This is a genomic window from Flavobacterium sp. 140616W15 (assembly GCF_003668995.1).
Classification (GTDB): Bacteria; Bacteroidota; Bacteroidia; order Flavobacteriales; family Flavobacteriaceae; genus Flavobacterium.
Genome location: NZ_CP033068.1, coordinates 4,844,391 through 4,935,222, shown reverse-complemented (window position 1 = coordinate 4,935,222; position 90,832 = coordinate 4,844,391). Strand labels below are relative to the sequence as shown.

The 90,832-nt window shown below is 32.3% G+C and carries 78 protein-coding genes, 3 tRNA genes and 5 pseudogenes (1 of these 86 running past the window's edge); 39 read left to right on the top strand and 47 right to left on the bottom strand.

Annotated features, from left to right (window positions below; translation table 11 throughout):
- Positions 1–238: 238 nt before the first annotated feature.
- Positions 239–373, top strand: a complete 135-nt coding sequence (locus EAG11_RS21590; RefSeq protein WP_242499226.1) for a helix-turn-helix domain-containing protein — start codon at positions 239–241, stop codon at positions 371–373.
- 138 nt (positions 374–511) lie between these two features.
- On the opposite strand, the gene EAG11_RS22540 is transcribed toward EAG11_RS21590, so the two are convergent.
- Entirely contained in the window at positions 512–667 is a 156-nt protein-coding gene (locus EAG11_RS22540; RefSeq protein WP_242499225.1) for a helix-turn-helix domain-containing protein, read from the bottom strand.
- A gap of 340 nt (positions 668–1,007) precedes the next feature.
- Complete coding sequence (locus tag EAG11_RS22535; RefSeq protein WP_242499224.1) at positions 1,008–1,340, bottom strand: AraC family ligand binding domain-containing protein; 333 nt, start codon at positions 1,338–1,340, stop codon at positions 1,008–1,010.
- A gap of 87 nt (positions 1,341–1,427) precedes the next feature.
- Between EAG11_RS22535 and EAG11_RS21580 the strand changes: the two genes are divergently transcribed.
- Entirely contained in the window at positions 1,428–2,957 is a 1,530-nt protein-coding gene (locus EAG11_RS21580) for an MFS transporter (protein ID WP_129537328.1), read from the top strand.
- 210 nt (positions 2,958–3,167) lie between these two features.
- Here the strand turns inward: EAG11_RS21580 and EAG11_RS21575 are convergent, their stop codons facing one another.
- Positions 3,168–3,908: a DUF4421 family protein gene (locus EAG11_RS21575; RefSeq protein WP_129540997.1), complete on the bottom strand. Its 741-nt coding sequence runs from the start codon at positions 3,906–3,908 to the stop codon at positions 3,168–3,170.
- Positions 3,909–4,169: 261 nt separating this feature from the next.
- On the opposite strand from EAG11_RS21575, the gene EAG11_RS21570 reads away from it, so the two are divergent.
- From EAG11_RS21570 to EAG11_RS21550, 5 genes are all read left to right on the top strand, one after another.
- On the top strand, positions 4,170–4,571 hold the full coding sequence (locus EAG11_RS21570; RefSeq protein WP_129537326.1) for a hypothetical protein: 402 nt from the start codon (positions 4,170–4,172) through the stop codon (positions 4,569–4,571).
- 160 nt (positions 4,572–4,731) lie between these two features.
- Positions 4,732–5,403, top strand: a complete 672-nt coding sequence (locus EAG11_RS21565) for a response regulator transcription factor (protein ID WP_129537325.1) — start codon at positions 4,732–4,734, stop codon at positions 5,401–5,403.
- Positions 5,403–6,674, top strand: a complete 1,272-nt coding sequence (locus EAG11_RS21560; RefSeq protein ID WP_129540996.1) for a cell wall metabolism sensor histidine kinase WalK — start codon at positions 5,403–5,405, stop codon at positions 6,672–6,674. Before EAG11_RS21565 ends, EAG11_RS21560 begins: the two co-directional genes overlap by 1 nt.
- Before the next feature lie 75 nt (positions 6,675–6,749).
- Positions 6,750–7,193, top strand: a complete 444-nt coding sequence (locus tag EAG11_RS21555) for a PepSY-like domain-containing protein (RefSeq protein ID WP_129540995.1) — start codon at positions 6,750–6,752, stop codon at positions 7,191–7,193.
- Positions 7,194–7,218: 25 nt separating this feature from the next.
- Positions 7,219–7,689, top strand: coding sequence for a PepSY-like domain-containing protein (locus EAG11_RS21550; RefSeq protein WP_129540994.1), 471 nt, complete (start codon positions 7,219–7,221; stop codon positions 7,687–7,689).
- A 103-nt stretch (positions 7,690–7,792) separates the two neighbouring features.
- Here EAG11_RS21550 and EAG11_RS21545 read toward each other — a convergent pair whose 3' ends face one another.
- From EAG11_RS21545 to EAG11_RS21505, 9 genes are all read right to left on the bottom strand, one after another.
- Positions 7,793–8,935 carry an exo-beta-N-acetylmuramidase NamZ domain-containing protein gene (locus EAG11_RS21545; RefSeq protein WP_129540993.1) on the bottom strand — a complete coding sequence of 381 codons (1,143 nt, stop codon included), beginning with the start codon at positions 8,933–8,935 and terminating at the stop codon, positions 7,793–7,795.
- 177 nt (positions 8,936–9,112) lie between these two features.
- Positions 9,113–10,417 (bottom strand): serine hydrolase, encoded by a 1,305-nt coding sequence (locus EAG11_RS21540; protein ID WP_129540992.1) that lies wholly within the window; start codon positions 10,415–10,417, stop codon positions 9,113–9,115.
- A gap of 5 nt (positions 10,418–10,422) precedes the next feature.
- Entirely contained in the window at positions 10,423–12,927 is a 2,505-nt protein-coding gene (locus tag EAG11_RS21535) for a beta-N-acetylhexosaminidase (RefSeq protein WP_129540991.1), read from the bottom strand.
- A 21-nt stretch (positions 12,928–12,948) separates the two neighbouring features.
- Positions 12,949–14,421 carry a glycoside hydrolase family 10 protein gene (locus tag EAG11_RS21530; protein ID WP_129540990.1) on the bottom strand — a complete coding sequence of 491 codons (1,473 nt, stop codon included), beginning with the start codon at positions 14,419–14,421 and terminating at the stop codon, positions 12,949–12,951.
- 299 nt (positions 14,422–14,720) lie between these two features.
- Positions 14,721–16,559 carry a PQQ-binding-like beta-propeller repeat protein gene (locus tag EAG11_RS21525; RefSeq protein WP_129540989.1) on the bottom strand — a complete coding sequence of 613 codons (1,839 nt, stop codon included), beginning with the start codon at positions 16,557–16,559 and terminating at the stop codon, positions 14,721–14,723.
- Positions 16,560–16,809: 250 nt separating this feature from the next.
- Complete coding sequence (locus EAG11_RS21520; protein ID WP_129540988.1) at positions 16,810–17,631, bottom strand: alpha/beta hydrolase family protein; 822 nt, start codon at positions 17,629–17,631, stop codon at positions 16,810–16,812.
- A 112-nt stretch (positions 17,632–17,743) separates the two neighbouring features.
- Entirely contained in the window at positions 17,744–20,659 is a 2,916-nt protein-coding gene (locus tag EAG11_RS21515; protein ID WP_129540987.1) for an FAD-binding and (Fe-S)-binding domain-containing protein, read from the bottom strand.
- 197 nt (positions 20,660–20,856) lie between these two features.
- Positions 20,857–22,782 carry a glucosamine-6-phosphate deaminase gene (gene nagB / locus EAG11_RS21510; protein ID WP_129540986.1) on the bottom strand — a complete coding sequence of 642 codons (1,926 nt, stop codon included), beginning with the start codon at positions 22,780–22,782 and terminating at the stop codon, positions 20,857–20,859.
- A gap of 135 nt (positions 22,783–22,917) precedes the next feature.
- Positions 22,918–23,667, bottom strand: coding sequence for a DeoR/GlpR family DNA-binding transcription regulator (locus EAG11_RS21505; protein WP_129540985.1), 750 nt, complete (start codon positions 23,665–23,667; stop codon positions 22,918–22,920).
- 246 nt (positions 23,668–23,913) lie between these two features.
- Between EAG11_RS21505 and EAG11_RS21500 the strand changes: the two genes are divergently transcribed.
- The 9 genes and pseudogenes from EAG11_RS21500 to EAG11_RS22975 all read left to right on the top strand — a co-directional run.
- Positions 23,914–27,204, top strand: a complete 3,291-nt coding sequence (locus EAG11_RS21500) for a TonB-dependent receptor (protein WP_129540984.1) — start codon at positions 23,914–23,916, stop codon at positions 27,202–27,204.
- 24 nt (positions 27,205–27,228) lie between these two features.
- Complete coding sequence (locus EAG11_RS21495) at positions 27,229–28,962, top strand: RagB/SusD family nutrient uptake outer membrane protein (protein ID WP_129540983.1); 1,734 nt, start codon at positions 27,229–27,231, stop codon at positions 28,960–28,962.
- A 271-nt stretch (positions 28,963–29,233) separates the two neighbouring features.
- Positions 29,234–30,433, top strand: a complete 1,200-nt coding sequence (locus tag EAG11_RS21490) for an exo-beta-N-acetylmuramidase NamZ domain-containing protein (RefSeq protein WP_129540982.1) — start codon at positions 29,234–29,236, stop codon at positions 30,431–30,433.
- A gap of 113 nt (positions 30,434–30,546) precedes the next feature.
- Positions 30,547–31,374: an N-acetylmuramic acid 6-phosphate etherase gene (gene murQ, locus EAG11_RS21485; protein WP_129540981.1), complete on the top strand. Its 828-nt coding sequence runs from the start codon at positions 30,547–30,549 to the stop codon at positions 31,372–31,374.
- A 61-nt stretch (positions 31,375–31,435) separates the two neighbouring features.
- Positions 31,436–32,941 carry a sodium:solute symporter gene (locus EAG11_RS21480; protein WP_129540980.1) on the top strand — a complete coding sequence of 502 codons (1,506 nt, stop codon included), beginning with the start codon at positions 31,436–31,438 and terminating at the stop codon, positions 32,939–32,941.
- A gap of 80 nt (positions 32,942–33,021) precedes the next feature.
- On the top strand, positions 33,022–36,018 hold the full coding sequence (locus EAG11_RS21475; protein ID WP_129540979.1) for a glycoside hydrolase family 3 N-terminal domain-containing protein: 2,997 nt from the start codon (positions 33,022–33,024) through the stop codon (positions 36,016–36,018).
- A 105-nt stretch (positions 36,019–36,123) separates the two neighbouring features.
- Positions 36,124–37,332, top strand: a complete 1,209-nt coding sequence (locus tag EAG11_RS21470; protein WP_129540978.1) for an anhydro-N-acetylmuramic acid kinase — start codon at positions 36,124–36,126, stop codon at positions 37,330–37,332.
- 58 nt (positions 37,333–37,390) lie between these two features.
- Positions 37,391–38,662 (top strand): acyltransferase family protein, encoded by a 1,272-nt coding sequence (locus EAG11_RS21465; protein WP_129540977.1) that lies wholly within the window; start codon positions 37,391–37,393, stop codon positions 38,660–38,662.
- 306 nt (positions 38,663–38,968) lie between these two features.
- Positions 38,969–39,252, top strand: a pseudogene (locus EAG11_RS22975) (class D beta-lactamase); the annotation flags it as partial.
- 231 nt (positions 39,253–39,483) lie between these two features.
- On the opposite strand, the gene EAG11_RS21460 reads toward EAG11_RS22975, so the two are convergent.
- Entirely contained in the window at positions 39,484–40,011 is a 528-nt protein-coding gene (locus tag EAG11_RS21460) for a hypothetical protein (RefSeq protein WP_129540976.1), read from the bottom strand.
- Between the two features lie 414 nt (positions 40,012–40,425).
- Here EAG11_RS21460 and EAG11_RS21455 point away from each other — a divergent pair, with 414 nt between their 5' ends.
- The 4 genes from EAG11_RS21455 (at position 40,426) to EAG11_RS21440 (ending at position 43,463) form a co-directional block, all read left to right on the top strand.
- Positions 40,426–41,022 carry a hypothetical protein gene (locus tag EAG11_RS21455; RefSeq protein WP_129540975.1) on the top strand — a complete coding sequence of 199 codons (597 nt, stop codon included), beginning with the start codon at positions 40,426–40,428 and terminating at the stop codon, positions 41,020–41,022.
- A gap of 18 nt (positions 41,023–41,040) precedes the next feature.
- On the top strand, positions 41,041–41,427 hold the full coding sequence (locus tag EAG11_RS21450; RefSeq protein WP_129540974.1) for a hypothetical protein: 387 nt from the start codon (positions 41,041–41,043) through the stop codon (positions 41,425–41,427).
- 613 nt (positions 41,428–42,040) lie between these two features.
- Complete coding sequence (locus EAG11_RS21445) at positions 42,041–42,838, top strand: hypothetical protein (RefSeq protein WP_129540973.1); 798 nt, start codon at positions 42,041–42,043, stop codon at positions 42,836–42,838.
- 178 nt (positions 42,839–43,016) lie between these two features.
- Positions 43,017–43,463, top strand: a complete 447-nt coding sequence (locus EAG11_RS21440; RefSeq protein ID WP_129540972.1) for a hypothetical protein — start codon at positions 43,017–43,019, stop codon at positions 43,461–43,463.
- 366 nt (positions 43,464–43,829) lie between these two features.
- Here EAG11_RS21440 and EAG11_RS21435 read toward each other — a convergent pair.
- From EAG11_RS21435 to EAG11_RS21360, 16 genes and pseudogenes are all read right to left on the bottom strand, one after another.
- Positions 43,830–43,903, bottom strand: a tRNA-Arg gene (locus EAG11_RS21435).
- Positions 43,904–43,960: 57 nt separating this feature from the next.
- Positions 43,961–44,410: a GatB/YqeY domain-containing protein gene (locus tag EAG11_RS21430; RefSeq protein ID WP_129540971.1), complete on the bottom strand. Its 450-nt coding sequence runs from the start codon at positions 44,408–44,410 to the stop codon at positions 43,961–43,963.
- Positions 44,411–44,603: 193 nt separating this feature from the next.
- Positions 44,604–46,562, bottom strand: a complete 1,959-nt coding sequence (gene ftsZ / locus EAG11_RS21425) for a cell division protein FtsZ (protein ID WP_129540970.1) — start codon at positions 46,560–46,562, stop codon at positions 44,604–44,606.
- 52 nt (positions 46,563–46,614) lie between these two features.
- Entirely contained in the window at positions 46,615–47,997 is a 1,383-nt protein-coding gene (ftsA, locus tag EAG11_RS21420) for a cell division protein FtsA (protein ID WP_129540969.1), read from the bottom strand.
- A gap of 6 nt (positions 47,998–48,003) precedes the next feature.
- Positions 48,004–48,724: pseudogene (locus tag EAG11_RS21415) on the bottom strand (cell division protein FtsQ/DivIB).
- A pseudogene (gene murC / locus EAG11_RS21410) lies at positions 48,711–50,059 on the bottom strand (UDP-N-acetylmuramate--L-alanine ligase). The pseudogenes EAG11_RS21415 and murC overlap by 14 nt, the downstream one beginning before the upstream one ends.
- Positions 50,060–50,105: 46 nt before the next feature.
- Positions 50,106–51,194 (bottom strand): undecaprenyldiphospho-muramoylpentapeptide beta-N-acetylglucosaminyltransferase, encoded by a 1,089-nt coding sequence (gene murG / locus EAG11_RS21405; protein WP_129540968.1) that lies wholly within the window; start codon positions 51,192–51,194, stop codon positions 50,106–50,108.
- A gap of 56 nt (positions 51,195–51,250) precedes the next feature.
- On the bottom strand, positions 51,251–52,549 hold the full coding sequence (locus tag EAG11_RS21400; RefSeq protein ID WP_129540967.1) for an FtsW/RodA/SpoVE family cell cycle protein: 1,299 nt from the start codon (positions 52,547–52,549) through the stop codon (positions 51,251–51,253).
- A gap of 45 nt (positions 52,550–52,594) precedes the next feature.
- Positions 52,595–52,960 (bottom strand): four helix bundle protein, encoded by a 366-nt coding sequence (locus tag EAG11_RS21395; protein ID WP_129540966.1) that lies wholly within the window; start codon positions 52,958–52,960, stop codon positions 52,595–52,597.
- 47 nt (positions 52,961–53,007) lie between these two features.
- Entirely contained in the window at positions 53,008–54,339 is a 1,332-nt protein-coding gene (murD, locus tag EAG11_RS21390) for a UDP-N-acetylmuramoyl-L-alanine--D-glutamate ligase (protein WP_129540965.1), read from the bottom strand.
- 1 nt (position 54,340) lies between these two features.
- Positions 54,341–55,573, bottom strand: coding sequence for a phospho-N-acetylmuramoyl-pentapeptide-transferase (gene mraY / locus EAG11_RS21385; protein WP_129540964.1), 1,233 nt, complete (start codon positions 55,571–55,573; stop codon positions 54,341–54,343).
- A 10-nt stretch (positions 55,574–55,583) separates the two neighbouring features.
- Complete coding sequence (locus EAG11_RS21380) at positions 55,584–57,047, bottom strand: UDP-N-acetylmuramoyl-L-alanyl-D-glutamate--2,6-diaminopimelate ligase (protein WP_129540963.1); 1,464 nt, start codon at positions 57,045–57,047, stop codon at positions 55,584–55,586.
- Complete coding sequence (locus tag EAG11_RS21375) at positions 57,044–59,044, bottom strand: penicillin-binding protein (protein WP_129540962.1); 2,001 nt, start codon at positions 59,042–59,044, stop codon at positions 57,044–57,046. The genes EAG11_RS21380 and EAG11_RS21375 overlap by 4 nt, the downstream gene beginning before the upstream one ends.
- The gene (locus EAG11_RS21370) at positions 59,035–59,382 is read right to left on the bottom strand and encodes an FtsL-like putative cell division protein (RefSeq protein ID WP_129540961.1); all 348 of its coding nucleotides are present in this window, start codon (positions 59,380–59,382) and stop codon (positions 59,035–59,037) included. The genes EAG11_RS21375 and EAG11_RS21370 overlap by 10 nt, the downstream gene beginning before the upstream one ends.
- 17 nt (positions 59,383–59,399) lie before the next feature.
- The gene (gene rsmH / locus EAG11_RS21365) at positions 59,400–60,308 is read right to left on the bottom strand and encodes a 16S rRNA (cytosine(1402)-N(4))-methyltransferase RsmH (protein ID WP_207209612.1); all 909 of its coding nucleotides are present in this window, start codon (positions 60,306–60,308) and stop codon (positions 59,400–59,402) included.
- A complete protein-coding gene (locus EAG11_RS21360; protein WP_129540959.1) occupies positions 60,283–60,756 on the bottom strand; it encodes a division/cell wall cluster transcriptional repressor MraZ in 474 nt (157 codons plus the stop codon). The genes rsmH and EAG11_RS21360 overlap by 26 nt, the downstream gene beginning before the upstream one ends.
- 377 nt (positions 60,757–61,133) lie before the next feature.
- On the opposite strand from EAG11_RS21360, the gene EAG11_RS21355 reads away from it, so the two are divergent.
- Both EAG11_RS21355 and yihA read left to right on the top strand, forming a co-directional pair.
- Positions 61,134–61,898 carry an alpha/beta fold hydrolase gene (locus tag EAG11_RS21355; protein WP_129540958.1) on the top strand — a complete coding sequence of 255 codons (765 nt, stop codon included), beginning with the start codon at positions 61,134–61,136 and terminating at the stop codon, positions 61,896–61,898.
- Between the two features lie 43 nt (positions 61,899–61,941).
- Positions 61,942–62,562, top strand: coding sequence for a ribosome biogenesis GTP-binding protein YihA/YsxC (gene yihA, locus EAG11_RS21350; protein ID WP_129540957.1), 621 nt, complete (start codon positions 61,942–61,944; stop codon positions 62,560–62,562).
- A gap of 68 nt (positions 62,563–62,630) precedes the next feature.
- On the opposite strand, the gene gldC is transcribed toward yihA, so the two are convergent.
- Together gldC and gldB are read right to left on the bottom strand one after the other, a co-directional pair.
- Positions 62,631–62,972 (bottom strand): gliding motility protein GldC, encoded by a 342-nt coding sequence (gene gldC, locus EAG11_RS21345; protein WP_129540956.1) that lies wholly within the window; start codon positions 62,970–62,972, stop codon positions 62,631–62,633.
- Complete coding sequence (gene gldB / locus EAG11_RS21340) at positions 62,972–63,928, bottom strand: gliding motility lipoprotein GldB (RefSeq protein WP_129540955.1); 957 nt, start codon at positions 63,926–63,928, stop codon at positions 62,972–62,974. The genes gldC and gldB overlap by 1 nt, the downstream gene beginning before the upstream one ends.
- Before the next feature lie 100 nt (positions 63,929–64,028).
- Here gldB and nadE point away from each other — a divergent pair, with 100 nt between their 5' ends.
- Positions 64,029–64,835, top strand: a complete 807-nt coding sequence (nadE, locus tag EAG11_RS21335) for an NAD(+) synthase (RefSeq protein ID WP_129540954.1) — start codon at positions 64,029–64,031, stop codon at positions 64,833–64,835.
- A gap of 93 nt (positions 64,836–64,928) precedes the next feature.
- A complete protein-coding gene (locus EAG11_RS21330; RefSeq protein WP_035618090.1) occupies positions 64,929–65,558 on the top strand; it encodes a response regulator transcription factor in 630 nt (209 codons plus the stop codon).
- On the opposite strand, the pseudogene dnaG reads toward EAG11_RS21330, so the two are convergent.
- The 5 genes and pseudogenes from dnaG to EAG11_RS21305 form a co-directional block, all read right to left on the bottom strand.
- A pseudogene (gene dnaG, locus EAG11_RS21325) lies at positions 65,555–67,623 on the bottom strand (DNA primase). The gene EAG11_RS21330 and the pseudogene dnaG sit on opposite strands and share 4 nt — an antisense overlap.
- 127 nt (positions 67,624–67,750) lie before the next feature.
- Positions 67,751–68,788 (bottom strand): hypothetical protein, encoded by a 1,038-nt coding sequence (locus EAG11_RS21320; RefSeq protein WP_129540953.1) that lies wholly within the window; start codon positions 68,786–68,788, stop codon positions 67,751–67,753.
- A 66-nt stretch (positions 68,789–68,854) separates the two neighbouring features.
- Positions 68,855–69,577, bottom strand: coding sequence for a hypothetical protein (locus EAG11_RS21315; RefSeq protein WP_129540952.1), 723 nt, complete (start codon positions 69,575–69,577; stop codon positions 68,855–68,857).
- A complete protein-coding gene (locus tag EAG11_RS21310) occupies positions 69,564–70,124 on the bottom strand; it encodes an RNA polymerase sigma factor (protein WP_129540951.1) in 561 nt (186 codons plus the stop codon). Before EAG11_RS21310 ends, EAG11_RS21315 begins: the two co-directional genes overlap by 14 nt.
- A gap of 236 nt (positions 70,125–70,360) precedes the next feature.
- Positions 70,361–71,338 carry a polyprenyl synthetase family protein gene (locus EAG11_RS21305; protein WP_129540950.1) on the bottom strand — a complete coding sequence of 326 codons (978 nt, stop codon included), beginning with the start codon at positions 71,336–71,338 and terminating at the stop codon, positions 70,361–70,363.
- Between the two features lie 255 nt (positions 71,339–71,593).
- Between EAG11_RS21305 and EAG11_RS21300 the strand changes: the two genes are divergently transcribed.
- Complete coding sequence (locus tag EAG11_RS21300; protein WP_129540949.1) at positions 71,594–72,454, top strand: hypothetical protein; 861 nt, start codon at positions 71,594–71,596, stop codon at positions 72,452–72,454.
- An 82-nt stretch (positions 72,455–72,536) separates the two neighbouring features.
- On the opposite strand, the gene rlmN is transcribed toward EAG11_RS21300, so the two are convergent.
- Complete coding sequence (gene rlmN, locus EAG11_RS21295; protein ID WP_129540948.1) at positions 72,537–73,586, bottom strand: 23S rRNA (adenine(2503)-C(2))-methyltransferase RlmN; 1,050 nt, start codon at positions 73,584–73,586, stop codon at positions 72,537–72,539.
- Positions 73,587–74,062: 476 nt separating this feature from the next.
- Here rlmN and EAG11_RS21290 point away from each other — a divergent pair, with 476 nt between their 5' ends.
- The 7 genes from EAG11_RS21290 (at position 74,063) to EAG11_RS22970 (ending at position 78,585) form a co-directional block, all read left to right on the top strand.
- Positions 74,063–74,623, top strand: a complete 561-nt coding sequence (locus EAG11_RS21290) for a YceI family protein (protein WP_129540947.1) — start codon at positions 74,063–74,065, stop codon at positions 74,621–74,623.
- Between the two features lie 7 nt (positions 74,624–74,630).
- Positions 74,631–75,995 (top strand): hypothetical protein, encoded by a 1,365-nt coding sequence (locus EAG11_RS21285; RefSeq protein WP_129540946.1) that lies wholly within the window; start codon positions 74,631–74,633, stop codon positions 75,993–75,995.
- Positions 75,996–76,003: 8 nt separating this feature from the next.
- Positions 76,004–76,555 carry a hypothetical protein gene (locus EAG11_RS21280; RefSeq protein ID WP_129540945.1) on the top strand — a complete coding sequence of 184 codons (552 nt, stop codon included), beginning with the start codon at positions 76,004–76,006 and terminating at the stop codon, positions 76,553–76,555.
- 186 nt (positions 76,556–76,741) lie between these two features.
- On the top strand, positions 76,742–77,074 hold the full coding sequence (locus EAG11_RS21275) for a hypothetical protein (protein WP_129540944.1): 333 nt from the start codon (positions 76,742–76,744) through the stop codon (positions 77,072–77,074).
- A 112-nt stretch (positions 77,075–77,186) separates the two neighbouring features.
- Positions 77,187–77,828 carry an O-methyltransferase gene (locus EAG11_RS21270; RefSeq protein ID WP_129540943.1) on the top strand — a complete coding sequence of 214 codons (642 nt, stop codon included), beginning with the start codon at positions 77,187–77,189 and terminating at the stop codon, positions 77,826–77,828.
- Positions 77,829–77,867: 39 nt separating this feature from the next.
- On the top strand, positions 77,868–78,482 hold the full coding sequence (locus EAG11_RS21265) for a phytanoyl-CoA dioxygenase family protein (protein ID WP_371414615.1): 615 nt from the start codon (positions 77,868–77,870) through the stop codon (positions 78,480–78,482).
- Positions 78,454–78,585: a hypothetical protein gene (locus EAG11_RS22970; RefSeq protein WP_371414614.1), complete on the top strand. Its 132-nt coding sequence runs from the start codon at positions 78,454–78,456 to the stop codon at positions 78,583–78,585. The genes EAG11_RS21265 and EAG11_RS22970 overlap by 29 nt, the downstream gene beginning before the upstream one ends.
- A gap of 112 nt (positions 78,586–78,697) precedes the next feature.
- On the opposite strand, the gene EAG11_RS21260 is transcribed toward EAG11_RS22970, so the two are convergent.
- Positions 78,698–79,261: a phosphatase PAP2 family protein gene (locus tag EAG11_RS21260; RefSeq protein WP_129540942.1), complete on the bottom strand. Its 564-nt coding sequence runs from the start codon at positions 79,259–79,261 to the stop codon at positions 78,698–78,700.
- Positions 79,261–79,587 (bottom strand): twin-arginine translocase TatA/TatE family subunit, encoded by a 327-nt coding sequence (locus EAG11_RS21255; RefSeq protein ID WP_129540941.1) that lies wholly within the window; start codon positions 79,585–79,587, stop codon positions 79,261–79,263. The genes EAG11_RS21260 and EAG11_RS21255 overlap by 1 nt, the downstream gene beginning before the upstream one ends.
- A 125-nt stretch (positions 79,588–79,712) precedes the next feature.
- On the opposite strand from EAG11_RS21255, the gene EAG11_RS22965 reads away from it, so the two are divergent.
- A protein-coding gene (locus EAG11_RS22965; RefSeq protein WP_371414613.1) for an IS3 family transposase occupies positions 79,713–81,079 on the top strand; the annotation gives its coding sequence in 2 pieces (ribosomal slippage) (positions 79,713–80,181 and positions 80,181–81,079; 1,368 coding nt in all).
- Between the two features lie 59 nt (positions 81,080–81,138).
- Here the strand turns inward: EAG11_RS22965 and EAG11_RS21240 are convergent.
- The 5 genes from EAG11_RS21240 to EAG11_RS21220 all read right to left on the bottom strand — a co-directional run bounded on the left by EAG11_RS21240 (position 81,139) and on the right by EAG11_RS21220 (position 86,161).
- Positions 81,139–83,379, bottom strand: a complete 2,241-nt coding sequence (locus EAG11_RS21240; RefSeq protein WP_129540938.1) for a M1 family metallopeptidase — start codon at positions 83,377–83,379, stop codon at positions 81,139–81,141.
- A 62-nt stretch (positions 83,380–83,441) separates the two neighbouring features.
- The gene (locus EAG11_RS21235) at positions 83,442–83,951 is read right to left on the bottom strand and encodes a DUF6702 family protein (RefSeq protein WP_129540937.1); all 510 of its coding nucleotides are present in this window, start codon (positions 83,949–83,951) and stop codon (positions 83,442–83,444) included.
- The gene (locus tag EAG11_RS21230) at positions 83,952–84,704 is read right to left on the bottom strand and encodes a hypothetical protein (protein ID WP_129540936.1); all 753 of its coding nucleotides are present in this window, start codon (positions 84,702–84,704) and stop codon (positions 83,952–83,954) included.
- Positions 84,694–85,422 carry a carboxypeptidase-like regulatory domain-containing protein gene (locus EAG11_RS21225; protein WP_129540935.1) on the bottom strand — a complete coding sequence of 243 codons (729 nt, stop codon included), beginning with the start codon at positions 85,420–85,422 and terminating at the stop codon, positions 84,694–84,696. Before EAG11_RS21225 ends, EAG11_RS21230 begins: the two co-directional genes overlap by 11 nt.
- Positions 85,409–86,161, bottom strand: a complete 753-nt coding sequence (locus tag EAG11_RS21220) for a hypothetical protein (protein WP_129540934.1) — start codon at positions 86,159–86,161, stop codon at positions 85,409–85,411. The genes EAG11_RS21225 and EAG11_RS21220 overlap by 14 nt, the downstream gene beginning before the upstream one ends.
- 155 nt (positions 86,162–86,316) lie before the next feature.
- Between EAG11_RS21220 and pepE the strand changes: the two genes are divergently transcribed.
- Complete coding sequence (gene pepE, locus EAG11_RS21215) at positions 86,317–87,024, top strand: dipeptidase PepE (RefSeq protein WP_129540933.1); 708 nt, start codon at positions 86,317–86,319, stop codon at positions 87,022–87,024.
- 35 nt (positions 87,025–87,059) lie between these two features.
- On the opposite strand, the gene EAG11_RS21210 is transcribed toward pepE, so the two are convergent.
- Both EAG11_RS21210 and EAG11_RS21205 read right to left on the bottom strand, forming a co-directional pair.
- A tRNA-Gly gene (locus EAG11_RS21210) sits at positions 87,060–87,132 on the bottom strand.
- A gap of 104 nt (positions 87,133–87,236) precedes the next feature.
- Positions 87,237–87,309: transfer RNA gene (locus tag EAG11_RS21205), tRNA-Gly, on the bottom strand.
- A gap of 135 nt (positions 87,310–87,444) precedes the next feature.
- Between EAG11_RS21205 and EAG11_RS21200 the strand changes: the two genes are divergently transcribed.
- From EAG11_RS21200 to EAG11_RS22520, 4 genes and pseudogenes are all read left to right on the top strand, one after another.
- Positions 87,445–87,891: a GNAT family N-acetyltransferase gene (locus EAG11_RS21200; RefSeq protein ID WP_129540932.1), complete on the top strand. Its 447-nt coding sequence runs from the start codon at positions 87,445–87,447 to the stop codon at positions 87,889–87,891.
- Positions 87,884–88,186 carry a hypothetical protein gene (locus tag EAG11_RS22530; RefSeq protein WP_242499223.1) on the top strand — a complete coding sequence of 101 codons (303 nt, stop codon included), beginning with the start codon at positions 87,884–87,886 and terminating at the stop codon, positions 88,184–88,186. The genes EAG11_RS21200 and EAG11_RS22530 overlap by 8 nt, the downstream gene beginning before the upstream one ends.
- Positions 88,183–88,395 (top strand): annotated as a pseudogene (locus tag EAG11_RS22525) (peptidoglycan-binding protein); the annotation flags it as partial. The gene EAG11_RS22530 and the pseudogene EAG11_RS22525, both read left to right, overlap by 4 nt.
- 60 nt (positions 88,396–88,455) lie before the next feature.
- Positions 88,456–89,463, top strand: coding sequence for a murein L,D-transpeptidase (locus tag EAG11_RS22520; protein WP_242499222.1), 1,008 nt, complete (start codon positions 88,456–88,458; stop codon positions 89,461–89,463).
- On the opposite strand, the gene EAG11_RS21190 is transcribed toward EAG11_RS22520, so the two are convergent.
- Positions 89,452–90,174, bottom strand: a complete 723-nt coding sequence (locus EAG11_RS21190) for a murein L,D-transpeptidase catalytic domain family protein (RefSeq protein ID WP_129540931.1) — start codon at positions 90,172–90,174, stop codon at positions 89,452–89,454. The genes EAG11_RS22520 and EAG11_RS21190 overlap by 12 nt on opposite strands.
- Before the next feature lie 567 nt (positions 90,175–90,741).
- Here EAG11_RS21190 and gpmI point away from each other — a divergent pair.
- A protein-coding gene (gene gpmI, locus EAG11_RS21185; RefSeq protein WP_129540930.1) for a 2,3-bisphosphoglycerate-independent phosphoglycerate mutase crosses the window boundary here: on the top strand, positions 90,742–90,832 show its 5' portion. The gene runs 1,427 nt beyond the window's last position; only the first 91 of its 1,518 coding nucleotides appear in the window; it begins with the start codon at positions 90,742–90,744; its stop codon lies beyond the right edge, outside the window.

The window sequence follows — 90,832 nt, the reverse complement described above, 5'->3', positions numbered from 1 at the left end:
GCACAAACACCCTTTTTATCATTTGCAGGTTTTATTGTCGTGAAATATCTGTCGATTAATTGTCTAAAATCCTCCGATTTCATAATTTCATGTGCTTCCATAATTTTATTTTATAGTTATCATAAAAGATAACCTGTTTAGGCAAATATATGACAAAATTTGAATTATCATAAAAGATAATCTATTTTGGAACAGAGCTTACAACAAAAAGTCGGAAAACGAATTCAAACAATTAGAATTGAGAAAAAATATTTCTCAACAGGATTTAGCAGCAAAATGCAATTTTGAAAAAAGTAATATGTCAAGATTAGAAAAAGGAAATGCTAATGCAACGCTCTCAACTTTAGAGAAAGTATGCAATGCCTACAAGTAGATTATATAGAATTATTTAAGTTTTAAAAAAGACCTAGTGGCCACGGAAAGAATTCGCATACTATCATTCGTTAAAATTCGTGTAATTACTTCATCAACTAGCGTAGCCAAAATTGTGTAAAAAAACAATTTAATCATATTAGTTCATCAAAGTTTTTGCCTTTCGATAACCAGTTAAACTAATGTTTCTGTGTTTCTTAAAAAATTTATTGAGATGACTTTCGTCAGAAAAACCAAATTCATCTACAATTTCATTGATCCTCATATCACTAAAACTTAATCGATGTTCTATCAATCTAATTTTATAATTTGAGATAAAAGACTGAATCGTTTCCCCACAAGATTCTTAAAATAACTCCCTAAATACGTATTAGATATATCAAATTTCTCTGCTATAGCTGAAGCCTTAATTTTTGAGGACAAAAATATTAGCCTGAATATAATTAATGATTTCAAGGATCTTTTATCTGCATTTCTTTTATACCAACAGGTTTTATCTTTGCTAGATTTCTCGCAGCAATTACAATCATGCATTTACATAATGAGAAGCTAAATCTTCATCATAAATACTTTTTTCTATACTATGTATTAAAGATTCGGCTATAGACCTAACAAGGAACTCATCGGCTTATTTTTTAAAATACAACCTGACAAATGTGTCGCATAATGCAATAAACATTCGATATGGTCAATACTTTTCGACTTATATTCTTTACATACTCACTATTAACCTTAACTAATAAAAACTCAGTAGTCGTTACAGTATCAAACTTATGGAAATCATTTGGCGTAAGTAACATTAAATTTCCTGTTTGATAAGAGATACGATTGCCATTAATGTGAAGAAACCCATTTCCGGAAACTACATAAACCATCTGAAAGAAACTGAATTTAGAATCTACAATCGGACATTCGTTGATCTTCTTATAAATCACCTCAACAGATTGATGCATATTTTCTTTTCTCATCTTGTAAAGATACTTTATTATCATAAAATTATACTGAAAAAATAGCATTACTCAGTTTAATTTTGCTTATATAAATAATACAAAATAATGAAGCAAAAATTCAACTTAAACAAAAATACAATTGCCTTAATCGCGATTTGTCTAGCTAATCTAATGTTCTCTTTAGAAATTTCAAGTGTTCCTGTAATCTTACCAACTCTCGAAAAAGTGCTAAATGCCAATCTCAGAGACATGCAATGGATAATGAATATATACACCATTGGCTGTACTGCTATTTTAATGGTTGCTGGAACCTTAGCGGATCGATATGGTCGAAAACACATTTTAATTATCACATTACTTTTATTTGGTGTTTTCTCCCTAATCTGTGGTTTAGCACAAAATACAGCGGTATTAATTATTAGTCGATTCTTTCAAGGGATAAGCGGTGGGGCTATGCTTATTTGTCAAGTAGCCACTTTATCATATCAATTTCAGGAAGGTAAAGAGCGTAGTAAAGCATTTGGTGCTTGGGGAATTATCCTTGGTATCGGATTAGGTTTTGGCCCTATTATTGGTGGTTTAATACTAGCTTTGTTATCATGGCAGTGGGTGTTTTTAATTCATGTTCCAATAGCTATTATCGCTGCTTTTCTTGTTTATAGCACTGTAAATGAATCAAAAGATTCTGAAACCAAAAAATTAGATATATGGGGAATGATTACATTATCTATCTCTATTTTCGGACTCACTTATTTCATTACCCAAGGCCCAAATTTAGGGTTCTTAAGTCCAATTGCCCTAGCTAGTATACTTATTGCCTTAATAAGTTTGATCCTTTTTATATGGGTCGAAAAAACAACTCCCTATCCCATGTTTGATTTTTCAGTATTTAAAATCAATACTTTTTCAGGAGCTATATTTGGTTCTATAGGCATGAATTTTAGTTTTTGGCCCTTTATAATTTATTTGCCAATTTATTTTCAAAGCTATTTGGGTTATGATGTTGTTACAGTAGGACTTTCTTTGCTTGCTTATACTTTACCAACTTTATTTATTCCTCCATTTGCTGAATATCTTTCGGTTAAATATCGCTCTGGCATTGTAATTCCTTTAGGACTATTTATTCTTGGATTAGGTTTTATCATGATGCGATATGGTAGCATTGCAGAAAATGCTAGCTGGATCACAATGCTACCCGGTTCCCTATTGGCTGGTATCGGACTAGGTTTAACCAATACTCCTGTAACTAATACAACCACAGGTTCAGTTTCAAGTAATCGAGCTGGTATGGCCTCTGGTATAGACATGAGCGCCCGAATGATTACGTTATCTCTTAATATTGCTTTAATGGGAGTTATATTAGTTGAAGGAATCTTATCTCATTTAACAACTTCTTTTTCAAAAGCATTAGAACCAGAAATTTTACGCTCGATAGCAGAAAAAATAGCTGTAGGAAATTTTTCTTCTCTCAATCAAGATTTTCCTGAGCTTGCAACCTTAGATTCTTCAGGGAAAATTGTACATGACGCTCTTGCTCATGGCTTTGACCTAGTCTTATTATATGGAGGTTTTGGTGTATGGATTTTAGCATTAATGAGTTATAAACTTTTCAATCCTAGGAATAGTGACAGATAACTTAATCTGCCTTTTTGTTACCCCAAAAAGGATTAGAATCAAGCCTCCATATGTAGGCAATCTGAAAATTTCCAGAGGACAATCCTATGTTACTAGTATTATTATCAGAAAATGAAGAAAAGATAAGATTATTAACATAGGATAAGCCTAGCGACCATTTTTCTTTATTATATCCTATTGCAACTCTTGGAAAGAATGTAGGATAGACTTCTATCTTTTTTTACCAAAATCATTTATTTTTTCAGTCCCAAAATTAACTCCCATTGTTGCTGAACCACTAGCAAACCACTTTTCATTAATCGCCCAAGTATAAGCATAACCTCCACTTACACCAAACTGAAAATTCCGTAATGAGTTCTTATCCTTGTGTACAAAAGAACTATCTGAATCTATTTTTGTAAAATAAATTCCACCTCCAAGGAGAAAACTTCCTGCGGTTTTTAATTGCCTTTCATTTTGATTAAAAGCTGCTTTATAAGAGAATTTCTTGTTATTAAAAACATACTGCCCAAATGCTCCATATTGCTGAATTTTTAAATCTGGGTATAGCTGTATGTTTTTATCATTATCATCAGCAGTATAAAATCCACGATACTTTTGAACAAAAAGGTCAATTATAAACTTTCGCCCATAATTATGAATTTGAAAATCTAATGCTTTCGTTTTCCCTTTATCTTTATCCTTCATAAAATTTAAGCCGTATCCATAACTTAAATTAATTATAGTGTTATTTACAGACACTCCAAAACCTAAATTCATTGGTGTATTTGGCATAAATTTCTTTGTCTCGCCTCCTATGTTTTGTTCCATAGAAATAAACTTCATCGACTGATATATTCGAATAGAAAGATGATTTTCAAATGGTTTAATATAAGAAGTATCAACCTTAACCTGAGCTTGACTAAAATAAGGAAGAATAAATAAAAGTAAAAAATAAAAATATGTTTTCATTATGCTATAAAACGGAATTTATTGCCCCTTATTATTACGCAAAAGTATTCTTTAGAAAATATAAAAACTACACCTCTTAATTAAATCATATATCTTTTATACATACTTTAAATATGTGATTTCTGCGAATTAAACACTGCAATAATTTAATAAATGAATTCAACTTTACTCAAAAAACAGCTTATCATTATACTTTTATAATTTATTGAACTCGTTTTATTTTCATATTACAATTAAATTAGCATCTTAAATACTTACATTATGATTAAATCAATAATTCTATTATTTTTTTGTCTTCTATTAACCAGTTGTGATCCAATAAGAAATCTTAATTTCATAAACAAAACCGATTCAGATGTTAAAATTAAAATCAATCTAAATCCAGAAGCTAAAAGTTACACTTCGAGTGTTATAAAAGACAAATCAAATGGAGATTCTATTGTCTTCAATCTAAAACAAAAAAATACTGTAAAAATATCTTTTGGAGCTGGAGTTTGGTCTGATCCTATAATTGATGATTTTTCAAATTCAGTAAATACTATTGAGTTTGATACTAAAAACATCAAAACTATTTATAAAACTCCAGAGTCTGTAAAAAAACTCTTAAAAGACAACAAACATGGTTTTTTACACAAACATCGAGTCGACATAGATATTAATTAATAAATTACACACTTCTATAAAAGTATAAATCAGTATTATTATGTCTTGCATTATTTTAAAAAAGGAAGTTAACAAAACTATTTATTCCTAAATGTTTCCAGAAATCCAGTTTTATTTTGATTGGTATTCATACTTTTGAATTACATAAAACAGAGAGAACATGAAAATTTTAATAATAGAAGATGAGGCTGGTTTACGTGAAGTGGTACAACAATCACTTGAAAAAGAAAAATATATTGTCGAAACGGCATATGATTATATTTCTGGATTAGACAAACTAGGCGCATATGATTACGATTGTATTCTAATTGATATCATGCTACCAAACGGGAATGGCCTTGACTTACTTCTGGAAGTAAAAAGACAAAAAAAACAAAGTGCAGTTATTATTATTTCAGCAAAAGATGCTGTTGATGATAAAGTAAAAGGTTTAAACTTAGGAGCTGATGATTATTTAAGTAAGCCTTTTCATTTGTCAGAATTACATGCACGAATAAAATCAGCTATTCGCAGAAATAATTATAATGGAGATAATTTTATTACTTGGAAGAACGTAACTCTTTGCCCTGAACAACGAACCGTTACCATAGATAATAATGAACTAATCTTAAACAGAAAAGAATTTGACTTACTCTACTATTTTATAATAAATCCAAACCGATTAATTAATAAAACTGCGATAGCCGAATATGTTTGGGGCGACCACACCGATCAGGCAGACAATTTAGATTTTGTATATTCACAAATTAAAAATTTGCGAAAAAAACTAAAAGACAGTAATGCCGAAATTGATATTCAAGCAGTTTACGGAATTGGATACAAAATGAATTAATGAAATTACAAAATTATACCCTTCGTTATCTGGCACTTACGCTTCTTATTGTAATCCCAATCTGGGCAGGGATTTTTTATATGCTGATTTTAGATGAAGTACATGATAATATCGATGATGATTTAAAAAACTCTAAGATTATTATTATCCGTCACACTTTTGCCGACAAAAAATTATTAAATTCTCCAGAATTTGGTATCAACAAGTTTACTATAAAACCATTACCAAAAGGTAATTATTCTCGAAAAGATGAGTTTTCTACTTCTAAGGAATTCATGGAATATGATAATGATAACGAACCTATCAGGACATTAAAAACTATATTTAATGATGATAAAGGCAATCCTCATGAACTAATTATAAAAGCATCAATCGTTGAAGAAGATGAATTACTAGAAGATTTACTGCTTGCTTTAATTGGTTTATATGTTATGCTCGTAATTAGTATATTGGCAGTAAACCACTTGTTGTTAAAAAAAATATGGAAATCGTTTCATATCATTTTAGATAATCTTAAAGAAATTAAATTAGGAACTGGCAGCCGATTAAAACCTATAAATTCTCCTATCGATGAATTCAATATCTTAGCAAAAGAAGTAGAAAAAATGCTAAATCGCAATGAAACAATTTATTCTAGTCAAAAACAATTTATAGAGAATGCTTCTCATGAACTACAAACACCACTAGCAATTAGCATTAACAAACTCGAGTTATTTGCCGAAAATACCGTTCTTCCTGATGAACAAATGATGGAAATAGGAAAAATAACCGATACCTTAACTCGCTTAACAAGGTTGAATAAATCGTTATTAATGTTATCCAAAATAGAGAATCAACAGTATTCGGAAGAAGAAAATGTTAACTTTAATGAACTCATTTTATTACTAATTGACGACTACACAGATTTGGCTGATTTCAAAAAAGTAAAAATAACAGTCGTAGAAAATGATTCGTTATATTTTATGATGAACAAAGGATTGGCAATTGCATTGATTAGTAATTTATTAAAAAATGCCATAATACATAATCATCCAGATGGTTTTGTGAATTTCATAATAAATAAGAATGACATCATAATTTCGAACACTGGAAATAATCCTCCTTTAAATTCTGAATTAATTTTCGGAAGATTCTATCGCCATACCACAACAAATGAATCTACTGGTTTAGGTTTATCTATTGTAAAATCAATCATAAATAACTATTCGATTACTATAGAATATTCATTTACGGGAAATCATCAATTCAAAATCAACTTTCCTAAAAAGTAGTCTTTTTTCTATGTTTTTCCTAATTGTTTCCAAATTCTAGTTGTACACTTGCATTAGAATTAAAAATAAATAATTATGAAAACTAAATTAAACTTGGCTATGTGCCTAATAGCAGGATTAGCATTTGGACTTTCTGCAAATGCACAAAAAACAGTAATCACTAAAACTGCACTACCTGCAAATGCTCAATCTTTTTTAAAAACCCATTTTGCAGGACAAGAGCCTACTTATATAATTGAGGACAAAGAAATGTTCTCTAAAGACTACAAAGTTCAGTTTGCTAATAATTTAGAAGTTGAATTTGATGGAAAAGGAAATTGGGAAGAAGTAGATGGAAATCATCAGGCTATTCCTATATCTGTAATTCCAAAAAAAATTGTATCTTACATAAATACCAATTTTGCCAATACAACAATAACCAAAATTGACAAAGGTACTTGGGGTTACGAAGTAAACTTAAGTAACGGTTTAGAGCTAGAATTTAACTCTAAAGGTAATTTTATAAGAATCGATAATTAAGAATCAATAATTTAATACTTTAATCATGAAAAAAATAATCTTATCAGGCTTTATTGCTTTAACGCTTTTATTCTCAGCAACATCTTGTAGTAGTGATGATGATAATGATAATGACTACGAATCTGTAATTAGCGCTAAAGACTTACCTCAACCAGCAACAACATTTGTTACCTCATATTTCCCTACTGCTACTTATAAACTAATAAAAAAGCAAAACATTCCTGATTCTGATGGTTCTGTATATGATGTTTTATTGAGTAATAATTTTGAAATTGATTTTGATATAAACGGAAAATGGGTTGATATCGATGGAAATAACCAAGCAATTCCTGTTGAATTAATTCCTGAAAAAATCAATACTTATGTAAAGGAAAATTATCCTAATCAATCTGTAACAGCTATAGACAACGAAAAAACTCATATCGAAATAGAACTTTCTAATAATCTGGAACTTGTATTTGATCTTGAAGGAAATTTTATCCGAATAGATAAATAAAGATTTGATTAAAAGCAAAATACCGCCTCATGGTTAGAGGCGGTATTTATTTACCAACAAAAAATTAAAAACTAAAAAACATTTTTTATAGGCTTTATTATTTTTATTTATAAATTAAGTACTGCTTTCTCATTTTTTTAAAGGCTTGTAAACCTTCTTTCCAACTATTTCTTATCTCTTCTTCGGAGGTTCCTGCTTCTATCTGCTGTTGTAATTTTTCATTTCCTGCTCGTATTGAGAACTTTCTTTTATCAAAAAATTTAGATTTATCCGATGTTATTTGGTATGCTTTAATCAACCATTTGATTTCTAGTTTATCTATTTTAGGTATTGCCGATAAATCCTCTCCATTACACTCTACTCCATTATATAGAGGGTCTTTATCCCCAAAATTAGGCTTGGGAGTAAATGCAAAGTCACTTTTGGGCAAGTATGGAGATCCATAAATCTGAAATTGCTTTTCGGTTCCGCGTCCCATACTCACATTAGTTCCTTCAAAAAGACACAAACTAACATATAAATTAATCGATTGGTCGTTAGGCAAGTTTGGAGAAGGTCGTACAGGCAAACTATAACTCATACTTCTGTCATAATTTAAGCACGGAATAACCGTAAGTTCACATTGAATCCCATCTTTTAACCATTTTTCTCCATTAATCATTTTGGCTTCTTCACCCAGAGTCATTCCGTGAAGCAAAGGTGTTGGATGCATCCCAATCCCACTTTTAAAAACAATATCCAAAACTGGTCCATCTACAATACCAATATTTGGATTTGGCCGATCCATTACTATCAACGGGACATTATTCTCTGCACATGCTTCCATTATTCTGTGCATTGTAGAAACGTATGTGTATAACCTTGTCCCCACATCCTGTAAATCAAAAATCATGACATCAATTCCTTTTAATTGTTCTCCACTTGGTTTGTTGTTTTTTCCGTAAAGGGAAACAATCGACAAACCTGTTTTTGAATCGATTTCATCAGATACGTGTTCGCCTGCATCGGCTGTCCCTCGAAAGCCGTGCTCTGGTGCAAAAATGGTTTTTATCTTTACTTTTTTCTCAACCAAAAAATCAACAAGATGGGTTTTCTTGTCAATAATTCCTGTTTGATTGGTTACTATACCGATAGTCTTCCCTTTTAGTAAAGGCAAATATTCAGTATAATTTTCTGCTCCTGTCTTTATTTTTTGCGCAAAAGAAACAGTTGTAATTAGTACGCATATTATGGTTAGTTTTTTCATAGAGTTTATTTATTTTTTGCTACTCCCGATAGCTATCGAGAGTAAAGGATTATTTTTTATCACTAATTTTTGCCTCTCGCAGATTTTGGAGATTTACATTATAATAAATTGTATCATGCAAATTTTACAGATTCTGGCAGATTTAATTTAAATTTTATAATCTGTGGCTAATCTTTCTTAATTATTTATTTGTTTCCAGATCTTCGGGCTAAAATCATCTTTATACATTAATTTATTGGTTCTGGTAGGATTTACGCGATTGGTAAGGATAATCAAAAACCTATCATTATTGGGATTTAAAAAGAAAAACGTTCCTGTAAATCCTGTATGCCCAAAATTGTTTTTCTCATAAAACTCATCTGGTTTTCGTTTATCAAAACCAAGTCCTCGATAAATTCCCTTTTTAGCAAGAGGTGATTTTGTAAACGTGGCAACTACCTTTGCTTTTAAAATTTGCTTTCCCTGATACTTTCCTTTATTAAGCAACATTTGGCATATTACCGAGATTGATGTTGCATTTGCAAACAACCCTGCATTTCCCGAAACTCCTCCTAAAATGGCTGCTGCCTCATCATGCACATATCCTTTAATCGTATCCTTTCTGAAAAAATTATCAACTTCTGTTGGAATAATATCTTGTTCTGAAGTCCATTTTAGAGGATTATATCCAATTTTTAAAATACCTAATTCGCTGTAAATCTCTTTTGCCAATTCGTCAAGCTTCAAACCTGTTTTTGCTTCCATCATCTGTTGTGCAAGAATCAAATTTAAATCGCTGTATAAATAATTACCTCTAGGATTCGTACTCGCCAAAGCTATTTTATCATAAACTGTTTTATAGAATTCGGGATTCAACCACATATTTTTATAAATCTGAATATAATTATCCTTGGGTTCAAATGTCAAATACTTAGCATCGTAAATAATATTATTATTTACATGCATATTATCAAATGAGTCTGTATAATCCTCTGATTGCTGACTACTCAACAACGGCAATCCGTTTGAGGTAGAAAGCAAGCTTTGATAAAAAACAATCCCTGATTTTAACCCCGTAGTATGCGTCAACAATTCAAAAAGAGTTAAATCTTCAATAGCAGTATTTTTATACACGCCAACTACATCTCCCAGTTTGTCTTCTAAGCTTATTTTATCTTCTCCAACTAAATGCATTGCTACTAAAGTTGCACCCAAAACTTTAGACATAGAAGCTAGATCGTACACATCATTTGTTTTTACTAATTCAGTTTTTGAATAATCATGATATCCATAATTTTTCAATACAAAGACTGAGTCTTTGCTTCCTACAATAATTTGTGCTCCTGGGAAAAATCCTTTTTGAAGTGCATTATTCACCATTGAATCAATGTAAGCTTCATTTCGGTTTGTATCAAAAGGCTCTTTTGTGTTTTTTAGGGAATGGCAACTAATCCCTAAAAGGATCAAAAAAACAGGTACGATTCTAACTCCTATTTTCTTCATTCCTCTTAAGGATAAATTCTTAAATCCTGACCTGCCATAATAGGCTCATTATTTGTTCCTGTAATCACAATCTTCACAGCTTTTACAGGTTGCTTTGGATATATGGAAGCATTTCCATAATCAAAACTATCCCCTTTTTCAAAATCAATACCGTTATACGAATATTCTACATGCCCATCGTTGATAATAAATCTAGGATGATGCGGAATCCCTGTCAATACATCAATTTTAGAAGAAGTAACTGGATTAGTAAAAGTGTATAAAATCCAGTCTCCATTTGCACACGGAGCATCTGTACGCAAATAGCTTTCTATATTATAATCTTCTAATCTTGTGAATGGAAATTTCGGGTTTTCAACCATAGATGAGGTTACTTTTACCTCAGGTTCTATATAAGGTGAGCAATTGAAATTTACTTTTGCAGCAGATTCTTTTGCTTCTTTATTTTCAACGGTAAACTCTAAACGATATGTGTTTTTATCATTATAATTATCAATCACAAATCGCAAACGAGGTTTTGATTTTAATCCTCTATCTTCAGAATACGTTTGTATTAATTTATCGTTTTCAAAAAGCGAAACTGCTCTTATTACCCCATTATTTGTTCCATCAGCTATTGGGTTAAAAGTTAAATACCAAATTCCTTTTTTGTCAATATTCTCCGAAATATCCTCTGAAATAGTTAAGGTTTCCACTTTTGAAGTAGTCCAAGTTGCTACTGGTAGTTTCTCTACTTTTACTGCTGGACTTGCTGTATCGTCATTAAAAAAAGTACGAAATTGGTATTGCTCATATTCTTTTGTTTGAATTGGATTTGTATACAATGGTGATTGTCTTGTAGGCTCGTTTCCTTGCGCATCATAACGTACAACCGCTCCTTCATAAGGTGGTGTTACTGTAATATTTCCACTTTTATAAATTGCTGTAGGTGGAAAATCTCTAAAAGCAATTCCCATATTGGCCAAACGTTGTAAATGACTATTGGTTAACCTGCTATAAAAATCATCCCAGTTTTTGTATTCCTTTTTAGACCATCCTATTTCTGACAAAGCACTAATTCTTGGGTAACTTTGATATTCCATAAATCGTGTCGGACGATCAAGATATTCGCTCCACAAAGCTCCTTGTACTCCTTTTATCAATTTTTGCTGCTCAGGAGTTAAGTCACTATCTGGAATTGGCTCGAATGAATAAGCTCTTTTTGTGTCTGTGATTGCAGCCCAGCGATGACCTCGCTCGTTTTCCGATTGTGCCATATCAAAATATAAATATTGTCCGGGCATCATAATGGTTTCATAACCTCTTTTAGCCGATTCGATTCCGTAGTTTATTCCTTGCCAAGCACTAATTAAAGTATTTGGATTTATCTCTCCACCTTTTAAAATTTCATTCCAGCCATTTGTTTTTTTATGATATTTATCGACAATGGTTTGAACTCTTCTAAAGAAATAATTCTGAAGCTGAAAACTATCTGTAAATCCTTCTTTCGTCATCAAAGCCTGGCATTTTGGGCAATGTTCCCAATTGGCTCTGTTTACCTCATCTCCTGCAACATGAATATAATCAAAAGGAAATATTTCTGAGACCTCCCTAATAATAGAATCTAAAATTTGATAGTTTTCTTCGCGTCCTACACACCATACATTTTTTACTTCTCCCTGAACACTTTTTGTTTCCTGAGTTGTAACACATCCTATTTCTGGATACGCTGCTGTTACTGCACGAGAATGTCCAGGGATTTCAATTTCTGGCATAATTGAGATTCCACGAGCTGCTGCATACGCCACAACTTCTTTCATATCGGCTTGGGTATAATAACCGCCATAACGTTTGTTTCCTGAACCGTACGATGGCAACAATACTTCGCCTGGTCCTCTCCAAGCTCCTTTTAAAGTTAAATCTGGCATTGATTTAATTTCGGCTCTCCAACCATTATCATCAGTAAGATGCCAATGAAAAACATTCATCTTATGTGCTGCCAACCAGTCAATGTAGTTCTTAACTGTTTCCTTATCAAAAAACTGTCTTGATACATCAAGCATCATTCCTCGCCATTCAAAACGAGGATAATCTTCTATTTTCACAAATGGTATTGTTCCTTTTTTCACCTCTTTGGCTGAACAAATCTGCAATAAAGTTTGAAGTCCATTTATGACTCCATTTGTGGATTTTCCTTTTATGAGAACTCCTTTTTTAGTTACGCTCAATTCATAACCGTCATTAGGAAGATTTATTTTTTCATCTACTAAAAATGATATTCCGTCTCTTTTATTACCTTTCCCAATAGAAACAATCGGTTTAATTCCTGTATTTTTAAGAAAATTACTTCCTATATAATCTGCACTCTTTTGTATTTTTTTATCTACAACAATTTGTACCGATGATGGAATTACAAATGTTCCTTCTTTCTGTTCTATTTTTACTGGCTGCGGAATTATATCCAGTTTCTGAGCTTGTAATACATTCAAGGAACTCAAGAAAACGGCAATTAGTAGCATGTTTTTTTTCATCTTTTCTGGTTTTTTGTTTTGTTAAAATTGTATTGGAATGCTTTCCGTTTGTGTGGTACTCAAAGCGGTAATAGCATAGATATAGTTTTCAAAATTAGCATTTGGTATTTCTAATTTTGTAGCTGTGGTTACGTAGTAAATATTCTCTGGATTAGAGAAATCGGTTATTTTTCCTTTAGGAAATCTATAAATCACAAATTTTTTATTGTTTAATCCTGCCTTCCAAGTAAGCTGTCCTTTTTCTCCTCTTTGAGTAATCGAAGCACTTATTGGCGGTTCTGGTTTTATTCTTGTGATTCTATTTGCTTCGGGTGTTAATGCGATATATTTATATTGTTTTTCGATAATAGGTTTTCTAAGTGTATCTCCCATCCTTTTAAATACATTTGCCGTAAAATGCATAGAACCATCTATCAATGGTAAGGCTCTAATCATTTCTATTTGTTTTACAATTTGATCAGGACTTCTCCATTCTACTTCTTTTGATGTTTTGGAAATCTTATACTCTCCATGACCGATATACACATTTGCTCCATATTTGTGTTCTGCCCACCATTTTGCTAAAACTTCAAAATTTGCTCTATCAAAACCAATGTGCCAATACAGTTGAGGTGTTACATAGTCTATCCAATTTTCTTTCTGCCATTTTAAGATATTAGCATACAAATCATCATAATTTGTTGCTCCTGCCATAGTATTTGATCCTTGTGAATCTCTTGCTATATTTCGCCATACCCCAAAAGGTGAAATTCCAAATTCGACCTCTGGTTTATTTGCAATTATTGTATCTCTTATTTGCTTGATTATTAAATCGACATTGTCTCTTCTCCAATCGTCTTTGTCTTTAAATTGTCGAGGTTCTTTGGCAAATGCAACTTGGTCTGGGAATTCTTTTCCTTCAATTTTATATGGATAAAAATAATCATCCATATGTATCGCCTGAATATCATAATTTCGAACTATTTCGCCCACTACTGAAGCTACAAAATCTCTGGTTTCTTTGTAACCGGGATTAAAATATCTAGTTTTTCCGTAAGTAAGGAATAACTCTGGTTTCTTAAAATACAAATGTGTTTTGGAAAGTACATCCTTGGTTGTGTCTTTCTGTACACGATATGGATTTAGCCAAACGTGAACACTCATCCCTCTTTTTCCTGCTTCATCTATCATTAACTGTAACGGATCAAACCCGGGTGCCACTCCTTGCGTTCCAGTTATCCAATGTGACGCTGGCTCTTTTGTAGATTTATAATAAGCATCGGCCGTAGGACGAATTTGAAAAACTACTGTATTTAGATTATATGATCGTAAATTATCTAAAATTGTTATCATTTCAGCTTTCATTTCTTTATCTGAAAGCCCTGGTTTTGATGGCCAATCTATATTATCGACGGTAGATATCCAAGCGGCCCGCATTTCTCTTTTTGCTGGTTGTTGTCCAAAAAGATTGGCTTGAATCAGCAATACTAGAATTAAAATTTTTAAGGTTTTCATAAATTCTATTTTTGGTTTGTTAATATATATATTTCTTTAGCGGAGGATTTAACCGCAAAGCTCGCAAAGACTTTTAATCTATTTAATCCTTTAATCTGTGGCAAAAAATTAACCGCAGAGCTCGCAAAGGTTTCATTTAATCTATATAATCTTTTATTTTCTCTCTCGCAGATTTGGCAGATTAAGCAGATTTAATTCATGTAATTGCTTATCCTGTTTGCTTTCACTCGGGTCATGATAAAAAAACAACCGCAACTTTCGAAAGTTTTTCCCCAATATTGTCATTTCGACGAAACAACTTACTCTAATAAATATATTCCTCCTTCTATAAGCGATGTCCATACTCTTCCTTGATCATCAATTGAAAATCCATTTATGCTGGAGCTTCCTAAATTAATTTGTTTTAGAATCTCAAATTTCCCTGCATCTACAATAACAACTTCTCCCTTTCGGCTTCCTATGTATATCTTATTGTTGTTTTCAAATATTGGTGCAGGATTGTGTTCATATCCAAGCTTTAAGTCCAAAACTTTACTTTGATTAATCAAATTTTCTTCCGTTAATTCTAAATTATCATTAAGGGGCAATCTCAAAAGTTCCCCATTCATTGTTTTTGCATAAAACCACTTTCCATCTTGACTTTTCCCCATCGATTCTCTAACTTTCCATTTGGAGGTTCTTAAAAGTGTTTTGCCTGTTTGTAGTTCTAGAATTGTTAAGAATCGTTCGGGTGTCACAAAATAAAGTCTATTTTTTGATGAGACTACATTTATATTTCCTGCTGAATACAAAACTTGCTTTTCATTTCCATTATTCCATTTCCAAATAAGTTCTCCTGTAATTTTATTTAGACAATAAAGATTAGTATCCCATGCTCCAAAAATAATTTTATCATCTTGTATTAAAGGAGTTCCTTGCGAATACGATTGTGGCAAGTTATTCTTCCAAATTACCTTACCACTAACAGCATCTATGCAAATAAAAGCTGTTGAACTTGCTGTATAAATTTTATTGTTTTCTGCAATTGGTGAACCTACCAATACTCCGCCAACTGGTATGTTCCATTTTTGTTTACCAGACGCTGCATCAAATCCTAACAAGTTTCCTTCTATCGTACCAATAACAAGAATATTTTTTACAATAATTGGTGAGAAATAGATCGCGTTTCCTGTTTCTGTTTTCCAATTCAGCACTTTATTTTTCAAATTAATCGATTGTATCTCACCAATAGAATTAGTAAAATAAAGACTTTTTTTATCAAAACATGGAACACTATAAACTGATGCAATATCTTTTATGAATGGAGAGAAATTAGTTTCTAAATTATCTTTTGGAATTTCAATTTTTGAAGGTTTAGTAGGAACTGAAAATTTAAAAACACCTTGTTTTGCTATCTCTTTCTGATAAATACTAATACTATCGTTATTGATGATTACCTCGTTATAACTTCTTGTTTTACCATCGCGAGAAGTAATAGATGCTCCCATGATACCACTCAATCCTGAAAAATCATATTTTTTTAAGGTATGTCCATGACCACAGAAACTTGCAACTGTTGGGTATTTTTCTAAAACTGAAAGAACTTCTTTATAATTACTAACACTATTATCTAGTGGATAATGAGCGAAATTCAGAACTTTTTTATTGCTATTTTTAAGACTGTCTTTTAGTGTTTTATCTAACCAAAGAACATCTTCGTGTTTTACAAAACCATCTCCCATTTTCATATATGGTCCACACGGAAATCCGATAAAAAGGTAATCTCCTTTTGAGAAAACAAATCGATCGTCGCCCCATATTTTTTTATAAGTCAAACCAGCACTTTCGCTCCAATTTGTTTCATGATTTCCAGAAATTACATAATACGGAATTTTTAAATTGCCCAAAATAGAATGTACTTGTTTTAGTTCATCATCTGCACCACGATTTGTTAAATCCCCCGTTACTACAACAAATTCATTATCCGAATTATTAATTTCTTTTATAATATTTTGCAGTAAAAAATCATTTTCGTTCCCCACTGAAACATGCAAATCTGTAAGTTGTACAAACTTAATATTTTCTGATTTTTCTGTCTTTTGAGAAAACCCTGATGCAATTATAAAAAGCAATAATATTATGGAAAGTGAATGTTTCATAAGCAATTATTAAATCTATTGGTTGTTATTATTGTGTTAGACGCACTGCGGTGGGTATCTACACTGTACACCTAATATGCGTATCTATAGGAAACCCTTGAACCTTTTTCTCACGCAGATTTAGCAGATTTAGCAGATTGAATTCGTGGTAAAAAAAATCTTTTAATCCTTTATGTTAGACGCACTGCGATGCGTTTATATGCATATCAATAGGGAACCTTTGAACCTTTGTTTCTCTGTCCCTTTGAACTTATTTCACAGAACTATTAAAAAAATTATTAAAAAACAGTAATTGAAATTTTAAGGAGTTTTCCCAATATTCAATATTATGTTTCCCTGGACGTTCTATATAGTCATGATTTATTTTTAGACTGAGCATCTTTGTATGAAGTTCTCTGTTTACGTCAATAAAAAAATCATCAACACCACAATCAATAATAAGATTTAGCTTATTACTTTCTACTAATTCCAGCATATTTACCACTGTGTTCTTTTCCCAATTTTCAGGAAATTCTGTTATAGAACCCAATCGTTTTTTTATATCCCATTTTTCAGGAAATGGACGAAAATCTACTCCTCCGCTCATACTCCCTGCAGCTCCAAACACTTCTTGATGCTTAAACGAAAGATACAATGCGCCATGTCCGCCCATGCTAAGACCTGATATAGCACGGCCTTCACGACTTGTAATCGTTTTGTAATTTTTGTCTATGAAAGGAACTAGCTCATCAATGACATAAGTTTCATATTTAAAAGTTGTGTCAATCGGACTATCAAAATACCAGCTTGAAAAATTTCCATCAACGCCTATTACTATAAATCCATATTTATCAACCAGTTGCCCAACCTCTTTAAAACTTTTTACCCAAGTTGCATAATTTCCGCTATACCCATGAAGCAGATAAACTACTGGTAATTTCTTCTTGCTTTTTTTATAATTATCAGGAACTATTACACACGTCTTTATATTTTTATTCATCGAAGTACTAAACACTTGTATAGTATCAATCTTGGCTGCTTTGGCAGAAAAAAATGCGAAAACTAAGAGAGCTATATAGATTGTTTTTTTCATAGAATTATAGTTTCTTTTGGTTAAAAAAAGGCAATAGCTTTTCTTCAAAATGTATGAGATTTTTTATTTCTGATACCTTTTGACAAAAATATAAAATTTATATTCGAGAAATTTATTTCAAACAATCCCTCAAAATCGTCACTGGATGCATTGCTTTTCTATTGGTTCCGTCAAAAATCTGATGGCGGCAACTCGTTCCTGCAGCTGCAATTGCAGTTGTTGCTTCGGTTGAACGTATCTTTGGGAACAAAGTATCTTCACCCATTTGCATACTGATTTCGTAATGCTCTTTTTCATATCCAAAGGAACCTGCCATACCACAACAACCTGAATTATAAATGGTAACTGAACTATTTTTAGGTACGTTTAGCATTGCAAATGAAGCTTCAACAGTACTCAATGATTTTTGATGACAATGTCCGTGAATTTTAATTGTTTTCTCTACATCCGAAAATTGTCCAGAATGGATTTTTCCTGTTGCAATTTCTTTCTTAAAGAACTCTTCGATAGTAAATGTATTTTTCGATAATTTTTCAGCGCTTTCTTTGTCTTTTGCCAATCGAATGTATTCGTCTCTAAAAGTTAATATTGCTGAGGGTTCAATTCCTATCAACGGTGTGTTTTCTGAAATTAAATCCTTGAAGATACCCACGTTTTTATTGGCTATATCTTGTGCTTCTTCCAAGAATCCTTTTGATATAAAAGCTCTTCCGCTTTCCTCGTGATCTATTACAATCACTTCATAACCTAATCCTGTCAGTAATTCATAGGCATCTATCCCAACTGAAACATCATAATAATTGGTAAACTCATCGCAAAAAAGATAGACTTTTCCGTTTGTAAAAGAATTGCTTCCTGCTATTTTTTTATTTTTTTCGTACCATTTTCTAAAAGTCGTTGGCGCTAATAATGGAACCTGTCTTTGGGATGCAATTCCCATACTTTTTTTAACCAAAGCTAGATTGGCTACAAAATTAGTCATAGACGGTGCTATACTCCCGAGTTTATTAAGTTTTGAATTGAAAGCAAATATTTTATTTCGGACAGAAAATCCATTTGCTTTTTGATATTGGTATAAAAACTCCGATTTTAAAGTCGCTACATCTACGTTACTTGGACACTCGCTTGCACAGGCTTTACAGCTCACACACAACTCAAATACCTTATATAATTCTTCGTGATCAAATTTATTATCTTTCTCTGAATGAGTTAGATATTCTCTCAACGCATTGGCTCTGGCACGAGTAGTATCTTTTTCATTTCTAGTAGCTCGATAACTCGGACATAAAGTTCCTCCCGCTGAAGGTAATTTTCTACAATCACCTGAACCATTGCATTTTTCGGCAGCACGCAAAATCCCCATGCTATCCGAGAAATCCTGAATTGTTTTTATATCTGGCTCTACTCTACCCGCTTCTACACGAAGGTTTTCATCCATCTTGAAAGCGTTCACAATTTTTCCAACATTCAAAATTGTATCTGGATCAAAAGCGCTTTTGATTCGTTTTAATAATTCATAATTTTTTTCTCCTATCATAAAAGGTAAAAACTCTCCACGAACTATTCCGTCTCCATGCTCTCCACTCAATGAACCTCTATATTTTTTCACCAAAATAGCCACTTCGGTAGCAATGTTTCTAAATTGGTGTAATCCTTCTTTTGTTTTTAAATTTAAAACTGGACGCAAGTGAATTTCTCCTGCACCTGCATGTGCATAATAAATAGCACTTTGTCCATGACTTTCCATCATGGCAGAGAAATCAGCGATATAATTAGGCAAATCACTTAGTTCTACAGCTGTATCTTCAATAGAGTCAGCTGCTTTATCATCACCTACAATACTTCCTAAAAGTCCAAGTCCTGCTTTTCGTAATTCGTTTATTTTATCAATATCGGCTCCATAAATTTTAGGCAAAGCGTACCCAAAATTATTTTCCTCAAGGTCTTTTATCAAGGCATCTGCCTGTAATTCGGCATCTTCCATACTATGATGCGATCCTACTTCGAGCATGATAACTGCCTTAGGTTCTCCTACAATAAAAAACCTGTTTTTTGCTTGTTCTCTATTTGTTTTGGTACAATCTAATATCGTATCATCCATCATTTCACAGGTGTACAAATGATGCTTCATAGCAGTAACTACAGCTTCTAAACTTTCTTGAATAGTATGAAAATGTGCCACAACCATAACATTATTTGTTGGTGGCAAATCATCTACTTTCAATGTAATCTCTGTGGTAAATGCTAAAGTTCCTTCGCTTCCACAAAGTAATTTTCCTAAATTTATTTTGTTTTCTGTCCCTGAGAAGAGCTCCGATTTTAATAATAAATCAATCGCATAGCCTGTATTTCTTCGGTGAATTTCTGGCTTTGGAAATTCTTTTACAATCTCTTCCTGATTTTCTTTATTTGAAAGTTCCTCGTAAATTGCTTTGTAAATTTTACTTTCAAGCGAATCCCCTTTTGTCTTCTCTATAAATTCTGCTGAAGACATTTCTTTGAATACAACAGTACTGCCATCACTTAAAATAGCCTTTATCTCGATTATTTTATCTCGGGTAACTCCATATCGTATAGATGTCGTTCCAGATGAATTATTTCCTACCATTCCTCCAATCATGCATCGATTTGTTGTCGATGTGTTGGGCCCAAAAAATAAACCATGCGGCTTTAAATACAAATTCAGTTCATCTCGAATTACTCCAGGTTGAACTGTTACCGTTTTTTTTATAGGATCAAATGCTACAATTTTGGTAAAATGCTTAGAAACATCTACAATTATTCCGTTACCCACCGTTTGTCCAGCCAAAGAAGTTCCTGCTGTCCTAGGGGTTATCGAAATTTTATTTTTTGCTGCAAAGCGAATAATTTTAACAATATCTTCTTCTGTCTTTGGAACTGCTACTGCTACTGGCATTATTCTATAAGCAGAAGCATCAGTAGCATATATTTTTTTATGAAGCTCATCATAAAAAAGAGTTCCTTCTAATGAATCGGATAAGTGTTGTAATTGAAGAGAATCGGACATTTAATTGGTGCTATTGTTTTTTTAAAAATACAAAATAATTAATCTCTATTATCGTCTTTCAAGGTCTTTTTTTGATCTTAAAAATTTGCAAGATTAAACCTAACTCGTCTTTAAAACTTGTTAGGTTCGCGGTAATAAATCTTGCGGGATTAGGACTTTATTTTGGAAATTAGTTTTTGTTAATCGAAATCGGGTAATTAGTAATAAAAACGTTTAAAGGCTTCGATAGCTTCATATTCTGCAAGACCTAAATCATCGTATAACCTTGCTGTATTTTTATTACGCTCTTCTGCTCGTACCCAAAATTCTCTTGAGTCATTTCCTTGAAACATTACTCTGTCTTTTTGAGATTGATGATACAAAATAGCATGTCTTTTAATAGTTACTTCGTCTGGACTCAACGGCACAGCCATGTCTATCTCATGAATATCCCACTCATGCCAAGCACCTCTGTACAACCATAACCAACAATCGTACATATACGCTTCGGTTTTTAATTCCTTCATTGCTGCAAATATAGCATTCAGGCATACTTCATGAGTTCCATGCGGATCTGCCAAGTCTCCTGCTGCAAATACCTGATGTGGTTTTATTTTTGCTATAATATCTTTAACAATTGCAATATCTTCTAATCCTAAAGGGTTTTTCTTTATTTGACCCGTTTCATAAAAAGGCAGATCTAAAAAATGCGTATTCTCATCTTTTAAACCAATATATCTTGTAGCTGCATACGATTCACGTCTTCTTATCAACCCTTTCAACTTTCGAACTTCTAATGAATCTACCTGATTCTCTGTCTTATTATTTAGAAAATCAATAACTGATGAGAAGTTTACTCCATCGATATCTTTTCCAATAAAATCGTTACATACTTCTGCAAATTTTAATGCTTCATCATCTGTAACTGCTATATTTCCTGAAGTTTGATACACCACATGTACATCATGTCCTTGTTTTATTAATTTTGAGAATGTTCCTCCCATAGAAATCACATCATCATCTGGATGTGGACTAAAAAGGATTACTCTTTTCTTTGCTGGATTAGCTCTTTCAGGTCTATGCGAATCTGAAGTATTGGGTTTCCCTCCTGGCCAACCTGTAATGGTGTGTTGCAAAACATTGAACATATTAATATTCAAATCATATGCTGAACCTTCTTGAGCTAAAAGGTCTGACATTCCATTATTATTATAGTCTCTATCGGTGAGTTTTAATATCGATTGTTTGGTTTCTTTACAAAGCCAAACGATTGCTTTGCTTTTTAATTCTTGTGTCCAAGTACATCCACCAACTAGCCATGGCGTTTCAAAACGAGTTAATTCAGATGCCGAAGACTGATCTAACACAAAAGTCGCATTGGAATGATTTTGTAGAAATGTAGCAGGAACTTCTGAACTTATATCTCCTTGAATGGTTCTCTTGATAATTGCGGCTTTATTTTGTCCCCAAGCCATCAAAACAATTCTTTTTGATCTAAGAATTGTTGAAACTCCCATTGTAATCGCTCTTTTTGGAACGTTATCAATACCATTAAAATCTGATGAAGCGTCGACTCTAGTGATATGATCTAATGTTATAATTCTAGTTCCTGAATTAATATGCGAACCAGGTTCATTAAAACCTACATGTCCTGTACGTCCAATTCCTAACAACTGAAAATCAAGTCCTCCAGCTTCTTTTATTTTCATTTCATAATCAACACAATATTGATTAAGTTCTTCTAAAACAACTGTTCCGTCTGGAATATTTACATTTTCAGGTTTAATATCTATATGATTAAACAGATACTGATGCATGAAATAATGGTAACTCTGACGATTTTCTTTGGTCATTGGATAATATTCATCCAAATTAAAAGATATTACATTGTAAAAACTAAGTCCTTCTTCTTTGTGCATTCGAACTAACTCTTCGTATACTTTTATAGGTGATGAGCCTGTTGCCAGACCAAGTACACACGTTTTGTTTTTAGCTTGTTTTGAACGTATTAATTCGGCCATTTCCTGGGCAACTGCTTTAGAACCTACAATTGAGTTATCAAAAATCACATTATGGTTTTTCTCAAATCGGGTTTCTTCAAATTTACCTGGTATGTCGTAAGCCAAAGAAGTATTGGTTTTCATAATATATCTCTTAGTTAAAAAATTAGTTTAACAAATATATACAAAAAACAAAACGGATGCGTTATTTTACATTATTTAACAAAAATAAATTCAAATACCGTAAAATAACGCATAATTTATTGATTGAATTTCAAATTACAACACAAAAACTCCAGATTTTCTATATTCTTCCAGCCTTAAATCTTCTGGATCTAAATTAGTAACAATAGTATCTAACTGGCTTAATTCGCAAACAACATGCGGCATTTTTGTATTTAATTTATTTGAAGAAAACATAGAAACAACTCTATCTGAAGATTCTATCATTGCTTTTTTAACAATAGAGATTTCATAACCTACCTCTGTTAAGCCTTGTTTAACATTGATACTACTGGCGCCAATAAAACAAATATCTGCTTTAATCTTAGACAAAACCTGTATCACATCCATACCTATGGTAACCATTGCATTTTTCTGCATTTTTCCACCTATGAATATCAAATCAATGTTTGGGTGTTGTGATAGCTGCATAGCTATTGGTAAACTATACGTATAAATAGTAGCCTTCAAATCCGAGGGAATTAGCTTTGCAAAAACTAAATTAGTGCTTCCTCCACTCATTATAATAACTTGTCCATCGTGCAATAATGACAATGCCTTTGTTACGATTTCTTTCTTCTCTTCTTCTGCTGTTATAGCAATATCAAAAACATTAGCAGGCTTTTCTGTAGGCAGTATTGCCCCGCCATAAACTTTCTCAAGAAGATTCTTACTGTCCAGTTCGTTCAAATCTCTTCTTATCGTGTCCTCAGACAAATCTAAAGCCAAAGCCAAGTCTGTTGTAACGACTTTTTGATCTTCAAAGAGTCTAGTCATTATATATTTATGTCTTTCGGCTTTTAGCATTTTTTATAAATTAATAAGATTTAGCACAAATATATCAAATAATTCAATTCAAAATTGGAGAACACCTCAACAAATGCAATAGTTTGCGTATTTTATTTCAAAAAACCAAAACTAGGGCTAGTACAATAAAAATATGCGTTATTTTGCATTATTTTAATTTATTTTTGAAAATAATTACAATATACCGCATTTATATGCAATAAATAAATATATTTGCTCAACAACCATTAAAAAAACCAAATAATCATGAAAAAATTATTCCTTATTTCATTGTTGGTTTTGTTCATTCAAGTAACATTTGGGCAAACAAAAACAATTACCGGAACTGTAAAAAACAAAGCGGATGGGATTCCTATACCTGGAGTTAGCGTCCTTATTCAAGGAACTGCAAATGGTAGCTCAACAGATTTTGATGGAAACTACAGTATTGCTGTATCACCGGGACAAAGCCTTAGCTTTAGCTATATGGGATTTGAAACTAAAGTGATCAAATTTGAGGGACAACAAAAGCTCAACGTTGACCTTTCAGAAAGTATTTCCAAATTAGATGAAGTAGTAGTCGTAGGGTTTTCTTCTCAGAAAAAAGCCAACTTAACTGGTGCTGTTGCCTCTATCGATGTTAGTAAAACACTAGGAACCCGACCTTTAACAGATGTTACCAAAGCACTACAAGGTACTACTCCAGGTGTAAACATCAATTTTAACTCAGGAAACCTTAATCGTCCAGCAAACATAAACATCCGTGGTGCTGGAACTGTCAATACTAATGCTTCTGATGCCCCTCTTGTTTTAGTAGATGGTGTTCCAACTGACATGTCTCTTATTAATCCAAATGATGTAGAATCAATATCTGTACTAAAAGATGCTGCTTCGGCTTCTATCTATGGAGCTCGTGCAGCCTTTGGTGTAATCCTTATTACCACAAAAGGAGGTAAAACAGGTGAAGGAAAAGTTAGATTTTCTTATAGCGGAAACACTGCTATAAGTAATCCTATTTCTACTTTAAAATTCTTAGATCCAACAGAAGAAATTCCAGGCTTAATTGCTGCAGCAGACCGTACTGCGCTTTCTCCTGAGTTCTTTGGTGCAAATTACAATATCTTACTTCCAAAAATTGTAGAATGGAAAGAAAAATACGCAAATAACCGTACTAGCAATGAAATGATTTATGGTGAAGACTGGGAAATTATAGGAGGAAATCCTTATTTCTACAGAGTATGGGATACTAATAAAGAATTGTACGCAAAAAATGCGATACAAACTACCCACAATTTTTCTGCACAAGGTAACTTAGGCGACAACAGTTCTTTCTTCGCTTCATTTGCGCTTTCTGATCAAAAAGGAATGCTAAGAGTAAATCAAGAGACTAGAAAAAGAACAAATATAAATTTAGGTTTTACAACAAAATTAGCCGATTGGCTTACTGCTGATTTCAGAGTAATGAATATTAGTAGTACTTACGAATATCCATTTAATTATTATGGTGGTGCTGGCACAGATGATACAACCTATACAAATTATCTTGGCTATGCACTTCGTTGGGGACAATACACACCTAATTTTGGTACGTACAGAGGATATAATTTCCGTACTGCGGGAGGATATTTATCTAATGCTTCTGTGAATGAAGATGAAAAAAACAACAACAGATTAAGTGCTAAATTTACTGCGCAAATTGCAAAAGACCTTAATTTAATAACAGAAATAAGCAGTGTAACTGATTATTATACAAGAAAACAAAACGGAGGGAAATTTCAAGCATGGGATAACTGGTCAGCTATGCCTTATGATGCTACAACTATACAAACAGCTATTCCTGCTACTCTTGAAGCAGGAAATGATTTTGTAGCGCAATCAAAATCACAATCAAAAACAAATGTGGTAAACATCTATGCTAACTACAAGAAACAATTTAACAATCATAATTTAAAATTCTTAGGAGGTTTTAACTCAGAGTGGCAAAATTTCTCTCGTACTTATGCCAGAAGAAATACCCTTTTAGACAAATCTAAACCAGAATTTAATCTTGCAGTAGGCGAACAATTTGTTTCTGGAGCTGCTAATAAAGATTTAAATCCAGCAGAAACAGACTATTCAATTGCAGGTTTCTTTGCTCGTGTAAATTATGATTATAAGGGAATTTATTTATTAGAATTAAATGGTCGTTATGATGGTTCTTCTAAATTCCCAACAGATCAACAATGGGGATTCTTCCCGTCAGCTTCTGTAGGATACAGAATTAGCAATGAAAAATTCATGGAAAATACACGTGATTGGTTAAATGACCTTAAATTACGTGCTTCTATGGGAGCTATTGGAAACCAGAATATTGGAAACAACGCTTTCTTAGCAGTATTAAACTCTAAAAATCCTTCTTGGATTAATGGTGGAGCTGTTTTACCTCCTTCTACTGATTTACCAACTAATGTTGACCCATCATTAACTTGGGAAAAAGTATATACAAAAGATATTGGTATCGATATTAGAATATTTAATATGTTTGGTGCTTCATTTGACTGGTACCAACGTGACACCAAAGGAATGCTAGCTCCTGGTATAACACTTCCGGGGTCGTTTGGCCAGAATGCAGCTCAAACCAACTCAGGAAACATGAGAACAAGAGGATGGGAATTGGCTTTAAATTTTAACAAACAAATAAACGAAAACGCTTCTGTATTTGTTGATGTGGCTTTATCAGATTACAAATCTGTAATTACAAAATGGAATAATACTTCTAAACTACTAGGTTTAGTTTCAGCTGGCACACATCCTTATTATGATGGATACGAAGTTGGTCAGATTTGGGGCTTAACAAGTGACAGATTGCTACAATCTACTGACGTATTTACTAATAATGGTAAAACGGTAAATGGAGTAGACTATTCTAAAACAATGCTTGGTAATTTTAAATACGGCCCTGGAGATGTGCATTATGTAGACACTAATGGTGACGGTGTTATTTCACGTGGAGCAGGAACTGCAGATGATCATGGGGATTTAAGTAAAATTGGAAACTCAACACCTCGTTACAAATACGGAATAACTTTAGGTGGAAAGTTTCATGGGTTTGATGTGTCGGCATTCTTTCAAGGAGTCGCTAAACGTGACTATTGGGCTGCTTCTGATGCTGTATTACCTTTCTATCGTCATCCACAACAAATGTATGCCAACCAAGCTGACTATTGGACACCAACTAACACAGATGCATATTGGCCAAATCCACATGCTGGTAGCGAATCAGTTGCTTTTGGAGGTGGTACTAACGGTATGAATAACTTTATTACGCAATCAAGATATTTACTTGATATGTCTTACCTACGTCTTAAAAACTTTAGTTTAGGATACAGCTTGCCAAAAGATTTTATCAAAAAAGCTGGTTTAGAAAAACTAAGAATATACACTTCGGGTGAAAACTTAGTGACCTGGGCAGATAGTCGCCTTCCTGTTGATCCAGAAATCGACGAATCAGAAATTTTCTGGGGAAGATCTTATCCTTTTACTAAAACATGGTCTTTTGGTATTGAGCTATCTTTCTAATATTAACTATTCAAAAAAAATAAAATGAAAAATTCAAATATAAAATCTAAATTACTACTGATGTTCGCTACCGCTTTTGTAGCAACAACTTCAGTTAGTTGCGACGATTACTTAACAGACGAACCAGCAGATAAATTTACAAACGAGAACTTTTGGCAATCAGAAGACAACGTAAAGACATTCTCATGGGTTAATTACGATACCTTTTATGGATATGGAAACGGTACAGGAATCGGACTTTCTTCGTTCTATTTTCACGGTAGTGATAGCAAAGTAGATGATAACTTAACTGCTTATAATTTCTTTCAAATGCCAGTTACCACATCTCCAACTAATACTACCTCTTGGAATGAATATTACACGCTTATTCGTCGTTGTAACTTATTACTGGAAAAAATACCTAGTATTTCTATGCCTGAGGTAAAAAAGAATCATTATATCGGAGTTGCAAAATTTTTCAGAGGATACACTTATTTTCGTTTAGTACAAAAAATGGGAAATGTTCCATATATCGATAAATATTTAGCTCAAAATGATCCAGCTGTATATTCGCCTGCTATGCCAAGAGCAGAAGTTATCGATAAAGCCATTAAAGATTTAGAAGAAGCGGCAGAATTGTTACTTCCTGTAGATGATAAAAACACTACAGTTAACAAATACACTGCTTACGCAGCTTTAAGTAACCTTTATATTTATGAAGGAACTTACAGAAAATACCATTTAGGTCAAGACGGAAGCGCTTACCTTAACAAAGCCAAAACGGCATCATTAGTTATAATGAATAATGGAGGGTATAAATTAAACACAGATTGGAAATCGCTTTATAATTCTGTTGAACTAGCTGGTAATACTGAGGTGATACTTACAAAACGTTATTTAACAAATGTATTAATGCACTCTCTTCAAAATTATACGAATACATCAACTACTCAATATGGTTTAACAAAATGGGCCGCAGAAAGTTATGTAACCACAAATGGATTACCTATACAACAAGCTGGAAACACCCAGTACACTGGTGATGATGATGTTACTAAAACTTTTGCAAATAGAGATCCTCGCTTTGGAAAAACGGTTAACCCTGCCAATTATGGATATAGAGGAAAACCTTATAGTACAGCTGCATTGGCCTCTATGTCTGGATATGTGTTTGAGTTATACAACAACCCTGCGACAACTGGTCCAGACGTTACAACAGGTGGAAGAAATTATACTGATGCACCTATATTTACATTAAGTGAAGTGTATTTAAATTATGCTGAAGCTTGTGCTGAACTTGGTACTGCTACAAATACAGATCTCGATATGTCTATCAATAAAGTACGTGCTCGTGCTGGAATTGCTCTTTTAACTACCGATGGAACTAATGCTTCTGCTGGAGGAATACAAATTAACGATCCAAGAAGAACCGCTACCTTAGAGCAAATTTCCGGAGCTGTTAATCCACTAATCTGGGAAGTTCGTCGTGAACGCCAAATTGAATTCATGAGCTGGACGACGCTAAGACAAATGGATATTTACCGTTGGAAAAAAGGAGATTATCTAGATACTAATAAAAATTTAGATGTAAATCTTGGAGCGAGAATTGGTACTCCTACAGGAACACAAACAACTGTAGATGCAAACGGATATGTAAAAATATACCCAACAAGTACAAGAAACTTTGAAGCAAAACACTACTTAATGAATATCCCTACTAATGATATTGATTTATACAAAGCTCAAGGTGTAGAATTAAAACAAAACCCAGGTTGGTAATTCGTAATTACAAAATCTGATAAAATAACAAACTACCTCTGGACATAGATATCCAGAGGTAGTGTTTTAAAAATTATATATTCGTACATCGAAAATATAAATGAATTAAGCTGACTAAAATAAAATCGTAATCTGAAATCTCAGATAAACACTATCTTTAATTAACTACAACCAACAACAACAATCAAAAAATACTGAATACTAATCAAACAATAATTAAAAATTTTATTTAGTCAATTTCAGCCTTCTAACTTTTAAACAGCAAATTAAAATGATAAAATTCATAGCAAAAAGTGCTCTTTTTATAGCAACTGTATTTTATATTCCATCCTATTCAAATTCATTTCAGCCCGTTGTAAAAAACAATACGATAGAAATCAATAATCCTATTATTAAAACTGGAGCTGATAATTATGAAAAATACCTGCCTCTATTAAAAGATAAAAAAGTAGGAATCGTTACGAATCAAACAGGAATTTTATCTAACAAAATGCACTTGGTAGATTTTTTATTAGAGAAAAAAATTGCTGTTCAAACCATTTTTGCCCCTGAGCACGGATTTAGAGGAACGGCCGATGCTGGCGAACATGTAGTAGATGCAAAAGATCCTAAAACAGGACTACCAATTATCTCTCTTTATGGAGACAATAAAAAACCAAAAGCAACACAATTAGCCGGAATCGATGTTATGATATTTGATCTGCAAGATGTTGGAGCACGTTTTTACACCTACATCTCTTCTTTACACTATGTTATGGAAGCTTGTGCAGAAAATGGAATTCCACTTATGATACTTGACAGACCTAATCCTAATGGAGCCATTATAGATGGGCCCCTTTTAGAAAAAGAATACACAAGTTTTGTAGGCATGCACCCTATCCCTCTTCTTCACGGAATGACCATCGGTGAATATGCTCAGATGATAAATGGAGAAAAATGGCTTAAAAACGAAATTCAATGCAAATTAACCGTTATTCCTTGTCTAGACTATAATCGAAAAATGGAATATAGCTTACTTGCAAAACCATCTCCTAATTTGCCAAATGACCAATCTATAAATCTATATGCAAGTTTGTGTCTTTTTGAAGGAACTAATGTGAGTATGGGACGCGGAACTGAAAAACAATTCCAAATTTATGGTTCTCCTTTTTTAGCAAAAACAAATTTTAGTTTTACACCTAAACCAAATTTTGGAGCCAAAGATCCATTATATAATGGAAAAGAATGTTTTGGAGAAGATTTAACAGCTTATCCTAAGCTCACAAAATTAGAACTAAAATGGCTAATTAAAGCCTATCAAAATACGAGTGATAAAACTAAATTCTTCAATCCTTTTTTTACAAAACTTGCTGGAACAAAAAAATTACAACAGCAAATTGAAAGCGGAATTTCCGAAAGTAAAATTAGAAAAACATGGCAGAAGGATTTAGAATCATTCAAAAAAATGCGCATGACATATTTAATCTATTAAATCATTGCCCTATTTATTATCGAATAAAATCAGACTGAAATCAAACAAAATTCAAACATTGTGGAGGTCTTCAAAAAATTAAAAAATTAAAAAAATCAGTTAAAAAAATAAAAATGGCAAAGGTAAATCCAGATACAGAAAGAGAATCTCTTTACTCGAATTTAGATAAAATGAGTACTAATGAATTGCTCACAAACATAAATAATGAAGATAAAAAAATAGCAGCTATAATTGAAAAACAAATTCCTAATATTGAAAAATTAGTAGATACTATTGTTTCTAAAATGAAACTTGGTGGAAGATTATTTTACATAGGAGCTGGAACTTCTGGAAGAATCGGTATTCTTGACGCTTCTGAATGTCCTCCGACTTTTGGAGTTCCTGACAATTGGATTATTGGTATTATAGCTGGTGGAGATTCGGCTATTAGAAAAGCAGTAGAAAATGCTGAAGACGACATTAATCAAGCCTGGAGAGATTTATCTGCTTATGATATTTCGAGCTTAGATGTAGTTCTAGGAATTGCCGCTTCTGGAAATACTCCTTATGTTATTGGTGGACTAAAAAAAGCAAGAGAAAACAATATCGTTACGGGTAGCATATCATGCAATAGCGCGAGTCTGATATCAAAACAAGCAGACCACCCTATTGAATTGATTGTAGGCCCAGAATTCCTTACTGGAAGTACAAGAATGAAAGCTGGAACATCTCAAAAACTAGTCTTAAACATGATTTCGACATCTGTCATGATAAAACTAGGAAGAATTTACGGCAACAAAATGATAGACATGCAATTGTCTAACAAGAAATTAGTACAAAGAGGGATTGAAATGATTGTAGAAGAACTTAAGATTGATGAAAAACTAGCTTCTGAATTATTAAAAAAACACAAAAGCGTAAGAGCTGTTTTATTAGCAGAAAATAAAAATCTGGAAATTTAACAACCTAACTAATCAAAATCTTTTATAGATTTATAAAATACTAAACCACAAAAGTTATAAAATGACACCAAGTACAATCCTAATCCTAATCATCGTTTATTTCGGAACCTTATTCTATATCTCGCACAGAGTCAGCAGGAAAGATGACGGAAACGAAGCTTTTTTTACCGCTAATAAAAACTCAAAATGGTATTTAGTAGCCTTTGGGATGATCGGAACGGCTCTTTCGGGAGTAACTTTTATATCTGTTCCTGGAGAAGTAGGTGCTGCAAGTGGAGAACAATTTAAATATTTTCAGTTTGTATTAGGTAATGCTATCGGATTTATAATAATTACAAAATTGTTATTACCCTTATATTACCGAATGAACTTAACCTCTATTTATGGATATATAGAACAAAGAATGGGGTTTTATAGCTATAAAACTGCAGCTTCTATTTTCTTGATTAGTAGAACCGTAAGCTCTGCATTCCGACTCTACTTAGTCGTAATAGTATTGCAGCGTTTTGTATTTGATTATTATAATATCCCTTTTGCGTTTACTGTATTGATTTCTTTACTTCTTATCTTTTCTTATACTTATAGAGGCGGTTTAAAAACAATTATTATAACGGATACTTTACAGACTTTTTTCTTAGTTACTTCGGTATTTCTTACTATCTATTTTATTTGCGATCGAATGGATTTAAGCGCAATTGGCGCTTTTGAAGAAGTAAAGAACAGCAACTATTCTAAAATATTTTTCTTTGAAGATTTTCTAGGAAGTAAGTTCCATTTTATAAAACAAATATTAGGAGGAATGTTTGTAACTATTGCAATGACCGGATTAGATCAAGATTTAATGCAAAAAAATCTGAGCTGTAAAAACATTGGCGAAGCACAAAAAAACATGTTCACCTTTACAGGGATCTTCGTTATTATTAATATTTTCTTTTTAAGCGTTGGAGCTTTACTATACATTTATGCAAACAAAAACGGAATTGCAATCCCTACTGATTTAATTACAGGTAAACCTAGAACTGATTTGCTTTTCCCAGAAATTGCTTTAAATCATTTGGCTACAATTCCTGCAATTGTATTTTTACTAGGAATTATTGCAGCAACTTTTGCTACTACCGACTCGGCATTAACTGCTTTAACAACTTCTTTTTGTGTTGATTTCTTAGGTATGGACAAAGCCGAAAACAACAAAAAAAATACGGTACGCATCAGACATTTAGTTCATATTAGTTTTTCAGCATTAATTTTCTTTGTAATACTCATATTTAATTCTATCAATGATAGTTCTGTTGTCGGAATGATCTTTAAGGTTGCGTCATATACTTATGGCCCCTTGCTAGGATTGTATGCTTTTGGACTATTTCAGAAATCAAGAAATGTAAATGACAAACTAGTTCCTTTTATATGCCTGCTATCCCCTTTCTTTACCTATTTGATAAATGAAAATTCAAAAGTGTTATTTGCAGGGTACGTTTTTGATAATGAATTAATAGTATTAAATGGATTAATAACTTACCTTGGATTATACCTAACGAGCTCTCGTAGCAGTGAAAAAATAAGTTTTTAAACCACGTTAAAACATAACTAATCGACAAGTCAATTAGAAACTACTATGAGTAGTTTCTAATTGATTCTAAAAATAATTATATGAAAAAATCCTTCATAAAAATTAGCCTATACGCCATTTTTTTATTTTTAATTATCAATTGTGCTAGCAAAAAAAACAATACAATTCTAGATACAAGTAAAGACTCTTTTGCAAAAGATACAGTAGCCAGTATTACTCCCAATAAATCGAAAAAGAAAACTTTTTTCAAGGATTCAGACAAAGAAACCAATTGGGTTGATAGCATTTACAACAAAATGTCACTTCGAGAAAAAATAGGACAACTGTTTATGATTTCTGCCTATTCTAATAAAGATTCAATTCATACAAATCAAGTTAATGCATTAGTTCAAGACTATAAAGTAGGTGGAGTAATATTTTTTCAAGGGGGGCCAGTTCGTCAAGCAAAATTGACTAATCAATACCAATCGAAAGCAAAAGTACCTCTATTCATCGCTATTGATGGCGAATGGGGATTAGGTATGCGATTAGATTCAACGTATCGTTACCCTTGGAATATGACTTTGGGAGCTATTAAAGATTTGAGTCTAATTGAGAATGTTGGAAGAAACATGGCCAATGAAAACAAGCGAATCGGGATTCATTTTAATTTTGCTCCCGTACTTGATATCAATACCAATCCTAAAAACCCTATTATCGGAAACCGCTCATTTGGTGAAGATAAAGTTAATGTTAGCGACAAAGCTATTGCATTAATGAAAGGAGTACAAAGTCAAGGTGTTTTTAGTACCGGAAAACATTTCCCAGGACATGGAGACACATCAACTGATTCTCACTATGCTTTGCCTCTGGTTAATTTCTCAAAAGATAGACTTGAGTTAGTCGAACTATATCCATACAAACGAATCTTCAATGAAGGCTTAGCTTCTGTTATGGTTGCCCACCTTAATATTCCGAGTTTAGAGCCTACGCCAAATGTTCCTTCTTCGGCATCATATAATGTAGTAATTAACTTGCTTCAAAAAGAATTAGGTTTCGAGGGTTTGATATTTACAGATGGTTTAGCAATGAAAGGGGCTAGTAATTTCAAAGGTCCTGGTGATCTGGAAATAGCTGTGATTCTTGCTGGAAATGACATTTTACTTTGCCCAGAAAATGTACCCGTAGCAGTACAAAAACTAGAAGTAGCTTATAACGAAGGTATTATTACTGAGGAACGCTTAGCGCATTCGGTAAAAAAAATATTGCATTATAAATTTAAAATTGGGCTAAATAATTACAAGCCAATAAATATGTCAAACATCTACAATGATCTTAATCCATCACAAAATGATGCTTTGCACTATAAATTATATGAAAATGCCATTACAGTTTTAAAAAATGAAAAGGAAATACTTCCTATCAAAGATTTAAATCAAAAGATTGCCTATGTAAAACTAGGAGAAGATGTAAACAGTGATTTTGTAACCACATTAAAAAAATATACAAACATTACAGAAGTAGCAAACACTAATATTGACAGCCTAAACAAAGAATTAAAAAAATATGATATTGTTATCATAGGTTTTCATAAAGTAAACAAAACTTGGGAAAAGCAAAATTTCACTGATACAGAATTGGTTTGGTTGCAAGAAATTGCAAAACACAACAAAGTGATTTTAGATATTTTCACAAAACCTTATTCTTTATTACCAATCACTAACTTTGATGATATCGAAGGATTAGTAGTATCTTATCAAAACTCAGATATTAGCCAGATCGTTTCGGCAGAATTACTGTTTGGAGCTATTTCTGCCAAAGGAAAATTACCTGTATCTATTAATACCTCTTTTAATGTAAATGATGGATTATCTACCGAAAAAATAAATCGTTTGGGTTTTACAACACCAGAAAATGTAGGTATGAATCCACAAATTTTATCTAAAATCGATGCTATAGCCCAAAAAGCAATTGATGGTAAAATGACTCCTGGAATGCAAGTCCTTGTAGCACGAAAAGGAAGTGTTATTTTCCAGAAATCATACGGCAGTCAAACTTATGATACTACCCGAAAAGTTACTAATTCAGATTTGTACGATGTTGCCTCGATTTCAAAAATGATATCGACCCTGCCTAATGTAATGCAGTTGTATGATAATGAAAAAGTAAATCTAGATACCAAATTAAAAGATATGGTACCCCTTTTTGCAAAAACAAACAAAGAGAATATCAGCTTCAAGGATTTACTAACTCATTATGCAGGGCTACAAGCATGGATTCCGTTCTACAAAGCAACGCTAGACAGCGAAGGAAAACCTTCTGCGAAATATTATCGTAGAGTAGCCGAATCTGACTTTTCGACTAAAGTTGCAGATGGTCTTTTTATTAGAAATGACTATCATGATACCATCATGAAAATCATTGCAGATAGTCCACTATCCTTAAAAAAAGAGTACAGATATAGTGATTTTACCTTTATCATCCTGAAAGAATACTTAGAGAGAAAAACCCACAAAAAATTAGAAGAGCTGAGTCAACAAAATTTTTACAGCACACTCGGGATGAATAATACCCTTTACAATCCTTTAGACAAATTTGACAGAAGTAACATTGCTCCTACCGAAATAGATAATTATTTTAGACATCAGGTTATTCAAGGATATGTTCATGACATGGCAGCTGCAATGGAAGGCGGCGTAGCTGGGCATGCAGGGATTTTCTCTAATGCTATGGATGTTGCCAAAATGATGCAACTATTTTTACAAAAAGGGAATTATGGTAATAAGCAATATTTTTCTGAGCAAACATTTGATGCATTCAATACTTGTTATTATGCTGATAAAGGAGTTCAAAGAGGTTTAGGTTTTGATAAAAGAATAGAAAAAGGAGGTCCAACTTGTGCTTGTGTTTCTCCATCTAGTTTTGGGCATACTGGATTTACAGGAAACATCGCTTGGGTTGATCCAGAAACAGAAATTGTTTATGTATTTTTATCCAATAGAACCTACCCCGAAGTTATTAACGAAGAGAATAAATTATCTCGAGGAAAAATCCGAGAAGATATTCAGCAAATAATTCAGGATGCTATTATAAAATAAAAAATATAAGTCCATATTAGGGTCTTCTCAAAATACTGCTTCAATGAACTTATATTTTTTATATGGTTTGAAAGTATATTAAGATGAACTTTTAAAAACAAAATCATGAACGCAAATCTGGAATCACTATATCAAATTGCTCAAAAACCATCCCGAACTATTATCGGATTAATGTCAGGTACTTCCTTAGACGGTCTAGATGTAGCTTTATGTAAAATCTCAGGTTCAGGAGAAAACACAGAAGTTCAATTAATTCAATTTGATACTGTAGATTATTCAGAAGAAATAAAATCAGAAATCAGAAACATATTTGCAAAGCAAACAATCGAATTTCAGAAACTAGCATTACTAAATGAATGGATTGGAGTTCTTCATGCCAATATGATTTTAGAATGTTTAAAACGTTGGGGAGTCCCAACAGAGCAAGTCGATTTAATAGCATCTCATGGACAAACTGTTTTTCATGCTCCGAAGATTTTACATCAGCAAGAAAAATTCCCAAATGCTACTTTACAAATTGGTGACGGAGATCATATTGCAGTAAAAACCGGAATTATAACGCTGTCTGACTTTCGACAAAAACACCTAGCTGCAGGTGGTGAAGGTGCTCCACTTGCTGTTTATGGTGATTATTTCCTTTTTGGAAAAAAAGGCGAAAATCGTATTATGCTTAATATGGGAGGTATTGCAAATTTTACTTACTTGCCATCAAGTTGTAATCCGGAGGAAGTTTTTGTTACTGATACAGGAACAGGAAACACCCTAATTGATACTTTTACCAGACTTTCGTTTCCTGATAAAGCCTATGATAAAGATGCCGAAATTGCGAAACAAGGCACCGTAAATAATGCTCTTTTAGGAGCTTTAAAAGAAGATGAATTCTTCCTTGCATCATTTCCAAAAACAACAGGACCTGAACTTTTCAATATAGAATATGTTAGAAAAGCACAAACTAAAAGTAACACTTCAGCTATTACAACTGAAGACCTACTGGCAACATTAACGCGCTTTGGTGCTGAAACTATTGCCGAAGCAATACATTTAGCTATAAACAATACAACGTATCCTATTGCCAATTTTACTATTTATATGTCAGGCGGAGGCGCACACAATCCATTATTAGTAAGTTGGCTGAAAGAACTACTGCCATGTACTTTTTCTAACACTGATACTTTAGGAATTTCAGGAGATGCAAAAGAAGCCATACTATTTGCCATTTTAGCAAATGAAACTGTTTCAGGAGGGACTTCAGATTTTGGAACACGCAAAGGAATTCCATCTGTATCGATGGGCAAAATCTCTTTTCCTAGCTAAAGAAAACCATTTAAAAATTCCTTATTTAAATAAATAACGAAACCAAAAAAACAAACCAATGACAAAAGAACGTTTAATATCGCTAGATGTATTTAGAGGATTTACTATTTTATTAATGACAATAGTTAACAATCCAGGAAGCTGGGCCTCTATATATCCGCCATTAGAACACGCTGAATGGAATGGTTGTACCCCTACCGATTTAGTTTTTCCTTTTTTTGTTTTTATAATGGGAACAGCAATACCATTTGCAATGCCTACAAAGCATTTAGACTTTAATGTTTTTAATAAAATCTTGGTTCGTTCATTACGAATTTTCTGTTTAGGATTATTTTTGGCTTATTTCAGCAGAATTCAATTGTTTGGATTAGAAGGAATTCCGTTATTACTACTTAGACTAGCAATAACCTTTGGAGTAGCTTATGCCCTCTTAGGAAATTTCACTTTAAAGATTAAAACCTATCTTGTATTAGGAATCTTTGCCATATTACTATTCTTAGCATACAGCCAAATCGAGGCCTATCAGGACGTAAGAATCCCCGGTGTTTTACAACGAATAGGAATTGTATATTTCTTTACATCCCTATTATATTTAAAAACAAATCTAAAAACACAACTTCTAGTTGTAGCTACAATATTATTAGGCTATTGGATCCTAATGGCTTTTGTACCAGTTCCAGGATTTGGTGCTCCTAATTTTGAAAAAGGAACAAATCTAGCTGCTTGGTTAGACAATTTAGTACTAAATGGACATTTATGGAGTGCCTCTAAAACTTGGGATCCTGAAGGGATTTTGAGTACTTTACCAGCCATAGGTACAGGAATTCTAGGAATGTTTATAGGACAAATACTAAACCTACAAATTCCTAAAATTGAAATTGTAAAAAAATTAGCAATTACAGGAATTCTTCTAGTGATTACTGGTTTACTTTGTAACATTATATTTCCAATAAACAAATCATTGTGGTCTAGCTCTTACGTTTTATATACCGCTGGTATAGCAACTGTATGTTTAACAATATTGTACTACATTATAGATGTGGCAAACTACAAAAAATGGACGAAGCTGTTTTTAATATGGGGAGTAAATCCAATGATTGTATTTTTCTTTTCAGGAATAATTCCAAGAGTTTTAAGCTCAATTAAAGTACAAAACCCAGAAATAACTACAGAACAAATCAATCTTCAAACCTTAATTTATAAATTTGGAATTGTACCTTGTTTTGAAAATCCGTTAAATTCGTCATTAGCTTATGCCATATCATATGCCATTTTTTGGTCTCTTATACTTTGGGTTTTCTATAAAAAGAAACTAATTTTTAAAGTATAAAACCAACAAAAAGCTTTTTTATTTTTTTGGGACGCCATGACCCGACCGAAGGGAACAGACGAAGTAATTGCACAGATTTTCACAAATCAGAATATTCACTATATTCAATTGACATAAAAATTAGTGTAGAACCGCGTAATTTGTGGCAAACCTTTTTAAGTCATACAAATAAAACCAGTCCCAACGGGACATCCTAATTTGTAGAATTTTTGTTTTTTGAAAAGAAACCCCATCGGGGTGGCATAGAGCATAATGACACATTTCGCTCTGCTGAAGCTTTTGATTATAACTTACAACAGCTACAAAATGAAATTAAAACAATTATTCTTTGCATTTGTATTTATCGAACTTCTTTTTTCCTGTTCCTCAAACAAGAAAAGAGACAACTCTTTAATTACATCAAGCAATGAAAAGGTTTTGATTCGGAAAGATTTTAAAAAATACTTTGACAATTGCAATGTAGAAGGGGCGATTGCTATCTACGACAATAACAACCACACATGGATTCTATCTGATACAATTAACACAAGAAAAGAAACGTTACATCATCTACATTTAAAATCATCAATCTGATAATTGTATTAGAAACAAAAAAATACTTTATATTTCTTTAGATAAAAAAGATGAACTAGATTGGATTAATAGTGTTGATGATGTAGAATACCGTTTAAGCAAAATCCCAGTAGTCAGATAGGATATGAAGAAACTTTCCCTTTAATATTTAAGTTATAAATACGTTTTTTTTTAAATAATCTCCCCCTTTCGAATGCAAGCCTATATTAAATTACATTTTATTAAATAGAACAGTTAGTAGTATTTCTTTAATCAAAAATAGGTTTAATAGGATTATCAAATACATCAGTAGTAAAAGAAGTATTCAAATAAATGTTACATTCTGGCATACGTTCTTTCATAATAAAACCTTTTTCGAGTATGTTCTCTTTTGTATCTTCTGAACTTAAAAAGATTTCTCTAAGAGTTTGGTTATTTAAGTTTTCACATAAATCAGATAGGGTAATACTTGTTTTAGTTATGTTCAAACTTCTCAAATCCATCATTTGATTAAAATAAGAAATACTTGTCTTAGTAATTTCATCATGTTTTCTTAAATAAAGAGTCGTTAGCCCTTTAAAAATACTAATGTATTTCACTCCTTCATCCGTAATTTGAGATTCTTTAAGATGAATTTCTGTTATGGATGCAATTCTTAAACTTAAAAAATAGAAAAACTCATCATCACAATCAGAATCAACCTCTTTAAAGATATTCAATTTTGAAGGGATATTTTCTGCTTTGTCAATACGAAAATGGCGTTGCCAAAACTTTTTTTCTTCTTTAGATAATTTCATTGTAATTGCTAAACAGAATTAATTTTATTCACCTCATAAACAGAACCATAAAGGTAAATAAAAATGGGACAAAGAAGAAAAATTCTTCTTTGTCCCATTAAGTGACCTCCTTAGTACAAAATTCGACCCTTTTGCTAGAAGATTTGAAAATTTTAAATGATGTTTAAAGTTGAATTCCTTCTAATTCATTCAAAGCAACAAGACTAATAAAATTACATTTATTCTAGTACGTAAAATATTCAGCGAATAAAAAATGTATTCGATGTTTTTAATAAAAACCCGATTCTTAAAATAAAAAACTTTGGCATTTATCGATAATTGCCACTTAATTTAGAACAGATAAGCTAGACAGTTATATACATAAATTTTGTACTATTTTTACAACTCTAAAAAGAGTAAAGGAAACATCAAACTATGAGAAAAAGTACGTATAGAAGAATTGTTATAGTAATAACATTTTTATTTTTTATTATATTAATAGTTTTATTAATTACTCCTAGTAATTCTTTTCTATTTAAACAGAAACCAATTGAAAATCAGCAAGAATTAGGAAATCAAATTCTAATAGCATTTAAAAATAGATTTATCTCAGACGATACTATATTTCTGGCGAAAAGAAGAACATATAATATAGAATGTGGAACTGGGATTAAAGAAAATTATGTAGACAATCTAAAAAATAAATATTACAAAATTACACATAGAGATGTCATATATGATAACAATCTCTTTGTTAAACCTTTGGAAGAAACTCACAAAATTATACTAACAGAAATTGTGACCTTTTCGAATGAACAATATCCTAACGATAGCGATTCTATGGTTGTAAATGGTAAAGCTATTGATGGTTTAAAATCAAAGAAAAAAAAGGTTTTTATTTTAAATTTTGATTCAATAACGTCTGACAAAGTAGAAGTTGTTTTTATAGATTATTTAAAAAATTCATCTGTATTGCACCTAACTTTTTTGCTAGAAAACAGTAAATGGAAACTTGCTTCAACAAATTATTGATAAAAGAAACGCCACATTATGAATAAAATATTTTTTTTGCTATTACTTTTTACTACTTTTTCTTTCGCGCAGGAATCTAATAAAATGATTAGGGGGTTTGTTTTTGAAGATTATTTAATTCCAGCCCAAGTTGACGTTAGTGTGAAAGGAACAGATTTGAAAACGTTTACAGATGCAAATGGCAAATTTATTATAGAGGCAAAATTGGATGACGTTTTAGTTATATCTTCTTATTTACAAAGACCAATTGAAATTACAGTAACTGAAAAAAATTGCTATACAACCCATCTATTCAAAGATACTGGATTATATTACTACACTAAAAAAGCTGTTAGAGTAATTAAGAAAATAAGACGCAAGGCAATGCGAAAGTACAAACAGGTTTTTTATGACTGTGATGACTAACGAAAAACTGGTAACAGAACGAATTTTGGCAATAGACTGGAAAGCAAACCTTAATAACCTTATAGCGTAAAAAAATCATAAAGCTTTACAGACTCATGATGGGGTTCGAACCAAAATCTCCTTTAAATATTGACATCTTTAAAACTAAAAGAAAATCGTAAAAATTTTCGAACCATAAAAAAGCCTGCAAAATATACACTTTGCAGGCTTTCATTTTTTATAGTGACCTTGACGGTACAGAATTCGAACCTTTTATTAGAAGATCTAAAAATTTTGAATAATGTCTAGTATTGTAATTTGAGTTTTATACGTCTACTTTCTAATTGCGTCCTTGCTAATTTTAAAGTGTCAAGACCGTCAAAATTTTCACTCATGTCAGTACGAAAAGTATTCAATAAATAAAAAATCCAATTGAAGGTTTATGAAATAAAAATCCTATTTTTGAAAATAAATAATACTGACAATTGTCATACATAGCGAACTAATTTAGGCTAAATTCAAAGATGGTTTTGTATTTGGAAAATTTGTGTTTAACCGAAAAATCCCACATCTTCATTCCCCAACCTCGACAAGCGCCAGAACGTTAGCATGCATTTTAGCAAAACAGAAACAAATGAAAAAATGGCACCTTCTCTTTTTACTGATTACATTAATGTCCTGTAATTCAAACAAGAAGAAATCCGTTGTAGATTCAGTTAATCCAAAAGATACTATCTGTATTAAAGAACTAGAGGACGCAAAAAAAGACTTAAAAAACAATAAAATTATTTATTGTAATTACACAGGAGCACCTACCCACTTTCCTCTTCGAGCACAAAAAGAAATGGACAGTATTTTAAAGTTGTATAACATAGAATTTAGAAATGAATCTTCACCATGCTTAGTCGATGAAAAAGTAAATTATCATTGCTATTGTGAACTTATGCAAGAAAAAATAGATGAGAAATTCGGGGAAAAATTTATAGATTCTCTCCTATTTATTTCTGACAGTCTCCATATCTTAAAAAATCTTGATGAATTATATTATAACGGTAGCATGGCAGGTTCATGGGACAAACCAGCATTATTTCCAGGCGATACACATTATGATGAAATCAATCATTCAGGTTTGCAGAAAGCATTCGATTCTAAAGTAATTTACCCAAAGAATTATAGATATTCTAACAATCCGAATTCTCTAGCATTTCTGCAAGTTTATCTAGATATTGATAGAAATGGGAATGCAAAAATACATGATTCTCATATTGAGTTCTTCGATTACAAAACCAAAGAAAGTGGTTATAACAAAAAGCATTGGGAATATTTAAAAAAAATAGCTTTTCCTCTAATTGAAAAAACAAAATGGATTCCAGCTAAAATCAAAAACATTAATGTAAACTCCAAAAATGACATCACAATATATTTAAAATAAAAACGCATGCTAACAGTAACTACAACGGATTTGGGTAATAGGCTTGATGGAAAGATGGTCTTGTATTTGGGATGATTTGGCGAATCCGAAGAATGGGCTTAATTTAATCCCAAACTTACCTTATTACCAGAACGTTAGCAATCAGTTTGCGAGAACTTAAAAAAGAAGAACATTAGAAATGAAAAATTTAATTCTCATTGTTATAATTAACTTTGCTAACCTTTCATTTGGGCAAATTCCGAAAGGGACAATTCAATATAAGTATTATGAATATTGTAGCGAAAATTTAAGCAAATTAGAAAGGTCAGACGTTTATCCTTTTTTTCCAACCAAAGAATTATGCTCTATTAAAAAATATTTTCGAGGAATAAGTTATCCAGAAATCAATGCAATAATTTACAAACGAATAGTTGAACTTGCTAAAGTAAACTTTGAGAAGAAAATATATTTGTTTTTAATTGAAGGAAAAGGAAGTGTTGAATTAGCTGAAAAGAAAAATGAAAACTTGGAAGACGATAATAATCTAATTTATATAAGTATTGATGACTTTATAGACGCAAAAGAAATCACTAAAGGGAAAGAACTTTATAATTCTGAAACTGAGAAACTGATGAATAAAAAATAAAACCGAACCGCCAACAGCCATTACAAGAGATTGGGGGGGCTTAATTTAAAAATGGTTTTGTACTTGGGAAATTTGTGTTTAAAGAGAAATCTTTCAGTTTATTCCCCAACCTCTTATAGCACCAAACGAACGTTATGGACAAGCTAAAAACTAGATGTGCGAACTTAACATAGCGTTCAAGTTGGAACTAAAACTTAATTTTAAAACCAGAACGAGAATTGTAAACTTAACAGATCCATGATGGGCTTCGAACCAAAATTCCCTTAAAATATAGGCATTTTCAAAACTAGAGAAAAGATCATCTAAATTTTCGAACCATAAAAAAGCCTGCAAAATATACACTTTGCAGGTTTTCATTTTTTATAGTGACCACGGTAGGGTTCGAACCTACAACCCTCAGAGTCGAAATCTGATATTCTATCCAGTTGAACTACGCAGTCATTTTAATTATAGCATTCCGATTTTAAACCTAAAATCAAAATGCTACAATCTATTTTTTATACTAATAATTTTTTTACGATTGCAGAGATAGTTTTTCCTTCAGCAGTTCCGCCTAATTGTGCAGAAGCTAACCCCATAACTTTCCCCATTGATGCAATTCCAGAAGCTCCAGTTTCAGCAATAATTTTAGCAATTACAGCTTCAATTTCTTCTTCGCTCAATTGTGCTGGTAAGAATTTTTCGATTACAGCTACTTGTGCTAATTCTGGCTCAGCTAAATCAGGACGGTTTTGTTCTGTAAAAATTCTAGCGCTTTCTTTACGAGTTTTCACGAGTCTTTGAAGTAACTTAATTTCGTCGTCTTCTGTTAATTCTTCTTTTGTTCCAGAAGCTGTAGCTGCCAATAACATTTCTGATTTAATAGCTCTTAAAGCTTCTAACGCTACAGTATCTTTTGCTCTCATGGCGTTTTTAATTTCGTCCATGATTGTTGTTTGTAAACTCATCTTAGTTCTATTTTTAAATAAGCTAGGCTTATTGATTGACATTTTATTATAGGGCACTTTACATCTCCATGAAATTAAAAATTCTTTTAAAACTCCAAAAGAAAGTCAAATTTCTAAATTCTGTGCGAAGATAAAAAAAATAACCCGAAAATTAAATTCAATTTTCGGGTTACCTCATTTTGATTTTAGCGAATTAATCTACGTTGTCGTGCAAAAATGAATTATTAGAACGCAACTGTAAATCATTATTACTATCTGTTCCTACAGAGATTCTAGAATTTGTATTGTTTTGTGAACTGTTTGAAAGATCAATACCTAATCTTTTGTAGGCTGGTTCTTTCTCTAGTTCTTCAACTCTAGAAACATTATTATGGAACTTATAATTAAATTCTTTTAATTTTTTTCTTCTTTCATCAGCTCTCATGCGTAATGTTTCTTCAATAGTTAACTCCATCGGAGAAACTTCTTCAGAAAAATTAGTTTCTTGCACTACTGCTCTTTGGTGAACCGTAATATTTAGCTCTTCTGGAATAACTTCTTCAACTACTTTTGCAGCAGGTTTTGATGATGTTAAATCATTTTCAAGTTCCATATACTCTTCTAGAGAATACTTGATGATTCCGTTATCAGAAAGTTCAGTAACTGGTACAAATTGAACTGGTTGATTAACTTTCATTTCACGTGTTTCATTTGATAATTCAAATAAAACTCTAGTATCTTCTACTACTGGTTCTGCTTTTACTTCTGGTTCAGTTCTAAAAATAGGCAAGTCAAAAGAAAAAGTAGTTTGTTCCTCTTTTTCTACGATTTTATGTTGAACAGCTCTTACAGGGGCAACTTCTGGAGCTGAGATAGTAAAATCAATATCTGTAATTGGAGAAACGATTTCAAAAGTCACATCCAAATTTTTAATAAATTCAGACATTACCACTAATTCATCTTCGTTAATTACTGGTGATTGAACTATTGGCGCCACTGCTGTAGGTTCAGGAGTATCGTCAATTAATTCAAAAATTACTTTTTCTTCTGCTTTTGGTGTTGATGGTGTTTCAGCATTTAAATCAAAAGAAGTAAGCGTTTTATTCGTCAAATTATGAACGCTTCTTTGCTCATCTTCTAACGTATGTATAATTTTTTTAGGCTCAGTATTTACTATTTCGTTTTGTTGTTCAACATCAAAACCAGTTGCAATAATTGTAACTGCAATAGCATCACCTAGGGTTTCGTCTTCACCAACCCCCATAATGATATTGGCATTAAAACCAGCTTCTACCTGAATATGATCATTGATTTCACCTATTTCATCAAGTGTAATCTCATTAGAACCTGAAACGATAAGCAACAATACGTTTTTAGCTCCAGTAATTTTATTATCATTTAACAATGGAGAATCCAATGCAGAAATAATAGCCTCTTTTGCTCTGCTTTCACCAGATGCAGTAGATGATCCCATTATAGCAGTTCCACTGTTTGACAATACCGTTTTAGCATCACGTAAATCGATATTTTGAGTATAGTGATGCGTAATTACTTCAGCGATACCTCTTGAGGCTGTTGCTAAAACTTCATCTGCTTTAGAGAATCCTGCTTTAAATCCAAGATTTCCGTATACTTCTCTTAATTTATTATTGTTGATTACAATTAATGAATCGACTTGCTTACGTAACTTTTCGATACCCAAAAGCGCTTGCTCCTGACGTACTTTTCCTTCGAAAAGAAACGGAATAGTAACGATTCCAACTGTAAGAATCTCTCTTTCCTTAGATAATTGAGCAATAACTGGTGCAGCACCTGTTCCAGTACCTCCCCCCATACCTGCAGTAATAAATACCATCTTTGTATTGCGATCCAACATCTTTTCGATGTCTGCAATACTTTCGATAGCCGACTGCTGTCCTACATCTGGGTTAGCACCTGCTCCTAAACCTTCTGTTAGATTAACACCTAACTGAATTTTATTAGGCACAGAACTATTTTGTAGTGCTTGCGAATCGGTATTACAAACGATAAAGTCTACTCCTTTAATTCCTTGTTTAAACATGTGGTTAATAGCATTACTACCTCCACCTCCTACACCGATAACTTTTATTACATTTGATTGATTTTTTGGTAAATCAAATGAAATACTTCCAAATTCTGAGTTGCCCATCATATTTTTGGTTTTTTGATATTAAATATTAATTCTTGTCTTGTTTTATAATCGCTTACTCAGCGTTGTCTAAAAAATCTTTGATTTTATCGACGTAGCGGTCAAAAAATGATCTTCTTATTTTTGTTTCAGTCGATTCTTCTTTAACTGCTTTCTTCACTTCTTCAACAGTTTCTACATAAGATTCTTCAACCACATGTTGTTGCTGTTGTACCGGGGCTCTATAAATTGGTGCCTTTGGTTGTTCTACAACATCCATTCTTACGGCGCTTTGAGTACTGTTCTCAATACTATTCATTACTAAACCTACAGCAGTCGCATATAATGGGCTAGATATTTCTTCGTCTGAATTACCTGCTAAATGCTCATTAGGATATCCAATTCTGGTATCCATTCCTGTAATGTACTCTACCAATTGCTTAATGTGCTTTAGTTGAGCTCCACCACCTGTAAGAACGATTCCTGCAATTAATTTTTTACGAGGATCTTCATGTCCATATGCTTTTACTTCTGTAAAAACCTGATCAACAATTTCGACTACACGTGCATGAATTATTTTTGATAAATTCTTCAAAGAAATTTCTTTTGGCTCTCTTCCTCTTAATCCTGGAATCGAAACAATTTCATTATCCTTGTTTTCTCCTGGCCATGCCGATCCGAATTTAATCTTCATTAATTCAGCTTGCTTTTCGATAATCGAACAACCTTCTTTTATATCATCTGTAATTACGTTTCCTCCAAAAGGAATTACAGCTGTATGACGAATGATTCCGTCTTTAAAAATTGCTAAATCTGTTGTACCGCCACCTATATCTATAAGTGCTACTCCTGCTTCTTTTTCTTCTTGACTTAATACTGCATCTGCCGAAGCCAATGGCTCTAATGTTAAGCCTGATAATTCAATTCCTGAACTTTGAATACATCTTCCTACGTTTCTAATAGATGAAGCTTGTCCAACTACAACATGGAAACTAGATTCTAATCTCCCACCGTACATTCCAATCGGTTCTTTAATCTCCGATTGTCCATCAATTTTAAATTCCTGTGGTAAAACATGAATAATTTCTTCACCTGGTAACATCGCCAATTTATTAACCTGGTCTATTAAAAGTTGAATATCCCCTTCACCAATCACTTCCTCAGGATTGCTTCTGCTAATATAATCTGTATGCTGAATACTACGAATGTGTTGTCCTGCAATACCTACGACTACATCTTTAATCTTGTAACCCGAATTATTCTCAGCTTCATGTATCGCTTGCTGAATAGACTGTATTGTTTGAGTAATATTGTTCACAACTCCTCTCGCTACACCTAAGCTTTTTGATTTTCCTATTCCCAGGATCTCAAGCTTACCGTATTCATTCTTCTTGCCTATCATGGCAACAATTTTGGTAGTACCAATATCTAGACCTACTGCAATATTATCTTTTCCCATTATCTATTATTTTGTGCAAACTACTTGTTCCGTAAACCTAAGATCTATTTTTTGTATTTATATAACGAACTATCTAAAACTGCCTTTTGAAAAAAGGCTTTATAATTATTAAATTTTCGCTCAACATTTATCATTCTTCCGAAATCTATCTCGTAATTAAAATTTCTGTTCAGCATTTTTAAGCTACCATTGGGCATAATTTCAATCGCAATGATGTTTTTTTTCAAAAAAGCATCGTCATAAATAATGCGGAATAACTTAGCTATTTCTTCGTTATTTTCTTTATTTAAATCCCCTGAAACAAGAGGAACTCTAGCTGTAAAATTGTCAGACAAAGGCATTTTACCTCCCTCATAATCAATATAAAACGACTCATTCCCGTTCATAATGCGGGCTATTGGCGTTTTTGTTTTACTACTGCTTTTAGAACACCATCAATACTCACAAATACATCCGATTCTTCAATCATCTCTTGCGTATTAAGGGCTTTCTCTATCTTATTCAAATCTAACCCTTCTTTTTTAATGCTAGAAGCATCTCTTTTATTTTCTATTAACAATTTATTAACCGATTCTGGCTTGACAAAAATAGCGTTTTCCCCTACAAAAACAACAGTAGATTTCTTTAATTTTCGTTCTCCATTTCTATGTGAAGTAAACGAAAATAAAACGATAACTACCCCAAACATGAGGATTAATCGAATATTTGTCCAATTAATTAATTTCATTTAAAGCATTTTTAATTGATGGCACTAATTCTCCTAAATCACCAGCTCCAATAGTTACAATTATCCTAGCATCACTCGCTTTAATTGAGGCTATTAAATCATTTTTAGCAACTATTTTCTTATTAGAATTACTCATTTTATCCATTAGCCATTGCGATGTAATTCCTTCCATCGGCAATTCTCTTGCTGGATAAATATCCAATAAAATTACTTCATCAAAAGCAGATAAGCTTTTAGCAAATCCATCAACAAAATCTCTCGTTCTGCTAAACAAATGTGGCTGAAAAATAGCTAGTACTTTTTGCCCTGGATACAACTCTCTAACCGCTTGATTTACTGCGTTTATTTCTGTTGGATGATGTGCATAATCATCTATATAAACAATATTATCTTTTTTATTTGATATGAAAAACGTCTTCTTATTCCTTTAAATGAAGCCAAAGCTTTTGCAATTGCATCAGTCGAGGTTCCGTATGTTTTTGCCATAGCAATAGCCATAAGCGCATTCATTAAATTATGTTTACCTGGTAATCCAAAATGCAAATCTTTCATGATTTCTGACGGTGTTTGTACATCAAAAACATAACTTCCATTTGCAATTCTAACATTGAAAGCTTTAAACGGAGCATCTTCATTGATAGCACATTGAACACCTGACAAAGGTAGCTCTTTGGTAATAAACAGATTATTTTTATCCTCCACTTTTGAAGCAAATTCTACAAAAGATTCTTCTATCGCTTCGCTTGTTCCATAAATATCCAAGTGGTCTGCATCCATTGATGTGATACAAGCTATATTTGGATGTAAGTGCAAGAATGAACGATCAAACTCATCTGCTTCAACAACAGTAACTGTTTTCCCGTTTCCTATTAAATTCGAATTATAATTCTCAACAATTCCACCTACAAAAGCAGTAACATCTGCTCCACTTTCGTAAAGGATATGCCCTAAAATACTAGATGTAGTTGTTTTACCATGCGTACCTGCTACAGCAAATGAGAAGGTGTCTTTTGTAATAATTCCTAAGACCTCGGCTCTTTTCTTTACTACATAACTTCTTTCTAAAAAATAATTCCACTCCGAATGTGTATTAGGAACTGCTGGCGTGATTATAACCAATGTATTCTCGACAAAATAATCACTTGGAATTAAACTAATATTATCTTCAAAATGAATCTTAATTCCACTTTCAATTAGCTCATTCGTAAGCGTTGAAGGCGTTTTGTCGTAACCTGAAACTTGTTTTCCAATATTCTTGAAATAACGAGCCAGAGCACTCATTCCGATGCCTCCAATTCCTATAAAATAGACGTTCTGTATTTGGTTTAAATTCATAATTAATTCTTATTGTCTTTATATCTTACGACTCTGGACTATTTTTTTATTTAATCAACTTTATAATTTCTGCAACAATTGCCTTTGTTGCACCTGGTCTTGCTAATCGCTTTATATTTTCACTAAGCTGTTTTTGCTTTCCTTCATCCTTCAGCAATGCTTCAAAAACAATGCTAAACTCGCTCTCTAGCTCAGATTCTTTCAATAAAACTGCACCCTTCTGATCTACAATTGCTTGCGCATTTTTTGTTTGATGATCTTCAGCCACATTTGGCGATGGAATAAAAATAACTGGTTTCCCAACGATACATAATTCCGAAACCGACGATGCTCCTGCTCTTGAAATGATAATATCTGCAGTAGCATAAACAAAATCCATTCGCTCTATAAAATCAACCACCTTTACATTTGGCTGATTGTATTTTTTATAATCTTCAAAATACAACTTTCCACATTGCCAGATAATCTGAACATTTTGAGAAAGCATATTAGGTAATTCTTTTTCTATTAATTGGTTTACTCTTCGAGCGCCAAGACTCCCTCCAAGCACCAATAAAGTTTTTTTATTTACATCTAGATTATAGAATACGATTGCTTCATCTCTTTTGCTATCGATATCTATTAAATCCTGGCGAACTGGATTACCTGTTAAAACAATTTTATCCGCAGGAAAAAAACGTTCCAGATTTTCATACGCTACACAAATTGCGCTCGCTTTACTACTAAGCAATTTATTAGTGATACCTGGAAATGAATTTTGTTCTTGAATCACTGTTGGAATTCCTGCTGATCCTGCCATTTGTAACAAGGGACCACTAGCAAAACCTCCTGTACCAATAACTACGTTTGGCTTAAATGCTTTAATTATTTTTCGTGATTGCAATAAACTACTTAACAACTTAAAAGGAAACATAGCATTCTGGAACGTAATTTTTCGTTGTAATCCAGCAATCCAAAGTCCTTTTATTTCATATCCTGCTTGTGGTACTTTCTGCATTTCCATTTTGTCTTTAGCACCAACAAAAAGAAATTCAGCATCGGGATATTGTATTTTTAATTCATTGGCAATTGCAATTGCAGGATAAATATGCCCTCCTGTTCCTCCACCGCTTAATATGAATTTATATTTTGTCATATTTTTAAATGTTACTACACTTTAAAAATTATTATATTTTCTCTTTTTAACTCCAATCATTTCATCACTGCATCCATTGGATTCTTAGCATTGTCCTCGATTGAATATCCTCCAGCTTCTTCATGCTCTAATTCACTCTCTTCTTCTAATCGTCTATCGATTAATCGCTGAAGCACTTCTTCTCTTTTCTCCTTCTCTTTTAGCTCTTCTTCTATTTCTTCGTCTTTTTTAGTAACACTAATAATGATTCCAAGCGCAAAACAAGTCATCCAAATTGAACTACCTCCACTACTAATAAGCGGCAAGGTTTGTCCTGTTACTGGCAACAATTCGACTGCTACAGCCATATTAATCATCGCCTGAAATATCATCGGAAAACCGAGCCCGACGACGACTAACTTCCCAAATAGCGTATTGGCTTTATGTGATGCGATTACAAATCTAAACATCAGCAATAAATACAAGCCTAATATTGTAAGTCCACCAATCAACCCGTATTCTTCAACAATAATTGCGTAAATAAAATCGGAAGATGATTGTGGCAAAAAGTTCTTCTGAACACTTTTTCCTGGTCCTAAACCCCCTAATTTTCCAGAAGCAATAGCAATTTTTGCTTTTTCTATCTGATAATCATCTTCATCTGGTTTATCGGTTGTAAAATTCTCGATTCGACTTCCCCATGTTCCTACCCTGCTAAAAAAGCGAGATTCAGGAAAAGCTTTCGCCAAGAGAAGAAAAAACAAAAACATAACTACCCCTGAACCAATAATTAATCCGATATATTTTAAAGGATATTTACCTATAAAAGTTAACATCAATACCATCGAAAAGATTAGCGCTGTTGTCGAAAAATTCGCTGGCAAAATAAGCATCAACGTAATAAAAACAGGCATCCAAAGCTGCATTAACGAAGTTTGGAAAGGTTCGTCTTCATCTCTGGTCTTTGATAAATATCGAGCCACAAAAATAAATAACACCATCGATGCTAATGTAGATGTCTGGAATGTGATTCCGATAAACGGAACCTGGATCCAACGACTTGCATTCGCTCCAGCAATAACAGTTCCTTTTAAAAGCGTGTACGCTAATAATATCCAAACCACCGGTAAAGCAACTTTTGAGATTGCTCTAAAATAATGGTACGGCACCTTGTGTACACAGTAAATAATTACGAACCCTATACAAATATGAGCTAAATGTTTTACCAAATATCCCAACGTATTCCCAGTTCCATGACCTATGTAGGCCAAATTACTACTCGCACTAAAAACAGGCATAAACGAAAACAAAGCCAATAAAGCCACGAATGACCATATTACTCTATCTCCTTTTAATTTGTTTACTAGTTCTTTCATTTCAATTTTAGATTTATGAATTTAGATTTTTATAAATTCTTAATTCTAGCTCATTACACTAATTCTATTATTCACTGCCTTTAAACTATTCACTAAAATAGCAGTTAACTCATTTCCTTCCTTCCAAATTGTTTCTAATTCAGATATGCCAATCCATTTTTTTTCTGCTATAATTTCGATCCAAAATAAAGTTTCATCAGCTTTCTCTAAAACAATCTCCATTTTTGATGCAAATTCTTCATCGCTTTTTGATCTACAAACCGCTCTATAATCTGCTCCTACCGAAGTACCGCTTTTAATAATTTGACTTGCAATTATTTCACTTGAACCAAAATTTGGTAATTTCTCTGCCAAATTTATCACCATCAAAGAAAACTTCTTTGTTCTTACTTTCATTCCGTCTGTCGTCATCTCTATAAAAATATTTTTTGATTAAAGTTTAAACCTTAGCCCGTTAACTATAAATTATGTACTGCTTGTTTAAATTGTTTTCCTCTGTCTTCGTAGTTTTCAAATAAATCAAAACTTGCACAAGCTGGAGACAATAAAACTGCATCACCTTTCTCAGTTAAACGTTGCGCTGTTTTAACAGCATCAGCCATATTATTAACTTCAACCATAATATCAACTACATTACCAAAAGCATCGATTATTTTTCGGTTATCAACACCAAGACAAATAATAGCTTTTACTTTTTCACGAACCAATGACATCAATTCGTTGTAATCATTTCCTTTATCAACTCCACCAACTATCCAAACTGTTGGTGCATTCATACTATCTAATGCAAAAAATGTAGCATTTACATTTGTTGCTTTTGAATCATTGATATATTGTACGTTCTGAATTTTCAGAACTTTTTCTAAGCGGTGTTCAACACCTTGAAAATTAGATAAACTCTCACGAATTGTTGCATTTCTTATTTGCATCAATTTAGCTACTGAACTTGCTGCCATTGCGTTTTTCAAATTATGTTTTCCTTCTAAAGCAATGTACTCAGTATCCATTGTAAACTCTTCTTGGTTAATCTTAATTTCCATTTTGTTGTTTTTTATAAATGCTCCTTCATCGAATTCTTTCGTCAATGAAAAAGGAATTAGTTTTGCTTTTGTTGTATTATTTTTAAGCCATTCGGCTGATGCTTCATCATCGCCATCATAAATTAAATAATCACTTTCTGTTTGATTCATTGTTACTCGAAACTTCGAGTTAATGTAATTCTCATACTTATAATCATATCTATCTAAATGGTCGGGACTAATATTGGTTATGATAGCAATATCTGGCCTGTAATCTATGATCCCATCCAATTGAAAACTGCTCAATTCTAATACATAAAAATCGAATTTATTTTCGGCTACCTGCCATGCAAAACTCTTTCCGATATTTCCTCCAAGCCCTACATTTAATCCTGCTGACTTTAGCAAATGATAGGTTAACATTGTTGTCGTTGTCTTACCATTACTTCCTGTAATACCAACTGTTAAGGCTTCGGTGAAAGGCTTTGCAAACTCAATTTCGGAGATTACTTTAATTTTCTTTTCTATAAGCTTCTTTACTATTGGTGACTTTTCAGGAATACCAGGACTCTTCATTACTACATCGGCATTTAAGATCAAGTCTTCAGTATGCTTACCTTCTTCCCAGGCAATTCCGTTAATAATAAGAACTTCTTTATAACTCTCGTTTATCTTTCCGTAATCAGAAACAAAAACATCATATCCTTTCTTTTTCCCAAGAATAGCAGTACCAACACCACTTTCTCCCCCACCTAAAACAACTAACCTCATATTATCTTAGTTTTAATGTTACAATAGACAATATGGCTAACATGATTGCAACAATCCAAAATCGTGTTACAATTTTACTTTCATGATACCCTTTTTTCTGGTAGTGATGATGAAGTGGTGACATCAGGAAAACCCTTCGTCCTTCACCAAATCGTTTTTTTGTATACTTAAAATAAGCCACCTGAATAATTACCGAAGCACTTTCTGCTAAGAAAATACCGCAGAATAAAACAATCAGCATTTCTTTACGAACTGCAATTGCCAAAACAGCTATGATTCCTCCTATTGTTAAACTTCCCGTATCTCCCATAAAAACAGATGCTGGATAAGAATTATACCAGAGAAATCCAATTAATGCTCCTACAAAGGCGGAGATAAAAACGGTCATCTCACCCGAATTGGGTATATACATTATATTGAGGTAATTCGAGAAAATAATATTTCCAGATAGAAACGTAAATATCCCCAGCGCAAGGACAGACACTGCCGAAGTTCCTGCTGCAAGACCATCGATTCCATCAGTTAAATTAGCTCCATTAGAAACTGCTGTAATAATAAAAATCACAACTGGTATAAAAATTAACCATGCCCATTTTTCATACCCTTCACCTGTCCAAGCTAGTAACTCGGCATAATCAAACTCATTATTTTTAAAAAAGGGAATTGTTGTTACAGTAGACTTTTCTTCTACTAATGCCGGAACAATAACACTAGTAGTCGATTGTACTCTATATACTTCACTAGTCCCAATGTCTGTTCTTACTGTAACATTTGGACTAAAATAAAGCACTGAGCCTACAATTAAACCTAAACCTACTTGACCTATAACCTTAAAAATTCCTTTAAGTCCTTGTTTATCTTTTTTGAAAATCTTAATATAATCATCAACAAAACCAATTACCCCCATCCAAAGCGTGGTTACAATTAGCAATACGATATAAATATTTTGCAGTTTAGCAAACAACAAAACAGGCACAAGGGTAGCAAATATGATAATTAAACCTCCCATTGTTGGCGTACCAGCTTTTTCATTTTGACCTGCAAGTCCAAGCTCACGAACGGTTTCACCAACTTGTTGATTTCTTAGGAAATTGATAATTCTCTTTCCGTAGATTGTTGATAAAAGCAACGAAAGCAAGAAAGCTAAAGCTGATCTAAAAGTAATGTACTGAAAAACTCCTGTTCCTGGCACATCTAATGTTTTGTCTAAATATTCAAATAAATAGTATAGCATATATCTGGTTTTATTTGTTTAGTTGTGCTAAAATTTCCTTTACAATCTGCATATCATCAAAATCATGACGTACGCCATTTACTTCTTGATACGTTTCATGTCCTTTACCTGCTATTAAAATAATATCGTTGGGCTGTGCCAATTGACAAGCTGTTTTGATTGCCTGTTTTCTATCTGTAATTGCCAATGTTTTTTTATAATTTTGTGGTTCAACACCTTTTTCCATCTCACTAATTATAGTTTCAGGATCTTCATTTCTAGGATTATCAGATGTAAATATTGCTTTATCGCTTAACTCTGATCCAATTTGTGCCATAATAGGGCGCTTGGTTTTATCTCTATTTCCACCACAACCTACAACTGTAATTAATTGCTCATTTTTAGTACGAATATCATTTATGGTTTTCAATACGTTTTCTAACGCATCTGGCGTATGTGCATAATCCACAATTGCTGTGATATTAGAATCTGATACAATAAATTGAAAACGCCCAGAAACACTTTCTAAATCTGATAATAAACGTAACGCTTCAAGACTATCAATCCCTAACTCAATAGCCGTTCCGTAGATAGCTAATAGATTGTAGGCATTAAATGTTCCTATTAATTTTACCCAAACTTCATTATCATTAATTTTTAATAATAATCCTGATAATTGATTTTCTAAAATTTGCGCTTTATAATCAGCATACGATTTTAAAGCATAAGTACGTTTTGTAGCAACTGTATTTTGCAACATTACTGGCCCATTTTTATCATCGATATTTGATAATGCAAATGCCGTTTTTGGTAATGAATCAAAAAATGATTTTTTCACATCTCTGTACTCAGCAAAAGTTGGATGATAATCCAAATGATCATGAGATAAATTTGTAAAAATTCCACCTACAAAATGCAAGGCTTCAGTACGTTTTTGATGAATTCCGTGTGAACTAACTTCCATAAAACAATACATAACTCCAGCTTCAATCATTTCATTTAAATAATGATTAATTGTAATAGAGTCTGGTGTTGTATGCGTTGCTTTATATTCTGTTTCGTCGACTAATATCTTTACAGTAGATAACAATCCTACTTTAAATCCTGCTTTTTTAAATAATTGGTACAACAATGAAGCAATTGTGGTTTTACCATTTGTTCCTGTAATACCTACTAATTTTATTTTCTCTGATGGATTATCAAAGTAATTAGCAGCCATAAAAGCCAAAGCCGAATTAGTGTCTTTAACTTTAATGTAAGTAACTTCTTTTACTAAAACTTCTGGCAATGTGTCACAAATAACAGCAGTTGCTCCAAGTTCAATAGCTTTCTGAATATAATCATGACCATCTGATAGTGTACCACGAATGGCAACAAAAACATCATTTGCTTCTATTTTTCTAGAATCAAAATCTATTTTATGAATAGCAATATCCGTTGAACCCGTCACCGATTCAATAGCTACTTTGTATAATATGTCTTTTAATATATTCACGATAATTCTAATACTATAGTTGTGTTTTTAGCTATATTTTCTCCTGCCTGAAGCGATTGTTTTTTCACTTTTCCTATTCCAACAGCTTTCACTTTAAGCCCTAAATTTTCGAGTAAGGCAATTGCATCCATACCCGACATCCCTTTTACATCTGGGATAGATTGCTTTTTCTGTACCTGAGTATAGTAAGCGTTATAATTATTTTCTTGTTTAGAAATCTTAGCATCCAATGTTTTTATTTCATTTGTAGATGGTGCATCAGTAAAAATCTTTTGAGCGATTCTTTTAAAAACTGGACCAGCAACATCGGCTCCATAATAATTATTACGTGAGGTGTTTGGCTTATGTACTACTACAATACACGAATACTTAGGATGATCGGCCGGAAAATACCCAACAAAAGAGGAAGCATAATACATCCCTGCTCTACCTGCATTTCCATAATTTACCATAGCCGTCCCTGTTTTTCCTGCCATAGAAAAATCTTTAGAATATAACTTAGATCCAGTCCCCCTTTTTACTACATTTTCTAAAACTGCTTTTAGCTTATTAATCGTTGCTGGCGAACATATTTTAGGATTTAAAACTTCAACATCAAATTTCTTAATAGTTCTGTTCCATTCTTTTATTTCCGAAACAAACTGTGGCTTAACCATTACACCATTATTCGCAACCGAATTATAATAGGTCAAAGTTTGTAATGGCGTTACTAAAACATTATATCCAAAAGCCATCCATGGTAAAGTAACTCCCGACCAATGTTTATCTCCAGGCTGTGGAATATAAGGCTTTCCTTCTCCTTCAAAAGGCAATCCCAAAGTCTTATTTAATCCATACCCATTAATATGATTTACATATCTAGACGGGTTGTTTTTATAATTATTATACACCGCCTGAACCATAACAGTATTAGATGACAATTCAAAACCTCTTGCCAATGATACTTTACCGTAACCACCTTTACGAGAGTCACGAACTACTCTTCCGTAATAACGAACTTCTCCACCATTACTATCGAAAACTGTACTGGTATCAGCTACTTTATCTTCTAAAAGCGTCATTAAATCAACCAATTTAAAAGTTGACCCCGGCTCATGCGATTCCGCTATAGCATAATTTGTTGTTTCATAATAAGAACCATCATCAGCTCTCCCTAAATTAGAGATTGCTTTAATATGTCCCGTTTTTGTTTCCATTACCACTACACAACCATGATCTGCCTCATAATCTTCTAATTGTTTCAGCAAGGCATGATGTGCAATATCTTGAATAAAAACATCTATAGTCGATATTACATCATATCCGTCTTGAGGATCTACTTCATTTACATCACGAATAGGTTTCCATTGGCCTTTTGCAATTTTTTGTTTTAGGATTTTACCATCTTTCCCGTTCAAATAATTTCTAAACGCCCATTCGATTCCTTTCCCCGTTGACTCTCCATTAACACCACCTTTGTCATAACCGATAGTACGTTCAGCAATTTTTCCGATAGGATGTTCTCTCACCGTTTCCTGCTCAATGATAATACCTCCTTTATAAGGTCCTAGTTTAAACAACGGAAACCCTTTTATTTTCATGTAATCCGTATAACTCAATTTACGAGCTATTAAGAAATACCTGTTTTTATTGGCTCTTGCTTTTCTTAATTCATTTTGATAATAACCACTAGGTCTTCCCAAGACTATCGACAGTGAATCTGCCAGTAATTTTACATTCTTTTCAAAGGCTTCTGTTTTAGGAGCTACAGCATCAAATCGAATTTCGTAATTAGGAATAGAGGTTGCCAAAAGGCTTCCGTCTGCCGAATAAATATTTCCTTTATTTGCGGGAATAACAAAGTTTTTTACCGTACGTTGCTTTGCTAATTTTCGATAATAATCTCCTTCAACCCACTGAATATTAGTTAACTTTACGACAATACCAATTGCCATCAAGAAAATGAAGGCTGCTACCAGATAAACTCTGTAGGATATATTTTTGTCGTCTACTGCCATATGCGTTTAAAAAAGCTTTTTTCTTTTTCTTTCTTTACTTCAATTTTAATTGGAGGAACTGTCGATGGGTAAATTTCTTTGGCAAGCATTTTTTCCGATACTGTCGACTCCATTTTTAACTTCATCAATTCCGATCTCCTGTCTACAAACTCTGATCGCAATTCCTTTACTTCATTATTCAATTTTGCAATTTCAAAAACTTTTTGTTCGTATCGTTGTGTATTTGCAATCATAATTATTGCCAGCAGAATTATAAAAACGATAAAACGCCAATTCTTCACAGCGTCATCATTAATAAGAAATCTTGCTTTTAATATGTCAAATACTCCGTTTTTCATTATACCTTATTATAGTACTATATTTTTTCAGCAATTCTTAGCTTGGCACTTCTAGCTCTGTTATTTATTTTAATCTCTGCGTCATCCGGAACTATTAGCTTTCCGATAGTTTTAAATGGAACTGAAAAATTTCCATAAAAATCACGTTCTGGCTCTCCTTCAAACATTCCGTTTTTGATAAAACGTTTTACCAATCTATCTTCTAATGAGTGGTATGAAATAACACTTAATCTTCCGCCTGGGTTTAATATCTCTAACGATTGCTCGATAAATTCTTTCAATACATCCATTTCTTGATTTACCTCGATGCGTATTGCCTGATAAATCTGAGCTAATATTTTATTACGAACTCTTTCAGGTAAATATTTTGCCAAAACTTCTTTCAATTCATCGGTAGTCTTGATAATCTTATTTTCTCTAGCCTCTACAATTGTTCTTGCCAAAACAGGAGCATTTTTCAATTCTCCATAATCTAGAAAAACTCTTCTCAAATCTTGTTCGTCGTATTCATTTACTACACGATACGCATTCAAATCATTCTTCTGACTCATTCGCATATCCAGCTCGGCATCAAAACGGGTAGAGAAACCTCTTTCGGCAACATCAAACTGATGCGATGAAACACCTAAATCTGCCAAAATTCCATCTACTCCTCTTACACCATGAAAACGCAAAAATCTTTTAATAAACCTAAAATTTTCATTTATCAAAGTAAACCTCTCATCTGGCAAAGCATTTGCCAAAGCATCTTCATCTTGATCAAAAGCAAATAATTTTCCGTTTGGCCCTAGCCTGTTTAAAATCTCTTTTGAATGTCCCCCACCACCAAACGTCACATCTACATAAATGCCGTCAGGCTTAATATTCAAGCCATCTACTGTTGGATGAAGCAAAACCGGATTATGATATTCCATTGTCGTCGTCATTTATATTTCCCATTACTTCTTCGGCTAAATCTGCAAAATCCATATCTTCGCCGCTAATTGATTTTTCGTATAACTCTTTATCCCATATTTCAACAATATTCACCGCAGATGAAAACACTACGTCTTTCGAAATACCAGAAAATGCCATCAGATCCTTCGGAACTAATAAACGTCCTAATGCATCAATCTCAACAATCTTAACTCCAGCGGTAAACCTTCTGATAAAATCATTGTTTTTCTTTACAAAACGATTCAGTTTATTAATTTTCTGCATCATCAAATCCCATTCTTCCATCGGATACAACTCCAGACATGTCTGAAACACGGAACGCTTCAAAACAAATCCGTTTTGAAGTGAGGTAGCCAACTGCTTTTTCAAGGGAGCAGGCATTAGCAGCCTCCCTTTAGCATCAACCTTACACTCATATGTTCCTACAATTGTATTCAAAAAAAAGTATGGTTATGTTATACAGCAAAAATATAAAAAATATTACCACAATTTACCACTATATACCACTTTGTTGATAAGTTTAACCACTTTTACCCAAAAACTCTTAAATTATGCACAGTCAGATCGTTAGCTATTTGAAAAATTAGCTGTAAGAATGATTCTACATAACAAAAAATGAAATAAGCATATTGAAAAATTTCAGCCTTTTTTTGGCAATTTTGATGAGAAAAAAGAAAAAAATTAAAACATCTAGCAACTGATTTTTAGCTATTTATTTCATCTACTAAAATTATCTAGTTAAAAAATGTTTTCAAGAATCCATATTTATGTATTAAACCCTATATTTGTCCAAATTGAAATCGGTATTTAGTTAGATGGATAAACATTACAAAAAAGAAGGCAGATACAGCTATTATGAAGCTGGAGAAGGGACACCTATTGTTATATTACATGGCCTCATGGGAGGACTTAGTAACTTCGATGCCGTAGCCGAATATTTTTCAAATAGAGGGTACAAAATAGTAATCCCCGATTTACCGATATACACACAAAGCATCTTAAAAACTAACGTAAAAAGCTTTGCCAAATACGTTAAAGACTTTATCACATTCAAAGGATTTGATAAAGTCATTTTACTAGGAAATTCGTTAGGTGGCCATATTGCACTATATCACACAAAATTATATCCAGAGAAAGTAATTGGACTTGTAATAACAGGTAGTTCAGGACTCTATGAAAGCGCAATGGGTGATAGTTATCCTAAAAGAGGAGATTACGAATACATAAGAAGAAAAGCTGAAGATGTATTTTATGATCCAAAGATTGCAACTCCGGAGCTTATTGATGAAGTTTATGCTTCTGTAAATGATCGCATAAAATTAATAAAGACACTTACCATTGCAAAAAGCGCCATTCGTCATAACATGGCAAAAGATTTACCAAAAATGCAAGTTGAAACTTGTATCATCTGGGGTAAAAATGATAAAGTAACTCCACCGGACGTAGCCGAAGAGTTTAACAAATTACTTCCCAACTCTTCTTTATATTGGATTGACAAATGTGGACATGCTGCCATGATGGAACACCCAGAAGAGTTTAATAAAATCCTTGAAGAATGGTTGAAAAAAACCAATTTATAATAAACACTTTCGAATTTGAGGAGGTTTTAGAAATAGTATAGATATGAAAATAAATACCGCCGAATTTATAATCAGTAATTCAGATGTTAGCAAATGTCCTAAGGACTTCTTGCCTGAATATGCTTTTATAGGAAGATCAAACGTAGGAAAGTCTTCTTTGATCAACATGTTGACCAATCATAAAAACTTAGCAAAAACTTCTGGTCGTCCTGGAAAAACACAATTGATAAATCATTTCCTGATTAACAACAATTGGTTCCTTGTCGACTTACCAGGGTATGGTTATGCTAAAGTTTCTAAAAAAACAAAATCTGTTTTCCAACAGTTCATCACCGATTACTTTGAAACGCGCGAACAATTAGTTTGTGCCTTTGTATTAATCGATATTCGTCATGAAGCCCAAGCTATCGATATTGAATTTATGTCATATATGGGTGAAAGCGAAATTCCGTTTTGCATTATTTTTACGAAAGCCGATAAAATAAGTAAAACAAAAATTGATTCTCATATCGCTGCTTACAAAAAGAAAATGTTTGCCAATAACTGGGCCGAAATGCCTCATTATTTTGTAACATCTGCAACGGAATCTATTGGTAAAGATGCTGTTTTAGATTACATTGACGGAGTAAACCAAGAGGTATTTAAAAACAATAGCCAGTTTTAAATATTCTCTTTTCAGAGATAAAAAAAATCCCAAAATTAAAATTTTTGGGATTTTTTTGTTTGTTCTACTTATGACTTTTTCAATTCTAATTTCTCTGCAAAATAATCACAGAAATCTTTCATTGTATCTGACATTTTCTCATCGTCTGTAGCGCGCTTAAACGTATCTGCCATTGCTACTAAAGTTTGATGAAAGAAAATTTTCATTTCATCTACCGGCATATCTTTTGTCCATAAATCAATACGCATAGTTTCCTGCACTTTACTATCCCAAATAGAAAGCATAATTGCTTTTGCATCTTGAGCTTCGACTCCTCCATCTTTTGCAGACCATTTTAATTTTTCTGGTACTCGATTCTCATCTAACTCTATAAGGAATTTAATTTCTGAGGTTTGTTTATTATCTGACATTACTTCTTAGGTTTATATTTTGACTTTTCAAAAATTTCTTTTGCGTTGGTTTTTAACAATTCTTCTATTGACACATCGTTGTTCTTCATATACGAACGTACAATTTGCCATCCAATCCAGGTTCCAACGCGTCCTGGTGATTCGTTATCTATTTCGAGGTAAAACTTAGAAAATGGTGCTGTATTTATAAATCGTGATGTAAGTTTTGCATCATCACTATACAACATCTCTTTTTCTATAAAATAGCGCCACATATAGCCTTCATTTTCCTCACACCATTTAATATGTTCTGGTGTATATCCTATTTTATCCGCATCGGTATAATCAGGCAAAAGTAAATCTTTTAAATACAATTGCTTTCCATAATACACCATTTTGCTTATCAAATTCTTATCTGTGATTGGCGAAATTTTCTTTAGTGAGAAACTAGAAACTACATCTGGCATAATTTGCTTCTCTTCAAAATTCTCCTTTATATAATTCGGAAATTGATAAAACTTATGTTCTTTCCCTAAATACAATTCAAGTGCAACAATAACCAAACTATCCGCATAAATCGCTTTATTATTATAATCCATTTCGGATATTATAGTAATTACTTTCGGTGTTTTTGTTTTAGGAAAATAATACTCTATATGCTGAAACAAACTATTGAATTCTTTACGAACTGGCTCAAAGTCTCCATACTTCTTCTGAACTTCAGCATACAACTCTCTCCAAAGCGGGTTTTGCATTTTTTCTAACCATACCGAGTCATCATTACCTGCTGGAAAGAAAAAAGGGTATTCTTTTTTTATTTTAGCTAAATCTTTGGGCTGGGTCTCAAAAAACACTTTATCAAAACGCTCCACTTTAATATCTACTGGAATTTCTTCTACTGCTTTTTCAATTTTGCTTTTTTTATCACATGACAAAAAAAAGACACATAGAGCGATAGCAAACCGATATATTTTCATTTTATTTTAATTAAGTTTGTGTTGCAAATTCTATTAAGTAATGACTACTTAAATATAATTGTGCAAATATACATTCCTGTATTTTAAAACTTAAACTATTATGGCTAAAAAAAGCACTATTCAAACAGAAAAAGTAAATACCTACATTGTAGAGTGGTTAAAAGATTATGCCACCAATGCTAAAGTGAATGGTTTTATTATAGGAATTTCTGGTGGTGTCGACTCTGCTGTAACCTCAACATTATGTGCTCAAACTGGATTAAAACTTTTATGTGTAGAAATGCCTATACACCAAGCTCCAAATCAAGTTTCCAGAGGAAAAGAACATATTGATCAATTAAAAAAACGCTTCCCAAATGTTTCCAATATAGAAACGGATTTAACAAGTACATTTGAAGCTTTTAAAGCGGCAACTCCTGATGATGCCGATATTGCAAAGGTTAATCTATCATTAGCCAACACTCGTGCTCGCTTGCGCATGACTAGCCTATACTATTTAGCAGGCATTTACGGTTTATTAGTTGTTGGAACAGGAAACAAAGTTGAAGATTTTGGAGTAGGTTTTTATACAAAATACGGAGATGGTGGCGTAGATTTGAGTCCAATTGCCGATTTAATGAAATCTGATGTGTACGCTTTAGGGGAATTTCTTAAAATTCCGGACTCAATTTTAACAGCTGCCCCTACTGATGGTTTATTTGGAGATGACAGAACTGATGAAGATCAATTGGGTGCAAGTTACGATGAATTAGAATGGGCAATGTTAGCAGATGAGCTAGGAAAATCAGCTACTGACTTCACAGGAAGAGAAAAAATTGTTTTCGAAATATACAAGAAATTAAACACAGCCAACCAGCACAAAATGAACCCTATACCCGTGTGTTCTTTACCTAAAAAGTTAAAATAATCATTTTTATGTTGATTTGCAATAAATTACAGAATTTATTTATTAATTTTACAATTCCAAAAAAAAATGAACAATTCTTAAAAAGGTAAAACTATGATTAAAGTATGTTTAGCAGACAACCACCCTGTGACGCACTTTGGCGTTAAGTCGTATTTTAAAGACCATGATGATATTTCAATCGTGGCAAATGTAGGTAACTTTACGATGGTAAAAGACATTCTTCAAACTAAAGACATTGATATTCTTATCCTTGATTTAGAATTAGAAGGTCTTGCAAGTATTTTTGAAGTGAAGTCTATTCTTAAAAATTTTCCTAAAACGAAAATTATCATCTTCAGTAATCTTTCTGAACAAATGTATGCTCCAAATGCCATAAAAGCTGGTGTTTCTGGTTACATTCACAAAACAGAAAAATTAGAAACTCTGGGGATTTCGATTATCAAAGTACACGAAGGGAAAATTATCATCAATGAAACCGTACGTAAAAACATGGCATTGATTGCAAAACAAAGCAAAAGTGAACGTTTATACCGAAAACTATCAAACAGAGAAATTGAGGTATTACGCTACTTAAGCGATGGTAAGAAAAACAATGAGATTTCTAAAATTTTAAATCTTAACGAAAAAACAATTAGTACTTACAAATTAAGATTACTAACGAAATTAAACGTTACTAATTTAGTTGACTTAGTTAATAAAGCTAAGACATTAGAAATTATTTAAGTATGGTAACGAGACATCACTCTTCCTAATTTTCTTGAAAAAGAATTAATTAATTTTGAGTAGTCCATAACCATCATCAAAAGCTCCATATTATCTTCCTTAGGGTCTGATACTATGGAGCTTTTTAGTTCTTCAATGATCTTATCCACCAAAAACCAACGCATTGACATAATGGTTTCAGTAACATATTGGCTTATTGTTTCTGATTTCCCTTTGGTAAAAATATTCTGTCCTTCCCAATCATGAAGACTCACTTTTTCATCTTCCATTAAAATATCTGTTACCTCCTGAGCAAAATCAGGCTCTAAACGCATCAAATATTGCTCTAGATTAAACTTTTCATTCTGAAGATAAAAGTCAGTTAGATTTTTAAAAATAGCTCTAAACAATTCATTCGATAATTCTACCTCATCCTCTTGCAAACTCAAGTAGATTCTTTGATATACTTTATATTCTTTTTTTCAGTAACAAGTTCAATCTCTCCTTCATCATTTGTTTTCATGAAGACGTCTTCAAACACTTCTACTTTATCTCCATAAAGCAATAAGATCTCAATAACTTTTCGTTCTAAATCATATAAAATATCAACTTTTTCTGCCTGTTGTGGTTCAAAATATCCTGGTTCTCCTGGATAATCCTCAGGTGGTCCGTTTCTTGGATCTTCTGGATCTCCTCCTGAATACCCTGTATTTTGAGGTTTTTGGTTTCTATAAACTTCAAAAGGTTTATGTTCCTGCTTTTGCTTTTTACTAACCTCTGCAATATCTTTTTGAATCAGCTGTGCCAAAGTACTCACAAGCACCTGCTCTGAAATATCCATAATTCGTGCACATTCCTGAACATAAACCTCACGCTGAATTCTATCTGGAATTTTAGAAATACTCGTAACCATATCCCGAATCAAATCGGCTTTCTTTATAGGGTCATTTTTAGCCTCATCCATTAATAACGAAGCCTTAAACTGAATGAAGTCTTTAGCATTCTCCTCTAAGTATTTAACTAAATCTTCATATGAAGTTTTTCTAGCAAAACTGTCTGGATCATCACCATCAGGAAAAGTACACACTCTTACATTCATCCCTTCTTCAAGAATCAAATCGATTCCTCGAATAGAAGCTCGTAATCCTGCAGCATCTCCATCAAAAAGCACAGTGATATTTTTTGTCAACCTGTTTACCAATCGAATTTGATCAGGTGTCAATGCAGTTCCCGAAGAAGCAACAACATTTTCTATTCCTGCTTGATTAAACTGGATTACATCGGTATATCCTTCCACTAAAAAACAGTTATCTTGTTTTGCAATAGATTGCTTAGCTTGAAAAATACCATATAATACTTTACTCTTATGGTAAAGATCACTCTCGGGTGAGTTTAAATATTTTGCTGCTTTTTTATCATTCGTAAGGATTCGACCTCCAAAACCTAAAACACGTCCCGACATACTTTGTATCGGAAACATAACCCTTCCTTTAAATCTATCAAATGGGCGATCCTCTTTTGGAATTGTCAATCCGGTACTTTGCAAGAACTCTAATTTATACCCTTGCCCAAGTGCTTCTTTAGTAAAAGCGTCCCAAGTTTCAGGAGAATATCCTAATTCGAATTTTTTAATTGTCTCGTTAGTAAAACCTCTTTCTTTAAAATATGAATACCCTATTGCCTGGCCTTCATCTGTATTTAAAAGAACATTATGAAAATATTTTTTGGCAAATTCTGACACTAGATACATGCTCTCACGAACATCAGTTATGGCTTTTTCTGCCTCTGATTGCTCTGTTTCTTCAATCTCAATATTATATTTTCTAGCCAAATAACGAATGGCTTCAGGATATGTAAATTGGGAATGTTCCATAAGAAACTTAACTGAATTCCCTCCTTTTCCAGTACTAAAATCTTTCCAAATTCCTTTTACTGGCGATACCATAAACGACGGAGATCGCTCATCTGAGAATGGACTCAAACCCTTAAAATTACTTCCTGCTCGTTTTAAATTAACAAAATCGCCAATTACCTCCTCTACTCGAGCAGTTTCAAAAACGGTGTCTATGGTATTTTGTGAAATCAAAACGTATTTATTTTTTAAAGATTGAAGCCTGTAAAATTACACAAATCAAACTTCATATTTGAATTATATGAAACAAAAAAAGCACTCCTTCCGAAGTGCTTCATTACTAAAAAACTAACTCAATTTATTAATTTAAATCAAAACGCAATCCTAATGAAACATTGTTTTGCTTAATTTCATTATCAGCAAATAAAGGATTCAAATCATATTTTAAATACAAACTCATCTCTCTATACCCCACATATGTACTTAATCCGTAAATGAAATTATTTACGTTATAATCGCCTTTAGAAATTACTTTATCCTTTATATCGTCTTGATCGTATTTCAGAATTTGTTTTGACTTAACATTGATTCCTGCATAACCTCCAATTCCAAAACGGAAACTTTTATGTGTTCTAAAATAGGTTTTCCCGTTATCTGTCTTACTTCCAGAAAAATCAAATTCTAAGTGTAGTGGCACCACTAAATAAACATTTCTAAAACGAGATTCATCTAAATTTACCGGATTAACTTCTAAAACTGTTTGCTTTCCATCTACCACAAAATTACGATTCTCAGTAGGTCGAAGATTATTATACATCAATGACAATCCATATTTAGCATGCAATAAATTATGATCTTTCAAGATTCTTGAATTAAATGTAAAACCCCATTCGTAAAAATGCGATCCCATAAATTTATAATCTGAGTTTTTTAAGCTACCATCTGTTACCAAATTATTTAATCCGGTTGCAAAAACAAATTGCGATGTAGTTCTTTTTTCTCTACAAATCGAATCTTTCTCTTTTCCACATCTATTAAATTTAAAACTAATCTTATACGTTTTTGTAGAATCTTTTTCTTTTATTTTTCCATCTACTTTTTGTTGTACTAAATCATTTAATTCATTTTGAGCAACTGTAACTTTTTGTTCGATTATAATTGCTCTTGCTTCTGCTAATTGCTTTTTCTTTTTATCTGCCTCTTCTTTTGTAATTTTCCCTTCTGAAAGTTGCACATTCACAACTTCAACTTCTTCCTTAAGAGCCGCTTTTTCTTCCTTAGTTACTTTCTCTATATTATTAGCAATCAGTTTCGCTCTCGATTCGAATGTTTCCTGACCTATCATTTTACTAACAAACAAAAATAAGATTAGGACTAAGTAAATGGTAAAATTTCTCATGATGATTTTTTTTAAGATTGATTGATGATGATTTTTAATTTAAATGATTTTAATTCATACCGAAGCTTATTCTTCCACATTTCTGTTTGCTAAAGCTACTTTTACAGTTTGGTAATTTTTATTAACTTTATTAATTACTTTTTCTCTAAATGAAAGTTCTAACTCCCCATCGACTTGTGAGAGCAAATCGTTAGCATTTATCTTCACTTTGTTTTTTTGCTGAACTCCTTTATCCATTGCTAATGTTTTTTCTGCTGAAATTAACAATTGATCAACTGTTGCATTTTTTGAATTATCTGCGATTGCCGTTTGATTGATTTTTGATTCTGTTTTTTGATTGTTTTTCCAATTCTCTTTATTGGATTCTTTGATGATTGAATACTCCGCTACTTGATTGTGATTTGCTTTATTATACTTTTCTTTTTTTTCTTCAAATACTTTCTCTGTTTCTTTTAGCACCACTGCCTCAGTATTTAAAGATTTTAAAATTATTTTGTCGTGATTACTATTAACTGTCGCTACAGAATCTATTGGTTGCTCCTCTTTAGTAACTACAGTATTGTTTAAATCTTTATTAGAGATCTCTTTTTGACTCAAATAAACCGTACCTATCAATAAAAAACCTATAAAACCTGCAGCAACATACATCCAACTATATTTTCGCTTTGGCTTAGCTTCTTCAGCAACATTCAACATCGCATCCAATCGATCCCAAGCCTTATCACTTGGATTAATCTCTCTTGCATTTAGTTTTTCACGAAACTCTTTTTCTAACTTATTCGGTTCCATTTTCTTGTCTTTTTAATGTAATTATTTGCTTTTGCAGCATTTTACGGGCATGCGATAATTGTGATTTTGATGTTCCTTCATTAATGCCTAACATTGTCGCAATTTCGTTATGCTTATACCCTTCGATAGCATATAAATTAAAAACCATCTTATAGCCATCTGGCAACCCATCTATTAAAAACTGAATTTGATCTGTTGATAATTGACTTTCAATACCATTAAAGCTTTCTTCGGTATAATTCTCATCTTCTACAAACTTTATTTTTTTTTGAACTCGTAAATACGAAATACATTCATTAACCATTATTCTTCGAATCCATCCTTCAAAACTTCCTTTATTTTCAAATCTTTTAAGATTCGTAAAAACTTTCATAAATGAGGTAATCATTACATCTTCGGCTAATTGAACATCTTTAATATACTGTCGGCAAACACTTAGCATTTTTGAAGAAAACTTACTGTATATAAGCTGTTGTGCCTGTCGATTATTATCGATTGCCAACTGAATAATTTCAGTTTCTTCTTGATGTAAATGGATTACTTTCATAAAAACGTAATAGAAATTTCAAAAAAAATGATTCGGTAAAAATTAACTCAAATAATAGTATTATAAATGTCTGCTTAAAATCAAACCGACTTCTATTAGCATAGACGCTTTACGATTAAAAAAGGTTGCATGAGGACGAAAAAAAATAACAATTAAAATATCTAGCAATCAAGAAAACACAATTAAATAACTAAAATACAGCTATTTAAAACATAAAAAAGCATGTAAATTATTTATTATTTTTTTCTTTCAATAACATAGTTCACCATCAAAGTCAAGGCTGCTTTGAAATCTGAATCTGAATAATTATTAAGTAAAGCGAGTGCTTCTTGCTGAAATTCTACCATTTTATTTTCGGCGTAAGCCAAACCATTGTTATCTTTTACAAAAGCAATAACTTCTTTTACTCGCTTTTTGTCTTTATTATGGTTTTTGATAGAATTTATAAGCCAGCTTTTTTCTTTTGAAGTACAATTGTTCAGAACATGAATTAAAGGCAAAGTCATTTTTTGTTCTTTAATATCTATTCCTGTAGGTTTACCAATAGCTTCTTCGCTATAATCGAATAAGTCATCTTTTATCTGAAAAGCCATTCCTATAAGCTCTCCAAATTTTCGCATGTTCTCTACTTGAACTTCATCTTCAATAACCGATTTTGCGCCAAGTGCACAACAAGCTGCAATAAGTGTTGCTGTCTTTTTTCGGATGATTTCGTAATAAACATCCTCAGTAATATCAAGCCTTCTGGCTTTTTCTATTTGAAGTAATTCGCCTTCGCTCATTTCACGAACGGCAACAGATATTATTTTAAGTAAATCAAAATCACCATTATCTATAGAAAGTAATAATCCTTTAGAGAGTAAATAATCTCCAACCAAAACTGCTATTTTATTTTTCCAAAGTGCATTGATCGAGAAAAACCCACGACGGCGGTTACTATCATCAACAACATCATCATGAACCAAAGTTGCAGTATGAATTAATTCTATAACTGATGCTCCTCGATAAGTACGCTCGTTCACAATTCCCTCTGACACCATTTTTGCTGTCAAGAAAACAAACATAGGACGCATTTGTTTTCCTTTTCTATTTACAATATAATAGGTAATTCTGTTGAGCAAAGCCACCTTTGAAGTCATCGATTCATGGAACTTTTTTTCAAAAAGTTCCATCTCGCTAAAGATGGGCTGTTTTATTTGAGAAGTAATATTCATTTCGATTCCAAATATACTATTTTAAATAAAAAAACGTTGTGTATTTTATAGAAGTATATCAACATTTAGAACTTTTTATACACTATCTACATTCAAGTGAACCTTATTTACTCGAAAGCTCAATATTAGCTTAAGTCTAATTGTCTCGTTACTATTTTATTCTCCCCTTCATAAAATAGCATTAACTCAATAATCTACAATATAATCTCCACTCTAATTTAATTCATTAATTACAAGAAATCTAAATTACTTATTATGAAAACAAAGATTTTATTATTGGGAGTCATTACAACTTTTTCGTTTTTTATTAGTTGTAATTCAGATGAAACAAGACAAGATGTTTCTTCGAAAACTATTTCAAACGATGAAATAGCTACAAATTCAAAAATTGATGCATCAATTGATGATGTTTCAAATATTGCAGAAGACCAATTTGGTGCACAACAAAATAGTTCAAGAAAAGCAACTGGTACTATTAAAAGCTTTTTACCCGAATGTGCCATCATTACAACTGTATTAACAAATAATACATGGACAAGAACTATCGATTTTGGTACTGAAGGTTGTGCGTTATCTAACGGAAATATACTGAAAGGAAAAATCATCATTTCGTTTACAAATGATTTCTCTAGTTCTGAACATACTATTGCGTACAGTTTTGAAAATTTTTACCATAATAGCAATAAAATCGATGGTAGCAAAAGTATAATCCTCACACAAAAAGCAACTGATTTATTAGCAACTGTCCATCCTGTATCTACTTCAACTATAGATATGACAATTACATTTGGAGATGGAAAAATTTACAAAAGAACTGGTACTTTAACAAAAGAAATGACTGCTGGTTTTGATACCTGGTCTAATTGGGATGATAATATTTTTATTATTACTGGAACTGGAGAAACTACATTCCCTAATGGCGATAAAATTTCGACCGAAATCATACTCCCATTAGAGTTTTCTATGGCTTGCAAAAAAACATTCCCTCTAAAAGGCTCTATCTCTATTACCAAAAATGAAGCTAAGGCTTTAATTGATTTTGGAAATGGTACATGCGATGACCTTGCAATTGTTACAAGAGATGGTGTTTCAGAAGAAATTCATTTAAAAAAATAACAACTCTTTTTATCAAAAAAAAAGCATTAAAAACGAGTAATAATCCCGTCTTTAATGCTTTTAATTTTATATTTAATTTTATTTAAACTTCAGCTTCTTTATTCGCCAATTGTCCACAAGCAGCATCAATATCCTTTCCTCTGCTTCGACGTACTTTTACTACAACTCCAATATTTTCAAGTGCTTTTATGTATGCATTAATTGATTCTTCTGAAGCTTGTTGAAACTCTCCGTCATCAATTGGATTATATTCGATTAAATTAACTTTACATGGCACGTATTTACAAAACTTCACTAAAGCATCAACTGATGCTTTATCATCATTAATTCCTTTCCATACTACATACTCATATGAAACTTTACATTTAGTCTTTCTGTACCAATACTCTAATGACTCACGTAAATCAGCTAAAGGAAAATTTTTGCTAAAAGGCATAATTCTGGAACGAATTTCATCGATTGCCGAATGTAATGAAACTGCTAATTTGAATTTAACATCATCATCCGCCATTTTTTTAATCATTTTTGGTATCCCCGATGTTGACACCATAATACGTTTTGGCGACATTCCTAAACCTTCTGTAGAAGTTATCATATCAATAGCCTTCATAACATTGTTATAGTTCATAAGCGGTTCTCCCATACCCATAAAAACAATATTCGACAACGGATGATTATAATACAAACGACTCTCTTTATCTATAGCAATTACTTGATCGTAAATTTCAGCAGGTTCTAGATTACGCATTCTTTTTAATCTTGCCGTTGCACAAAAATTACAATCCAAGCTACATCCTACTTGACTAGATACACAAGCCGTAGTTCTTGTTTGAGTAGGAATTAAAACCGACTCTACAACTAATCCGTCATGTAATCGAACGGCATTCTTTACTGTACCATCACTACTGCGTTGCATTGTATCAACCTTAATATGATTGATAACAAAATTATCCTCAAGCATAGAACGTGTTGCTTTTGCAACATTCGTCATATCATCAAAACTATGTGCTCCTTTACTCCATAACCATTCGTAAACTTGATTACCACGAAATGCTTTGTCATTATTTGTGACAAAAAATTCGCGTAATTCTTCTTTTGATAAGGCTCGTATGTCTTTTTTCTCCATTTGCATGCTGCAAATTTAATGACTTTTGTTGTTTTTTAATGTTTTTTAAATGCATTCTTGCTAAAAAGTACAATTTCATGAAATTTTTTTTATGAAAATTTCAATCGTTATATACCGTGCAAAAGCCTATAAACACTCACTTTTTGTCATTTAAACTAAAAAATATTTTTTAACTGAAATTCACATTTAAAATTTCGAATAAAAAATAAACAGACAGTTCTTACAATTAAACCACAACGAACTAACAAACACTATTTTACAAAACGACATTTTATTACTAATTGCGCCTTATTTTAATAAGCTATCCTACTCACTATTAATATAACACTTTAATAAAGTTTTAACAATGATTATTATCATGCTTTTTGCTATGCATGCATAGTAAATTTGATAAAAAGAAATTAAGAATTGCTTGTGAAGTCAATGTATACGATAGCTTCCATACAAAGTCTTATTAATGATTAACGAATAAATTAATAAAAATGAAAACAATTAAATCTATTTTTCTAACTGTAGCTTGCTTAGCAATGACAACATACATGAGTGCACAAAAAAACTATACTGTAGATGCAAAATCAACTTTTTCAGTGGCAGGAACATCTACTATGCATGATTGGGAAATGAAATCAAATTCTGGAACTGGTACAGGAAATTTAACTGTTACTGATGCTAAACTAACAGACATTCACAACCTAACCATTACTCTTTTGGCAGAAAGCATAAAAAGTCACAAAACAAGTATGGATAAGGTAGCTTACGAAACTTTAAATACCAAAACCCACAAAAACATTAAATACGTTTTAAAATCTGCCGAAAAAGTAAATGAAACGACTTGGAACTTAACAGGAACATACACAATAGCAGGAGTTAGCAAAGATTTTAAAACTCAGGTAAAAACTACCGTTAACAATGGAGTTGTAACCCTTCAAGGATCTAATAAAATAACGTTTGCTGATTTCGGAATGACTCCTCCAAAAGCATTACTTGGAACCATCAAAACAGGAAAAGACCTTACATTAAATTTCAATATCATTTTAAAATAAATACCACATGAAAAAAATCTATCTCATAGCTACAGTTTTATTAGGAATGGCTACAGCAACGGCCCAAGTTGGATTTGGGCAGATTCAGAATCAAATTTCACGAGACAAAAACGGAATAAATCAATTTGACGTAAAAAAAGATACAGTTCAATACAAAGGACTAAGTATAGATATAGGGGCGGCATTTGCATTACAATTCCAAGGGGTAAATTCTTTTAACGGACAAGAAAATCTGCCTGCTCCAATTTCTGGCTACAGATTAAATAATCTTGAAAACAATTTTAACCTCCCCACTGCTAACTTTACAATTGGCGCACAATTATTTGATGGGGTACGTGTAAATCTAGACGTTTATCTTGCTTCTAGACACCATCATGAGACTTGGGTAAAAGGAGGATATTTACAAATTGACAAATTAGATTTCATTAAAAAAGATTTCTTAGCAGATTTCATGAAATATACTACTATTAAAATTGGTCAAATGGAGAACAACTACGGTGATGCTCACTTTAGAAGATCTGACAATGGTAATGCGCTAATGAATCCTTTTATCGGGAATAATATTATGGATGCCTTTATTACAGAAATGGGTGCCGAACTTTACTATAACCGAAGCGGTTTTGTAGGTATGATTGGAGTTACAAACTCTAAACTAGACCAAGATGTTAAAGAAGTAAAACAAGCTAGTCCTACGCATAATACAACTGTTAGCCCTACTATCTTGGCAAAAATTGGTTTCGACAAACAACTTGATCCAGATTTAAGAATAAGATTAACAGGATCTTTATATCACACTGCAAATTCAAGTGGAAACTTATACGCATCTGATAGAGCAGGAAGCCGTTTTTATGGTGTAATGAGTCACAGTGATTATACTGGTGCCAATGGAGCTCCCGTTGCAGACAACTTTGACCCAACTGCTAATAAAGACACTGGACGTTTTAATCCTGGATACGGAAACTGGGCAACATCATACATGATTAACCCGTTTGTAAAATATAAAGGATTTGAATTCTTTGGTACATTAGAATTTACTTCTGGTGGAGATGCAAAAGGTGTTGAAACTTCACGTTCAGTAAACCAATATGCAGGAGATATAGTATACCGATTTGGTACAAACGAAAACCTTTTTGTTGGAGCAAAATACAACTTAGTTGATGGTAAATTAAGAAACTCTGATGCAGAAGCTGTTAACATAACAAGATTTGAAACTAGTGCTGGTTGGTTTATGACTAAAAACATTTTAGCAAAAATTGGTTATGTAGATCAACGCTACAAAAATTACAGTCAATTTAATGCTGCTGGAAATCCAAATGATTTATACAAAGGAAAGTTTAACGGTGTAATGTTTGAAGCTGTTATTACTTTCTAACTTACTCAATGAAAAATTTACTTACAATTGGATTGTTGGGTTTAGCATTATTCCTTTGTTTAGGAAGTGCTAAGCCCACTTTTTTCCCTGACGATTCAATTTTAATTATTAATAAAATTGAAATTAAGATTAGCGGAAAATCAACTGTTGGCGATTATAACTGTGGTAACTCATTAATCAAAAAAGACAGTATCTTTTTAAACTTAAATAAAAAAAATAGTATTTCAGCAGAAATTCCAATGTCTAAATTTGATTGTAGAAACAAAATAATGACCAAGGATTTGCAAGCTACAGTAAAAACAAAAATATACCCCAGTAGCTATGTAACCTTATCTGAAATTAAACCTTGTGGCAAAAACTACAAATGCAATCTTACTTTTTTAATAACAGACAAAACGCTTAAATACAAAGACTTTATATTAAATACCACTGGTAATAAAATCCAAGGAACCTTCAATTTGAATTTTTCTGATATTGGTCTTGAACCTCCTGTAAAGATGGCCGGACTGATAAAAGTAAAAGATCAAATAACAATAGACTTTAGTTTATATAAAAACTAATTACACAGCTTTAAAAAAACTTTTCATACAATAATCTAAAATTTGAAAGTTTGGTACAAGAATTGTATTTACACTCAAAAGAAAGATAGTCCTACAAAAAAATGTAATGTCTCATTTTTTTATGTAAATTGTTCTTTCTTAAAACCATATACTTAACATTATATCAACCCAAAAAAATTATTAATTATGAAAAAACAAATTTTAAGCTTAGCAGTTATCGCTTTATTAGCATTCGGAGTACAATCTTGCGAAAAGAAAGAACCAAAACCTACTGAAGACGAATTAACAATTGGAAATAAAGTAGACTCTTTAGCTACTGACATCGATGAAGTAAAAGACACGGCAGTAACTAAAATAGAAGATGCTGCTAAAGATGTAAAAGACGCTACTAAAAAAGCTGCTGAAGATGTAAAAAATGCTACAGAAAAAGGAGCCAAAAAAGTAGAAGAAGCTGCAAAAGTTGCAAAAGACGGAACTGTGAAAACAGCAAAAGAAGTTAATGATGCTTTAAAAAAATAGTTTTCATTTTACATGAAAATTAAAACCATTCGCCAACGCGAATGGTTTTTTTATGCAAATAAGTAAAGCAGATATTTTGTATTTTTGTATTTCATTTTTAGACTATACAACAATGCATTTTATATCACAAGAACTAGAAGACTACATAGAACAGCACTCTGAAAAAGAACCAGAATTACTAGCTCGTTTAAACAAAGAAACCTACCAAAAAATTCTATTACCACGTATGTTAAGTGGTCATTTTCAAGGTCGCGTTTTAAGCATGTTATCTAAATTAATCCGACCAGTAAATATTCTTGAAATTGGCACTTATACCGGTTATGCTGCCTTGTGCTTATGCGAAGGAATGCAAGTAAATGGACAACTACATACAATTGACATCAAAGAAGAATTAATCGATTTTCAACGAAAATATTTTGACCAATCTCCTTGGGGAAAACAAATTTTTCAGCACCTAGGAGAGGCAACAACTATCATCCCTACAATTGATGTAAAATTTGATTTAGTATTTATTGATGCTGATAAAGAGAACTATCTTAATTACTATGAAATGATAGTTCCAAAAATGAATAAAGGGGGTATCATTTTATCTGATAATGTTTTATGGAGTGGTAAGGTCTTAGAACCACTACATCCAAATGATATTAGCACAAAAATCCTTTTAGAGTACAACCTGCTTTTAAAAAATGATCCAAGAGTAGAAACAGTTTTACTACCTATTCGAGATGGATTAACAGTGAGTAGAGTTCTTTAAAAAATCTGATAAAGCAATCATATTGAAATTGATTTTAAAATGAAATACACAAACGAAATAGACACTGAAGGGTTTATAATTATTGATGCTATCTATAACGAAAATGAAATTGAAAAACTGACCTCAATAATTGAAAGTGTTACAGAAGATAAAGCAGGAAAAACAACCTTTAGAAAATCTGAAGATTTATTTGCTATAAGACAATTTCATAAAGAAATCCCAGAAGCATTAGACTCTATTTTTAATCAGAATTTAAAGAACATCATCAAATCTAACTTTGGCGAAGATTATTTTATAACTAAATCAATCTATTTTGACAAGCCAGAAAAATCAAATTGGTTTGTTGCGTATCATCAAGACTTAACAATCTCGGTAGATAAAAAAATAGATGTAGAAAGTTTTGAAAACTGGACTACTAAACAAGATCAGTTTGCTGTGCAACCTCCGAAAGATATTCTTGAGAAAAATTTCACGATAAGGATTCATATAGACAAAACGACTAAAGATAATGGTGCTTTAAAAGTAATTAATAATTCACATTCTAAAGGAATTTATAGAGTCGAGAATATGGACTTTAAAAATGAAAAAGAAACAGTTTGTGAAGTCGAAAAAGGGGGAATAAATTATGAAACCATTACTTTTTCATGCTTCTAATAAGACTACAAATAACGAAAGAAGAAGAGTTATTCATATTGAATTCAGCAACATTGAGCTCCCGAATGGATTAGATTGGAGCGAAAGAACCAATATTAATTAGAAATCATATCAATAATTCTTAGCACTTCTAGCCCAGATGGAAACGGTATCCTTTTCCTGACTTCTTTAGTCAGGAAAAGATAAAGTGTACAGCTGGAAAATGCTCCAAAAATTTAAACCGGAAAATACTTTACTTTTGCTTTCTGGTATATCTTATAGATTAAAAATCCCATTATTACTCCTACTGAATATCCACAAAGAATATCTAATGGATAATGCAAGCCTAAGTAAATACGGCTGTAAGCAAAAATTAATGGCCATAAGAATAGAAATCCAAAATATTTAAAGTGCTTGTTAAGTGCTAAATATAAAAAGGTTGCTGCCGCCATCGAATTGGCTGCATGTCCTGAGAAAAAGCTGAATGATTGTCGAGATTGTACAATTCGAATAAACGATTTGATGTCAGGATTGTTGCAAGGTCTTAAACGTTGTACGCTATATTTAACTGCATTGGTTAATTGATCAGTACAAGCTATTAGAATTGCTATAAACAAGAGCAAAAACAAGGTTTGTTTTGTCCCTATTTTTTTATAGATAAGATAAAGTAATAGTAAAAAGAGTGGAGCCCAATTCAATTGATTGGTAATTACCAACCAAAGTTTATCGTAAGATTCTGAACCTAATCCGTTAAGAAATACAAATAGATTTACATCGAATTCTTGTAATTTTTCAAGCATTATAACTGACGTTTTATAGGTCCTGTAATGGAGTCAATATCTTCTTTTGTTTTTTCAAATTGCGTGGTAGCATCTCCTAATAAATTAGTTTTAGCCTTCTCTATTTCAGAATTTATGTTACCTGTCATATCATCCAAGGTTTTTGCATCAAAGCCATTAGCCTCTGCTCCTTTTTGAATTTCGCTTTTAATATCATTAGTCGCATTTTTAAGTTGCGCCATTGCTTTACCCATTGTACGAGCTATTTCTGGCACTTTATCTGAGCCAAAAAGCATAAGCACTACAAATAATATGAAAACTAATTCTCCTCCTCCTATACCAAACATATCTTTTTTATTTTATGTGCCACAAAGATATTAAATTTTGTAGCCTACCGCTTTAAAATTTACTTAAAAAAAAAGACTCATATGAACTGCCCCCAAAAAGTTAGACACTATTTGGGGGCATTTTTATGGAAAGAAAAGTCAAATACAATTATGAATTTAAACTTCGTTGTGTAGAGGAAGTTTTAAAAAGACATAACTCGGTTAAAGGCACAGCCAAAGCAAACAGCATAGCCGAGAGTAACCTTACATGCTGGATTAGTCGTTATAATGAATTTGGAATAAAAGGTCTTTTACCAAGACAAAAAAATAAAATTTATACTGCAGACTTTAAATTGAAAGTGATACAAACCATTCAAAATAAGTCTATATCTTTGGATGAAGCCTGCTTAATTTTCCAAATTCCAGCACAGTCCACAATAATAAGCTGGCAAAGAAGATATGCGAAAGATTACTTGGCAGGTTTAGAACTTAAATCACGAGGTAGACCAGCAGTTATGAATTTTAAGAGAAAACAACGAAAAACAGATAAACCTTTAAGCAGGGAAGAAGAGCTCTTAAAGGAGTTAGAGTATCTGCGCGCTGAGAACGAAATTCTAAAAAAGTTCAACGCCTTAGTTCAAGCCGAGCAAGCCAATCAAAACAAAAAGCTCAAACCATAATGGAATTAAGGCATAAGTATGATTTAGATCTTTTACTAAATTGTATGAACATGGTTAGAAGTACGTATTATTACTATGAAAAAAAAGGTCAGGTAATCGATAAATATCAAGAGATAAAAGAATTAATTAAAAAGATTTACAATTATCATAAGGGTAGATTGGGATATAGACGTATTACTCTATTAATCAAAAAAGAAGGTATTTTAATTAATCACAAAACAGTACTTCGATTGATGAAATTTTTAGGATTAAAAAGTTTAATCAGAATCAAGAAGTACAGATCATATAAAGGTGAACAGGGAAGAATAGTTCCCAATATATTACAACGTAATTTTAAGGCAGATAAACCTAATGAGAAATGGGCAACCGATGTGACTGAATTTAATGTTTCTGGCAATAAACTGTACTTATCGCCGATAATTGATCTGTTTAATGGAGAGATAATCAGCTATGAATTATCTCAAAGACCAGTGTTTAATCAAATCTCAACAATGCTTGAAAAAGCATTTGCAAAAATACCAGATAATACTAATTTAACTCTGCATTCTGACCAAGGCTGGCAGTATCAAATGAAACAATATCATTATTTATTAAAGAAAAAAGGAATTAAACAAAGTATGTCCAGAAAAGGGAATTGTCTTGACAATGCGGTTATTGAAAATTTCTTCGGAATATTAAAATCAGAACTGTTTTATCTTAAAAAATACAGTTCTATTAATCAATTGAAACAAGAGATTGTTGAGTATATAAATTATTATAATAATGACAGAATTAAACTTAATCTAAAAGGAATGAGCCCGATACAATACCGAGCTCATTATTTTCAAACTTAATTATTAATTTGTCTAAACTTTTGGGTGCAGTCTAATACGAGTCTCTTTTCCTTTTTTATTTAATCAAATTTTGATTTTACCTCTACTTTTGGCCATGCATTATTAGTTACATCTATATCTGCAGTAAGTAATTTTGGATCAATCTGAATGCTTTTTATAGCTTTTTCTGTTGCATATACTTTTTTGGCAGTATCGTTATTTTTTCTCCAAATTTGTGCTGGATATTTAAACTCCTCTTTTGTTTCATCTTCGTATGTAATTTCAACAAGAATAGGCATAATCATCCCGCCTGGCTTATTAAACTCAACTTCATAGAAATATTTTGGAGCTTTTAAATTTGCTTTTTCTTCTGCCGTAAATGTGTCTGCTACGTAATCTGATAATAATTTTACTTCATCAATTTTCAACGCCTTTTTATCAGATTTCTTTATTTCTTTATTTTCACCTTCAATTAAATATACAAAAGGTCCTTTTTCAAAACCAAAACGTCCTTTTTTAATCTTAGCATTTTTTAACTCAGGAGTCGCCGTTTCACTTACATAATATTGCTTTACATCTTTAATTCCGATATCCACAAAATCTGTTGAATAAAACCATCCTCTAAAAAACCAATCTAAATCGACTGCCGAAGCATCTTCCATTGTTCTAAAGAAATCTTCTGGTGTAGGGTGTTTAAACTTCCATCTGTTTGCGTATGTCTTAAATGCATAATCAAACAATTCTCTTCCCATAACTACTTCTCTTAAAATATTAAGACCAGTTGCTGGTTTTCCATATGCGTTATTTCCAAATTGGTGAATAGTTTCAGAGTTTGACATAATTGGCTCTAAAAACTTTTGATCTCCACTCATATAAGGTACAATATTTTTTGCTGGACCTCTTCTTGAAGGGAAATTAGGATCTAATTCTTGCTCTGCCAAGTATTCTAAAAAAGAGTTCAAACCTTCATCCATCCAACTCCACTGACGCTCATCGGAATTTACAATCATTGGAAAAAAGTTGTGCCCAACTTCGTGAATCACTACTCCAATCATTCCGTTTTTCATCTCTTTGCTCGTAACCCCATTTTCATCAGGACGTCCATAATTCCAACAAATCATAGGATATTCCATTCCTTGATCCTCTGCCGAAACCGAAACTGCTTTTGGATAAGGATAATCGAATGTATGTGAAGAGTAACTTTTTAATGTATGTGCCACTACTCTTGTTGATGTTTCTTCCCAAAGCGGATTTGCTTCTTTTGGATACACTGAAGCTGCCATAACAGTTTTAGCTCCAAGTTTTACAGCCATTGCATCGTAGATGAATTTCCTTGATGTTGCAATTCCGAAATCGCGTACATTTTTAGCACTAAATTTCCATGTTTTTTTCTTTTCAGAGAATCCTTTTTCTGCCACTTCTGCTTCTGCTTGCGTAACAATGATAACTGGTTTATCGTATGATTTTTGAGCTAGCTCATATCTTTTTACCTGCTCTGGAGTAAAAACTTCGCTTCTATTCATTAATTCTCCTGTAGCTTCCATCACGTGATCTGCAGGAACAGTAATATTTACATCGAAGTTACCAAAAGGCAAAGCAAACTCTCCGCCTCCCCAAAACTGCATATTCTGCCAACCTTCTACATCATTATAAACTGCCATTCTTGGGTAGAATTGTGCAATTACATATAATTTATTTCCATCTTTTTCGAACAATTCATATCCAGAACGTCCGCCGTCTTGTCTGTAATTATTGATATTGTACCACCACTTAATCGAGAATGAAATTTTTTCACCCGCTTTTAAAGGCGTAACTAAATTAATCCTCATCATAGTTTCATTAACTGTGTATGACATTGGATTTCCCTTAGCGTCTTTTACATAATCGATATTGAAACCTCGCTCTAATCCTTCTTTCAAATATTTATTAGAGAAACCAGATACTGGCAATACCTGGCTAATTTTTTCGCTCTCGGCTAATGTAGTTTGTGTGTTTTTTTTCGCTTGATTCTGATCTAATTGCACCCATAAATACTCTAGATTATCTGGCGAATTATTAGAATAAATAATTGTTTCTGAACCGGTTAATTTTGAATTTTTATCATCCAACTCAACATCTATCTTATAATCGGCTTGTTGCTGATAATACGCTGGACCTGGTGCCCCTGATGCTGTACGAAACATATTAGGAGTAGCCAATAAATCGTACATCTGACTAAATTTATTGGTATCATACTTTCCTTGTTGTCTTACATTTGTGGTACTTTTTTCCTGTGCAAAAAGGATGGCAGGAAAAAACAATAAAAATGAAATTCTTCTCATAACTGGTTTTTGGAGTTTTGTCAAGCTGTGAAAATAGCAATTAAAAGAATATTTATACCGATTTAATCATATTTTAACAATTCTTTCCTTGAAGATGCAGTAAAAAGTACACTTTTCTTGATTCCAAACACTGAAACATGTGTAATATTTTGCTGATCAGAATTCCAATCTACCAAAATTGTATTTGAAATCTCTAGTGTTTTAATTTTACTCACATCGCTTATTCTGGAGTAACAAACCAAAACATCATTTGCCTCTACTTCTTTTGACAAAAAAACAATTGGCTTTGACTGACCGTTTACTTTTACAATAAAATTCTCTGCTAAGTATTTTTTCAAAAGAGCAACGTCAGCTTCAGTTTCTTTTCCTGTGCCAATATTGGTTTTCATTTTGTATTTTTTCTCAACTCCATTATTTAGATCATCTATAAAAATACGGGAGGTAATTTGTAACATTTTTTTTTCGGGAGCATAATTTACTTGATAAACTCCAACATAAAATTTATGAAAAGAAAAAGCAGTACTCAAGACAAACAATATAAAAAGAACAGGAAAAACTATTCTTTTCTTCATCTATTTGTCATTTAACTTTTTAAATTCTTTACTCTTATTAACCAAAAAGTCCATCAACTGAAATTGATCTTGTGGTTTTAAATACTCTTTAGAATGAGCATCATTAGAGCAATACAACAAAAATAATTCAACCTCATCTTCCTTAAGATCTAAATCTTTTGCAAAAAACTTTGGACTAAAATGAAGTTTTACATATTCAGAAAAAGCGATATCACTAACATGATCTTCTTGAACATTATCTTTCTTCTTCTTCAACAATTTAGAAACATCTTTGAATATTCGAACAAAATCAGTTCCATATTTTATAGTCTGATCAGAATACATTGCAGAATTTTTAGCTGTAGATTGTTTATCATCCTCAAATTGCATATCAACATATTGTTGCGAACCTAATTGCAGTACTTTTACTTTTAGATCTTTTGGAATAACAACCTCTTTTAACTGATTATTTACCAAATCTAATTTAACCATGAATAACACTTGAGAACAATCTTTCTCTGTTAAAACAATTTTCTTAGACTGAAAAGCCAAACCTGAAAACAACAAAGTATCTTTTGGTTGTGCCATTATATCAAACAATCCATTTGCATTAATAAATGTTCTCACATTTGCATTAATATTGACTACATAACCATTTTCTATGGCGATAATATCATTTATTACTCGTCCATGTAATGGCTTTCTTACCATAGATTGTGCGAAACAAAGCTGACATAATAAACCTAAAACGAGTATTCCTATTCTATTTTTCATTCGATATAATTGTTAAATATTTCTGTGCCAGCCCTGTAATCAAAAACATACAAACTGTTTTATTCTTAGCGTTCAACGAATTTACAAACTCTGGATCATCTATGCAATAAAGTTGGAATCCTTTTATATGTTCAAGTGGAATTTTTAATCTTTGAGTGTAATAATTTTCTTCGAAAAGATATTCAATTTTCGAATACAAAATCTCTTTTTTCTCAACAACTGCTTCTTTTTTTAACATAGCAGTCCTACCAGATATTTTATTCAAAAGAGATTCTGTCATAGAAGACTTAGCCGTGTATAATTTTCGTTCGGCGGGTGTATATTTTTTTTGCCCATAAGGTATAATCCCTAAATTTTCTGCATTTATATTCGAAAACTCATTTATAACAACCTCTTTTAGCTCTATGTTTTTAGCTGTCATTTTAATCAACAACAAATCTAATTTTAAATCATTGGGTGTAATTCGTTTTCGAAGTGGCTCTAAATTTACTGCTGAAAAAACCAATACATCTCCTTCCTTTATATGTATAGAAAATTGTCCTTTATTATCTGAAATTGTTGTTTCCTGAGTTGTATTATTTACAATTGTTATAGCTTCAACCGAACTTGAATCGGCAGTAACTTTTCCTAAAATTTCTTTTGTGACAATAGTCTGCCCGAAACTTACCTGGAAGAATAAAGATAAAATAAATAAAAGTAAAATATTAATTATTTTCACAAGCTATGATTTCTTTATATTTAACTGCAAGTTCTCCTAATAAAAACTCCGTTGTGGTTTTGTTTTTGGTATTCAAAATCTTCGTAAAGCTTTCATTTTCTACAGCAAAATACTCAAACCCTTTTACGTAATCCAAAGGTATGCTTAGTGTTCGAACAAAATGATCTATAGTAAACATTTTTTCTAAAAGTTGCATGAAAATTTCTTTTTTCTCTACTGCTAATTCTTTTTCAAGCATTTTTGACCTTCCTGAAAACATATTCAGTAAGGGATCTAAAGCCACCGATGCCCCCAAGCCTACTGACGCATCTAAATCTGTCGCTCCTTTTAGTTTTCGCTCTGCAGGAGAATACGAACGTTGCCCTGCTGGAATTATCCCTAAGGCAACTGCATTTATATTATCGTATTTTTTTATAATAACTTCTCGCAGTTGATTCATCCCTACCTCTACCCTAACCACAAAATTTGTTGAAGCAAAATCCTCTCCCACTAAAACAATTCGTCGTTCCTTAAGCTGTACTGATGAAAAAATAAGTGTATCTCCTATTTCGGCCGGTATTGAAAATGATCCATCTGAATTTGTAAGTACGGAGGCTTCTGTCCTAAAATTCACAACATAAATCCCCTCTAAATCCATTATATTAGCATCTACTTTTCCTTTCAAAACAGTAGACATCTCTACCTGCGCCAAAAGATTATTGGCTAGTAAAATAAAAAAAACACATACCGCTTTGTTCATCAAATCATTATAAGGATAAGTTGTAAAAGTATCTTAATGTCTTCTAAATTTAATACTAATGACTTGGTAAAAATATGTTAATTAAAGCTTTATTTTACAGCTTTAAAATCTACAATTTAATACCTTTAACTTTATTAAAAACAACATAAACACTTATGAAAAGCATTATCATTGCCAGCACCTCTACGCTACACGGAGGCAGTTATTTAGACTATTTATTACCCGAATTAGAAGTGCATTTTAAAAACTGCGAATCTATTCTTTTTATCCCTTTTGCAAGACCTGGAGGAATCTCGCACGAGCAATATACTAAAACTGTTTCTGAAGCATTCAAAAAGATAAACATTAACGTAAAAGGAATTCATGAATTTGAAGATGCAACAGCCGCAATTAACAATGCCCAAGGGATTTTTACTGGTGGTGGAAATACTTTTTTACTAGTAACTCAACTGTACAAAAACAACATCATGACCACCCTTGCCGAAGCGGTTAAAAACGGAACACCTTATTTAGGAACAAGCGCTGGAAGTAATATTTGCGGTTTGTCAATGCAAACTACAAATGACATGCCTATCATTTACCCGCCAAGTTTTCAAACTTTAGGATTAATTCCGTTTAATTTAAATCCTCATTATTTAGATCCAGATTCTCAATCTAAACATATGGGCGAAACTCGCGAAACAAGAATAAAAGAATTCCACGCTTTTAATACTCTTCCTGTTTTAGGATTGCGTGAAGGAAGCTGGTTAGATGTAAAAGGAGATCAAATTATTTTGAAAGGGAATTTATCTGCTCGTCTTTTTAGACAAAACCAAGAGCCTGAAGAATTAGAACCTCAAACAGATTTGAGTTATGTGCAATAAAAAAGCCGAAACTATTAAGTTTCGGCTTTTTAAAGAGCGAAAGACGAGGCTCGAACTCGCGACAACCAGCTTGGAAGGCTGGAGCTCTACCAACTGAGCTACTTTCGCATTAACTGGGTGCAAATTTAAAAAAATTAAATCATTTTAAAAAATAAAAATCATTTTTTTTTCTTTTAAAAGAAACCGAAACATTTGCAATTTCGGTTTCTTAGAGCGAAAGACGAGGCTCGAACTCGCGACAACCAGCTTGGAAGGCTGGAGCTCTACCAACTGAGCTACTTTCGCATTACTGTGGTGCAAATATAGATAATAACTTCAGTTAAAAACAAGTTTTTTTTATTAAAATTTCATAAAATTTTAAACTAATTCTATAAGATATTTAAAACTAAAAAGTTATAATTTTACTTTTTTATAAAAACTATGACAAACATACAAGAAATACCCGCCCAAGAAACTTATTTAGTACGCAATCCTGTTCTAAGAAAAGGTAAACCAATAGAAAGTTGTCGATTTGATAGTGATGATTTAGCAACAACACATCACTTTGGCTTATTTGAAGACAAAAGTTTAGTAGGAATTATTTCGCTATTCAAAAATTCTAACATTACATTTGCAGAAAATTCCCAATCTCAAATTCGAGGAATGGCCATTTTAGACGATTTCAGAAAAAAAGGATTAGGAGAAGCTCTAGTAAATCACTGTGAAGAATACTGTATTAACAATAATTGCGAGTTAATATGGTTTAACGCCAGAACCGAAGCTGTCGGTTTTTATGAAAAAATGGGCTACCAGAAAACTGGGGCTATTTTTGAAATAAAAGATGTTGGAGAACATCTACTAATGTTTAAAAAACTTAAAAATGAATAAACTTTACCTTTTTATATTATTATCTATTGTTATAAGTTGCAAAAAGGAAGAAAAAGTAACTCCTATAAAGAAAACAGAACCTCTTCCCGCAATCATCCAAACTGATGAACGAAAAATTCAGCTAGACACTTCGTTGATTAATTCTTTTAAAAGTGAAAACCTTCAAAAATTTTATATCGCCTCAAACAATGAAACTGTTTGGGGAAATCTAGAAAAGAGAACTTTTATAATTGATGAATTAAAAAAATCAGAAGTGCTTGGCTTAGAACCAAATGATTATAATATAAAAAAATAAAGAGCTTTGAAAACAAAATAAGCAAACTAAGCGATACCGATTTAGCGCTTTATGATGTTTTACTTACCTATAATTTCCAGAAATACTTAACACATTTATATAAAGGAAAACTAAATCCAAAGAAATTATATAACGATTGGGATTTAAACGAAAAACCATTTGATATAAATACAATTCTTATAAAAGCTTTTAACGATAATGATTTAGCGCTTACAATTGAACAATGTCAACCAAAAACATATACCTATAAAAGACTCTTAAAAGCACTTGTGTTACTAAGTAAATTTCCAGATGACAATATCAAGGCAATCGATGTTAAAGACAAAGTAGTCTTACACGATACAAATAACGCAATGATTACGATAAAAAAACGACTTCTATACTGGAAAGACTTAACCGGAAGAGATAGCTTAACCTCTATATACGATGGTAAAACATTTGAAGCTATTAAAAAATTCCAAATGCGTCATGGCTTAGCTGCCGATGGTGTTATAGGTAAAGGAACAGTTAATGCTTTAAATTTTTCCAAAACCAAAAGAAAAAATCAAATTATCGCTAACATTGAGCGTTGGAGATGGTACGCAGATACATTGGCAGAAAACTATTTTATAATAAACATTCCTGATTACAGCTTAAATGTTGTTGAGAATAAAGACACTACTATAGTTCGAAAAATTGTTGTTGGGACTATTAGTCGAAAAACACCAATACTTACCTCAACACTTACAACTGTAGTTTTAAACCCTACATGGACCGTTCCTCCAACTATCCTAAAAGAAGATATTGTTCCTGCAATGAAACGAAATCGAAATTATTTAAAGAATAAAAACATCACAATTTACGACAAAGACAATTCAATTGTAGATCCAAGTGATTGGAACGAAAATTCCCCTGGCAGGTATCGCTATGTACAAAGTCCAGGAAATCATAATTCTTTAGGATTAATGAAGATTTTATTCCCAAACAACCATAGTGTTTATTTACATGATACGAATCATCGTGGCTTATTTGGTAGAAGCAACCGCTCTTTAAGTTCTGGCTGTATTCGTGTTGAAAGTCCTCTGGAATTAGCACAACATATATTAGACTCTAACAAATGGTCTAAAGAGAAAATAGATTCTATTATTGTAACCAAAAAGACTACCAACGCAAGAATTGCTAAAAAATATGCTATCTACCAATGGTACTGGACTGCTTGGAGCAATGATAACTCTTTAGAATTTAGAGACGACATTTACAATCTAGATGCTGATTTATATGCTAAATTAAGAAATTAGCCTTTCTTCCATCGTAAAAGTTCTTGACGGATGATAGATATACAAACATGATTTATCTTTAATTGTTTCAATGATCGCATTTGTTAATTCTACTGGAATAGCAGGACAACCTAGACTACGTCCCAACCTCTTATTGCCTCTTATAAATGATTCAGAAACATAATTGGCTCCATGAATTACAACTGCTCTTTCACGAGCATTATCATTAACTCCTTTTTCTAAACCATCTAAGCGCAATGAAATTCCATGCTTTCCTTTATACACCTCTGCAGTTGCATAAAATCCAAGACTACTTTTAAAAGAAGAATTTGTATTTGAGAAATTAGATGCAAATTCATCCCCAGTATTTTTTCCGTGAGCAACTAAAGATTGAAACAAAATTGTATTAGTAGAAAGATCAATAACCCAAAGACGCTTTATATTAGAAGACAAACTAAAATCAATTAGAGTCAACAGATCTTTTTGTATAACTCCTTTATCTTTTAATAAATAAAAACCTTTTAAGGCTTCTGTAAAACTTTTAACATCTGGTAACTCAAAGTTATTTGCGTTAAGCGTACTATAAACGGCCTTAACTCTTAAATCTAAGTTTGTAATTACTGTACTGGCAATGTTTTTCTTTTCAACTTTTTTAACTTCCGTTGTTGTTTTTGTATCCGTGGTAAATGACAAAAACAAGAAAAGCAGTGCGGGATAAATCTTATAAATCATTGAATATGTTTAGGTTATAAATTATTTCTGGGTTCGCAAATGTATAAAAAAATTACATTTTTCAAAATTTTGAAAAGAAAACAAAGTGCTTTTTAATCAATTTTTAACGAATCTAACCTAATTATTATTGCATTCTCTTAACAAAATCACAATTAAAAGTACTGATAAACAACAAAATACAAACAAAACCTTACGGTTTAAAAACTAATTACCAACCCACAAACACCAAACTAACTACTTGATTTTAAATTCAATAATTTATTCTATGAATTTTTATTACAACCTGAAACGTTTATAATGCATTACTAAAAAAAGATCTTTCCGATATAGAAAAACAGCTCACTTACCCTTACTATACTTAAACGCCCATTTTTTTAACAAACATTTCCTATTTCATCAACTAGGACGCAATCAAAAATAAATCTAATCTGCATATATTTTAAAAAAAATAAGCTTCTATAATTAAATTATTATTTTTTGATACGGTTCCCTTTATAAAGCATAATTGTAACTGAGTCGCTCTTAAACATTTTATAAATGGCTTATCTTTGTACAAAATAAATTCTGATGAACAAAAAAGTAATCCTTATGATTTTAGATGGTTGGGGAAAATCTCCTGACCCTAAAGTATCTGCAATAGACAATGCAAATGTTCCTT

Bases quoted from the DNA above. Each gene is read 5' to 3' on its own strand.
- EAG11_RS22535 (WP_242499224.1), bottom strand. From the start codon at position 1,340: ATGAGAAAAGAAAATATGCATCAATCTGTTGAGGTGATTTATAAGAAG.
- EAG11_RS21580 (WP_129537328.1), top strand. From the start codon at position 1,428: ATGAAGCAAAAATTCAACTTAAACAAAAATACAATTGCCTTAATCGCG.
- EAG11_RS21575 (WP_129540997.1), bottom strand. From the start codon at position 3,908: ATGAAAACATATTTTTATTTTTTACTTTTATTTATTCTTCCTTATTTT.
- EAG11_RS21570 (WP_129537326.1), top strand. From the start codon at position 4,170: ATGATTAAATCAATAATTCTATTATTTTTTTGTCTTCTATTAACCAGT.
- EAG11_RS21565 (WP_129537325.1), top strand. From the start codon at position 4,732: ATGAAAATTTTAATAATAGAAGATGAGGCTGGTTTACGTGAAGTGGTA.
- EAG11_RS21560 (WP_129540996.1), top strand. From the start codon at position 5,403: ATGAAATTACAAAATTATACCCTTCGTTATCTGGCACTTACGCTTCTT.
- EAG11_RS21555 (WP_129540995.1), top strand. From the start codon at position 6,750: ATGAAAACTAAATTAAACTTGGCTATGTGCCTAATAGCAGGATTAGCA.
- EAG11_RS21550 (WP_129540994.1), top strand. From the start codon at position 7,219: ATGAAAAAAATAATCTTATCAGGCTTTATTGCTTTAACGCTTTTATTC.
- EAG11_RS21545 (WP_129540993.1), bottom strand. From the start codon at position 8,935: ATGAAAAAACTAACCATAATATGCGTACTAATTACAACTGTTTCTTTT.
- EAG11_RS21540 (WP_129540992.1), bottom strand. From the start codon at position 10,417: ATGAAGAAAATAGGAGTTAGAATCGTACCTGTTTTTTTGATCCTTTTA.
- EAG11_RS21535 (WP_129540991.1), bottom strand. From the start codon at position 12,927: ATGAAAAAAAACATGCTACTAATTGCCGTTTTCTTGAGTTCCTTGAAT.
- EAG11_RS21530 (WP_129540990.1), bottom strand. From the start codon at position 14,421: ATGAAAACCTTAAAAATTTTAATTCTAGTATTGCTGATTCAAGCCAAT.
- EAG11_RS21525 (WP_129540989.1), bottom strand. From the start codon at position 16,559: ATGAAACATTCACTTTCCATAATATTATTGCTTTTTATAATTGCATCA.
- EAG11_RS21520 (WP_129540988.1), bottom strand. From the start codon at position 17,631: ATGAAAAAAACAATCTATATAGCTCTCTTAGTTTTCGCATTTTTTTCT.
- EAG11_RS21515 (WP_129540987.1), bottom strand. From the start codon at position 20,659: ATGTCCGATTCTCTTCAATTACAACACTTATCCGATTCATTAGAAGGA.
- nagB (WP_129540986.1), bottom strand. From the start codon at position 22,782: ATGAAAACCAATACTTCTTTGGCTTACGACATACCAGGTAAATTTGAA.
- EAG11_RS21505 (WP_129540985.1), bottom strand. From the start codon at position 23,667: ATGCTAAAAGCCGAAAGACATAAATATATAATGACTAGACTCTTTGAA.
- EAG11_RS21500 (WP_129540984.1), top strand. From the start codon at position 23,914: ATGAAAAAATTATTCCTTATTTCATTGTTGGTTTTGTTCATTCAAGTA.
- EAG11_RS21495 (WP_129540983.1), top strand. From the start codon at position 27,229: ATGAAAAATTCAAATATAAAATCTAAATTACTACTGATGTTCGCTACC.
- EAG11_RS21490 (WP_129540982.1), top strand. From the start codon at position 29,234: ATGATAAAATTCATAGCAAAAAGTGCTCTTTTTATAGCAACTGTATTT.
- murQ (WP_129540981.1), top strand. From the start codon at position 30,547: ATGGCAAAGGTAAATCCAGATACAGAAAGAGAATCTCTTTACTCGAAT.
- EAG11_RS21480 (WP_129540980.1), top strand. From the start codon at position 31,436: ATGACACCAAGTACAATCCTAATCCTAATCATCGTTTATTTCGGAACC.
- EAG11_RS21475 (WP_129540979.1), top strand. From the start codon at position 33,022: ATGAAAAAATCCTTCATAAAAATTAGCCTATACGCCATTTTTTTATTT.
- EAG11_RS21470 (WP_129540978.1), top strand. From the start codon at position 36,124: ATGAACGCAAATCTGGAATCACTATATCAAATTGCTCAAAAACCATCC.
- EAG11_RS21465 (WP_129540977.1), top strand. From the start codon at position 37,391: ATGACAAAAGAACGTTTAATATCGCTAGATGTATTTAGAGGATTTACT.
- EAG11_RS21460 (WP_129540976.1), bottom strand. From the start codon at position 40,011: ATGAAATTATCTAAAGAAGAAAAAAAGTTTTGGCAACGCCATTTTCGT.
- EAG11_RS21455 (WP_129540975.1), top strand. From the start codon at position 40,426: ATGAGAAAAAGTACGTATAGAAGAATTGTTATAGTAATAACATTTTTA.
- EAG11_RS21450 (WP_129540974.1), top strand. From the start codon at position 41,041: ATGAATAAAATATTTTTTTTGCTATTACTTTTTACTACTTTTTCTTTC.
- EAG11_RS21445 (WP_129540973.1), top strand. From the start codon at position 42,041: ATGAAAAAATGGCACCTTCTCTTTTTACTGATTACATTAATGTCCTGT.
- EAG11_RS21440 (WP_129540972.1), top strand. From the start codon at position 43,017: ATGAAAAATTTAATTCTCATTGTTATAATTAACTTTGCTAACCTTTCA.
- EAG11_RS21430 (WP_129540971.1), bottom strand. From the start codon at position 44,410: ATGAGTTTACAAACAACAATCATGGACGAAATTAAAAACGCCATGAGA.
- ftsZ (WP_129540970.1), bottom strand. From the start codon at position 46,562: ATGATGGGCAACTCAGAATTTGGAAGTATTTCATTTGATTTACCAAAA.
- ftsA (WP_129540969.1), bottom strand. From the start codon at position 47,997: ATGGGAAAAGATAATATTGCAGTAGGTCTAGATATTGGTACTACCAAA.
- murG (WP_129540968.1), bottom strand. From the start codon at position 51,194: ATGACAAAATATAAATTCATATTAAGCGGTGGAGGAACAGGAGGGCAT.
- EAG11_RS21400 (WP_129540967.1), bottom strand. From the start codon at position 52,549: ATGAAAGAACTAGTAAACAAATTAAAAGGAGATAGAGTAATATGGTCA.
- EAG11_RS21395 (WP_129540966.1), bottom strand. From the start codon at position 52,960: ATGACGACAGACGGAATGAAAGTAAGAACAAAGAAGTTTTCTTTGATG.
- murD (WP_129540965.1), bottom strand. From the start codon at position 54,339: ATGAGGTTAGTTGTTTTAGGTGGGGGAGAAAGTGGTGTTGGTACTGCT.
- mraY (WP_129540964.1), bottom strand. From the start codon at position 55,573: ATGCTATACTATTTATTTGAATATTTAGACAAAACATTAGATGTGCCA.
- EAG11_RS21375 (WP_129540962.1), bottom strand. From the start codon at position 59,044: ATGGCAGTAGACGACAAAAATATATCCTACAGAGTTTATCTGGTAGCA.
- EAG11_RS21370 (WP_129540961.1), bottom strand. From the start codon at position 59,382: ATGAAAAACGGAGTATTTGACATATTAAAAGCAAGATTTCTTATTAAT.
- rsmH (WP_207209612.1), bottom strand. From the start codon at position 60,308: ATGACGACGACAATGGAATATCATAATCCGGTTTTGCTTCATCCAACA.
- EAG11_RS21355 (WP_129540958.1), top strand. From the start codon at position 61,134: ATGGATAAACATTACAAAAAAGAAGGCAGATACAGCTATTATGAAGCT.
- yihA (WP_129540957.1), top strand. From the start codon at position 61,942: ATGAAAATAAATACCGCCGAATTTATAATCAGTAATTCAGATGTTAGC.
- gldC (WP_129540956.1), bottom strand. From the start codon at position 62,972: ATGTCAGATAATAAACAAACCTCAGAAATTAAATTCCTTATAGAGTTA.
- gldB (WP_129540955.1), bottom strand. From the start codon at position 63,928: ATGAAAATATATCGGTTTGCTATCGCTCTATGTGTCTTTTTTTTGTCA.
- nadE (WP_129540954.1), top strand. From the start codon at position 64,029: ATGGCTAAAAAAAGCACTATTCAAACAGAAAAAGTAAATACCTACATT.
- EAG11_RS21330 (WP_035618090.1), top strand. From the start codon at position 64,929: ATGATTAAAGTATGTTTAGCAGACAACCACCCTGTGACGCACTTTGGC.
- EAG11_RS21320 (WP_129540953.1), bottom strand. From the start codon at position 68,788: ATGAGAAATTTTACCATTTACTTAGTCCTAATCTTATTTTTGTTTGTT.
- EAG11_RS21315 (WP_129540952.1), bottom strand. From the start codon at position 69,577: ATGGAACCGAATAAGTTAGAAAAAGAGTTTCGTGAAAAACTAAATGCA.
- EAG11_RS21310 (WP_129540951.1), bottom strand. From the start codon at position 70,124: ATGAAAGTAATCCATTTACATCAAGAAGAAACTGAAATTATTCAGTTG.
- EAG11_RS21305 (WP_129540950.1), bottom strand. From the start codon at position 71,338: ATGAATATTACTTCTCAAATAAAACAGCCCATCTTTAGCGAGATGGAA.
- EAG11_RS21300 (WP_129540949.1), top strand. From the start codon at position 71,594: ATGAAAACAAAGATTTTATTATTGGGAGTCATTACAACTTTTTCGTTT.
- rlmN (WP_129540948.1), bottom strand. From the start codon at position 73,586: ATGCAAATGGAGAAAAAAGACATACGAGCCTTATCAAAAGAAGAATTA.
- EAG11_RS21290 (WP_129540947.1), top strand. From the start codon at position 74,063: ATGAAAACAATTAAATCTATTTTTCTAACTGTAGCTTGCTTAGCAATG.
- EAG11_RS21285 (WP_129540946.1), top strand. From the start codon at position 74,631: ATGAAAAAAATCTATCTCATAGCTACAGTTTTATTAGGAATGGCTACA.
- EAG11_RS21280 (WP_129540945.1), top strand. From the start codon at position 76,004: ATGAAAAATTTACTTACAATTGGATTGTTGGGTTTAGCATTATTCCTT.
- EAG11_RS21275 (WP_129540944.1), top strand. From the start codon at position 76,742: ATGAAAAAACAAATTTTAAGCTTAGCAGTTATCGCTTTATTAGCATTC.
- EAG11_RS21270 (WP_129540943.1), top strand. From the start codon at position 77,187: ATGCATTTTATATCACAAGAACTAGAAGACTACATAGAACAGCACTCT.
- EAG11_RS21265 (WP_371414615.1), top strand. From the start codon at position 77,868: ATGAAATACACAAACGAAATAGACACTGAAGGGTTTATAATTATTGAT.
- EAG11_RS22970 (WP_371414614.1), top strand. From the start codon at position 78,454: ATGAAACCATTACTTTTTCATGCTTCTAATAAGACTACAAATAACGAA.
- EAG11_RS21260 (WP_129540942.1), bottom strand. From the start codon at position 79,261: ATGCTTGAAAAATTACAAGAATTCGATGTAAATCTATTTGTATTTCTT.
- EAG11_RS21255 (WP_129540941.1), bottom strand. From the start codon at position 79,587: ATGTTTGGTATAGGAGGAGGAGAATTAGTTTTCATATTATTTGTAGTG.
- EAG11_RS21240 (WP_129540938.1), bottom strand. From the start codon at position 83,379: ATGAGAAGAATTTCATTTTTATTGTTTTTTCCTGCCATCCTTTTTGCA.
- EAG11_RS21235 (WP_129540937.1), bottom strand. From the start codon at position 83,951: ATGAAGAAAAGAATAGTTTTTCCTGTTCTTTTTATATTGTTTGTCTTG.
- EAG11_RS21230 (WP_129540936.1), bottom strand. From the start codon at position 84,704: ATGAAAAATAGAATAGGAATACTCGTTTTAGGTTTATTATGTCAGCTT.
- EAG11_RS21220 (WP_129540934.1), bottom strand. From the start codon at position 86,161: ATGAACAAAGCGGTATGTGTTTTTTTTATTTTACTAGCCAATAATCTT.
- pepE (WP_129540933.1), top strand. From the start codon at position 86,317: ATGAAAAGCATTATCATTGCCAGCACCTCTACGCTACACGGAGGCAGT.
- EAG11_RS21200 (WP_129540932.1), top strand. From the start codon at position 87,445: ATGACAAACATACAAGAAATACCCGCCCAAGAAACTTATTTAGTACGC.
- EAG11_RS22530 (WP_242499223.1), top strand. From the start codon at position 87,884: ATGAATAAACTTTACCTTTTTATATTATTATCTATTGTTATAAGTTGC.
- EAG11_RS21190 (WP_129540931.1), bottom strand. From the start codon at position 90,174: ATGATTTATAAGATTTATCCCGCACTGCTTTTCTTGTTTTTGTCATTT.